Origin of the sequence: Halomonas sp. SIMBA_159, assembly GCF_046536035.1 — a bacterium.
Lineage (GTDB): Bacteria > Pseudomonadota > Gammaproteobacteria > Pseudomonadales > Halomonadaceae > Vreelandella > Vreelandella venusta_A.
The window spans coordinates 112,909-227,997 of sequence record NZ_JAWJBT010000003.1; the positions used below are offsets into that span (position 1 = coordinate 112,909).

The 115,089-nt window shown below is 56.8% G+C and carries 96 protein-coding genes and 1 tRNA gene (1 of these 97 only partly in view); 50 read left to right on the forward strand and 47 right to left on the reverse strand.

What is annotated here, in order from left to right; translation table 11 throughout:
• The 4 genes from R0J87_RS02860 to R0J87_RS02875 form a co-directional block, all read right to left on the reverse strand.
• On the reverse strand, nt 1-129 hold the start of the coding sequence (locus R0J87_RS02860) for an SLC13 family permease (RefSeq protein ID WP_498884241.1). The gene continues 1,641 nt to the left of window position 1, outside the view; only the first 129 of its 1,770 coding nucleotides appear in the window; the start codon lies at nt 127-129; its stop codon lies off the left edge, out of view.
• A 305-nt stretch (nt 130-434) separates the two neighbouring features.
• On the reverse strand, nt 435-641 hold the full coding sequence (locus R0J87_RS02865; protein ID WP_054641278.1) for a cold-shock protein: 207 nt from the start codon (nt 639-641) through the stop codon (nt 435-437).
• A 190-nt stretch (nt 642-831) separates the two neighbouring features.
• Nucleotides 832-2,508 carry a GMC family oxidoreductase gene (locus R0J87_RS02870; protein WP_498884243.1) on the reverse strand — a complete coding sequence of 559 codons (1,677 nt, stop codon included), beginning with the start codon at nt 2,506-2,508 and terminating at the stop codon, nt 832-834.
• Nucleotides 2,509-2,535: 27 nt separating this feature from the next.
• A complete protein-coding gene (locus R0J87_RS02875; RefSeq protein WP_498884244.1) occupies nt 2,536-4,047 on the reverse strand; it encodes a CoA-acylating methylmalonate-semialdehyde dehydrogenase in 1,512 nt (503 codons plus the stop codon).
• Nucleotides 4,048-4,185: 138 nt separating this feature from the next.
• Here R0J87_RS02875 and R0J87_RS02880 point away from each other — a divergent pair, with 138 nt between their 5' ends.
• The 3 genes from R0J87_RS02880 (at nt 4,186) to R0J87_RS02890 (ending at nt 7,406) form a co-directional block, all read left to right on the forward strand.
• Nucleotides 4,186-5,094, forward strand: coding sequence for a LysR family transcriptional regulator (locus R0J87_RS02880; RefSeq protein WP_404463635.1), 909 nt, complete (start codon nt 4,186-4,188; stop codon nt 5,092-5,094).
• 73 nt (nt 5,095-5,167) lie between these two features.
• The gene (gene msrA, locus R0J87_RS02885) at nt 5,168-5,791 is read left to right on the forward strand and encodes a peptide-methionine (S)-S-oxide reductase MsrA (protein WP_498884247.1); all 624 of its coding nucleotides are present in this window, start codon (nt 5,168-5,170) and stop codon (nt 5,789-5,791) included.
• Between the two features lie 232 nt (nt 5,792-6,023).
• Nucleotides 6,024-7,406: an NAD-dependent succinate-semialdehyde dehydrogenase gene (locus R0J87_RS02890; protein ID WP_498884249.1), complete on the forward strand. Its 1,383-nt coding sequence runs from the start codon at nt 6,024-6,026 to the stop codon at nt 7,404-7,406.
• A 104-nt stretch (nt 7,407-7,510) separates the two neighbouring features.
• Here R0J87_RS02890 and R0J87_RS02895 read toward each other — a convergent pair whose 3' ends face one another.
• The 5 genes from R0J87_RS02895 to R0J87_RS02915 all read right to left on the reverse strand — a co-directional run bounded on the left by R0J87_RS02895 (nt 7,511) and on the right by R0J87_RS02915 (nt 14,788).
• Nucleotides 7,511-7,990: a phosphatidylglycerophosphatase A family protein gene (locus R0J87_RS02895; RefSeq protein WP_498884251.1), complete on the reverse strand. Its 480-nt coding sequence runs from the start codon at nt 7,988-7,990 to the stop codon at nt 7,511-7,513.
• Nucleotides 7,990-8,718: a tellurite resistance TerB family protein gene (locus R0J87_RS02900; RefSeq protein WP_404342974.1), complete on the reverse strand. Its 729-nt coding sequence runs from the start codon at nt 8,716-8,718 to the stop codon at nt 7,990-7,992. Before R0J87_RS02900 ends, R0J87_RS02895 begins: the two co-directional genes overlap by 1 nt.
• A gap of 109 nt (nt 8,719-8,827) precedes the next feature.
• Nucleotides 8,828-11,893, reverse strand: coding sequence for an AAA family ATPase (locus R0J87_RS02905; RefSeq protein WP_498884252.1), 3,066 nt, complete (start codon nt 11,891-11,893; stop codon nt 8,828-8,830).
• The gene (locus R0J87_RS02910; RefSeq protein WP_498884253.1) at nt 11,890-13,038 is read right to left on the reverse strand and encodes an exonuclease SbcCD subunit D; all 1,149 of its coding nucleotides are present in this window, start codon (nt 13,036-13,038) and stop codon (nt 11,890-11,892) included. Before R0J87_RS02910 ends, R0J87_RS02905 begins: the two co-directional genes overlap by 4 nt.
• Before the next feature lie 109 nt (nt 13,039-13,147).
• Nucleotides 13,148-14,788, reverse strand: coding sequence for an SLC13 family permease (locus tag R0J87_RS02915; RefSeq protein WP_498884367.1), 1,641 nt, complete (start codon nt 14,786-14,788; stop codon nt 13,148-13,150).
• 244 nt (nt 14,789-15,032) lie between these two features.
• On the opposite strand from R0J87_RS02915, the gene R0J87_RS02920 reads away from it, so the two are divergent.
• The 4 genes from R0J87_RS02920 to R0J87_RS02935 all read left to right on the forward strand — a co-directional run bounded on the left by R0J87_RS02920 (nt 15,033) and on the right by R0J87_RS02935 (nt 25,295).
• Nucleotides 15,033-15,644, forward strand: coding sequence for a CDP-alcohol phosphatidyltransferase family protein (locus R0J87_RS02920; RefSeq protein ID WP_498884255.1), 612 nt, complete (start codon nt 15,033-15,035; stop codon nt 15,642-15,644).
• 168 nt (nt 15,645-15,812) lie between these two features.
• Nucleotides 15,813-24,413 (forward strand): glycoside hydrolase family 94 protein, encoded by an 8,601-nt coding sequence (locus tag R0J87_RS02925; RefSeq protein WP_498884257.1) that lies wholly within the window; start codon nt 15,813-15,815, stop codon nt 24,411-24,413.
• 159 nt (nt 24,414-24,572) lie between these two features.
• On the forward strand, nt 24,573-24,752 hold the full coding sequence (locus tag R0J87_RS02930) for a hypothetical protein (RefSeq protein WP_498884259.1): 180 nt from the start codon (nt 24,573-24,575) through the stop codon (nt 24,750-24,752).
• A 225-nt stretch (nt 24,753-24,977) separates the two neighbouring features.
• Entirely contained in the window at nt 24,978-25,295 is a 318-nt protein-coding gene (locus R0J87_RS02935; protein ID WP_498884261.1) for a hypothetical protein, read from the forward strand.
• An 81-nt stretch (nt 25,296-25,376) separates the two neighbouring features.
• Here R0J87_RS02935 and R0J87_RS02940 read toward each other — a convergent pair whose 3' ends face one another.
• Nucleotides 25,377-25,706 carry a hypothetical protein gene (locus R0J87_RS02940; RefSeq protein WP_498884262.1) on the reverse strand — a complete coding sequence of 110 codons (330 nt, stop codon included), beginning with the start codon at nt 25,704-25,706 and terminating at the stop codon, nt 25,377-25,379.
• 234 nt (nt 25,707-25,940) lie between these two features.
• On the opposite strand from R0J87_RS02940, the gene sstT reads away from it, so the two are divergent.
• From sstT to R0J87_RS02975, 7 genes are all read left to right on the forward strand, one after another.
• A complete protein-coding gene (gene sstT, locus R0J87_RS02945; protein WP_498884263.1) occupies nt 25,941-27,158 on the forward strand; it encodes a serine/threonine transporter SstT in 1,218 nt (405 codons plus the stop codon).
• Nucleotides 27,159-27,239: 81 nt separating this feature from the next.
• On the forward strand, nt 27,240-27,770 hold the full coding sequence (locus R0J87_RS02950) for a helix-turn-helix domain-containing protein (protein WP_404342988.1): 531 nt from the start codon (nt 27,240-27,242) through the stop codon (nt 27,768-27,770).
• Nucleotides 27,767-28,507 (forward strand): AzlC family ABC transporter permease, encoded by a 741-nt coding sequence (locus R0J87_RS02955; protein ID WP_498884264.1) that lies wholly within the window; start codon nt 27,767-27,769, stop codon nt 28,505-28,507. The genes R0J87_RS02950 and R0J87_RS02955 overlap by 4 nt, the downstream gene beginning before the upstream one ends.
• Nucleotides 28,504-28,836 (forward strand): AzlD domain-containing protein, encoded by a 333-nt coding sequence (locus R0J87_RS02960; protein ID WP_339119517.1) that lies wholly within the window; start codon nt 28,504-28,506, stop codon nt 28,834-28,836. The genes R0J87_RS02955 and R0J87_RS02960 overlap by 4 nt, the downstream gene beginning before the upstream one ends.
• 68 nt (nt 28,837-28,904) lie before the next feature.
• Nucleotides 28,905-29,894, forward strand: a complete 990-nt coding sequence (locus tag R0J87_RS02965) for an ABC transporter substrate-binding protein (RefSeq protein WP_498884266.1) — start codon at nt 28,905-28,907, stop codon at nt 29,892-29,894.
• Nucleotides 29,888-30,892 (forward strand): FecCD family ABC transporter permease, encoded by a 1,005-nt coding sequence (locus R0J87_RS02970; protein ID WP_498884268.1) that lies wholly within the window; start codon nt 29,888-29,890, stop codon nt 30,890-30,892. The genes R0J87_RS02965 and R0J87_RS02970 overlap by 7 nt, the downstream gene beginning before the upstream one ends.
• Nucleotides 30,889-31,920: a FecCD family ABC transporter permease gene (locus R0J87_RS02975; protein ID WP_498884269.1), complete on the forward strand. Its 1,032-nt coding sequence runs from the start codon at nt 30,889-30,891 to the stop codon at nt 31,918-31,920. The genes R0J87_RS02970 and R0J87_RS02975 overlap by 4 nt, the downstream gene beginning before the upstream one ends.
• Before the next feature lie 3 nt (nt 31,921-31,923).
• Here the strand turns inward: R0J87_RS02975 and R0J87_RS02980 are convergent, their stop codons facing one another.
• On the reverse strand, nt 31,924-34,050 hold the full coding sequence (locus tag R0J87_RS02980; protein WP_498884369.1) for a TonB-dependent receptor: 2,127 nt from the start codon (nt 34,048-34,050) through the stop codon (nt 31,924-31,926).
• Nucleotides 34,051-34,309: 259 nt separating this feature from the next.
• Here R0J87_RS02980 and R0J87_RS02985 point away from each other — a divergent pair, with 259 nt between their 5' ends.
• Nucleotides 34,310-35,131, forward strand: coding sequence for an ABC transporter ATP-binding protein (locus R0J87_RS02985; RefSeq protein ID WP_498884271.1), 822 nt, complete (start codon nt 34,310-34,312; stop codon nt 35,129-35,131).
• Entirely contained in the window at nt 35,128-36,024 is an 897-nt protein-coding gene (locus R0J87_RS02990) for a ferredoxin family protein (RefSeq protein ID WP_498884272.1), read from the forward strand. Before R0J87_RS02985 ends, R0J87_RS02990 begins: the two co-directional genes overlap by 4 nt.
• A 35-nt stretch (nt 36,025-36,059) precedes the next feature.
• Here the strand turns inward: R0J87_RS02990 and R0J87_RS02995 are convergent, their stop codons facing one another.
• The gene (locus R0J87_RS02995; protein ID WP_498884274.1) at nt 36,060-37,088 is read right to left on the reverse strand and encodes a diguanylate cyclase domain-containing protein; all 1,029 of its coding nucleotides are present in this window, start codon (nt 37,086-37,088) and stop codon (nt 36,060-36,062) included.
• A 468-nt stretch (nt 37,089-37,556) separates the two neighbouring features.
• On the opposite strand from R0J87_RS02995, the gene R0J87_RS03000 reads away from it, so the two are divergent.
• Nucleotides 37,557-38,285 carry a Crp/Fnr family transcriptional regulator gene (locus R0J87_RS03000; RefSeq protein WP_404343004.1) on the forward strand — a complete coding sequence of 243 codons (729 nt, stop codon included), beginning with the start codon at nt 37,557-37,559 and terminating at the stop codon, nt 38,283-38,285.
• Nucleotides 38,286-38,472: 187 nt separating this feature from the next.
• A complete protein-coding gene (locus R0J87_RS03005; protein ID WP_498884276.1) occupies nt 38,473-39,186 on the forward strand; it encodes a Crp/Fnr family transcriptional regulator in 714 nt (237 codons plus the stop codon).
• A gap of 70 nt (nt 39,187-39,256) precedes the next feature.
• Here the strand turns inward: R0J87_RS03005 and R0J87_RS03010 are convergent, their stop codons facing one another.
• The 3 genes from R0J87_RS03010 to R0J87_RS03020 all read right to left on the reverse strand — a co-directional run bounded on the left by R0J87_RS03010 (nt 39,257) and on the right by R0J87_RS03020 (nt 45,235).
• The gene (locus R0J87_RS03010; RefSeq protein ID WP_498884278.1) at nt 39,257-41,338 is read right to left on the reverse strand and encodes a TonB-dependent siderophore receptor; all 2,082 of its coding nucleotides are present in this window, start codon (nt 41,336-41,338) and stop codon (nt 39,257-39,259) included.
• Between the two features lie 569 nt (nt 41,339-41,907).
• Nucleotides 41,908-44,124: a S8 family peptidase gene (locus tag R0J87_RS03015; RefSeq protein WP_498884279.1), complete on the reverse strand. Its 2,217-nt coding sequence runs from the start codon at nt 44,122-44,124 to the stop codon at nt 41,908-41,910.
• On the reverse strand, nt 44,117-45,235 hold the full coding sequence (locus R0J87_RS03020; RefSeq protein WP_498884281.1) for an AAA family ATPase: 1,119 nt from the start codon (nt 45,233-45,235) through the stop codon (nt 44,117-44,119). The genes R0J87_RS03015 and R0J87_RS03020 overlap by 8 nt, the downstream gene beginning before the upstream one ends.
• A 645-nt stretch (nt 45,236-45,880) precedes the next feature.
• Here R0J87_RS03020 and R0J87_RS03025 point away from each other — a divergent pair.
• Genes R0J87_RS03025 through R0J87_RS03045 form a run of 5 tightly spaced genes read left to right on the forward strand, consistent with a single transcriptional unit; the run spans nt 45,881 to nt 48,697 of the window.
• Nucleotides 45,881-46,102 (forward strand): TraK family protein, encoded by a 222-nt coding sequence (locus tag R0J87_RS03025; RefSeq protein ID WP_498884283.1) that lies wholly within the window; start codon nt 45,881-45,883, stop codon nt 46,100-46,102.
• Complete coding sequence (gene trbJ / locus R0J87_RS03030; RefSeq protein WP_498884285.1) at nt 46,099-46,851, forward strand: P-type conjugative transfer protein TrbJ; 753 nt, start codon at nt 46,099-46,101, stop codon at nt 46,849-46,851. Before R0J87_RS03025 ends, trbJ begins: the two co-directional genes overlap by 4 nt.
• A gap of 10 nt (nt 46,852-46,861) precedes the next feature.
• Nucleotides 46,862-47,068: a hypothetical protein gene (locus R0J87_RS03035; RefSeq protein ID WP_498884287.1), complete on the forward strand. Its 207-nt coding sequence runs from the start codon at nt 46,862-46,864 to the stop codon at nt 47,066-47,068.
• Complete coding sequence (gene trbL / locus R0J87_RS03040; protein WP_498884288.1) at nt 47,065-48,513, forward strand: P-type conjugative transfer protein TrbL; 1,449 nt, start codon at nt 47,065-47,067, stop codon at nt 48,511-48,513. The genes R0J87_RS03035 and trbL overlap by 4 nt, the downstream gene beginning before the upstream one ends.
• On the forward strand, nt 48,503-48,697 hold the full coding sequence (locus tag R0J87_RS03045) for a hypothetical protein (protein WP_089691381.1): 195 nt from the start codon (nt 48,503-48,505) through the stop codon (nt 48,695-48,697). Before trbL ends, R0J87_RS03045 begins: the two co-directional genes overlap by 11 nt.
• 525 nt (nt 48,698-49,222) lie before the next feature.
• Here R0J87_RS03045 and R0J87_RS03050 read toward each other — a convergent pair.
• The 5 genes from R0J87_RS03050 to R0J87_RS03070 all read right to left on the reverse strand — a co-directional run bounded on the left by R0J87_RS03050 (nt 49,223) and on the right by R0J87_RS03070 (nt 52,708).
• Entirely contained in the window at nt 49,223-49,987 is a 765-nt protein-coding gene (locus tag R0J87_RS03050; RefSeq protein ID WP_498884291.1) for a hypothetical protein, read from the reverse strand.
• Nucleotides 49,974-50,825: a helicase RepA family protein gene (locus R0J87_RS03055; RefSeq protein ID WP_498884293.1), complete on the reverse strand. Its 852-nt coding sequence runs from the start codon at nt 50,823-50,825 to the stop codon at nt 49,974-49,976. Before R0J87_RS03055 ends, R0J87_RS03050 begins: the two co-directional genes overlap by 14 nt.
• A 3-nt stretch (nt 50,826-50,828) precedes the next feature.
• Nucleotides 50,829-51,062, reverse strand: coding sequence for a DNA-binding protein (locus tag R0J87_RS03060; RefSeq protein ID WP_498884295.1), 234 nt, complete (start codon nt 51,060-51,062; stop codon nt 50,829-50,831).
• A 398-nt stretch (nt 51,063-51,460) separates the two neighbouring features.
• Nucleotides 51,461-52,534, reverse strand: coding sequence for a tyrosine-type recombinase/integrase (locus tag R0J87_RS03065; RefSeq protein WP_498884297.1), 1,074 nt, complete (start codon nt 52,532-52,534; stop codon nt 51,461-51,463).
• 97 nt (nt 52,535-52,631) lie between these two features.
• Nucleotides 52,632-52,708 (reverse strand) — tRNA-Ile (locus tag R0J87_RS03070).
• Between the two features lie 138 nt (nt 52,709-52,846).
• Between R0J87_RS03070 and R0J87_RS03075 the strand changes: the two genes are divergently transcribed.
• Nucleotides 52,847-53,422: a hypothetical protein gene (locus R0J87_RS03075; protein WP_498884299.1), complete on the forward strand. Its 576-nt coding sequence runs from the start codon at nt 52,847-52,849 to the stop codon at nt 53,420-53,422.
• A gap of 25 nt (nt 53,423-53,447) precedes the next feature.
• Here the strand turns inward: R0J87_RS03075 and R0J87_RS03080 are convergent, their stop codons facing one another.
• The 5 genes from R0J87_RS03080 to R0J87_RS03100 all read right to left on the reverse strand — a co-directional run bounded on the left by R0J87_RS03080 (nt 53,448) and on the right by R0J87_RS03100 (nt 59,245).
• Complete coding sequence (locus R0J87_RS03080; protein ID WP_498884371.1) at nt 53,448-55,223, reverse strand: ABC transporter ATP-binding protein; 1,776 nt, start codon at nt 55,221-55,223, stop codon at nt 53,448-53,450.
• Between the two features lie 107 nt (nt 55,224-55,330).
• Complete coding sequence (locus tag R0J87_RS03085) at nt 55,331-56,131, reverse strand: ABC transporter ATP-binding protein (RefSeq protein ID WP_498884301.1); 801 nt, start codon at nt 56,129-56,131, stop codon at nt 55,331-55,333.
• Nucleotides 56,128-57,258 carry a FecCD family ABC transporter permease gene (locus tag R0J87_RS03090; RefSeq protein ID WP_498884303.1) on the reverse strand — a complete coding sequence of 377 codons (1,131 nt, stop codon included), beginning with the start codon at nt 57,256-57,258 and terminating at the stop codon, nt 56,128-56,130. Before R0J87_RS03090 ends, R0J87_RS03085 begins: the two co-directional genes overlap by 4 nt.
• A gap of 26 nt (nt 57,259-57,284) precedes the next feature.
• Entirely contained in the window at nt 57,285-58,253 is a 969-nt protein-coding gene (locus tag R0J87_RS03095) for a FecCD family ABC transporter permease (protein WP_498884374.1), read from the reverse strand.
• A 56-nt stretch (nt 58,254-58,309) separates the two neighbouring features.
• Complete coding sequence (locus R0J87_RS03100; protein ID WP_498884305.1) at nt 58,310-59,245, reverse strand: ABC transporter substrate-binding protein; 936 nt, start codon at nt 59,243-59,245, stop codon at nt 58,310-58,312.
• A 289-nt stretch (nt 59,246-59,534) separates the two neighbouring features.
• Here R0J87_RS03100 and R0J87_RS03105 point away from each other — a divergent pair, with 289 nt between their 5' ends.
• The 3 genes from R0J87_RS03105 to R0J87_RS03115 all read left to right on the forward strand — a co-directional run bounded on the left by R0J87_RS03105 (nt 59,535) and on the right by R0J87_RS03115 (nt 66,164).
• Nucleotides 59,535-61,667, forward strand: a complete 2,133-nt coding sequence (locus R0J87_RS03105) for a TonB-dependent receptor domain-containing protein (RefSeq protein ID WP_498884307.1) — start codon at nt 59,535-59,537, stop codon at nt 61,665-61,667.
• A gap of 238 nt (nt 61,668-61,905) precedes the next feature.
• Nucleotides 61,906-63,006 (forward strand): efflux RND transporter periplasmic adaptor subunit, encoded by a 1,101-nt coding sequence (locus R0J87_RS03110; RefSeq protein ID WP_498884308.1) that lies wholly within the window; start codon nt 61,906-61,908, stop codon nt 63,004-63,006.
• Complete coding sequence (locus R0J87_RS03115) at nt 63,006-66,164, forward strand: efflux RND transporter permease subunit (RefSeq protein WP_498884311.1); 3,159 nt, start codon at nt 63,006-63,008, stop codon at nt 66,162-66,164. The genes R0J87_RS03110 and R0J87_RS03115 overlap by 1 nt, the downstream gene beginning before the upstream one ends.
• Before the next feature lie 52 nt (nt 66,165-66,216).
• Here R0J87_RS03115 and R0J87_RS03120 read toward each other — a convergent pair whose 3' ends face one another.
• Nucleotides 66,217-68,175 carry a ligand-gated channel protein gene (locus tag R0J87_RS03120; RefSeq protein WP_498884313.1) on the reverse strand — a complete coding sequence of 653 codons (1,959 nt, stop codon included), beginning with the start codon at nt 68,173-68,175 and terminating at the stop codon, nt 66,217-66,219.
• Nucleotides 68,176-68,363: 188 nt separating this feature from the next.
• Here R0J87_RS03120 and R0J87_RS03125 point away from each other — a divergent pair, with 188 nt between their 5' ends.
• From R0J87_RS03125 to R0J87_RS03145, 5 genes are all read left to right on the forward strand, one after another.
• Nucleotides 68,364-69,284 (forward strand): LysR family transcriptional regulator, encoded by a 921-nt coding sequence (locus R0J87_RS03125; protein ID WP_404343080.1) that lies wholly within the window; start codon nt 68,364-68,366, stop codon nt 69,282-69,284.
• Nucleotides 69,285-69,370: 86 nt separating this feature from the next.
• Nucleotides 69,371-70,246, forward strand: a complete 876-nt coding sequence (locus tag R0J87_RS03130) for an AEC family transporter (protein WP_404343082.1) — start codon at nt 69,371-69,373, stop codon at nt 70,244-70,246.
• 123 nt (nt 70,247-70,369) lie between these two features.
• Nucleotides 70,370-71,542: a PQQ-dependent sugar dehydrogenase gene (locus tag R0J87_RS03135; protein WP_498884376.1), complete on the forward strand. Its 1,173-nt coding sequence runs from the start codon at nt 70,370-70,372 to the stop codon at nt 71,540-71,542.
• A 25-nt stretch (nt 71,543-71,567) separates the two neighbouring features.
• Nucleotides 71,568-73,013, forward strand: coding sequence for a sensor histidine kinase (locus R0J87_RS03140; protein ID WP_404463702.1), 1,446 nt, complete (start codon nt 71,568-71,570; stop codon nt 73,011-73,013).
• Between the two features lie 11 nt (nt 73,014-73,024).
• Nucleotides 73,025-74,428: a sigma-54-dependent transcriptional regulator gene (locus R0J87_RS03145; RefSeq protein ID WP_404343086.1), complete on the forward strand. Its 1,404-nt coding sequence runs from the start codon at nt 73,025-73,027 to the stop codon at nt 74,426-74,428.
• Between the two features lie 61 nt (nt 74,429-74,489).
• Here R0J87_RS03145 and R0J87_RS03150 read toward each other — a convergent pair whose 3' ends face one another.
• Together R0J87_RS03150 and R0J87_RS03155 are read right to left on the reverse strand one after the other, a co-directional pair.
• Nucleotides 74,490-74,705 carry a hypothetical protein gene (locus R0J87_RS03150; protein WP_404343088.1) on the reverse strand — a complete coding sequence of 72 codons (216 nt, stop codon included), beginning with the start codon at nt 74,703-74,705 and terminating at the stop codon, nt 74,490-74,492.
• A 231-nt stretch (nt 74,706-74,936) separates the two neighbouring features.
• Nucleotides 74,937-75,401, reverse strand: a complete 465-nt coding sequence (locus R0J87_RS03155; RefSeq protein WP_498884316.1) for a hypothetical protein — start codon at nt 75,399-75,401, stop codon at nt 74,937-74,939.
• A 375-nt stretch (nt 75,402-75,776) separates the two neighbouring features.
• Between R0J87_RS03155 and R0J87_RS03160 the strand changes: the two genes are divergently transcribed.
• From R0J87_RS03160 to R0J87_RS03175, 4 genes are all read left to right on the forward strand, one after another.
• Nucleotides 75,777-76,979 carry a quaternary amine ABC transporter ATP-binding protein gene (locus R0J87_RS03160; RefSeq protein ID WP_404463706.1) on the forward strand — a complete coding sequence of 401 codons (1,203 nt, stop codon included), beginning with the start codon at nt 75,777-75,779 and terminating at the stop codon, nt 76,977-76,979.
• Nucleotides 76,979-77,812 carry an ABC transporter permease gene (locus R0J87_RS03165; RefSeq protein WP_404343094.1) on the forward strand — a complete coding sequence of 278 codons (834 nt, stop codon included), beginning with the start codon at nt 76,979-76,981 and terminating at the stop codon, nt 77,810-77,812. The genes R0J87_RS03160 and R0J87_RS03165 overlap by 1 nt, the downstream gene beginning before the upstream one ends.
• Nucleotides 77,813-77,960: 148 nt before the next feature.
• Nucleotides 77,961-78,833, forward strand: a complete 873-nt coding sequence (locus tag R0J87_RS03170; RefSeq protein ID WP_498884318.1) for a glycine betaine ABC transporter substrate-binding protein — start codon at nt 77,961-77,963, stop codon at nt 78,831-78,833.
• 228 nt (nt 78,834-79,061) lie between these two features.
• The gene (locus R0J87_RS03175; RefSeq protein WP_498884320.1) at nt 79,062-80,702 is read left to right on the forward strand and encodes a BCCT family transporter; all 1,641 of its coding nucleotides are present in this window, start codon (nt 79,062-79,064) and stop codon (nt 80,700-80,702) included.
• Nucleotides 80,703-80,791: 89 nt separating this feature from the next.
• Here the strand turns inward: R0J87_RS03175 and R0J87_RS03180 are convergent, their stop codons facing one another.
• From R0J87_RS03180 to R0J87_RS03190, 3 genes are all read right to left on the reverse strand, one after another.
• Entirely contained in the window at nt 80,792-81,517 is a 726-nt protein-coding gene (locus R0J87_RS03180) for a 3'-5' exonuclease (protein WP_404463707.1), read from the reverse strand.
• A 1-nt stretch (nt 81,518) separates the two neighbouring features.
• On the reverse strand, nt 81,519-83,429 hold the full coding sequence (locus tag R0J87_RS03185) for a DUF294 nucleotidyltransferase-like domain-containing protein (RefSeq protein WP_498884323.1): 1,911 nt from the start codon (nt 83,427-83,429) through the stop codon (nt 81,519-81,521).
• Between the two features lie 253 nt (nt 83,430-83,682).
• Nucleotides 83,683-84,072: a DUF4168 domain-containing protein gene (locus R0J87_RS03190; RefSeq protein WP_498884324.1), complete on the reverse strand. Its 390-nt coding sequence runs from the start codon at nt 84,070-84,072 to the stop codon at nt 83,683-83,685.
• Between the two features lie 146 nt (nt 84,073-84,218).
• Between R0J87_RS03190 and R0J87_RS03195 the strand changes: the two genes are divergently transcribed.
• Together R0J87_RS03195 and R0J87_RS03200 are read left to right on the forward strand one after the other, a co-directional pair.
• A complete protein-coding gene (locus R0J87_RS03195; RefSeq protein ID WP_498884326.1) occupies nt 84,219-85,142 on the forward strand; it encodes a DMT family transporter in 924 nt (307 codons plus the stop codon).
• A gap of 40 nt (nt 85,143-85,182) precedes the next feature.
• Nucleotides 85,183-85,950, forward strand: coding sequence for an EAL domain-containing protein (locus R0J87_RS03200; protein WP_498884328.1), 768 nt, complete (start codon nt 85,183-85,185; stop codon nt 85,948-85,950).
• Between the two features lie 28 nt (nt 85,951-85,978).
• Here R0J87_RS03200 and mtgA read toward each other — a convergent pair whose 3' ends face one another.
• The 4 genes from mtgA to R0J87_RS03220 form a co-directional block, all read right to left on the reverse strand.
• On the reverse strand, nt 85,979-86,695 hold the full coding sequence (gene mtgA / locus R0J87_RS03205) for a monofunctional biosynthetic peptidoglycan transglycosylase (protein ID WP_404343110.1): 717 nt from the start codon (nt 86,693-86,695) through the stop codon (nt 85,979-85,981).
• 10 nt (nt 86,696-86,705) lie between these two features.
• The gene (gene fghA / locus R0J87_RS03210) at nt 86,706-87,560 is read right to left on the reverse strand and encodes an S-formylglutathione hydrolase (RefSeq protein WP_498884329.1); all 855 of its coding nucleotides are present in this window, start codon (nt 87,558-87,560) and stop codon (nt 86,706-86,708) included.
• A gap of 83 nt (nt 87,561-87,643) precedes the next feature.
• The gene (locus R0J87_RS03215) at nt 87,644-88,753 is read right to left on the reverse strand and encodes an S-(hydroxymethyl)glutathione dehydrogenase/class III alcohol dehydrogenase (RefSeq protein ID WP_188639164.1); all 1,110 of its coding nucleotides are present in this window, start codon (nt 88,751-88,753) and stop codon (nt 87,644-87,646) included.
• Between the two features lie 60 nt (nt 88,754-88,813).
• Nucleotides 88,814-89,800, reverse strand: a complete 987-nt coding sequence (locus R0J87_RS03220; protein WP_498884332.1) for an MBL fold metallo-hydrolase — start codon at nt 89,798-89,800, stop codon at nt 88,814-88,816.
• Between the two features lie 127 nt (nt 89,801-89,927).
• On the opposite strand from R0J87_RS03220, the gene R0J87_RS03225 reads away from it, so the two are divergent.
• Nucleotides 89,928-90,815, forward strand: coding sequence for a LysR family transcriptional regulator (locus R0J87_RS03225; RefSeq protein ID WP_498884334.1), 888 nt, complete (start codon nt 89,928-89,930; stop codon nt 90,813-90,815).
• Here the strand turns inward: R0J87_RS03225 and R0J87_RS03230 are convergent.
• Complete coding sequence (locus tag R0J87_RS03230; protein ID WP_404463719.1) at nt 90,812-92,179, reverse strand: L-serine ammonia-lyase; 1,368 nt, start codon at nt 92,177-92,179, stop codon at nt 90,812-90,814. The two genes, R0J87_RS03225 and R0J87_RS03230, sit on opposite strands and share 4 nt — an antisense overlap.
• 204 nt (nt 92,180-92,383) lie before the next feature.
• Between R0J87_RS03230 and R0J87_RS03235 the strand changes: the two genes are divergently transcribed.
• Nucleotides 92,384-93,028, forward strand: a complete 645-nt coding sequence (locus R0J87_RS03235) for a hypothetical protein (protein WP_498884336.1) — start codon at nt 92,384-92,386, stop codon at nt 93,026-93,028.
• A gap of 179 nt (nt 93,029-93,207) precedes the next feature.
• On the forward strand, nt 93,208-94,779 hold the full coding sequence (locus R0J87_RS03240; protein WP_498884338.1) for an AbgT family transporter: 1,572 nt from the start codon (nt 93,208-93,210) through the stop codon (nt 94,777-94,779).
• A 104-nt stretch (nt 94,780-94,883) separates the two neighbouring features.
• Here the strand turns inward: R0J87_RS03240 and rpoD are convergent, their stop codons facing one another.
• The 3 genes from rpoD to rpsU form a co-directional block, all read right to left on the reverse strand.
• Nucleotides 94,884-96,740 carry an RNA polymerase sigma factor RpoD gene (rpoD, locus tag R0J87_RS03245; protein ID WP_404343124.1) on the reverse strand — a complete coding sequence of 619 codons (1,857 nt, stop codon included), beginning with the start codon at nt 96,738-96,740 and terminating at the stop codon, nt 94,884-94,886.
• A gap of 232 nt (nt 96,741-96,972) precedes the next feature.
• Nucleotides 96,973-98,832 (reverse strand): DNA primase, encoded by a 1,860-nt coding sequence (gene dnaG, locus R0J87_RS03250; RefSeq protein ID WP_498884339.1) that lies wholly within the window; start codon nt 98,830-98,832, stop codon nt 96,973-96,975.
• A gap of 186 nt (nt 98,833-99,018) precedes the next feature.
• Nucleotides 99,019-99,234, reverse strand: a complete 216-nt coding sequence (rpsU, locus tag R0J87_RS03255; RefSeq protein ID WP_016416934.1) for a 30S ribosomal protein S21 — start codon at nt 99,232-99,234, stop codon at nt 99,019-99,021.
• A 201-nt stretch (nt 99,235-99,435) separates the two neighbouring features.
• Here rpsU and tsaD point away from each other — a divergent pair, with 201 nt between their 5' ends.
• Nucleotides 99,436-100,479, forward strand: coding sequence for a tRNA (adenosine(37)-N6)-threonylcarbamoyltransferase complex transferase subunit TsaD (tsaD, locus tag R0J87_RS03260; RefSeq protein ID WP_404463725.1), 1,044 nt, complete (start codon nt 99,436-99,438; stop codon nt 100,477-100,479).
• 39 nt (nt 100,480-100,518) lie between these two features.
• Here the strand turns inward: tsaD and plsY are convergent, their stop codons facing one another.
• Nucleotides 100,519-101,082, reverse strand: a complete 564-nt coding sequence (gene plsY, locus R0J87_RS03265; protein WP_498884341.1) for a glycerol-3-phosphate 1-O-acyltransferase PlsY — start codon at nt 101,080-101,082, stop codon at nt 100,519-100,521.
• 102 nt (nt 101,083-101,184) lie between these two features.
• Between plsY and folB the strand changes: the two genes are divergently transcribed.
• Both folB and folK read left to right on the forward strand, forming a co-directional pair.
• Complete coding sequence (gene folB / locus R0J87_RS03270; RefSeq protein ID WP_404343133.1) at nt 101,185-101,550, forward strand: dihydroneopterin aldolase; 366 nt, start codon at nt 101,185-101,187, stop codon at nt 101,548-101,550.
• 11 nt (nt 101,551-101,561) lie between these two features.
• Nucleotides 101,562-102,107 (forward strand): 2-amino-4-hydroxy-6-hydroxymethyldihydropteridine diphosphokinase, encoded by a 546-nt coding sequence (gene folK, locus R0J87_RS03275; RefSeq protein WP_498884343.1) that lies wholly within the window; start codon nt 101,562-101,564, stop codon nt 102,105-102,107.
• A gap of 5 nt (nt 102,108-102,112) precedes the next feature.
• Here folK and R0J87_RS03280 read toward each other — a convergent pair whose 3' ends face one another.
• The gene (locus R0J87_RS03280; protein WP_498884345.1) at nt 102,113-103,240 is read right to left on the reverse strand and encodes a tRNA nucleotidyltransferase/poly(A) polymerase-related protein; all 1,128 of its coding nucleotides are present in this window, start codon (nt 103,238-103,240) and stop codon (nt 102,113-102,115) included.
• Complete coding sequence (locus tag R0J87_RS03285) at nt 103,241-104,056, reverse strand: symmetrical bis(5'-nucleosyl)-tetraphosphatase (RefSeq protein WP_498884347.1); 816 nt, start codon at nt 104,054-104,056, stop codon at nt 103,241-103,243. It abuts the gene before it with no gap.
• A 175-nt stretch (nt 104,057-104,231) separates the two neighbouring features.
• Here R0J87_RS03285 and R0J87_RS03290 point away from each other — a divergent pair, with 175 nt between their 5' ends.
• Both R0J87_RS03290 and R0J87_RS03295 read left to right on the forward strand, forming a co-directional pair.
• The gene (locus tag R0J87_RS03290) at nt 104,232-104,417 is read left to right on the forward strand and encodes a hypothetical protein (protein WP_498884348.1); all 186 of its coding nucleotides are present in this window, start codon (nt 104,232-104,234) and stop codon (nt 104,415-104,417) included.
• A complete protein-coding gene (locus R0J87_RS03295) occupies nt 104,417-105,871 on the forward strand; it encodes a GMC oxidoreductase (protein ID WP_498884349.1) in 1,455 nt (484 codons plus the stop codon). Before R0J87_RS03290 ends, R0J87_RS03295 begins: the two co-directional genes overlap by 1 nt.
• 6 nt (nt 105,872-105,877) lie before the next feature.
• Here R0J87_RS03295 and apaG read toward each other — a convergent pair whose 3' ends face one another.
• Genes apaG through R0J87_RS03320 form a run of 5 tightly spaced genes read right to left on the reverse strand, consistent with a single transcriptional unit; the run spans nt 105,878 to nt 111,693 of the window.
• Complete coding sequence (gene apaG / locus R0J87_RS03300) at nt 105,878-106,255, reverse strand: Co2+/Mg2+ efflux facilitator ApaG/CorD (RefSeq protein WP_404343143.1); 378 nt, start codon at nt 106,253-106,255, stop codon at nt 105,878-105,880.
• Complete coding sequence (gene rsmA / locus R0J87_RS03305; protein ID WP_498884350.1) at nt 106,252-107,100, reverse strand: 16S rRNA (adenine(1518)-N(6)/adenine(1519)-N(6))-dimethyltransferase RsmA; 849 nt, start codon at nt 107,098-107,100, stop codon at nt 106,252-106,254. The genes apaG and rsmA overlap by 4 nt, the downstream gene beginning before the upstream one ends.
• A 26-nt stretch (nt 107,101-107,126) precedes the next feature.
• The gene (pdxA, locus tag R0J87_RS03310) at nt 107,127-108,170 is read right to left on the reverse strand and encodes a 4-hydroxythreonine-4-phosphate dehydrogenase PdxA (protein WP_498884352.1); all 1,044 of its coding nucleotides are present in this window, start codon (nt 108,168-108,170) and stop codon (nt 107,127-107,129) included.
• Nucleotides 108,170-109,210, reverse strand: a complete 1,041-nt coding sequence (locus R0J87_RS03315; RefSeq protein ID WP_404343149.1) for a peptidylprolyl isomerase — start codon at nt 109,208-109,210, stop codon at nt 108,170-108,172. Before R0J87_RS03315 ends, pdxA begins: the two co-directional genes overlap by 1 nt.
• A gap of 35 nt (nt 109,211-109,245) precedes the next feature.
• Entirely contained in the window at nt 109,246-111,693 is a 2,448-nt protein-coding gene (locus R0J87_RS03320) for an LPS-assembly protein LptD (RefSeq protein WP_498884354.1), read from the reverse strand.
• A 70-nt stretch (nt 111,694-111,763) separates the two neighbouring features.
• Here R0J87_RS03320 and R0J87_RS03325 point away from each other — a divergent pair, with 70 nt between their 5' ends.
• The 4 genes from R0J87_RS03325 (at nt 111,764) to speD (ending at nt 114,961) form a co-directional block, all read left to right on the forward strand.
• On the forward strand, nt 111,764-112,774 hold the full coding sequence (locus R0J87_RS03325; protein ID WP_498884356.1) for an aminoglycoside phosphotransferase family protein: 1,011 nt from the start codon (nt 111,764-111,766) through the stop codon (nt 112,772-112,774).
• Nucleotides 112,771-113,433 carry an N-acetylmuramate alpha-1-phosphate uridylyltransferase MurU gene (gene murU, locus R0J87_RS03330; RefSeq protein WP_498884358.1) on the forward strand — a complete coding sequence of 221 codons (663 nt, stop codon included), beginning with the start codon at nt 112,771-112,773 and terminating at the stop codon, nt 113,431-113,433. Before R0J87_RS03325 ends, murU begins: the two co-directional genes overlap by 4 nt.
• Before the next feature lie 94 nt (nt 113,434-113,527).
• Complete coding sequence (locus R0J87_RS03335) at nt 113,528-113,947, forward strand: OsmC family protein (RefSeq protein ID WP_404343157.1); 420 nt, start codon at nt 113,528-113,530, stop codon at nt 113,945-113,947.
• A gap of 219 nt (nt 113,948-114,166) precedes the next feature.
• A complete protein-coding gene (gene speD, locus R0J87_RS03340) occupies nt 114,167-114,961 on the forward strand; it encodes an adenosylmethionine decarboxylase (protein ID WP_404343159.1) in 795 nt (264 codons plus the stop codon).
• Nucleotides 114,962-115,089: the final 128 nt, after the last annotated feature.

Below are 115,089 nucleotides of genomic sequence, written 5' to 3' on the forward strand. Positions count from 1 at the left end.
AATCACGCCAAGCGTCATCAGCACCACCACCGCGCCCATCAAAATAATATCGGGGCCCAGGCGAGAGAGCGCCATCAGCGGAAAAATCGTCAGCACGACCCCTACTGCAATCCAAGCATCCAGCGACATAACCCTGCGTCCTTCATAGCGAGTCTTAATAACCGTCAAAATAAGAAAATACTGAAGGCATTGTGCCGCCTGCCAGATATTCTAAAAAGTTATTTTTAGAAACACAGTCAGAACAAAAAAGAATATGTGCGTGAGGTGTGAGGTGTGAGGTGTGAGGTGTGAGGCGTGAGGTGTGAGGTGTGAGGTGTGAGGTGTGAGGTGTGAGGTGTGAGTCAGATAATAATGCACAAACAAAAAACCCCGCTCAAGGCGGGGTTTTTCTAGCTCACTAACATCAAGTGTTAGCGGCGAACATCAAGCTGGAATTAACCCAGAACTTTGATGTTGGAAGCCTGAAGGCCTTTTTTACCCTGAGTGACGTCGAAGGAAACCTTCTGGCCGTCTTGCAGAGTTTTGAAGCCGTCGGCTTGAATTTCGGAGAAGTGCGCGAACAGGTCGTCGCCATTGTCGTCCGGAGAAATGAAGCCGAAGCCTTTAGTGTCGTTAAACCACTTAACGGTACCAGTTGCCATGATCGAAATCCTCGATAAAGCTTAATGTAGAGCCGGGTAATACCCGAGTTGCAGTGGGTAGAACAAGAAACTTTCACCAGACTCAACGCTAGAGCGTTTCGATACTGCTGACAACGTTCGACTTGCTAACCAACTGCATTCAGCATGCGCTTAACCAAGCCGCACGTCAACACTATGATGAAAAAAAATGTCAATGCAATGAATTTTCTTTAAAAATCCATCCAGCGGCTTTTTCGGCGATCATTAACGTGGGCGAATTGGTGTTTCCACTGGTGATGGTAGGCATCACGCCCGCGTCGGCTATTCGCAGTCCGGCCACTCCGCGCACCCGCAATTTTTCATCGACTACTGCCATTGGGTCATCACTTTTCCCCATCCGCGTGGTGCCGACCGGGTGAAAAATCGTTGTGCCAATATCCCCCGCTAGCCGCGTTAGCTCGTCATCGGTTTGATACTCGACGCCCGGCTTCACTTCTTCAGGCGAATATTTAGCGAAGGCAGGCTGTTCGGCGATACGTCGAGTCACCCTCAGCGAATCAGCCGCCACCTTGCGATCCTCCGACGTGCTGAGATAGTTCGGCGAAATCGCCGGTGCCTGACGCGGGTCAGCGCTTTTCAAACGCACCGTTCCTCGGCTGGTAGGGTTCAAGTTGCATACGCTCGCCGTAATGGCCGGATACGGATGCAGCGGCTGCCCAAAGGCCTCTAGGCTGAGCGGCTGAACGTGATACTGAATATTGGGGTACGGCTGATCGTCAGAACTGCGGGTAAACGCGCCAAGCTGCGAAGGCGCCATGCTCATCGGCCCGGTGCGCTTGGTCACATACTCCCAGCCAATCCCCGCCTTGCCCCACAGCGTACTGGCAATAGCGTTGAGCGTTTTGGCATTACTGACACGATACACCGAGCGAATCTGGAGATGATCTTGCAGGTTTTCACCTACCCCAGGCAGGTCGTGCACCACTTCAATGCCGTGCTCACGCAGATGCTCAGCAGGCCCAATACCCGACAGCTGCAAAAGGTGGGGCGAGCCAATGGCCCCCGCACACAGCACCACCTCTTTGTTTACCTGCACGCGCTGGGTTTTACCGCTGCGCACCACCTCTACCCCCGTACAACGAAGTGCTTGCTTATGATCAAAGCAGAGCCGATTCACCTGGGTCGAGTGCCAAAGCGTCAGGTTGTCCCGCTTTAGCGCGCTACGCAAAAACGCCTTAGCGGTATTCCAGCGCCAGCCGTCACGTTGGTTTACCTCAAAATAGGCAACCCCTTCATTACTCCCCCGGTTGAAGTCTTCGGTGCGGGGAATACCCGCCTGCACCGCTGCTTCGGCAAAGTCATCCAGCACTTCCCATTTCAGGCGCTGCTTCTCAACTCGCCACTCGCCGCCATGGCCATGAAAAGCGCGGTGAGTCTCATCACCGTCGCTACCTTCATCCAGCCGGTAGTGGTTTTCGTGTTTGATAAAGTCGGGCAGGCAGTTCTCCCAACGCCACTCTTCGCTACCGGTAACCTCCGCCCAGTGGTCGTAATCCCGCGCTTGGCCGCGCATGTAGATCATGCCGTTGATGCTAGAACAGCCTCCCAGGGTTTTCCCCCGAGGGTAGATCAGCGAGCGGCCATTAAGCCCTTTGTCCGGCTCGGTACGAAACAGCCAGTCGGTGCGCGGATTATTAATGCAATAAAGGTAGCCCACCGGAATATGAATCCAGTGGTAGTTATCCCGACCGCCCGCCTCAATCAGTAGCACCCGATTATTGGGGTCGGCGCTCAGCCGATTGGCCATCAGGCACCCTGCTGTGCCTGCGCCAATCACGATATAATCAAATGCTTCTGCGGTGGGATGAGTGGTTGTATTTGTTGGCATGGGCTTGGCTCCCGTAACGGTCAGGCGCTACTTCGCCGTCGGCATCACAAACTCTGCACCCGCGTCGATGGAGTCTGACCAGCGCTGCATGATCGACTTCTGTTTGGTGTAGAAGCGCACGCCCTCTTCGCCATACGCGTGAGTATCGCCAAACAGCGAGCGCTTCCAGCCGCCAAAACCGTGCCACGCCATAGGCACTGGAATCGGTACGTTGATGCCGACCATACCCACCTGAATACGGCGGCCAAATTCGCGGGCAACGCTGCCGCTTTCGGTAAAGCAGCTCACGCCGTTACCAAATTCATGGTCGTTGATCAGTTGGATAGCGGTCGCAACGTCCGGCACGCGCACGCACACCAGCACCGGGCCAAAGATCTCCTCTTTATAGATAGTCATCTCCGGCGTGACGTGGTCGAACAGCGTGCCGCCCATCCAGAAGCCGTCTGCACAGCTCTCGCCCGCTTGGGTGCTATCAAACCCACGGCCATCGACGATAAGCTGCGCGCCTTCCGCCACGCCCTTTTCGATGTAGCCGGTAATCCGCTGGTGCGCCTGGCGGGTCACGATGGGCCCCATTTCCGCATCCAGCTGCATGCCATCTTTGACTTTCAGCGCCTTGGCACGCTCGGTGAGCATCGGCACCACTTTATCGGCCACATCGCCGACCAGTACAGCCACGCTAATCGCCATGCAGCGCTCGCCCGCACTGCCGTAAGCTGCACCAATTAACGCATCCACCGCTTTATCCAGATGGGCATCCGGCATCACGACCATATGGTTTTTCGCGCCACCCAGTGCCTGCACGCGCTTACCGTGCTTAGCACCGCGCTCGTAAATCGAGTTGGCAATCGGCGTGGAGCCGACAAACGACAGCGCTTTAACATGAGGGTGATCAATCAGTGCCTCAACGGAGTCTTTATCGCCCTGCACCACGTTGAAAACGCCATCGGGCAGGCCTGCCTGCGTTAACAGATCCGCGATCATCAGCGAGGCGCTAGGGTCCAACGGGCTAGGTTTGAGGATAAAGGTATTACCGGCGGCAATGGCGATGGGGAACATCCACATGGGTACCATCGCCGGGAAGTTGAACGGCGTAATACCGGCGACCACGCCCAGCGGCTGGCGCACGGTCCAGTTATCGATGCCGGTGCTAACCTGCTCGGTGTAATCACCCTTTAATAGCTGGGGAATGCCGCAGGCAAACTCGACAATATCAATACCTCGTGCCACTTCGCCCTGGGCATCGGTAAATACCTTGCCGTGCTCTTTGGTGATTGCTTCCGCCAGGGCATCTTTATGGGCGTTTAGCAGCTCCAGAAATTTGAACATGACCCGAGCGCGGCGGATGGGCGGCGTATCGGCCCAGGCAGGGAATGCCGCCTGGGCGGCTTGCACGGCGGTGTCTACATCGGCGGCCGAAGCCAGGGCAACGCGACCGGTGACCTGCCCTGTGGCAGGGTTGAAGACATCCTGGGCGCTGCCGGAAGTGCCTTCGCTGCGTTGGCCGTTAATAAAGTGATGGATGGCGTTGGTTGTCATTGTCGCTACCTTTATAACAAAAGCTTAAGTGATCGGAGAATGACCACTAGACTACCCCGCCCAACAGGCCAAGCAATTGAGTAATTTTTAACCTAGATATAAGCTTCGCTAATAACATAACAATGAAGGTTTACCACTATGCAGGAGTACGCCACGCTGCGGGCCTTTGTGGCCGTTGCTCACACCGGCAGCGTCTCAAGGGCGGCCGAGCAGCTCCATCTGACCCAGCCCGCGGTTAGCCTAAAGTTGAAGCAGCTACAGCAGCATCTGGGCTTAACGCTGTTTACCCGCCGCCCGCAAGGGTTAACGCTGACTGCCGATGGTTACGCCCTGCTGCCTGCCGCTGAAAATGCCCTGGCCAGCGCCCTGGCCTTTGAGCAGAGCGCCAGCGCGTTACACAGCACGCTGCGCGGCAAGCTGCGTATTGGCACCATTGTTGACCCAGAATTTATTCGCTTGGGCGATTTTCTCAGCCGCTTGATGGCCCGCGCGCCACAGCTGGAAACCGAGCTTCACCACGGCATGAGCGGCAGCGTATTGGGCAACGTGGAGCAAGGGGAGTTGGATGTGGGCTTTTTTCTCGCCCCGCCCGGCGAAGGCACCGGCAATCCTGCGCTCGCATGGCGAGAGTTAACCCACTTTCACTACCACGTGGTGGCACCGCCGGGCTGGGAAGCCAAACTCGCCGACACCCGCTGGGAGGCGCTTGCGCAACTGCCCTGGATTGTGACCCCTACCGTGTCAGCGCACTCCCGGCTACTCAAGCGAGCGCTGGCTGATAGCGGCGCGACCCCGAACCGTGTCGCCCAGGTCGACCAAGAGGCGTGTATGCTGGATTTAGTCAGAGCTGGCGTGGGCCTGAGCCTAGCGCGAGACGCGCTGGCCATGGCCGAGCGGCAGGAGAGCGGCTTGGCGGTGGCGGACAACGTTCGCCTGCCCTGCGCATTAAGCCTGATCTGGCGCAGCGACCGCGCTACCGAGCCCACGATTAAAGCCGCACTAGACACCCTCGATACGGTGTGGCCGCATCGTCTAAGGTCGCTGTAAGGAAGCGGAACCTCTCGACACTAATGGACTCAATAACGAGCTTTGACTCGCCACCTCCACCGGAGTGTTTGCAATGATCCGATTTCCCCATATTCGCCCCTTAACCCTGTGCGTGATGGCCGCTGCCGGTTTTGCGAGCGCATCGCTTCAAGCGCAGTCCAATGCAGAGGCCACGTTTGCCGGCGGCTGCTTCTGGTGCATGGAGCCTCCTTACGATAAACAGGTGGGCGTGAGCGCCACTATCTCAGGCTACATGGGCGGCGAGCTTGAGAACCCCACTTACGAGCAGATCTCCCGGGGCGGCACTGGCCATATAGAAGTCGTACAAATCGAGTATGACGACAGCCAGATTAGCTATGAACAACTGTTGGAGATTTTCTGGCGCAATATAGACCCCTTCGCCGTTAACCGTCAGTTTTGCGACAGCGGTGACCAGTACCGCTCGGCCATCTTCTACAGCAACGATGAAGAGCGGGAATTAGCGGAAGCCTCAAAAGCCGAGTTGGAAGCGAGGTTTGATCAAGAGATCACGACCGACATCCTGCCCGCCAGCGAGTTTTGGACCGCAGAGGAGTACCATCAGGACTACTACCAGAAAAATCCGCTGCGCTACCAGTTCTACCGCCTGAGCTGTGGCCGGGATGACCGTTTAGAAGAAGTATGGGGCGAAGAAGCGGGCGGCCCTACTTTCGAGTAATCTCACCCCGTTAGCCTCAAAACGCTAAGGCGATTAATTCGCCTTGGCGTTTTTTTAGGGAACGATTTTCTACACGCCTTGCCCCAACGGTAGTGTTATTAAATGGCTAACTATTCATTTGGGCAAAACGCCATTTTTCTACTAAGGTAGAAAGTCAGCATTAATAGACCAGTCGGCTAAAGGACTGCTCTACTTGATTGAACGCCCCGTTGATCTAAAGATAGGAGATCTTATGAGCAACACCATTACGACAGTGAACCCGACCACCGGCGAAACGCTTGAGACCTACACGCTGATGGATGAAAGCCAGGCCAAGCAGGTAGTCGAAGCTAGTCATGAGGCGTTTTTAGATTGGCGGCTCAAGCCGCTAGAGCACCGCGCCAAGGTGGTGAAAGCGATTGGCGAAGCAATGAACGCGCATAAAGAAGAGCTTGCCGACCTGATGGTCAAAGAGATGGGTAAGCTGCCCTCGCAAGCGCGCCAGGAAGTGGATCTCTGCGTCGGCATTTGTGACTACACCGCCGAACATGGCCCCACCAAGCTGGCGGATGAAGAGCGCAAACCCGGTAACGGCGAGCGCGGCATTGTTACCTATTCTCCCATGGGCGTGATTTACGGCATTCAGCCGTGGAACTTCCCTGCTTACCAAGTGGTGCGCTACTCCATCGCCAATATTATGGCGGGCAACAGCGTGCTGCTAAAACATGCTGAAAACGTGACGGGCAGCGGCCTGCTGCTTGAAAAAATCTACCGCGAAGCGGGCCTGCCGGAAAACGTTTTCCGCACGCTGCTGATTTCACACGATGTATCCGACACCGTCATCGCCCATAAAGCCGTGCGTGGCGTGACCTTGACCGGCAGCGACGGCGCTGGCCGCAAAGTGGCCGCTAAAGCCGCCGAGCATCTGAAAAAGACCGTACTGGAGCTAGGCTCCAACGATGCTTACTTGGTGTTGGACGATGCCGACCTGGACGTTGCGGTAGACACCTGCGTGACCGGTCGCGTGTTTAACGGCGGCCAAACCTGTGTGGCAGCAAAACGCTTTGTGGTCACCGAAAAGAACTACGAAGCGTTTAAAGAGCGCTACGTGGCACGCATGAAAGACTTAAAAGCGGGCGACCCGACCAAAGAAGATAGCGACCTAGGCCCGATGGCCCGTGTCGATCTTCGCGACGGCCTTCACGAGCAGGTGGAAGAGAGCGTGCGTAAAGGCGCGAAAATCCTCTGCGGCGGCGAAAAACCAGAAGGTAAAGGGGCATTCTACCCGGTGACCGTGCTGGATAACGTCGCCCCCGGCCAGCCCGCCTACGACGACGAGCTGTTTGGCCCGGTTGCCGCGCTGATTCGTGCCAAAGATGATGAAGACGCCATGCGCATCGCCAACGACAGCCGCTACGGCTTGGGCGGCGGCATCATCTCCAAAGACGTGAAGCGCGCCACCGAGCTTGCCAGCAAGTATTTCGATACCGGCATGGTGTTTATCAACGGCTTTGGTGTGGCAACGCCTGAAATGCCGTTTGGCGGCGTGAAAGATTCCGGCTATGGCCGTGAGCACGGCGGCTTTGGTATGCACGAGTTCGTCAACGCTAAATCGGTGATTGTGGTGCAAAGCTAACATCGCTAAGCCCATCGGCTCACGATGGGCTAACCCATAAAAATGCCGCAGTGTCGTTTCACGACCTGCGGCGTTTTTATGGGTGGCGTACTTTAAAAATGGCGCTAGGCGATTTGCCGTTGCCGACGCTGCCATAGCGTCACCAACAGGGCGACCACCAGCCAGCTTACCAGCGCGGCAATCACGTCATCCAACACAATGCCCAACCCACCGTTAACGTATTCTGCTAAATGAATAGGCGGCGGTTTTAAGGCATCAAAAAAGCGGTACACGCCAAACGCCAAGGCCAGAACCAACGGATGGCGGGCGGCTTTTAGCCCCAACACTACCAGCGGAAAAGCGACGTACTCATCGGCGACAATGCTACCGTGATCCAAACCATCGTAGTGCCATGCCGCTACATGGCACACCGGTACGGCGGCCACCACAAGGAGCGCCATAATGGCAGCCTGCTGCCCGGTCGGTCGACCCAAGAGCCACCACGCCAGCGGCAAGCCAATCAATGAACCAAAGGTACCTGGCGCGACGGGCGCTAGCCCCAGCCCAAAGCCGGTGGCTAGCCAAACATTAAACGTATCGAGCATTAGCCAGCCTGCTGTGCCTGATGCTCAAGCTCCGCCGCCATCTCTGGCGTTAGGTTTAGCGCGCTGGCCAGTTGATCCAACCATGCACGCTCCATGGGGTTTTGGTCGTCAATCACTGCCACGCTGATCAGATACATCTCGCGAGCTGCCTGGGGGGAATCCGCTTCACGGGCCAGTGCCTGGGCATCCAGCGGCGCTTTTAACTGCTGTTCCACCCAGCGGTGCATCTCCTGATCTGCGCCTAGGGCATCGATCTGATCGGTGATTAGCGCCTGCTCCTGCTCATCGATATGACCATCGGCGCGGGCGGCCATGATCATCGCCTGCAGCAGCTCCAGGCTGCGGCGCTCTTGATACTCACCGCTTAACACCTCGACACGCTCGCCTTCTGATGAGGATTGGGTCGCTGCTCCTTTCTTTTCCTGAGAGCTTTGCCATGCTTTCCACGCCAGCATGCCCACACCCGCAATCGCGCCATATTTCAACGCTTTACCGCCCATGCTACGGCCACGTTTGGAACCCACCAGCATGCCCATGGCACCACCGCCCAGCAGGCTTTTCACATCAAAACCGCTGGAACCGCTGCTTTGACGCGTACCTTGGCTGCTGTTACCGCCTAAATGGCGGGAGAGCCCATCAATCACGCCTTTGACATCCATGCCGCCGCTGCTGCCTTTGCTACCACTGGCCTGGCTCATCAGCTGCTGTAGAATTTTGCTTGCGTTCATCCTTGCACTCCTCAATAAACATTCATTCGACGGGTCGAACGCGGGTTGTTTAACCCTTGTTATAACGCATGCTACATGAATGCAGCATGAATTAACCCCGCGCTAGCGCTTAGCTCAGCGCCCCTTTCACCGCGACCGAACTGCCATGACGGCTAGCGCTCACCTCAATACGAACCGGCATCTGCTCTTTGAGTTCGCTGACGTGGGAAATAATCCCAATCATGCGGCCGCTCATTTGCAGCTCGCTCAGCATGGCGATGGCTTGATCCAGAGCGTCTTGGTCCAGGCTGCCAAAGCCTTCATCAATAAATAGCGTATCGAGCTGAATACCGCCCGCGTAGGCCTGCACCACATCGGAAAGCCCCAGCGCCAGCGACAGCGCCGCCATAAACGACTCCCCACCAGAGAGCGTGGCCACCGGGCGATTTTTGCCGGTGTAGGTATCAGCCACGTCTAGCTCTAGTCCAGACGCTTTATTGCCTTTGGAGGGGTCTTCCCGGCGCACCAACTGGTAGCGCCCGCGGCTCATGCGCACCAAACGTTCGGACGCTTGAATCAACACGTCGTCCAGCAGTACGCCCAGTACAAAGCGCTGCAGGCTGATGCGATGGCCGGTGCGGCCGTTGGCGACTTCGCTGAGCGTGCCCCACAGCTGGTATTGGGCTTCAAGCTCCGCCTGGGAGGCGTGGGCAGCCGCCAGCTTTTGGTGAATGTTTTGCAGCGTGGTTAATCGTCCATCCAGTTGCCGCCAGGTCTCTAGCTGGCTGTTTTCTTGAGTCTGTGCACTTTCAGCCAGGGCATTCAGTGCAGCAACATCCGGCGGCGTTTTTTCCGCCAGCTGGGTTTGGTAATTCTCTAGCGCGCCCTCAAGCTCGGCCAAGCGGCGTTGATACGCCTCCACCCGATGCGTCAGCTCGTGCCGCTGGGCGTCATTCAGTTGGGCGGCCTGATATTCCGCCTCATCACCAAAGGGGCTAGCCTGCAGCGCGGCCTGCCACTCGGCGTGAGCCTGTTGAAGCGACTGCTCGCTACGCTCGACCCGCTCGTTCGCCCCGCGTAACTGCTCTTCCGCCCGCGCCAGTTGGGTCTGGCTAGTCGAAAGTGCTTGTTGAGCGCTCTCCCAGGCTTTTTCAAGCTGGGCGATGTGTTGTTCCAGCTCAGCCAGGGTTTGGCGCATTGCCTCGGGATGACGGGCATCTTCCGGCAGCGACTGGCTCAGCTGATCACGCTGACTCTCTAGGCGTAACGCGCGCTCTTTTGCCTTTTCCACCTCAGGACGTTGGGCTTTAAGCTGCTTATCCAGCGTGCCCCACTCACGTCGCAGCGACTCCCGGGCAGCGGTTTGCTGGCGAATCTCAGCCTCAACCTGCTCCCGGCGCTGTACCTGATGGCGCAGGTTTTCATAGGCCTGTTGTAATGCAAGCAGCGGCTGGCTAGCCCACTCCCCCAACTGCTGGGTAAGCCGCTGAGCCTGCTCGGTGTGGCTGTCGATGTGTTGAGTGAGCTGATGGTGGTGACGCTCTGCACGTTGCAGTGCCTGGCGCGCCTGTTCTTGCGCCGCTCTAGCGTCTTCCACCTGTGCCTGGGTGACCAACTCGGCGCGATTCATCGCTGGGGCGGGATGCTCCAGGCTGCCACACACCGGGCAGGGGGCATTCTGCTCAAGGGTCAGCGCTAACAGCGCGGCCTGACCCTGGTGCCAGCGCATCTCCTGCTCAGTGGCGTAGCGTTCGGCACGCTCGGTCTCGACCTGCTGTTGGCTGAGCGCGTTTGTTGCCTGCTGCTGTTGCGTGGTTAACGCCTGGCGCCGCTGGGTGAGTTCATCCAGCTCTTGGCGCAGGGCCAGCAGGTGGTGATGGCGGCTTAGCTCAGCGGGGGCGCTGGCCAGCTGCTGAAATTCAGCCTGTAAGTGCTCTAGTTGAACGCCGCTGGCCTCGCCCTGTTGGCGGATGCCGTCTAGCTTTTGCTCATCGCGTTTAAGCGCCTCATCGGCTTGTTGCCAGGCAGTCTGAGACGTTTGAAAGTGCCGCTGCAGCTCACTGAGCTGCTGGCTCTTTTGGATAAACTCTCCCAATTGACGGTGCCGCTCCCTTAGTTCAGGGAGCTCTGCCTGCCGCTGGCGCGTCGATTCTAACGCCTGCTGCGCCTGTTCAGCGCTAGTGCGCTGCGTCGTTAACGCGGCATGCGCCTGGTGCTGTTCCGCCTGAGCGGTGGCCAACGTCTGCTGCGCTTGGTCTAAAGCGGCTTTTTGGGGGCGCAGCGCTTGGGCATGGGCACTTTGTGCTAACCGCGACTGGCTGTTTTCGACCTCGCCGCGCTGCTCAAGATGGCGAGCTTTATCGGCAGCCAGTGCGTCCCGCGCCTCAAATTGGCGCTGCAGCGCCAGGGCTTCATCGCGCTGCTGTTCGGCGCGGCGGCGTTGCTGCTGTGCCGTTTCAAAGCGCTCACGCGATTGGCCTACCTGAGGGGTAAGCGCCTCCAACTCTTGCGCTAATGCTGCCTCGCTCTCAAGCTCCCCCCCGGCAAGAATGCCATTGATATGCTGGCGATGATCGCTCACCGCCCGCTCGATTTGATTGGCCTGCGTGCGCAGGCGCTCTTCGATACGCTGAAACACCTGGGTTTGGAACAGCTGGGAGAAAATGACTTCACGATCTTTGGAGCCTGCCAGCAGCAGTTCGCGGAACTTACCCTGGGGGAGCACCATGACCTGACGAAACTGATTGGCGTCTAGGCCTATTAGCGTTTGCAGCTCCGCCGTGGCGTCGGTGACCTTACGCGCCACTAGGCACTCGTCCTCCTCGCCTTCTGGAGTGAGTCGCCACAGCTGGGCTTCTGCGGTTTGTGTCGTTGTGCCTTCGCCGCTGGCTTTGGGACGCTCCTGCAGAGGCACTCGGCGCACCCGATACATGGCATCACGCAGGCGAAACGTCAGGCTGACTTCGGTGAGCAGAGAGGCTTCCGCTTGGTCGCAGCGCATTTGAACGGCGTCCCGCTCGTTGCCGGTGGTTTGGCCGTACAAGGCAAAACAAATCGCATCAAGGATTGAGCTTTTGCCCGCGCCGGTGGGGCCGTTAATCAGAAACAGGGGGCTTCTGCCCAGCGCGGTGAAGTCGATAGTTTCGCTACCGGCAAAAGGGCCAAAGGCCTGCATGGTGAGCGTTAATGGCGTCATGCTTGGCCCTCCTGCTCGCGGCTCAGGGTGGTGATCAGCTCGCCCATGGCACGGGCTTGCTCATCACTCATTGGCTCGCCGCTGGTTTGAGTGAAAAAGTCGCTGAACATATCCAGCGCGCTGAACGCGAGCCGCTCGCGGTCTAGCTGTTGGCGGCCTTTGGCTTCTAACATCCCCGGCTTTTCTAGGTGCAGCACGTTGGGGTACACCGCTCGCAGTTTGCCCATGGGGTCGAGAATGGCGTGACGGTCGGTGAGGCGCACCAGCAGGTAATCATCGGCGTGGGGGTCATTGGCTCCTTGGGCCAGCAGCTGCGCCAGCTCACCTTCCAACACGCGCACATCCCGGCGGGGCAGCAGCGGATGGTGGACGATCTGAGTCACACCTTCGCGCCCCACCTCTACCAGGGTGACACCTTTGCGCTGGGTGGCTTCGGAGAAGCTGTACTTCAGCAGCGAGCCGCTATAGCGAATATGCTCGCCACCGCGAATTTGAGGGCCGTGCAGATGGCCCAGCGCCACGTAGTCAAAACCTTGCATGGGCTCCCAAGCCACGCTTTCGGCACCGCCTAGGGTGAGCGGGCGCTCGGAGTCGCTGGCGGTACCGCCATCCACAAAACAGTGGCTCATCAGTAGCGTCGGGCGCCCCGGCTGGCGCTGTGCCTCAATGCGCTCCAGCAGGTATCGGTGAGCGCTGTCGAAGTCGCGCACGTCTTCGCCAAATTCGCTGCGTACATATTCTGGGTCGGCGTAGGGGATGCCGAAGATATCCACCGTGTCATCGCCAATCGTGAGCGTGACCGGCTGGTCGCAGGTGGCTAGGTCGGTGAGGATATGCAGCCCGGCCTGGCGCAAGTGACGTGCGCCAAACCCCAGCCGCTCGGCACCGTCGTGGTTACCGGAAATCATCACGACCGGTAGGCCGCGCTTCTCGCACAGCTCGCCTAAGATCTCATCCAACAGCGTGACCGCCGCTGCCGGAGGCACCGAGCGGTCGTAAATATCGCCCGCCACCAGCACGGCATCCACCTGCTCGCGGTCGATGATCTCCAGCAGCTGCTGCAACACATGACGCTGGTCTTCCAGCAGAGAAAGGTTGTGAAACAGCCGCCCCAAATGCCAATCGGCGGTATGAAGTAATCGCATGACAGGCTCGATACAAAAAGTGTGTCGCCATCATAGCAATCGCGCCTGGGATTCACCCATGAAAAAGCCCCGCACAAGGCGGGGCAATGAACACGGAACACAAGAGAGCTTAGTCTCTAAACGCGTCCGGGTAGGTGGTGAGATCAACATCCCACAGCATCGGCAGCAGGAAGTAGACCGCGGCCACAATCAGGAACATCGCAATGATGTTCAGCCAGAAGCCGTTACGCACCATCTCAATGATTTTGATTTTGCCGGTGGCGAAGATGATCGCGTTAGGCGGCGTGCCTACTGGCAGCATAAAGGCGCAGTTAGCCGCCATGGCCGCAGGCACCATCAGCACGAACGGGTGAATATTCAGCGCCAGTGCTAGCGATGCCAATACTGGCAAAATCATCGTGGCCGTGGCTGTGTTGGAGGTGATTTCGGTTAAGAACAGCACCATGCCAGTGGCCAGCAGAATCACCAGCAGGAAGTTGACGCCTTCCAGCACGCTCATTTGGCCGCCAATCCAGGAAGCCAGACCCGATGAGCCAAAGCCCGCAGCAATCGCCAAGCCGCCGCCGAACAGCAGCAAGATGCCCCACGGTACGTCTTTGGCCACATCCCAACCCAGCAGGCAGCCGCCTTTGTTGGGGGAAGGAATGAGAAACAGCGCCACGGCAGCGGTAATCGCAATCATGGTGTCGTTAATGCCAGGAATATTAATGATCTGGCCCTGCCACAGGAACGAGCGGGTAATCCAGAAAAACGCGGCGAACAGGAACACACCGAGTACCGCCTTCTCTTCGAAGGAGATCTTGCCCAGCGCTTCTTTTTCTTTGCGGATCAGCGCGCGGCCGCCCGGCAGCTTGGCGAGTTTAATCGGATAAATAAAGCGTGTGAGCATCACCCAGCCAATCACCAGCAGCGAGACAACCACTGGGAAAGCAAACATCATCCAGCTTGCGAAAGAGATCTCAATCCCAAACAGCTCGTTCACAATCGCCGCCAGGATAATGTTCGGCGGCGTGCCGATCAGCGTGCCCAAACCGCCAATGGTGCCACCGTAGCCGACGCCAAAAATCAGCGCTTTGCTGAACTTATCGATCTCTTCACTGTGGTCCCCTTCGGTTTTATTCAGCTCTTGGGTGACCTGGTAGACAATCGCGGTGCCAATGGGCAGCATCATCATGACGGCGGCGGTATTGGAGACCCACATGGACAAAAAGCCCGTAGCCGCCATAAAGCCAAACACGATGCTGTTAATGCTGGTGCCGAGCACGGAGATAATCGACAGCGCGATGCGCTTGTGCAGATCCCACTTTTCCATCGCCAAGGCGATCATAAAGCCGCCCAGGAATAGGAAAATGATCGGGTTACCGTATGCCGCCGTTACAGCGCCACTCTCTAATGCCCCGGTAATCGGCAGCAGAATGATGGGCAGCAGCGAGGTCACCGGGATAGGAATGGCCTCGGTAATCCACCACACCGCCACCCATAAGGTGGTGGCCAGCACCATGCGTCCTTCAAAGCTCAAGTCGGCTGGGTGGAAGAACATCACTACCAATGCGAACAGCAAAGGGCCCAGCACCAGGCCAACTTTCTGTGCCGTATTATAGGCAGGCGGGCGAGGTGATTGGCCGCCGTTGCCCTCGGTTGTCGCGTTATTTCGGGATGAGGAGCCACCGGCACTTGAGGTCGGCAACGCACACATCAGGAGGTTTTTGACTTGGTCGTGGGAGTGCCAAAGGTGGTCCCACAGCGTCATCGTGGCAGTTCTGCGCATTATGAAAGTACCGCTCGCAGTCAGGGTGAACGAAAGTGCTCAGGACTTAGCTGTCCCTATGGCATTGTTAACCAGCGCCGCTGGCTTTTTCGGTGCCCTTTATTCACTGCAATAGGCCATTAGTCCAGTAAATTGGCGACAATTACAACCAAAGTCTAACCACTTTAGTCGAAATAATTAGTACACACTAACATTAAGACGAACCATCTTTTACGGAGATATCATTGTGTTAGACCGCTTTACCATGCCGCTGACCCAGCGCCCGCTTCGCTATCTGGCTCACGCTTTGCACCGTCGAAAAATCACCCCGGATCAAGTCACTCTAGCGGCCTTTATCGTTGGCATCTGCGCCCTGCCGCTGCTGGCGTTTGAACATTACGGGTTGGCGTTGGCCGCGGTCGTACTCAACCGTGTAGGCGACGGGGTAGACGGTGCCCTGGCCCGCCTGAGCGGCCAGCAAAGCGACGCGGGAGGCTTTCTGGATATTGGACTCGACTTTGTCTTTTATGCGGCAGTGGTGCTCGGTTTTGCACTTGCAGACCCGATGCAAAATGCCCTACCCGCCGCGCTGCTGCTGTTTGCATTTATTGGTACCGGCACGTCGTTTTTAGCTTTTGCCATTGCCGCCAAAGCCCGCCAAGTAGAGCGCCCTAATTTTCCTAAGAAGGCCTTTTATTATTTAGAGGGCCTGACCGAAGGCACCGAGACGGTTGCCGCCCTGGTACTGTTCTGTCTGTTTCCAAAAGCGTTTCCGCTGCTGGCCAGCCTGTTTGCCGCCGCCTGCCTGATCACCACCGCCACACGGCTATGGGGCGGCTACTGGACGCTGCGCCACTAACCATTTCTGTAACCTAGCATGCGGTGCTGCAGCCTCTGCGTTTGCAGCCGTAATGTGCGATAACGAACCGACAATCTGAGTCATTGCGACCATCTTATTAGCAAGGAAGCCCTGTACTTGTTTTTAGTACCTGGGTGAGGTATTTGCAGCGAAACCAGGATGGTAGCCGTGACTCTTTTGTTCCAAACGCCCTTTTTCCAGCGTGTGCGCCGTTATAACGCCTCGGCAACACTATGGAACTCCACTGCCCCCGTGCGTGAAGAACTCTTTAGCGCTGAGCGGCTGGAACAGCACGCCAGCAGCCTTGCGCAGGCCCAAGTCGTCACTCAAACGCCCCCGAAAGTCGTCTCTTTATCCCGGCGTCTTAATGAAAACGCTAGCGTGCTGCTTTCGGCCTACCGAGCCTGCGCGGCCACCCAAGCAGAAGGGGGCGATATCGTGCCTGCGGCTGCTTGGTTACTGGATAATTATCACCTTATCGAGGCACAGATACGCGAAATTCGCGGCAATTTACCCCCTGGTTATTACCGCCAACTACCTAAGCTGGCCGATGGGCCGTTTGCGGGCTATCCCCGAGTGTTCGGTATTGCGTGGGCCTTCGTGGCCCATACCGACAGCCACTTGGAACTGACCAATCTGCGCGCTTTTCTCAATGCCTACCAACGCGAACAGCCGTTAACGATTGGCGAGCTGTGGGCGGTCGCCATTACGCTGCGCATTGTCTTGGTCGAAAATCTGCGCCGCCTGGCCGATCAAATCACCGAAGAGCAGCACGCACGAGATAAAGCCGACGCACTCGCCACTAAATGGCTGGTGGAGCAAAACACCCACGACTTTCCCTCCTTTTCACTGCAAAAAGCGCCTCTTTCCGCCTCTTTTACCGCTCAGTTGGCAAAGCGCTTACGCGGTATCAATCCCAGGACCAGCACGCTGGCCTGCTGGCTTTCTGAACAGCTGCATGCCCAAGGTGAGACCATCGACGACGTGGTGCAAAGCGCTCAACAGCGCCAAGGCGCGGCGAGCGTTACCATGCGCAATATCATCACCAGTATGCGGTTTATCGCCAGCACCGATTGGGCCGACCTGCTGGAGAGCGTCAGTTTAGTCGATGCCCTGCTGAGCCAGCATAGCCGCTTTGCCGAATACGATTTTGCCACGCGCAACCAGTATCGTAGCGCGGTCGAAGAGCTGGCCCGTGGCTCGGCCTACAGCGAACTGGAAGTCACCCATCACGCGCTTAGCGCTTGCCGTGAAGCCATCACCACCGCCACCGATTCACACGAAGCAGCACGGGTTGGCGACCCTGGCTACGTGCTAGTGGCGGCTGGGCGAGCCGCCTTAGAGAAGCACCTGCGCTTTCGCCCTGCCTGGCGCCGCCGCTTTCGCCAACGGCTGATCAATAACGGTATTCCGGGCTATGTTGCGCTTCTTTCAGCCTCCACCGCGGCACTCGTCGTGCTGGCGGGATGGCTACTCTGGCTCACCGCTTCCCCCGAGGCAGTCCCCCTACCGTGGCTGCTGCTGTTGAGCATTTTAAGCTTGCTACCGCTGATTGAGGTCGCCACGCTGATCGTCAATCGTTTTGTGATTCACAGTATTGGGGCCGAGCCTCTGCCCAGCTTGGATCTCTCTAAAGGGGTGCCCGCAGCGCTGCGAACCCTGGTGGCCGTCCCAACGCTATTAACCAACGAAGACGATTTACAAGAGCAGCTCAATCGTCTTGAGGTGCACTATTTAAGCAGCGGTGATGGCGCCATCAGCTATGTCCTGCTCTCGGATGGCGTGGACGCGCAGTGCGAATCGCTAGCCCATGAAGCCGCGCTCTTTCACATGGCCGAGCAAGGCATACAGCAGCTCAACGAACGCTACTGCCCGTCTGGTAATGAGCAGCATTTTTTTTGGCTGCACCGCCGGCGCGTTTTCAATGCGCGCGAACAGTGCTGGATGGGCTGGGAGCGTAAGCGCGGTAAACTACGTGAGCTGAACCGGCTGTTGCGCGGCGCAACCGATACCACGTTTATTGACCCGCCGTTAATGCCCAGCGGCGTGCACTATGTCATCACATTGGATGCCGATACTCGCCTGCCCAGAGGCGCTGCCAGCAAACTGATTGGCAAACTTGCTCACCCCTTGAACCAGCCGCGCTTGGACCTTCGCCAACAGCGGGTAGTAGAAGGCTATGCGATTTTGCAGCCTCGGGTGACCCAGTCACTGCCCATGTCCGGCAGTGGCTCCACCTATCAACGGTTGTGCTCTGCCCCAGGCGGCATAGAGCCCTATGCCGCGGCTATTTCCGACCTTTACCAAGACCTCGTTGGCGAAGGCTCCTATGCGGGCAAAGGGATTTACCATATCGACGCCTTTGAAGCGTCGTTAACAGGCCGCATTCCGGATAACAGCCTGCTCAGCCACGATATGTTTGAAGGGGTGTACGCCCGTGCGGGCTTGGCATCAGATATTGAGGTTATCGAGGATTTCCCCAACCGGTACGATGTGGTCGCTAAGCGGCAGCATCGCTGGGTGCGCGGTGATTGGCAGCTGCTGCCGTGGCTGCTGAACGATGCGTTGCCCCCCATCGGGCGTTTGAAAGCGCTGGGCAATCTGCGTCGTTCGCTGCTGCCGCCACTGCTGTTGGCCTGCTTAGCCGTTAGCTGGCAGTTGCCGCTGCTGATGGCCGCTACCGGCACCTTACTTGTGCTGCTGATGTTGGGCGCCCCCGTTATTCTATCGCTATGTGCGGCTTTTATTCCGCTGCAACCTAACGTGAACCTACGCCACCACTTTCAGCAGTGGGTCGCTGAGTTATGGCTCGGTTCTAAGCAAACGCTGGTGCAGCTTATTTTTCTGCCAGACCAAGCATGGCGGATGATGAGCGCCATCGGCTGTACGCTCACGCGGCTGTTTGTGACCCATCGCCATCTGCTGGAGTGGACATCCGCGGCACAAACCATGAAGCGCCCCCAGCTCAGCACGTTTGGGTTTTACCAGCACATGGCCCCCGGCACCGCCTTAGGAGTCGCCGTCGCAGGCGTAGCCCTAGGGTTCAATAGCCAAGTGTGGGCTTTGGTACTCCCGGTAGCACTGTTATGGCTGGCAGCACCTAGCATCGCTGCTTGGCTAAGCAGCTCAGCCAGTGCTGCGAATCACACACAGCCATCGGCCGAGACAGCGCAAGCGCTGAGGCTAATCGCTCGCCAAACATGGCGCTACTTTGAAACCTTTGTGAATAGCGACAACCACCACCTGCCGCCCGATAACTTTCAGGAAGCGCCTCAGCCTGTGGTTGCCCAGCGCACATCGCCTACCAATATGGGGCTGTATTTATTGGCGATTGTCGCCGCCCGGGACTTTGGCTGGATAGGCAGCCAAGAAGCACTGCGCCGGTTAACCAGCACTTTAGCCGTGATGCAGGCACTACCGCGCTACCGGGGCCACTTCTATAACTGGTATGCCACCGCCGACCTGCGTCCGCTCGACCCGCGCTACGTATCGACCGTGGATAGCGGCAACCTAGCAGGCCATCTCATTACGCTGGCCAACGCCTGCGAAACTTGGCAAGCAGAGCGGCCTAATTCCCGACAAGGCGTTGCCGACACGCTAGCACTCGCCGTTGAGGCACTAACGCGCCTTTCGCCCTCAACCGCCGGGCATGCATTGTCAGCCCTATATTCTCTTGAAAAGCAGCTCCAGCACATCGACGCGCTGTTAAGCGAGCACACCACTGCGCCGCTGCCGGTTAATGACTTACTGCCGCTCACCAGCGCGGCAGTGGCCTCCGCGCAGGCGCTGCTGACGCCTACGGCGAACGCCGATAGTGACACGGCGCTGTTCTGGGTGAACGCCGTTCATCACGCCGTGGCGCAGCATCGTGATGATCAAGCGAAGGCGGCTCTTGCCGTCAGCGATCAGCCTGTTCAGCTACACCAGTTAGCACAGCAGGCGAGACGGCTGGCGACCTCGATGGATTTCGCGTTCCTGCTGAATAGCGAACGGCAGCTGCTCTCCATTGGCTATTCATTGGATGACTACTGCCTGGATAGCAGTTGCTATGACTTATTGGCATCGGAAGCGCGGCTAGCCAGCCTGTTTGCCATTGCCAAAGGCGATGTACCCACTCGCCACTGGCTGCGCTTAGGCCGTGCGGCCACCCCGCTTGTGCGCGGCGCGGCGCTGATCTCCTGGTCAGGCTCTATGTTTGAGTATTTGATGCCGTCGTTGGTAATGCGCGCCCCGGCCGGGAGCCTGTTAGAGCAAACCAACCGCTTAGTCGTGAAGCGACAGCAAGCCTACGCTGCGCAGTTTTCAGCACCGTGGGGCATTTCCGAATCTGGGTATAACGCCCGAGATATTGAGCACACCTACCAGTACTCCAATTTTGGCGTGCCAGGGCTAGGGCTTAAACGCGGGCTGTCGGCGGATTTGGTGGTGGCTCCCTACGCCACGGGACTAGCCACAATGATCGACCCGGAAGGTGCTTACCATAACTATCTCCGGTTAGCCGAGATGGGCGCACGAGGGCACTATGGGTTTTATGAGGCTATCGACCTGACCCGCTCACGGCTTCCCACAGGAAAAGAAGGCGTGGTGGTACGCAGCTATATGGCCCACCACCAGGGCATGACCATCGTAGCGATTGCCAACACGCTGCAGCTGGGGGAAATGCGCGCCCGCTTTCACCGTGAACCGATGATCCAGGCCACCGAACTGCTGCTGCAAGAGCGCATTCCCAGAGATGTCGCGATTGCTTACCCACGGGCCGAAGAGGTGAAATCCACCGCTAGCCAAGTCACCAATGACGCACAAGCGGTGCGTCGGGTGCCCACAGCGGTTAACGGCCCGCCGGTCACGCATCTGCTCTCCAACGGCCACTACTCCGTCATGTTAACGGCCACAGGAGGAGGCTACAGCCGCTGGCACCACCTCGCGATTACCCGCTGGCAACCAGACACCACCTGCAACCCCTGGGGCAGCGCTATCTTCCTTCGCGATACCCGCCACCCAGGCATTTGGGCCGCTACTGGGCAAACCGCCGAACACCACAACAGCGCAAACGATGCCGCCAATCACGCGCTGTTTGCCGAAGATTACGCCCGCTATACCCACCGGCACGACGATATTACCAGCCACTTGGACGTGCTGGTTTCCGGGGAGGATGACAGCGAGGTGCGCCTGCTTTCATTGACCAATAACGGACGCCATAGCAGCGATATCGATGTGACCTCCTACGCGGAGCTGGTGCTGACCACGCCTGCCGCCGACAGCGCCCATCCGTGTTTTGCCAAGATGTTTGTGGTAACCGAGTACCTACCTGAGCTCAACGTCCTCATCGCCACACGGCGGCAGCGAGAGCCCAACGAAGCTCCGGTCTGGGTCGCTCACTTTGCCGTGGTAGAGGGCGATACCGTGGGCGAGCCCCAGTATGAAACGAGCCGCGATACCTTTATTGGCCGGGGGCGCAGCCTATTGAATGCCTCCGCACTTGCCGAAGGTCAGCGCCTGACGGGCACTGAGGGCAGCGTGCTTGACCCCATTTTGGCGCTACGTTACTGCCTGCGGGTCACACCAGGCAGCAGCGCTCGCATTGCCTTCTGGACAGTGGTGGCGGAAACCCGGGAGGCGCTAATGGACTTGATCGATAAGCATCATGATCGCAGCGCCTTTGAGCGGGCCAAGCTGCTGGCGTGGACACAGGCCCAGGTGCAACTTCGCCATTTAGGCATACAGCCTGACGAAGCTGCCGACTTTCAGCGCCTGGCAGCCCCGCTACTTTACCCAGATGCGCGTTTTAGAGCGCCCGCTTCAGCCATTCAACGTGGTGCGGGGCCGCAGTCACTGCTTTGGCAGCACGGTATCTCTGGCGATTTACCCATCGTTTTACTGCATATCAATTCGCTAATGGATATTGCGCAGTTGCATCAACTGCTGCGCGCTCACGAATATTGGCGCATGAAGCGATTAGAAGTCGATATTGTGGTGATTAATGAGCGGGTATCGTCGTATGTGCAGGATCTGCAGCAAGCTATTGAGGCCACCATACTAAGCAGCCAAGCTAGGCCAAGGCTGCATGAGGGGCAACCTCAAGGCGCTATTTTTGCGCTACGCGCCGACTTAACCAGCCCCACGTCTCGCGCGCAGCTTCAGTCGATTGCGCGTATTGCTCTGCTGGCCGAACGCGGCGATATCGCCACCCAGCTACTGATCACGCTGAAAGGAGCCAAGGCACAAAGCGTGACAGCGCCTCCCAAACGCTCGCTGCCTCAACCCCGCACGCTCAACGAGCCCCCGTCTGACACTATCTCTTCAGAGCTGGAGTGTTTTAACGGGCTGGGCGGTTTTGACAAGCAGGGGCGCGAGTACGTCACGCTGCTGGATAGCCACCGCACCACGCCTGCACCATGGATTAATGTCATGGCGAATCAGCGGTTTGGCTGCCAAGTCTCCGCAGAGGGTGCAGGCTATCTATGGGCAGATAGCAGCAAAGAGAACCAATTAACGCCGTGGTCCAATGACCCGGTGATCGACCCCAGTGGGGACGCAATTTACATCCGTGATGAAGAGAGCCTGGCGCTGTATAGCGCAACAGCGAGCCCCCTGCGCGATGCCGGGCGCTACGTGGCCAGACATGGCTTTGGCTACAGCCAGTTTGAGCACCGTGTGGATGGGTTAGCGATGACGCTGCTGCACTTGGTGCCTTTGGAAGATCCTTTGCGCCTCTCGCGGCTAAGGATCACCAACCACTCTAACCGCGTACGCAAGCTCTCTGTCACCGCCTATGCCGAGTGGGTACTTGGTACATCCCGTAGCGCATCAGCACCGTTTTTGATCACGGCGCAAGCGGCAGGCAGCGGCGCGCTCTTAGCCACCAATCCGTGGAATGCGGCCTTTCCCAATAGAGTCGCCTTTTTGGATATCGGTGAGCCACCTACTCATTGGACAGCCAATCGCAGTGAGTTTATCGGTTACGGTAAAAGCCTTGCAGACCCGGCGGGGCTGCGCAGTAAACAGCCTCTTTCTGGCGCGTTAGGCGCTGGTATTGACCCCTGCGCCACGCTGCAGCGCAAGTGCACGTTAGCGCCAGGAGAAACTGCTGACATCATTATGCTGCTAGGCCAAGGCGACACTACCGAACACGTTCAGGCGATGATTGCCCGCTACCGCGACGCCGATATTGATGACGAGCTAGCCGTGCTGCAACGCCACTGGGCCCAACAACTGGGTTCCGTGCAGGTCTCCACCCCTGACCGCACGATGGACATCATGCTCAACGGCTGGCTGCTGTACCAAACCATCGCCTGCCGGCTGACCGCCCGTTCGGCTTTCTACCAAGCCAGCGGCGCTTATGGTTTCCGCGACCAGTTACAGGACGGCATGGCGTTAACCTTCAGCCAGCCCGCCACCACGCGCCAGCACTTGCTGCGCGCCGCTTCGCGTCAGTTCCCCGAAGGCGATGTGCAGCACTGGTGGCTGCCCCACTCAGGGCAAGGCGTGCGCACACGAATTTCTGATGACCGCGTGTGGTTAGCCTTTGCCTGCGCCCGCTACATTGAAACTTCCCATGACCGCGATGTGCTGAATGAGCGGGTGAGTTTTCTCAGTGGGGAGCTCCTCGCGCCTCAAGAGCAGGAGCACTTCTTCCTGCCCAGCGTTTCCCAGGAAAGCGCCACGCTCTATGAACACTGCGCGCGGGGCTTGGATATCTCGCTGGCGCAGCTGGGCGAGCACGGCTTGCCGCTGATGGGCAGCGGCGATTGGAACGACGGAATGAATCGCGTGGGGGCCGAGGGGCGTGGGGAAAGCGTTTGGTTAGGCTGGCTGCTGATGAAAACGCTGGACCTGTTTATCCCTTACGCTGAGCAGCATGACGCCATGCATCCATCGCTCCCCGAGAGTGAGCGCCGGGCCAGCCGGTGGCAGCAGCAAGCCAACGCGCTGCGCACAGCGCTAGAACAGCATGCTTGGGATGGCCAATGGTACCGGCGCGCAACCTACGACGACGGTACTTGGCTGGGTAGCCAACAAAGCGACGCCTGCCAAATTGACTCGATTGCCCAATCTTGGGCGGTACTATCAGAAGCCGCCCACCCGGAGCGGGCAGCCTTGGCGATGGCATCGTTAAAGCAACAGTTGATCCGTCACGACCCGCCGTTAGCGCTGCTCTTCTGGCCGCCGTTTGATCACCCCCAGCGCGACCCCGGCTACATTAGCGGCTACCCGCCCGGCATGCGCGAAAACGGCGGACAGTATAGCCATGCCGCCATGTGGGCTATTTTAGCCTTTGCCAAGCAGGGCGAGGGAGACAACGCCCATCAACTCTTCTCGCTGCTCAACCCGATTAACCATGCGCTAACCGCCGAAGAGACTGCGCGCTACCGAGTGGAGCCCTACGTAGTGGCCGCAGACGTCTATTCGGTGCCCCCTCATGAAGGGCGCGGTGGCTGGACATGGTACACCGGTGCCGCAGGCTGGATGTACCAGGCCGGTATAGAAGGGATTCTTGGGATACGCCGCGAAGGAGATTGGCTAGTGATCGCGCCCTGCTTACCCAGTACGTGGCCTTCGTTTAGCGCTACCGTCACCTTAGGCAGCAGCGAATACCGTATTCGCGTCAGCCAGCCACAAACGACGCTGGAGGCCACTGCCACTGCGCGCTCTGCGATACTGGATGGGGTTGCACTGCCACTCTCTATCGCGCAGCCTCTGCGCGTGCCCTTAGACGGCCAATCGCATCATCTTGAGCTGCATCTACCGTCCAAGATGACCCGCACATGACACCATTGTTAACATTTTGTATAGCTTTTATGAACTCACTTTCACTTCGGCTGGTCTATGCTTGGAGTGTGAGCCAATCGTGCTAAACCAGCACGGAGAACTCCACTGCTGTTCTCTTTGAGGGGGATCACCCACATTACCCACATTTGGGGAGGTCAGATGATCCGTCAAAATATTTACAAAGGCACCCAGCCTGGTAGCCGAGAACACCTTGAGAAATATCTTATGGAACAAAAGCATAGTCGTGCAAAAGCAAGACAGCTAGACGTGGTGACCGTGGCAACCGTGTCTTTCTTCACAGGCTGCTTAGTGACCCTACTGGCAACCTTCACCTTTTAACGCCGCAATCTTAATGACCGCTTTCAACGAAATCCCCACTCGAATTGTGGGGATTTTTTTATATTTTTTGATTCATGTGAATTTTTGCAGACAGCCAAACTTGGCGATTGATTCTCACCACCCCCTGTATTACTCTCGAAAAGTACAAGGCGCGTACAAATAGCGCGTTTGGTCTTTTTTGTTGCTCTCACAGAGCAGCCGTTGGCATTCACAAGGAGTCGTGGCATGCAACTGAATCAATTGACAGATATTTCCCAAGCGGGCCTGCAATTGGCCATTCGAGAAATCAAGGAAGAGATGTTTGATACTCCGCAGTGCGACTACACCATCGCTAAACTGTTGAGCCATTGCGGCCAGTTTGAAGCGGCTGAGCGTCACATCGACGACATGCTGTTGAAATGGGGAGCGTCTCCCGACGTGGTAGCACTCACCGATCAAGCCTATGCCGACATGACCGCACTCAGCGCTCGCCAAGCGTCTAAAACACCGTTACACATTCCCCAACACGCCTCGTCAGTCGCTCAACCCAGCGCAGTTGCTTAACGTTCTGGCGCTACCCTAGTACTAGACACATTCATGCTAAAACGGCTTGCTTCCCTCCTGGGTAGCAAGCCGTTTTTGTGATCAGTCCAAATTATCCAATGTGACCACGATGTCTTGGGTGGAGACATCGACGTTCCAGAAGGTATAGCTATCGTCGTCTTCATCGACCAAACGGATATCGAAGTAGGGGCTTGAGTAGCCAGTTAGCGTAACGCGCTGCGTGTCCCCGTCCATCAGCACATCACTTCCCAATACATCCTCTTCCCAGCTTTTTGAGTCCTCCGGGCTCACGTACATGTAATAAATGGTATAGCCGGTACGGTTAGTGATATCCACGTAGTAGTCGGCGGCCATGACCAACGACGAGCTACACAACATCAGCACTGCAGCTAACAACACTTTAATACGCATGGAACGTTCCTTTTTCTTTTTTTTAACAGGCGGGAGGTGGCATAAGTGCCGCGCTGCGGTAATGCCCCGCAGCCAACAAAGTATAATCTGGCACTGAGGCCAGAGATAGCGGGTCACGTTTTTTTACATGCACGCCCAAGATGCGCCCGCAACTGGTAGAATGCTGCCCCTTTCAGGCGTGTGGTGGCTAACCGCCTCACCGCATCCCTCCTCCTACTACCTGAGAGTCGCGCAATGATTGCCACCGCTAATGCCGTGTTCCGGCCGCTGTTACGGCTAGGACTGATCCCTCAAATCATCATAGGGATTGTCGCCGGGGTGCTGCTGGCACTTTTCACCCCTGAGATTGCCAGTAACGTTGCGCTACTCGGCCAGCTTTTTATCGCCGCCCTACAAGCCGTAGCCCCTATTTTAGTGTTTGTGCTGGTGGCAGCGGCCATTGCCGCCCACCAAGCAGGCCAACCCACACGTATCCGCTCCGTGCTGGTTCTCTATGTAGTGGGCACGCTGATGGCGGCCTTCATTGCCGTAGCCGCAAGCTTTGCACTACCTACGGAGCTTGCGCTGGATGCAGGCCAAGTAGACGGCAACCCACCTAGCGATATTCTTAGCGTGCTGCGTGATCTGCTGCTCAACGCGGTCGCCAACCCCGTGACGGCCCTGATGGAAGCCAACTTCATTGCCATTCTGGCCTGGGCAATTGGCTTGGGTCTAACGCTGCGTCAGGCCAGCGACACTACCCGCCAAGCGCTTAGCGATTTATCGGCGGCGGTTACGCGTATTGTCACGCTAGTGATTCGCTTAGCCCCATTAGGTATTTTCGGCTTGGTGGCCGGTACGCTGGCGGAGTCTGGCGTCCAGGCACTGCTGAACTACGCTCAGCTATTGGGGGTGATCGTTGGCTGTATGCTATTTGTGGCGCTGGTGAGTAACCCGCTGCTGGTCTATTTAGCCACTCGCCAAAATCCTTATCCGCTGGTATTCGCCTGCCTACGGGGCAGCGCCATTACGGCGTTTTTCACCCGCAGCTCGGCGGCCAATATTCCGGTGAACCTGGAGCTGTGCCGCCAATTGGACCTGGATGCCGATACCTACGCGATCTCCATTCCGCTGGGCGCCACCATCAATATGTGCGGCGCGGCGATCACGATTACCGTGATCACCCTGGCCACCACGCATACGCTGGGCATTAGCGTCGACTTCCCCACTGCGCTGCTGCTCTGCGTGGTGTCGGCCCTCGCGGCCTGCGGCGTTTCTGGCGTGGCGGGCGGTTCATTAATGCTGATTCCCATGGCCGCTAGCCTGTTCAGCATTCCCACCGAAGTCGCCATGCAGGCGGTTGCCATTGGCTTTGTGATTAGCGTGATACAAGACTCCACCGAAACAGCACTCAACTCCTCCACCGACGTGCTGTTTACCGCCGCTGCCTGCCGAGCGCGCAAGCCTACCTAATCACTTCTTTACTGCTTGTCGATTGACAGTCCGTTGTTCCTTATATAGAACGTTCTATAAAAGGAACAACGGGCAATCACCATGGACGAGCACTCTCTTGTTACGTTAGGCCAACACCTCCAAACGCTTCGTAAAGCCCAGGGCTTCTCGCTGTCGCAGCTTGCCAGCGCGGCAGGCATCGCGAAATCCAACCTATGCCGCTTAGAACAGGGCAACGGTAACCCCACGCTGGACACCATTTGGCGGCTGGCCGTCCAACTCAATGTTCCGTTTGGCACCCTGGTGGCACCGATTAGCGTACCGCTCGGTGAGGATGGCGTGCAGGTACAGTTGATCGACCAGGGTAAGGGCGTGCCACAGGTGGATGCCTACTGGATGCGCTGCGCGCCCAATACGCTGCGCCACGCCGAGGCCCATACACCGGGCACGCGGGAAACGCTGACGCTCATTAGCGGATGGCTAGAAGTAGGCCCAGAGGGTGCTACTACGACGCTCACCGCCGGCGAAAGCGTCACGTTTCAGGCCGACCAGCCGCACCTGTACCGTACGCACACCGATGAAGCCACCCTGCTACTCACCGTCACCTACGGCCAAGAAGGGACCCCACCATGAGCCAGCCAGCCGATCACACGGAGCACGCCAACCACTCACCGCTGCGCTCTGCCTTACAGGGCGTGCGTGAAGCAATTCCGCTGTTAGGCGGCTATATTCCGGTCGCGCTCTCGTTTGGTTTGGTAGCGACCCAGGCCGGTTTTACCACTTGGGAAGCGGCCGCCATTTCAGCGCTGATCTACGCGGGTGCCTCGCAGTTTCTGTTCGTGGGCATGATTGCCGCTGGTGCGCCGCTATGGCTGGTGGTGGCCATGACGCTACTCATCAACGTGCGCCACGTGGTGTATGGCCCCAATTTGGCCGCGCTGCTGCCCCGAAGCCGCCACTGGCCCTGGCTGATGCACGGCCTGACCGATCAAGTCTTTGCCTTGGCGCTCACACGGCTCCCCCAGCTACCGGAAGTGAAGCGGTTTAGCTGGTTTGTAGGCGCCTCGCTGCTGGCGTGGGGGGTGTGGATTATCGGCACGGCGGTGGGGGCGACCGGCGGCGAAGCGGTCACCGCCCGCTGGCCGCTACTGGGTGAGATTATGCCCTTCGCCCTCCCCGCGCTGTTTCTCACCATGGTGGCACCGCGCTTTACCGACAAGCGCTGGGCTGCCGCCATGCTGTGTACCATTCTTGCCGCGCTAGGGTTGAACCTGGCCGGATGGAGCAACGTGGCGATTCCCCTTGCAGCCGCCTGCGGCGCGCTGTGCTTCTATACGGTCACGTTCCAACCACGGAGGAGCCGCCCATGAGCAGCGCCATGTGGATCGCCGTCATTATCTGCGCACTCGGCACGCTGCTTATGCGAGTGGTGCCCTTTTTATGGATGCAGCGGCGGTTGGGCAGCGCAACGGGAATGAACGCCATGCCCCAATGGCTGGTGATTCTGGGCCCCATGATGATTGCCGCCGTGTTGGGCGTCTCGATTGTGCCCGTCAACCCCAGCGCTATCTCTTGGTTGGCCACCGCAATTGGCCTAAGCGTTACGCTGTTGGTGTGGCGTCGCCTGCGCTCACTGGGCTGGCCGGTGGCGGCGGGAGTGGCGGTGTTTGGGGCGGTGGAGGTGATTGCCTACATTTGATAATGCTTTGCATTAGCTTTTGCAACATGCCATGATTTTGCCTTTCTACGTTATCCCGAAGGGCATGTATGCAAACAGCACACGCTCATGGCAGCCGCGCAGGGTGGCAGGTGTTGCTTATCCTTTGCACCACCCTGCTGCCCTTCATTGCGTTAGCAAAAGAAGTAGCCACCGCCGCCGAGCGGCCTACTCAATGTGACCAACCCCGCCTGGTAACGCTCTACCAAGGAGCCACCGACAGTGCCGTAGCGCTCGGTATTACTCCCGTTGGCGTGGTTGACGCTTGGCTTGAAAAACCCACCTACCGCTACTTGCGCGATGCGCTTGCCAATGTTGAGCACGTGGGGCTGGAAACCCAGCCGAACCTCGAGAAAGTCGCTTGGCTGAACCCGGATGTGATTATCGCCAGTCACTTTCGGCACGAACGCGTCGCCCCTCTGCTAAGTGCCATGTCGACCAGCGTGCTAGCCGACACCGTCTTCGATTTCAAAACGACGTTAGCTCTGGTGGCAGACGCCAGCGGGCGCGAACAGCAAGCCCAAGCGCTGCTGGAGCGTTGGGAAGCCCGCGTGGCCGACTTTCGCCAGCAGATCGCTCATCAGCTAGGGGAGCAATGGCCGCAAAAAGTCGCCGTCGTGCGCTTTAAAAGCGACCATGTGCGGATCTATACCAGCGGGTTTGCCGGTTCGATTTTAGCTGAACTGGGCTTCGAGCAACCCGAAACGCTGACCTCTCAAGGCTGGGGCATGAAGCTTACCAGCACGGAGAACATCCCTGTGCTCGAGGCTGATGTCATCTTTGTACTGCTGGAGCCAGATGACCCAGCCATTGCGGCCAACTACCAACACTGGGCGTCCCACCCTTTGTGGCAACAGCTAACGGCTGTGCAACGGGGCCAAGTATTTGAAGCCGACCCCGTGAGTTGGATGATGGGCGGCGGAATTTTGGCGGCCAACGCCATGCTGGATGACCTTTACCGCTACTATCAGCTCACCTCGGCCGCCGATGAACGCTTGCCACACTGCGCTTTATGCTCTCAGGAGCAGCCCACATGCTGAACAGCACCAGCGCTAAGTTGTCGGGGTTAATCACGGGCACTCTAGTGACGCTGCTAGCGTTTATCAGTAGCGTGATGCTTGGCACCACGCCCCTAGAGTGGTCGGCGCTATGGCGTATGCTGATGGCTTACGACCCCGCTAATGTGGCGCATATCATTCTATATACCGAGCGCCTGCCACGTGCCGTGGTGGCGGCGCTTGTGGGTGCTAGCTTGGCCATGGCGGGCGCACTGATGCAGACCATGACTCGCAACCCGCTCGCCTCGCCGGGTATTTTAGGCATTAACGCGGGGGCTATGTTTTTCGTCGTGGTGGCGGTATCGCTGTTGCCGCTTCATACACCTGCCCATTATGTGGTTGCCGCCCTACTCGGCGCGCTAGTGGCCGCGAGTTTAGTGGCGCTACTGAGTCGCGGGCGCTATGGCGAAAATTCGCCACTGCGGGTGGTGCTGGCAGGGGTCGCGGTGACCGCGATGTTTGTCTCCTTCAGCCAAGGGCTCTTGGTGGTCGACCAGCAAAGCTTTGAAAGCGTGCTTTATTGGCTGGCAGGCTCTGTGGCGGGGCGCGACCTTGACCTAGTACTGCCGCTGCTACCGCTGTTTGGCGGTGCCATGTTGCTTAGCGCTCTCTTGGTACGTCACGCCAATGCGCTGTTATTAGGTGATGACATGGTGACAAGCCTAGGCATGCGCGCGGGCAGCATCAAACTGCTTCTGGGGCTCGTGGTGATTGTATTGGCAGGCAGCTCAGTGGCGCTTGCTGGCATGATTGGGTTTATCGGGTTAATCGTGCCCCATATGGCCCGCCGCCTCTTTGGCATTGACCATCGTTGGCTGCTTCCTGGCTGTGCCGTCTTGGGCGCTTGCTTGCTTCTGCTGGCCGATACGGCATCGCGTTTTTTAATTCCTCCCCAGGAAGTGCCGGTCGGCGTAATGACAGCGCTTATGGGGACGCCTTTCTTTATTTACCTCGCACGACGCAACATGGCTCGCCAATGACACTCGCAGCGCTCTCTCATTCCGGTGCGCGCGACGCGCTTGGCACACGTTTTCGTCTCACATTGGTGTGCTTGAGTGCGGTGCTTGTGCTAAGCGCAGCTCTGTCGCTCTGCTTGGGAAGTTTTCCTACTCCACCACTGCAAGTCGGGCATTCGCTCATTCACCCAGCGGATAGCGAACTGACGTTCATTATTTGGCAGCTTCGGCTACCGCGTATTGTGCTAGCGATCCTGGTAGGGGCGGCGCTGGCAATGGCGGGCGCCATTCTGCAAAGCATCGTGCGTAACCCGCTTGCCTCGCCGGATGTTATTGGCATTACCAGCGGCGCGGCGCTGGCCGCCGTTCTCTTTATCGCGTTGCTCAGTTCGCACGTTAGCATCGGCTGGCTACCGGTGGCGGCCATGCTCGGAGCCTTATTCGCCGCTCTGCTTGTGGTCAGCTTGGCATGGCAGCATGGTATTAGCCCTGCACGCTTGGTGCTGGTGGGCATTGGGCTGGCCGCCGCAATGGGCGCGGGCACTACGCTGCTGATCGTGATGAGTGACGACTCCGCCGCCATGAGCGCCTATACCTGGCTGACCGGCAGCCTATACGCCGCCCAATGGGTCGACGTGGCCAGCCTGCTGCCGTGGCTACTGTTAGCGACGCCGGTGAGTTTTCTGCTAACGCGCCACGCCGATACAATGGCGTTGGGCGACAGCGTAGCCCAAGGGTTAGGCGTGCCGTTACTGCGTAGCCGAATCGTGCTGCTTGCCTGTAGCGTGGTGTTGGCCGGTGCTGCAGTGGCCGTGGCGGGAGGACTCAGCTTTGTGGGCCTAATGGCACCGCACCTAGCGGCGCGATGGATGGGCCGACACTTAGCGCGACTACTGCCTGCCTCCGCGCTGGTCGGTGCATTGATCGTGCTTTATGCCGACCTGCTGGGCCGCGTTGCCTTTCTGCCTAACGACCTGCCTGCCGGTATTTTTGTCGCGGGCATTGGCGCGCCCTTCTTTGTTTATCTCTTGTATCGGGCGCGCCAGCGTTAAGCCTTAAAAATCCAGCTGATACCCCACTGTGAACGTGCGCCCACGGCCGGTGAAGTAGTACTCATCGCTGATGCGAGCGGCTTGAGAGTAGTAGGTGAGGTAGTCTTCGTCGGTCAGGTTCTCAATACCCAGCGATAGCTGCCCCGTAGGGAGCTGGTAGGCCAGCGAGGCATCCACCAAACCGTAGCCATTAAAGTCGAGCGCCGGGTTATCGACGCTGCGGTCAAAGTAATAGCTACCCTGTAGGCGCGTCGAGAGACGGTCGTTCCATACGGCGCTCCAGCCCAGCTTGAGCGTGTCGGGCGCGATGTTGATCCCGGTGAGCTTGGTATCCACGCTGCCATCGCCGTCTTGGTCTGACTTGCCTTGGGTATGGGCGTAGGAGAGCGACAGATCATGGTTGTCATTGACCTGCATGTTGCCGGTCACTTCCACCCCTTGGATTTCGGTTTTCTCCCGGCTGCCCACCCACGTACCGTTCTGTTCGGCCAAACGCTGACCAAAGTCAGAGTTCGACTCGTAGTAGCTCACTTCCAGGCCGTAACGCTCCCAGTCGAAACGCGCGCCAATTTCACGGTTATCGGTCACGATGGGCTGCAGTTGAAGCAGCGTATCCACATCCTGGCCCGGTTCGCCGATGCCACGCAGCACGCGGCCGACATCGGGCATACCGAAACCTTCGGAGTAGCTGGCGTACAGCTGGGCCCACTCGGTGGCTTGAAAGGTTAAACCCACGTTATAGAGCGTTTCGTCAAAACTGGGGTTGCCACCGCCAACGGCCACGTCGTCCTGGGTCACGTTATTACGGTCAATGGTCTGGTAAGCATCCACTTCTAGCTCTGCATGCTCATGGCGAACACCGGCATGCAGCGTCAGTGGGTCGGCGATTTTGAACTGCCCCTGCAAGAACGGCGCAATGTTGCTGTAGCGGCTTTCCGGCACGTAGGTGCGCCCGGTCTCTACCAGCATTTGGCGGGTTTCATCCTCGAGGATGTCTAACCCCACCGTCACGCCGAGCCGGTCATCCAGCATGCCCTGGCGGTTCAGGGTGAACTTGGCGCCCTGCTTATCCGATTCGTTACGGGTTTGGTCGAACTGGGTATTGCCGTTGCCATCTAGGTAAGGGAAGAACGGCGTGGTGGCAAAGCGCGCCCGGAAGCGCTGGCGATACACCTGGGCATCGACCGCATTGCCGTACCAATCCGCGTGGGAGTACGCCAAGCGGGCGGTGGTGACTTCATTAAAGCCCGGCGCGCCGTCGGGTGTGCCACGTTCGGCGCTGGTCGGGATTCCCGCCTCGCGGTCGCCCACCACGGGCACGTAATTGTCGCCCTCTTCCAGATCAAAATGATTGAGCGACACCTCGATATTCTGGTTGTCGTCGATCCAGTAGCCTAACTTGCCGAACAGATCGTAACTTTCAGAGTTCTGCAGCTCGCCGGGGTAGGCAATGCCCACGCGACGGTCGCCGCCATCGTAAAATACGCCCCGCTCTTGGCGCGTGGCAGCGGCTACAAAATCCCAATCGCCCTGCTGGCCGCTAATGCGATAGTTGAGCTTGTTACCCAAGCCTTCCGAGTGCAGGTCGTCGTCAACGGTGAAGCTAATGCCCGCGCTTTGGTTAATACCGCCCCCTTCAGCCCGGCGGGTAACGAAGTTAATCAAACCGCCGGTGGCCCCCAAACCATGCTCAGCGCTGGCCCCATGAATCACTTCAATCCGCTCTACCATGGAAAGGTCAATGGTATAGCTATCGCGAGAGCTATCGCGCAGCGGATTGGACTGAGGCACGCCATCGATCAGGAACAGCGCATCGCGTCCACGCATCGTTTCACCCGCATTGGAAAGCTTCTGGCGGCTGGGTGAAAAAGAGGGAATCAAGTTGCTCAAGACCTGGCCAGGGTCGTCGGTAATGGCCAGCTGCTGCTCAATCTGCTCACGGGTAATCACCGTCACTCGCTGCGGCGTTTGCCCCTCTTCACTGCGGCTACGCGTCGCCGTCACGACCATCGTAGGCGATGACTCGCTGAGCGACTGCCCCACCTCAGTTGCCTCTTGCTGGGCATTAGCCTGAGTGGCTGCCACTAAACTTGCTAACGTCACCGTTGGCCAGAAAGCGGCTTTTTTCATCTGTGTCATGCTGACTCCCCTGCGTGATGTGAATGCCCCCTTGGCATTAGCTACCACTTAAATGCTAACGCATATCTAAATGATAATGATTATATTATGCATAAATGAATAGAGAGGTCTATCACTTCGAACGAACGGTTCGAACTAACGAAATGACTGGGAACGAGGTGGCAGCAAGAACAATGTTGAAAATGAGAATATTTTATCTTAGGGTGCTGACTGCCTTAATCTCGTGACTGAGCTTGCCTGAGCCTACCTTATGCCCGCCTATTCCCGCCCTGCATCACGACTCACCGCTGACGCCCTGCACGCTGGCTACGACGCCAAGCGCATTTTGCAAGGGGTGGATATTGCCGTAGCGGAAGGCCAACTCACGGTGCTTCTGGGCCCCAATGGCAGCGGTAAATCGACCCTGCTAAAAACCCTGGCGCGAACGCTGACGCCTAGCGGCGGGCATGTCTATCTCGATGGCAAGGACATTCATCACAGCAACACCCGGGAGGTCGCCCAGCGGCTAGGCATTTTGCCGCAAGGCCCCATCGCCCCCGAGGGGTTGAGCGTAAAACAGCTGGTGGGGATGGGGCGCTTCCCCCACCAAGGATTTTGGAAAAAAGACCCGCAGCAAGATGCCGCCGCCATTGCGGAAGCGATGAGCTATATGCACATTACCGAGTTTGCCGACCGGGATGTGGAAGCACTCTCCGGCGGCCAGCGCCAGCGCTGTTGGATCGCGATGGTGCTCGCACAACAGACCGATTTAATTTTGCTGGATGAACCGACCACCTTTTTAGACTTGAAGGTGCAGGTAGACCTGCTTTCGCTGCTATCTCGGCTGGCCCACGACCGTGGCCGCACGCTGCTATTAGTACTGCACGACTTAAACCTAGCCGCCGCCTACGCCGACCATCTAGTGATGATGCGCGACGGCCAGATCGTCACCAGCGGCGCGCCAAACGACGTGTTCACCGCGGCCAACCTAAAGCGCGTCTTCGACCTGGATGCCCATATTCTGCGCGACCCCGCTAGCGGCAGCCCAGTATGCGTGCCCTTCACCTCGGCGACGTTACAGGCGGCTCTATGAACCATACCTTCTGCGCGGATTTAAGCCGCGAACAGCACGACCCGTTGGCCGGTAGCGCCGCCCATGCAGAGCGCAACTTACTGCTCAGCTGGCCGCGCTCAAAGTGGCTGCGCAAACTGCGCCATGCCAGCGATATGAGCGACTCATTAAAGCAAACGCTGGATACGCTGGCCGACGATGGCCTGCGCATCAACCTGATCCAACAGCCGGGCATGGAAAAGTACCAGCATCAGATCTTTCTGATGCCGGAGCGGCGTCGTTTTAGGGTAGCACGATGGGAGTTAGAGGCGTTTCTCACCGCTTTTCAAAGCGGTAGCAACCTTAGCCAGTGGGAGCAGCCACCTTTGCTCGTGGACCTCGTGCTCTGCTGCACCCACGGCACCAAAGATAAGTGCTGTGCCAAGTACGGTTATCGCACCTTCAAGGCACTCGCCAGCACGGTGGCAGAGCACCCGCTGCCGTTCGAGGTATGGGAGAGCAGCCATCTAGGCGGCTGCCGACTCGCCGCCAGCGTGATTGTACTGCCCAATGTGCGCAAATATGGGCGCATTACGCCCGAACAAGCGCTGCCCTTTTTACAGGCAGAGGCCCGCCAGCAGCGCTTTTTGCCCGGCTATCGCGGCGGCTCTCAATTAACCCCCGCGCAGCAAAGCGCTGAAATCACTGCGTTAACACACCTCAGTACAGATACCGCGCAGCCAACGCTGACCCTAATCAGCGATCACGGCGACGACAATACAAGGGAAATCCAATGGCAGTGGCAGCTCGGCCAAGAGCAGGGAGAGCTCACCGTTCACTGCCGAGCCACCACGCTATGGCGCGTGGATACCTGCGCCGATTTAGCAGAAGGCCACACGGAAAGCAGCGTATGGCACGCGTCGGTGGCTTATTAAGTCTCACTACTTCAGCATCGCGGCCCGTTTCGCATCTACCGATGTGTGAGCGATACATTCACCGTATGAATGTCGCTTTCAAACATCTGATACTGATTACGGCCACTTCGCTTTGCGTGATACATGGCGGCGTCGGCGTTATTGAGTAACTCGTGTTCGTTACTGGCATGATCGGGATACAGACTGATCCCAATACTGGCGCTGATACAATGCTCAACGTGCCCTATCAGGCAGGGTTTGGCTAACGTGGTGAGAATTTTTTCCGCAATCCTTACAGCATCTTGGGCGTGCTCAATTTCACTGAGCAGAATAACGAACTCATCGCCTCCTTGGCGGCATACCGTATCCGTCACACGGATACACTCGCTCAGACGCTCCGCCACTGCTTGTAGTAAACGATCGCCCAAGGCGTGGCCTAGGGAGTCGTTGATGCCCTTGAAGTTGTCGATATCCAGATACAGCAGCGCCACTTGATGCCGGTGGCGTTTGGCCAAGCCAATAGCGCGGGAAAGGCGCTCGGCAAACAGAAAACGATTGGGAAGAGACGTTAGCGCATCGTACTGCGCTTGGTAGGCAAACTGTGCGGAACGCGTCAACGACTGGCAGGCATCGTGAAAAACCACCACCGCGCCTACCGTAAACCCCTGATGGTTATGAATAGGAGCCGCCGAATCTTCGATTTCCAGCTGGCTGCCATCTTGACGAATCAACACGCAATTCATCGCCAAGCCGACGGTGCGATTCTCCGTCATGGCCCGCCGTGCAGGGTTTATCGCCGTGTGAAAGGTTTGGTTATTGACGAGTTTTAGGATGTGCTCCACGGGCTTTCCCCGCGCGTCGATGCTTGCCCAACCGGTAAGCTCCTCTGCCACCCGGTTCAGGTAAGTCACTCGGCCCTGCACATCAGTCGTCAAAACAGCATCGCCGATCGAGTTCAGCGTTACCTGTGCCCACTCTCTTTCGGCCTGCAGGGCGGCCTCGGCACCACGCAACCGCTCGTCGGCACTCTGCTCCCCCTCCCCTTCGGAACGCCCATTGTTGCTCTGGCAATCACCGTACAGCATGACATCGTTCTCCATGTGTAATCTGATCCGGGATGCATTTTTTTATTGTGAGTGTGGTTCAGCAGCGCAGCCATGTTGATAAAAAGTATCGATCAAAAAAATGGCGCCGCGCTCCCTGCAGCGCACAGTGCAACATCCTGTTCAGGCATCTCCGTTGCCTCACTGAAGCAACCTTAGACGCCCCTGACAGTATTGACTGTGCGTTAGCGAACATGGCAACAAAATGTGGGTAATGTTTGTTATTTATCGCGATCTTTTACCACTTTGAACAGCGTACTCTTTCATGAATCCACTACCCTATGTGCGATAGCGTACAGAGTTTTTCACCGTGCGCCCTATACTTAAGAACGGTGCGTCTGGCGACGGACGACATACAAAGTGGCCGATTAAAAAACACTTAAAAAAGCGCCTCACATCGTTCAATTTCACCAGACGCTGCGCGAAAGCTAGGAATAAGGGAGATATTCAATGCTTCAAACGCGTCATTTTCAGCAAAATGCCTTGCTTGGCCTACTGCCTGAAAAAGAGCTCGAACACCTGTTGCCACACCTTGAAGAAGTATCGCTGACCCTGGGCCAATCGCTGTCTGAATCTGGCCGACACATGAGCCACGTCTACTTCCCGTTAGACGCTATCGTGTCGCTTCTGTGCGTCATGGAGAACGGCGACTCAACAGAAATTGCCGTGGTAGGCCACGAAGGCCTGGTGGGGGTTTCTCAGTTTATGGGGGGAGAAACCACGTTAACTAGCGCCATCGTGCAAAGCGCTGGGCAAGCCTATCGCCTCAAAAGCCACCTGCTCAAGCGTGAGTTTGACCGAGCAGGCGCCATGCAACGCTTACTGCTGCGCTATACCCAAGCATTAATCACACAGATGGCGCAAACGGCCGTTTGCAACCGCCACCATAGCTTGGATCAACAGCTGTGTCGGTGGCTACTCCTCAGCCTAGACCGTCTGCCCGGTAATGAGCTGATTATGACGCAAGAGCTGATTGCCAACATGCTGGGCGTGCGCCGCGAAGGGGTGACAGAATCTGCCGGAAAACTGCAAAAGGCGGGGCTGATCTCCTACAACCGAGGCCACATTACGGTGCTAGACAGGCCAGGGCTAGAAGCCCGTGTCTGTGAGTGTTACGCGGGGGTCAAAAACGAATACGACCGACTGCTCAAACATTCAGACGTAACCGTAGCGTGCTAACCAGCCGTAGATCCCCAAGCACTATAAGATAACTGCGAGTTGTGTACGCTAGCGTGCCGACGGGTGATTTACCAAATGGTAATATTCAGATGGGTTATCCATCACTGGAACCCCATCTGCAGCCGACATCAAAATGAGAATTACCATCATTGTGCCGTTTGCCAGGTTCATTTGACCGGAGAGGCGCATGATTTCTATTTCCCACGCGATCAATACCAACCGACTGCTGGCTGACCTGCCAAGCGCCGAACAGACTGCTTTAGCCGCCTGCTGTGAAGTGGTGCCGCTCGCCTTTGGCGAAGTTATCTATCAGCCGACCGACACGGTGACGTACGCCTATTTCCCTATCGATAGCTTCGTCTCCAATATCGTCATTCTTAACAACGATAGCCGCCTCGAAGTGACCATGGCAGGCCTTGAAGGCATGCTCGGTATTCCCCTGGTGCTGGGCTTCAACAAAGCGCCGCTGCTGGCCGTGGTGCAAGGTGCAGGCATTGCCCTGCGGATCCCTGCGGCACAGTTTCAAGCATTGCTACCCAACAGCCCAACGCTGCACCAGCGGCTCATACGCTATCTGTATATTGTGATGAATCAGCTGGCCAATTCAGCGGCCTGCATCCACTTTCACCGCATTGAAGAGCGGCTCGCCCGCTGGCTGCTGATGACGCAAGACCGCGCTCAAAGCGACCATTTAAAACTTACCCATGAATTTCTTGCCATGATGTTAGGCGTTCGACGGGCAGGCATTACCCTCGCCGCCCTTGCCCTGCAGCAACGCGGATTGATTAGCTACCACCGTGGCGACATCATCATTCTAGACCGCAGCGGATTAGTGGCCGCCGCCTGCCAGTGCTATACCCAGGATTGCGCGCTGTACGCCAATGCCATGGCCACCCCCTAACCGGCCCACAACGACAACGCCCGGCTTAAAGCCGGGCGTTGTTCGTTAGTGCTTGGCGATTGGCGATTACTTACCAGCGGTATTTCACGCTGCCGATGATGCTGCGAGATTCGCCGTAGTAACACCAATACTCACAGCTGGCGACATACTCTTCATCAGTTAAGTTATTGACGTTTACCTGCGCCTGCCAACCATCGGCAAACTCATAACCGACCATAGCATCCGCCACCATATAGCTATCGACAGAGGTGTTGTCAGCGACGCTCGTATCCACCGTACTGCCCACGTAGCGTACGCCAGCACCCAAGCTCACTCCCTGTAATGCTCCGCCAGTAAAGGCGTAATCCAGCCACGTAGATGCTTGATGCCGCGGAATCAATGGCGCACGCCGATCACCTTCCAAGCGCGAATCCGTGTAGGTGTAGGCCGCCGTCACTTTTAACTCATCGGTGAGGTAACCAACGCCTTCCAGCTCAAACCCTTGAGAAGTACGCTCCCCTTCCTGAACCTGGAACCCAGCAGGAGAGCTGACTAGCGTATTGTTCTCTTTCAGGTCGAACACAGCGGCAGTAACGTAGCCATCCCAGCCAAACGGTGCGATTTTGACACCGGCTTCCCACTGCTCGCCTTCACGAGGCTCATATAGATCGCCCGCGTCGTCCACACGCCCCACCGGATCGAACGACTCGGTATAGCTAATGTATGGATTGATCCCTTGGTCGCTCAAGTACATCGCGCCGCCCGACCAAGAGACTTGGTCATCATCGGAGCGCTGCGTGACACCTGAGGTCAGGTTGCTATTTTCGGTCTCGGCCTGGTCAACGCGCACACCGCCAAGCAGTACCCAGCGGTCATCAATACGCAGTTGGTTTTGAGCATACAACCCGGTTTGCTCTTTATCGATTTCACGACTCAATAAGTCATCCGCACCCACTGGGGTAAAGTTACCGTAGGTGGGATTAAACACATCAATAGGGTCACCAAACGGGAACGGGTCCGCTTCCTGCCCACTTACGCCCAGATTCTGATAATCGATACCCAACAACAACGTGTTTTCGGTGCGGTCTGTATACCAGTTACCCACCATGCGGTTATCAACCGTCCAGCTATCAATCGAGCCATCGCGATACACGTGCCCGCGCGTTGCACGCCGTGCATCAGACATAAAGAACGCATAGGTGCTGCGTAGCTCCAAATCCAGCTCGCTGTAGCGTAAATCTTGTTCAAAACGCCAAGTGTCGTTGAGGTCATGACGTAGCTCATAACCTAGCGCCCACTGAGTACGGTTATCACGATCGTAACCTGGCTCGCTGAGGTTGGTTTGCGGATCAACGCGACCAAACGGCGTATCTTGCACGGTGCCATAGGACAGCTTGAAAGGGTTAACCGGCACGCCATCATCTTTCTGCACGCTAGCTAAAAAAGTAACGGTCGTATCGTCACTCATATCAACGGCGAGGCTAGGCGCGAAGTAATAGCGCTCGTTATCGGTGTTGTTCAAATCACCATCACGCTCTTTGTACAGGCCTACCAACCGATAGCGAACGTCGCCAGACTCACCCAACGGACCGCTTGTGTCGACCCCCATTTGGCGATGATTGCGGTTCCCTAATTGGAAGTTAACCTCGCCCTGCGGCGTTTCCGTAGGACGCTTGCTCACCGCATTAATCAAACCGCCGGGAGGCGCCTCACCGTACAGAATCGAGGAAGGCCCTTTAAAGACTTCGACTTGCTCCAGGCCATACGGCTCAGGCAGCCACTGGTAAAAACCTTCACGGTAAATGCGCAACCCATCTTGGTAGGTAGATTGGTCAAAACCACGCACCTTGAACCAGTCCGTATTGTTATCACTGCCAAAGTGGCCTGACAGCACACCAGCACGATAGCGGAAGGTTTCATCCAACTGCTGCACATTACGGGTTTCCAACTCTTCCCGATCAACGCTAGAGACCGGGCGCGGCGTCTCCACCAGCGGAGTATCGACTTTCAACGCGGTCGCGGTGACCACCGTGGTACCGGTATTGATGGTGTCTTCTTGGGCAAGCGCGGCCAACGGCGCAACGCTCAGCATTCCACCAAGCGACACCACCAACGAACGACGAACGGCCGCAGGCAACGGCGCGACGGAAAACGGCAGGGTTTTACGGAGCATAAGGAAGTCTCAACGGGCATGAGGAAAAATATCGTTATAGTAAAGCGAATGATACGGATTTTTATTCACAACAACAATCACTCTGGTGTGGCAAGGGTCTAGGCGGGAACGGCGTGTTCGAGGGGAATCATCGGTGGAAAAGCCCACAGAAAGACATGGGGTTTTAAGAAATAAAGGATATGGCGAAGGAGCCGTTTATTGACGTTGGTCAGCGGCTTGAAGGATGGTGATATAGGAGGAGGGTCTAGGAAATGGTGGGCCCAGTAGGACTTGAACCTACGACCAAGGGATTATGAGTTGGCTACTATAACAATAAGCTACTGACACATAAAGGAAAGTAGCCGTAATTTAGAAAAAGGAACAGTTGTTTAGGATCAGTAGTTTAGCGTAACTAGAGAATAGCATGCAAAGCTAGTGTGTGTACCTTTATTGTACCGCTTGTGCTGTGACAAGCCACTTAATGATGCCAGAACCAAACATTTTCAGCATTTTTCATATAAGCAAGCAATTTCTCATTACTCTACGAGTAAAATATTAAAAAAACGGGCAGGCAAGCCTGCCCACCTCATTCAAAAATCTGTATCTATATTTATATCCTGTTCAAGATTAATCCCATATTCGACATCATTTCCTAGATTTTTCACAACAGAGTCAAATAGAAGCCCCCCAGCGCCCTCTTTTCTAAAAGTCAGCACAAACGATACTTCTAACCCTTCTAGCTCATGATGAGATGCCATGCCATATTGATACAAGTCTCTTGCATATATTCTTGCGTATATTCTTGCCGTACTTGGCTTAATTTTCTTTGTTAGCAGACTTCTTTGATGCCTAACCGGATTCCATTTTAAATCTTCTTTTTGTTTAGCACTTAAATGAGTAGCAGGAGCTTTTTTAATAAGGTTTTCAATTTTACCACTAGTTGTTTCAGCTTGTAAGGCAACTTCCAAACGGGTAGAGAAATAATGACGCCCTAACTCCTCTGACTTTTTAGGATTAAGTATAGCAGTAAATACTGCTTCGCCAGACAACCGATTATCTATATCTAACATTTCATCTGGAATTGGGATATCATTCCAATAATGTGAAAAACCAGCTTTCAATATTGAAGTCCAAGCAAGCGTTACAGTATTATTTGCACAAACCCAGGGAAGATGCTCTTCACTCCAAGGAGTGCCGTAACCTAAAGAGTCATCATGATTCTCTATCTCAGCTTTATTAATCAACAGAGCCTTAACTAAATCTGGAGTTGGCTTTTTTAGTTTTTTAAAGGTATGAGCAGCAAGTGAAGAGATCAATGGAGCACTGTAACTTGTACCTTTTTCAGCAACCCCTCCAATCACCCTTAACTCAGAAAACCAAGACAAATCAGGTTTTAACATTCCTGATGGCCCAGGGCCTCTCAAACTTACATTGCAAGGTTCGTCAGGGAGGCCATTTTTAGCTTGCCTACCGCTTATTGTTAAAGCTGCTTCACAGTCGGCAGGTGGACAGAGTTTTCCCTCGCCATTACTTGGCGACACATTACCTATTGAAATAATGGGTAAAATATTGTGCTCTCGTGCTATTTTACTAATTCTATGACCCAGAAGGCTAACATCATCTGCATATGGAGTTGGACCTTCTTCGTTAAAAGAAAGATTCCAGACAGATGCATGATCGTTACTACTCTTAGCTACAGCAATTAGATATCTAATAAACTGCTCAAGCGTTGGCTGTGAAGGCACTCCAACCTTTGTAATTGCTTGTGCAGCAACAAACTTACAATCTAGCACTGGCAACTTTAAGTTATTGTTCCAAGCATAACCATGCACAACAAGAGAGGCGATCTGGTTCCCATGCTTTTGATCGGCCTCATGATCTGGAACAAGTGGGGGAATCTTTATAGATTCATGAATCTTATAACTCTTAGCAGAATGCCCCCCATCAATTATAACTACTGTCGGCAAATTTTCATTTTTAATATCACCTGGCACAGGCTCTTGTCCTGAACCAGGCGCCACTTTATTGGTTTTTAACGGCAATGCTCTTTCTACACGATAGATTGCCCCTGAGCTTACAATATTTAAAAAAGCTTCATTACTTTTAATTTTCACAGAAACAGATGCTCTTCCATGTTTCACATATTCAGAAAGAGCATCATCAATACCAAAATCTTTATCTTCATCTTTAGCAAACTCTATATCATATTTTTTATCACCAAAAGAAATATCTTCCTGATTATAAAAGGCTAATACCTCTTTTGCGACCTGATCTCTAGCTTCTTGACTATTGAATGGCACCAGCCATAAATTGAATAAATGTTCATCACTTCCGTCATCCGACCAAAATTTAGAAAGCTCACGACCTCTAAGCACATCTGCGCTCGAAAATGGCTTTATGCTCTCAACCCTTGAGATGTCTACCTTTTCTTTTATACTGGCGCTTGTTCTAATTTTTTTAGCAATTTTTTTAAAGGCTTCTACCTCAACTTCTAACATGTAGCCATCATATGAAGGAGCTACAATTTTACAACCAATATTCTCATTAAAAAGATCCGCAGGAGTATAAGAAGGTGCATTAGAGTCTTCAAACATTCTTACAATAAGGTGAGATTTCCCTGCACGCGAAACTACCTTACTATTTCCAATTTTATCTAATGACTTTGCAAGCGACTTTCGTTGCTTTTCAAGCCTTGCACCCACTATATTGCTTGCGCTTTTTCCTCCCCCAGTTATACTTTTAGGCTTTGGCTCTCTAAGAAATGTTAAAATTGGATTAACGTAATCTCTTTTATTATTATCAATCATTTTTAGCTCCCTTTAAGTAATTTGAAACAGCTTGCCTGCTCACAAAAAGCAGTTTCCCTATATCAGACTGAGATACTCTGTATTTAGAATAAAGCTCTATCGAAAGGGATTTTTTCTCATGTGCATTTAGATCCCCGTTTTTTGGAATTAATATTCTACTTGAAGAACTTTTGATCACAGCCTCCACTAAACGAGGCAGATTTATTTCTTTGTCAGAAAGAATACTTCTTCTCCTTGATGCATAAGAAATATTTTCTATATCAGCTCCTGTCAGCTGATCAGATATAGCTGCAAGGCTATTTGTCACCTGCGCATCACCTTCATCAGAATATAAGAAAAAATTCCACATCACTTGGCGTAAATCAATATCTGGATAATTAAACTCAATCGAGTACGGAAATCGTCTCCATATCGCAGGATCTAACAACCTGGGGTGATTGGTTGCTGCAATAACAATAGATTTATCATCAAGACTATCTAGACTTTGAATGAGGGTATTTACGACTCTCTTTAGCTCTCCAACTTCGTACTTATCATCTCTTAACTTGGCAACTGCATCAACTTCATCAAGAAACAACACCCCCCCCTTACTAGATACAAAATCAAAAACGTTGCGTATATTTTTAGCTGTATCTCCAAGTAAAGATGAAACCATCGAATCAAGCCTGACAGTATAAATAGGTTTATTCAGCCTTGCCGCAATATGACCAGCTATCAACGTTTTACCGGTTCCAGGCGGCCCAGAAAGCATAAGATTAAAACGCCCTGAAAGCCCGTGTTTAATCAACTTGTCAGCATGTAAAACATCTTCTGAAAAGCTTTCAAAAACATTCCTTTCTGCTTCATTTAAAAAAAGAGGTGTTTCAGGGAAAGATGTTTCCTCTACTAATTCCATTCTTGACTTTGGATCAGTAGGTAGTTTTTCCATATACCCCGAGCTGCGAAGTGGAACTCCTTTTCTACGAACCAATGACTTTATTTGCCTAGCTGTGTCCGGGTCTTCAATGTGTATTTCTTGGGCGATTTTATTAGCAGCCCTTCTTACTTCAGAGTAATTAGCATCTAGAGATGCCTCAATCAGGCCAAGAATACTGACATTAATTAAGCTCATAAAAGGCCTCAAAAGACATATTTGTCAAAAAAATTATATGCATTGTCATAAAAAAACACAAAATTGTCAATCATAAAACCACTCTTGTCACATCTGAATTATTTATAGGAAAAATTTTAAGCCTTTGTTTTATATTGTTTTAATTATAGCCAGTCAGCCGCATACCCTTGATGCATCTTTTTTCAGGGCTCAGAAAAATCATTGAAAATATTGTCAACTTGCTAATTTATCTTCATACCCGAATCACTGTACGGATTCCGCAGCTCCTAGCTCAGGATAGCGTCGAGCCACCAGGCGAGTAAGTTACAGGTAATTGCTATGCTGACGCTTGCGGCGGTATAGCAATTACACATCCTGCCCGCTTGATCAACCGCACGGTGCCGCTCTGTACCGCATCGAAAGCATAAGTTAGCTGAATTTTGCGATTCAATAGAATATTTATCAATAAACACGTCCTGCCTAATATCATTTTTGAATAGTTACAGTTCCAGTGCGGTTATAGTGCGGCTGAATGCGGTTGCAGTGCGCTTATAGTGCGATATTAGCCCCAACTTTCTCATACAAACAGCAACTTACGATATGTCGTAAGTGTTTGGAATGTATTGCACAAGTATCATTTCATAGTGTGATCAGAGGAGATTACCTATGGAACTTATTGAAGAACTTCGTAAAGCCAAACTAAAAAAGCCACCAGCTAACGGCAAAGTGGCTTTCTTGAGAAACATTGACCAGATCAAAGCCGCTTTAGATCAGGGCTACACGGCTGTAGATGTTTGGCGAGTCATGCATGACCGGGGAGAAGTAAAAGTTAAATATAACCAGTTTGCGCTATACGTCAGGAGATTTATTAGGGAGGCGAAACAATGAAAAAGAGAATCGGCACAGCCATCTTGGCCGCAGCTATTTCTGTATCACTGCCCGTTTACTCTGGCGGTGGTGGATTAACCGGCGGGGCAACAGAAATAACCCAACTTTTAAATAACGCAGAACTTCTGGATATTGCAATTAGCGAAGCGCAAAACCTAGCTTATCAAATTCGCCAGTATGAAATTATGTATGAAAACATGCGTAATCTGCCCAACCACATCAAACAACAAGCGTTGGCGGATCTCCAGGCGCTTGCCAGCATCGTCACCACTGGCCGGGCTGTAGCATATAGTTCTGGGCAGATCGACGAGGACTATCAGCGAGAGTATCGCGACTTCGAATACTACGCTCAACGCCAGCAAGGCAACCATGATGCATTGGCAGAGCGCTACAGAGATTGGTCTCAATCTAATCATGACAGCGTGCGTGGGGCACTACGTGCGGCTGGTCTCCAGGCCCAGCAATTTGACCGGGAAGATTCAGCGCTTCGCACCATTGAAGCGCAAATGGAAAGCGCGTCCGGTACCAAGCAGCTTCTCCAAGCTGGGGGCTCTATCGCTGCCATGCAGGTGGAACAGCTCCAGAAGCTCCGGCAACTACAAATGGCTCAGATGCAGCTACAGGCTAGCCATGTAGGTGGCCAGGTCGACCGACAGGCAGAGGATGACTCCGCTTGGCATCGTGCCGTTACGCCCCGTGATAACAACCCAGATACCCAGCAGCCCATCCAGGCCAATGATCTGTTTTGAGGAGTGAGACATGAATACCAATACCACAACTCTGATTGTCATTGCTGGCTTGGTGGCGACTATCGCAACCGCAGCGGCCCTGTTGCAGAACGATAAGGCGGAAGAAGATGCCGCTTGGGAACGTGCCACCGCTCCACGTGAGAGCGAACCATCTTCTCAGCGGCCAATCACCAGCGATGATCTGTTCAGTTCAGAAGTCGGGGAGGATGAGCAATGAGACCTTGGCTATATCCGTTGCTCTATGCTGGCCTGGTGCTGCTCAGCGGGCCAGTCACCGCTGCGGATGGCGATATAGTCCGCGACCTTCAGGAGGGATTTCGAGACTCTGTAGCCTTGTGGTACGCCCCGTTGCAGCAGGTAGCTACCTGGCTACTGCTATCGCTGGCCGTGATTTCCTATACCTGGTCAGCAAGTCAAATGGTGCTGCGAAATGCTGACCTGGGCGAGTTCGTGGCAGAGTTCGTCAGGCTGGTGATTTTCACTGGATTTTTCCTGTTTCTGATCCAAGGTGGTCAACAATTGGCAGAAACCATGATCAAGGGCTGGGTCTGGATCGGCGGACAAGCTACCGGTACTAGCTTGAGCCTTAGCGTGCCGGAGATCCTGGAGCGGGGATTTACCCTTGGGGGCGATGTTATTTCGGCAGGCAGTGGCTTGAGCCGGATCGCTTACACCATCCTGGCGCTGCCTGTTGTCATCCTGTACACGCTGATTGCTGCTTATGCCTTCTTTGTGCTGGCTGAAATGTACGTGGTCACGGCAGCAGGCATTGTTCTGCTGGGCTTTGGCGGTTCGCAGTGGACGGCGGATTACGCCAAAAAGTACATCACCTACACCATCAGCATCGGTGCCAAGCTCTATGTCATGTTCTTGGTCATCGGCGCGGGTGAGCAATTTATCCACCAGTGGGCTGTGAATCAGGATCATGAGTCGTTCCGGGCCATCCTCGCCATCATTGGGGTGCTGTTGATGATGGCCATTCTGGTGAAGATGATTCCTGACGCGGTTCAGGGAATCATCAACGGGGCTTCTCTCGGCAGTGCAACGCCGTCTGTAGGCGGCATGGCAAGGGCTGCCGGGTCTGTCGCGGTAGGGGCTGCTGTAGGCGCTGCGGGTGGCGCTATGGCCATGCGTGAAGCTTCCAAGCTGGCTGGTGAACAGCTCGGTGGCAGTGGCGCGCTCGCTTCGGCAGTAGCTCCAGGCGGTGGTAGCTCTACAGGTGCTGGAAATGGGCCGCTCCCCATGCCGGGCTCTGCCTCGTCATCGAGCGGTGCCGCTGCGGGCATGGGCCACGCTGGAAAGACTATGAAGAACCTGACAAAGGCGGCAGGTGAAACCTTGGGCGGTAAGATTATGGGTGACTACAACGCCAGTCACGGCTCGTTCGGCGGCTCTATGGCTCAGAAACTCCGGGCTGAACGACTCGGCATGTCGGAAGGCGGTGGCGATTCAGCCCATATGGGTGGCCAGCAGAACAGCGGCCAGACCGGTGCCATGAGCGGCACTATCCGAGGCGCTTCGTCTACTGACGGCGACAGTACGCATAATCAGACCCCCCAAGCCACGCATAATCGCTCCCCCTTTGAACCGGCAAGTAGCGAGCATGACGGCTCACAGCAGCCCTACATGTCACCCGCACGGAGACTGAACGATGAACAGTGAACGCCCGCAAGCCCCTGTTTGGTATCTAATAGCCTGGTTGGGAATAGTGCTGTTGCTGGTTGGCTTCGCTGTCATCGGCTCATGGATAGCCTGGCTGATGTTGCCGGTATGCTACCCCTTCATCATGAAAGCCGTCTCATGGCGGCCAGAGCCTCAAGATCGCCGCAGCAACCTTGATGCCTGATCGTGGTTATTGAGGCTATCTGTCGCGCAGGGGCGGTACGCATAATCGGACCCCCCTACGCATAATCAGCCCCCCCTCGCCAAACTGGCATATTCCAACCATGTTGGGCGCTACCCGGCGTTTTAACTACAAAAAGGGGCGGCGATATCAGCCGTGGTGTCGAAACCAGCCGGGTTATCCCATCCATAATAATAAGAAGAATAATATTCTGATTATTATTATGGTCACTGGCATTCTTTTGATGCCGCCTTGCAACGGCCTCAAGAGCTAACCCAAGTAGCGTCAGGGTTTGGCACAGGCGCTGGGTGACGGTCTTCCTTTTTGGCGTTCAAATATCGGCCTCCGGCCGATTGATCAAGCCCCTTGTGCTTGATCAGTTAAGGTGTAGCCACCCGCATCCAGCGGGTGGTTACACCGCCTGGATATCCTGATATATCCTGAATATCCTGCTAAAACCGTAAAGAATCGGGCCGCTGTGGCACGCTTCCAGGCCGGTGTGACACGCCATCGGGCCGGTGTGGCACGCTATCGGGCCGCTGTGACACGCTTTACCCTGTCGCTGGCATCTACCTCAATGCCGATTTCTACCAATCTGTCTGAATCCTCCTTAATGCGCCGTCGGAAGTTGCGGAGCGTGGTACTGCTCGCAGCAACACCGCAAACAGCGCGGATCAGTGTGTCCAGAAACCAACCGCCGACTGGGTTGTGTTTGTGGGTAAGCACATGCCGGGCAACTGCCTGGCTGATTCCATGTTGTAGTCTGGCAATCGGTGCAGGCGAGTAGTACAACGACAAGTCCTTTTCCATCAGCATCACCAAAGCAACACCCAGCCGGACACGCCACAAGTGTCGTTCGCCGCCTGTGAGCGGGTCGCGGCGGGTCATAGATGATGGGATCACATGGTCAATCAAGCCGCCAATGATACTGTCACTGCTCCGCTCCAGCTCCGGCGTCACAATTTCCACCGTGGCAGCTCGCAGATCGATCAGTAGCTTTTTGATGCGACCATGGCTGTACTGGTGATCTGATAGCATTCGACGCAACTTTGCCGGGTCAACTAGTAGCTCGACGCCTCCGTCAGAGATTTCACGACGCCGTTCGGCAACATACAGCATGGACTCAACGATATCTGCATGGCGCTGCCCAAGCCTTCCGGTTACACGGCATCGACCAAAGCCCGTTTCCATCCACTGTCCTGCACGCTCTTGGGGGCGCTGGCTAGGTTGATAGATCATTACTCGGGCCTGCAATGCCGTGCTGGTCGGAGCAACGCGGTTACCAGTCATCATCGCTGTTTCTGCCAATGGACTTCAGCTTTACTGGCGAGGGACGTTTCTGCCGCTCAAGTACAGCAGGTTTTAGGATGCCGCCTTCGTGACGCCTGAACCAACATTCCTGGAAAGGCGCGCCGTAGTTTGCTTTGCTGACGCCAAAGCGGACGAAGTACCCACGCTGTCCTCTATCAACGCCCCATTCATCGGCTTCAGCTTGCGTCATGCCAGAGAGGTAGGATTGCCACCGGATATTATCGACCAGTACGGATGAGCCACGGCTAGCCTGCTGTTGGTCGCTGGTGCCCATCACTGCGGCACCTTTATTCGAATGGTGCAAAAACACGATTGAACAGCCAGTATCAGCAGCTATGGCCTCCATGCGGCCAATGACCTGAGCCATAGGCCCGCTGGCGTTTTCTTCCTCGATGTGGAAGCGGCGCAGGGTATCCAAAATCATCAGGCGACTACCCTCGGCAGCCCGTTTAAGCCCATCAAACCAGTCGGGGGCTATGATATTGGGGCACCGACCAATCAGTGGTTCAATCAGCAGGCGTTCAGTCACAACTTGCCGCTGCTCCGGCGTAAAGTGCGCGCCCAGCGCATGTACTCGGTGATAAATAGCAGTGGGTGGGTCTTCGGCTGGCAGGTAAACCACTTGGCCGGTGGGCATATCACCCACTTCCAGCAGATCGGGGCCACCGGCAATCTGAGCAGCCAATTGCAGAGCAAGCATAGATTTACCTGCCCCGCCAGGTGATACAAGCGCACCGACGGTGCCCGTCACCATATTGGGCAAAACATAATCAAGCGGTGGCGGTTCATTTTCAAAAGCCCACATCAGATCAATCGCCATGCCTCACCCCCTATCACCGCAGAGCCGATCACTGTCCAGCAACTCGGCAATTTGTGAAGTGCGAAAATAGACACGCCGACCAATTTTCAGCTTTGCCTGGTTGAGTTCAGTTGCCCAGGGGTTATTTGAGCGCAGGCTGATGCGCAGGCCGTCTGGTGAACGGTCGAGAACATTGGCCAACTGAGGAAGGCTCAGCAGGGGGCCAAAACGGTCGAGAAGGGAGTCCTCGATAGTCATTGTGTAATCCTCCGTAATTGATACTTGCCTTACGAAGGTTATGAATATCGGGCTAGCTTGTATACTTACGATATATCGTAAGATATTGAAAAATAAGACTTAACCGCACTATAAGCGCACTGTAACCGCATTCAATCGCACTATAAGCGCACTCTATAAGCTCAGCTCATTTTTGGCGTACTCAATATTCTAAAATATTCTAAATGACAGAGAATTATTCACTCTCATTGCGTGGAAGTTTTGGGGATGCTGCTTGGCGCGGTTTTTATTGCGGGCAGGATGTGTAAACGGTCCACCGCTAGCAAGCTGGCAGAGTCCGTTTACAAGTAACTTACTCGCCCTTTTGGGCTCGACGATGTTGGTATTCGGGTGGAATAGACTTTACAAGTCTATTGTTGTTACGCCTTCGAGCGTCGCTGCTCAATGGCATCGAGCTGGTCTACCAGATCTTCGGCGCGTAGGTGGGTGTAGCGCCGCAGCATTTGCATGGACTTGTGGCCGCTAATTGCTGCTACCTGCTGATCACTTAAACCAGCTTCGACTAGCCTGCTCACAGCCTCATGGCGAAGGTCGTGAAAGCGGAAGTCATCCAGACCAGCTTGCTTCTTCGCCTGGTTCCATAGTTTGGTGTAAGCATAGGGACCCCGCTTTCCATCCTGGCCAGGCTCACCGAAGAACACTAGATCACAGTCGAGCGGGCGTACCGGGTTATTCAGCGCTTGCTTGAACGCTTCGGTTGCCGCTTGAGTCAGCGGCACCAGGCGAGCTTCGTTGTTTTTGGTGTCTGTAAGGCGTACCACGCGGCGTTTAACGTCTACCTGATTGCGAGTGAGGGTTAGGATCTCTGAAGAACGCATACCCGTTTCCAGGGCTACTCTGGCGATCCAAGCGAGCATTGGGTTGCTATGCTGCCGCAGAACAGCGAACAGCCGCTTTTCCTCGTCAGAACTCAGGCGGCGGTTACGCCCTTCTCCTGGGCTAGGCTTGCGAATGTTCTGGACGGGATTATAGGTAAGTCCCAGCCCCCACTCCTGTATGGCAACGGTGTAAAGGTGTCCAAGTAAGGCAAGCTCCAGGCGCACGGTATTAGGGCTGATAAGCTGCCCACGGCGTCCTAGCGTGTTGAGTCGTTTATCACGGTAGTTGGCAATCAACTCCGTAGTCAGCGCTGCGAGGGAATACTTACCCAAATGCTCAATAAGCGTCGTCGCTTTTTGGCGTTCACTTTTTTGAGTACTGGGTTTCTTAGTAGGCGTTATATCGGCTAGGTAGCGCTGCAAGGCTGCTTCAAGCGTCATGCGCTCTGAGGCACTACGTTGGATATAAACACCGCGCACCATTTCATCTTCAGTGCGGCGTGCCCAATCTTGGGCGTCACGTTTGGTGCGGAAGGTCTTTGCGATGGTTGGCCAACCCGACTTGCGGATGACGGCTTTCCAGGTTGCAGAAGGGGTCTTGACAATAGTGGCCACAAAAAATCTCCAGGGTCTGAAAGATCGGCACTGTACCGAAACTGTACCCTTGGACTAGGGGACTCACCAGAGACAATTGCTAAGTTACTGATTTTAATGGTGGGCCCAGTAGGACTTGAACCTACGACCAAGGGATTATGAGTCCCCTGCTCTAACCAACTGAGCTATAGGCCCGAAAAGAGTGCATATAATAGCGAATGTGGGGGGGCGAGGCTACCCCTTGGTGCGCTATCTTACGGCGTGATCGGCATTTTTTCGGCACTAATGACCGGCGCTGGGGTCTGGTGGTGAATGCTTCTATGGAGAATCGCTTTGAAAGCTTTGATGGCTCTTTTCCCGCTGCTGTTAGCGTTGCCGGTGCAGGCGGATTGGCAGCTTGATCCTGGCCAATCCCAGGTGCAGGCGTCGATTACCCAACTGGATGGCGAGGCCCCGCAAACTCATCACCATCAGGTGAATAATTTGCAGGGCGATATTGCTGCCGATGGCACGCTGCGCCTGCCACTGCGCTTGAGCCAAACCGACCTGCTCAACCGCTTTGGGGAGCTGCCGCCGTGGGTGGGCTTGCTGGCGAATACCACGCTGGTGACGCTGGTGGCGCAAATGCCGCCGGAGCGGTTAGACGGCTTGGATATTGGCGAGTCGATGGTAGAAACCCTCACCTTTCGGGTGCAAACCGATCTGATTAACCAGGAAGAGGCGGTGCCGCTGCGCTTTACCCGCGAAGGGTTAAACGAGGTGCGCGTTACCCACGCCGAACCCATGGCACTGGATGGCAACGCGCTGATGGCCAACAGCACGGTACGCACCGTGCTGTCGATGTTGGGCTACCAGCAGATTGATGAGCATGTGCCCGTCACGCTAAATGCGCTGCTGGTGAACCATTAACGTTGGCTTAGCCACTTATGAGTATTTAGTGGCTAAGCGCTTCAACATCGCCTGCCTGGGCGGCCCCGGTTTGTACCCGCCACTGGGCGGCATAGTGGCCGTCAGCGTCTAGCAGGCTGGCGTGGGTGCCGCGCTCGGCCACTTGGCCTTTCTCGATCACTACAATCTCATCGGCGTGCACAATGGTGGAGAGCCGGTGGGCAATCATAATTACCGTGCGGCCGTGGGCGATGCTTTTTAGCGAGCGCTGAATGGCCGCTTCGGTTTCGTTATCCACCGCGCTGGTGGCTTCATCCAACACCAGAATCGGCGGGTCTTTTAACAGCGCCCGGGCCAGTGAAAGCCGCTGGCGTTGGCCGCCAGAAAGTCGCACGCCCCGCTCGCCCACCGGCGTATCCAGCCCTTGGGGCAGCGTTTCGATAAAGCTCCAGGCTTCGGCAGTTTTGGCGGCGTCGATAATCGCGGCATCTTCGGCATCCGGCTGGCCGTAGGCAATGTTGTCGCGAATACTGCCTTCAAACAGATACACGTCCTGGCTGACTAAGCCAATCGCTTGGCGAAGTGAGTGCATGCTTACGTCGGTGATGGGCTGGCCATCTACCAGCACACGGCCACTGGCGGGGTCGTAAAAGCGCAGCAGCAGTTTGATCAGCGTCGATTTACCGGAGCCGGTGGCCCCCACCAGCGCCAGCGTATTGCCAGCGGGCACGTGTAAGTCCACGCCGTTCACACCCACTTGGCTGGTTTCATATTGAAAGCTCACCGCCTCGAAACGCACGTCGCCTTTTACCGGGGCAGCCAACGGCGTGGTGCTGTCGTCCTTTACGGTAATCGGCACTTCGAGCAAATCCAGAATCCGTTTGGTGCTGGCCATAGCGCGCTCGAACAGGTCGATCACCTGGGCAAGGCCGGTGAGCGGCCACAGCAGGCGCTGGGTTAGGAACACCAGCACGCCGTAAGCGCCCACGTTGAGGCTGCCGTTCAGCGCCATCATGCCACCGACGGTAAAGGTAGCGAGAAAGCCCGCCAGAATCGCCATGCGGATGACCGGAATAAACGCAGAACTGACTTTAATCGCGCGGCGGTTGGCTTCTACATAGGCTTCGCTGGCATCCCGCAGCCGCTCGGCTTCCCGCGCTTCGCTGGTGAAGCTTTTAATTGTGGCGATGCCGCTGAGGTTGTTGGAGAGACGGCTGGCAAGGTCGCCTACTTTTTCGCGCACGTCGCTGTACAGCGGCCCGGCTTTGCGCTGGAAGAAAAACGCGCCCCAAATGATCAGCGGAATGGGCGTAAACGCCAGCAGCGCGATCAGCGGAGAAAGCACGAAGAACACCGCGCCTACGGCCACCACTGTGACCACTACTTGAATCAGCGCGTTGGCTCCGCCGTCCAGAAAGCGCTCTAGCTGGTTGACGTCATCGTTCATGGTGGCCACTAGCTGGCCGGAGCTTTTCGATTCAAAAAACGCCATGTCGAGGCGCTGGGCGTGCTCATAGGTATCTTGGCGCATATCCGCTTGCAGCCGCTGGGCTAGGTTGCGCCAGAGAATTTGGAACAGGTACTCAAACAGCGACTCCCCCGCCCAAATAAAGAAGGTGAGCACCGCCAAAATGGTGATCTGCTCTTGAGGCGATTCAAATCCCAGCCGCGCCACAAAGCTGTTTTCCTGGTTCACTACCACATCGATCGCCACGCCAATCAGAATTTCCGGGGCGATATCGAACAGCTTGTTGATAATCGAGCAAATCGTGGCGGTAATAATCTGCCGCCGATAGCCTTTGGCGTAGCGCAGCAGGCGCATTAAGGCGTGAAAGCTTTGATTGACGGACGCTTTGTCAGCGCGGGTCGGGGAAGAAGCCACATCAATTCCTTTTACGTTGTTATCTAGGGTGGTTAACCTTCAACACGTTACGCGGGTTGGCTCGCCCGCCGCACGTTGGCGAGCAAAGGGCTGCCGGTATCGGGATCGAGCAGCAGCGTGCACTCCACCTGATACAGCTCCCGCACCAGTGCAGGCGTGACCACCTCAGCGGGCGCGCCCTGGGCAACAATCTGCCCGTCGCGCATGGCAATCAGGTGGTCGGCGTAACGGCAGGCGCTGGCTAGGTCGTGCAGCACCATCACCACGGTGCGGCCCTGGCAGGCCAGGTCGCGCACCAGCTCGAATACCTCTATTTGGTGGCCTAAGTCTAACGCGGAGGTGGGCTCGTCGAGTAGTAAAAGCGGCGTTTGCTGAGCGATGGTCATGGCGATCCAGGCGCGCTGGCGTTGGCCGCCGGAAAGCGCTTCCAGCGGCCGGTCGGCAAGCGCCTCAAGCCCGGCAGCGGCAAGCGCATGTTGCACCACCTGCTGATCTTCCGCCGACCACTGGCGCAGCCAGCCCTGGTGGGGCTGGCGGCCAAAGCGAATCAGTTCGGTGACGGTCAGCCCTTCCGGAGCGACCGCCTCTTGGGGCAGTAGCGCCAGCTTGGTGGCAAGTTGGCGGGCGGGCATCTGGGCGATGTCGTAGCCGTTGAGCAGCACGGCACCGCTATCGGGTTTATGCAGGCGGGCCAGCCCAGAGAGCAGCGTGGATTTACCGCAGCCGTTGGGGCCAACAATGGCGGTTACCTGCCCGCTGGGCAAGCTTATGCCGAGTTCACGAATCACTTGGCGCTGGCCGTAGCTCATGCTGATCGCATCGGTAGAAAGCGTGGGTAATGAGGTCATGGGCGGCTCCGTTGCGGGCGCATTAATATCCAGAGTAGCCAGGGGCCACCCACTACGGCGGTAACAATCCCAACGGGGATCTCGATGGGGGCAAACAGCGTGCGGCCCGCTAAATCGGCTAGCACCATCACCAGGGCTCCCGCCAGCGTGGCGGCTAGAATGGGAACATGGCGGGCGCTGGAGAGCGAACGGGCAATTTCAGGGCCGATCAGCGCCACCAAGCCCACCGGCCCCGCCACGGCAACGGCCAGCGCAGTGAGCACCACTGACAGTAACAGCACCTGCAGCCGCCGCGCTTTCACCGCAGCGCCCAAGCCACTGGCGATGGCATCCTTAAAGCGCAGCAGCGTGAGCGAGCGGGCCAGCGCCAGCGCGGCCACCAGCCCAAGCGCTAAGCCAATACCCAATAGCTGTACCGCGCTTGCCGGGCGGGCATTGAGGGAGCCAACGGTCCAGGGGTAGGCAGCGTTGGCGGTATCAATCGCTACCCGCGCCAGCATCAGCTGTGTAACCGCGCCAAAAACCGCGCCCACGCCAATGCCCGCCACAATAAAGCGGTAGCCCTGGGTGCCGCTGCCCGCCGCTAGGCCAAAGGTGAGCACGGCGGCAGTGGTCGCCCCCGCCAGTGCCATGGCAGGCGGGGCAATCCCTACGCCTAACCCAACAATCGAGGCCACCGCAAAGGCGGTGGCACCGTTATCGATGCCGATAATGCCAGGGGTCGCCAAACGGTTACGGGCCAGGGTTTGCATTAATACCCCGGCCAGCGCAAAGGCAGCCCCAGTGAAACAGGCAGCGATCAGCCGCGGCAGGCGCAGCTGCTGCACCATAAACGCGGTCATTCTATCGCCCTGCCCCAGCAAGGAGGCCAACACCGCATTGGGGGAAAGCGTCACGCTGCCCAGGCTTAAATAGAGCACGCAGGCGGCCATCAGTGCGGCACTCAACCCGATATTCACCGCCACGGCGCGCTTTTCCAGCAGCACGCTCACCCCATAACGGGGCAGCGCAACGCGCCAGTAGCCCTGCGGGGCAGCGACCGCCTGGGCGCTCGACTCTTCTTGATAAGCGGTGGATGTATGGGGCAGTGCCACACCGCTCATCGACTGTTTTGCCGTCATTTTCATAGCATCAGATAACCAAAGAGATTGCGTTAGAGCATCGGCAGGCGCTTGGCCCGCACCACCGCAATAAGCACCGGCGCGCCGCACAGCGCGGTGAGCACGCCCAAGGGCAGCTCGGAGGGGGCGACGACGACACGGGAAATAATATCGGCGGTGAGTACGATCAGCGGGCCGACGGGAAGGCAGAACCAGAGCGTGCGGCGAATATCCGGCCCGGCGATGGCCCGCGCCACAAAAGGCACTACCAGCCCCACAAACGCAATCGGCCCGGCAATGGCGGTGGCCGCGCCGACCAATAGCGCCACACAGCCCACCGCCAGCCAGCGAATCAGCCCAGGCCGGTGCCCTAAACCGCTGGCGGCCCGCTCCCCTAGCGACAGCGCGGCCAGCGGCCGGGCAATCAATACAACGCCCGCCCCTGCTACCAGCAGGCTGGGCAGCACGGCCCACAAATCGTCTAACCGCCTACCGGCCAAGCTGCCCACCACCCAAAAGCGAATCTCATCGGCGGCGCGCTGGTCGTAGAGCAGCATCAGTGCGCTGAGCGAACCGAGCAGCCCGGAAAACGCGGCACCCGCTAACACCAAGCGCACCGGGTCGCTCCCCACACCGCGCAGCCGAGCCACGCTGAGCACGCACACGCAGCCGATCAGCGCGCCTAACTGGGCCACGGGAATGCGTAAAGTGGCCGCGCTGGCCCCTAACACCAGCGCCAGGGAAACGGCAAACGCAGCGCCTGCGCTCACGCCCAACAAGCCCGGCTCGGCCAGCGGGTTGCGGGAAACCGCTTGCAGCAGCGCCCCGGCCATGCCCAGCGCTACCCCAACGGCAATGCCAATTAGCGTGCGGGGGGCGCGCAGCTCCCAGACGATAAAACGCGCTTCCGCGTGTTCACTACCGCTTAGCAGCCCCAGCACTTGGCGGGGGCCAACGCTGCCTGCGCCTACCAACAAACTAACGACGCTCACCGCCACAAGGGCGGTGAGCAGAATCAGCATCCAGCGTCGGGATGAACAGCGCCACCTGGCGCTACTCCCTGCCTTGGTAAGTAGCATCACGGCAATAACGCATTCTCGATGTCATCCAGAATCGCCTGAGCCGCCAGCGGGCCGTTGGCGCTGCTCCAGAGCTGCCCGTTTACCGGCACCACTCGTTCGTTCTGTACCACGTTCAAGCGGTTGAAGGCGGGGCTCTGTTTGGCGCTATCTAGCGCGGCTTGGCCGTCGTCATTTAGCGTGGCCAAAAACAGCCAGTCGCCGTCTACCTGAGAGAGGTTTTCAAGGCTTAATACATCGCTATGCACGCCCCGCTCACCGATCAGCTCGCCGCCTTGCACGTCCAGGCCGACGCGCTCTAACAGGCCGGTGGCAATCAGGTTTTCCGACATCACCATGGGGCCGCCGGGCATCCAGCGCACCAGATAGGCGTTGCTGCCCACGTTGGCTTCAGCTACTGCGTCTGACATAGCGTCGACCCGCTGATCGACGGCGCTGATCGCTTCCTCAATCGCCTCTTCCTGGTTCAAAGCCTGGCCGAACAGGCGCGCTTCAGCTTCCCAGTTATCGGCCGCCAGTGGTTGCGTGTGGGGCACTACGGTAGGGGCGATTTGTGACAAAAGCTGGTACTTCTCCTCCGGCAGCTGGGCCGCGGCTAAAATCAGATCCGGCTGCTGAGCCAATACCGCTTCAATATTAATTTCCCGCACGACACCCACAATCTCAGGGTGTTCTAGCTCGTTCGCACTGAGGTAGTCGGTCACGTATTCCGCCACGTTGTCGCCGCCACGGGTGGTGACCGCTCCTACCGGGGTCACGCCCGCCGCCAGCGCGGCATCCAGCGCGCCCTCATATAGGGTGACTACACGCTCCGGGTGATCAACAACCTCAACGTCGCCGTAAGCCGTCTCCAGCGTGCGCGCTTGGGCGGTGCCCACCAGCAAGCCGCCCATTACCATCCCGAGTAAACCGCGCTGCAGTAACGTGTGTCGCATGTGAGCCTCTCCTGATTAACCGTTAATCCAATAGTAACGATTCTCAAAAGCACTTGCACTCCTATTACATCGAATGCGGTGTTGCAGTTACTGCAACGTTAGGCTGCCCATATTAGCTAGCGGACTAACAACCTTTACAATCAGGCGCTCCCCACCCGGCACCGTTCCATTAATAGCAACACCATGTTCGATCAAACCACCTCGCAAGTGGGAACTTTTCTTCTTAGAATCCGCAACTCATTTGATAATCAGTTTCATTAGCAAACAAGACTCATATCAGGGGATCGCCATGCCACGCTTTACTCGCACCGCCCTCGCCAGTGCCATCGCGCTTAGCGTTACTGCCTCGGTGGCTAATGCGCAAGAATCAGCGCAACTGGATAACATTGTTGTCTCTGCCAGTGGGTTTGAGCAGGCAATGGTGGATGCTCCGGCGAGTATCTCGGTTATTTCCAGAGAAGAGCTTCAGCGCGAACGCATTACCAGCGTGGCCAATGCCCTGCGTAACGTAGAAGGGGTAGATGTCGGCGGTTCGGTGGGCAAAACCGGCGGCAGTAACATTAGTATCCGTGGCATGCCCAGCGACTACACGCTGATCCTGATTGATGGCCGCCGTCAAAATGCGGCTGGAAGCGTCACGCCTAACGGTTTTGGTGAAACCTCGACCAGCTTCTTTCCGCCCGTTTCCAGCATTGAACGCATCGAGGTGATTCGCGGGCCGATGTCGACACTGTATGGCTCTGATGCTATGGGCGGCGTGATCAACATTATTACCCGCCGAGTAGACCGCGAGTGGGTCGGCTCGGTCGGCGTCGAGAGTACCTTTAATGAAGATCGTGATTTCGGCGACCGCCGTGAAATCAACCTCTATACCAGCGGACCGCTGGTAGAGGACACGCTGGGCGTTCAACTGCGCGGGCGTTTTTATGAGCGTGATGCATCAGAGCTTATCTACACCGACGCTAACGGCAACCCGGTTGAGGTGAGCCAACGCGGCCCTAGCCCGGTAGAAGGCGATGTATACAACCTGGGCGGTAAACTGACCTGGACACCAAACGACAGCCACGACCTTTGGCTGGATGGAGAGGTGAACCGCCAGCGCTACAACAACGACGAATGCCAACTCGGCACGCTGGATGGCCGCACCCGCAGCTGTGCGCCCAACCCAGGCGTGGCAAACGGTTATGCCGACGAGCTACGTTTCGAGCGGGAACAGGTGGCTATCGGCCATACTGGGCGCTTTGCCTCTGGCACGCTGGAATCGAGCCTGATGCGTAACACCACGGAAACCACCGGCCGCACCATTCCCGGAGAAGAGGGTGTTGCTTATGAGGGCTTCCCCAGCATTATTGGCGGTGACCCACGCGAGCTAAAAACCACCAATACGGTACTGGATAGCAAGTTTATTATGCCGTTGGGTAACCACATGACCACCGTTGGCCTACAGTGGTGGGATGCGGAGTTGGATGACGGCTTGGCCAATGAGACCTTCGAGCAAACCACTTGGTCGCTCTTTGCAGAAGACGAATGGATGCTGCGGGACGATCTCGCACTGACCCTCGGCGGCCGCTACGACCATCACGACGCGTTTGGCAGCCAGTTCAGCCCCCGTAGCTATTTGGTATGGAACACCACACCGAACTGGACGCTAAAAGGCGGTGTGAGCCGTGGCTACAAAACCCCGACCCTGAATGACCTTCACGCGGGTATTAACGGGGTGACCGGCCAGGGCACGATCCTGACGATCGGCAACCCAGGCCTTGAACCGGAAACCAGCACCAGCAGCGAAATCGGCGCGCACTACGATAGCCAAACAGGCTTTACCGCCAGCGCGACGCTGTTTTACAACCAGTTCGACGATAAAATTGCTAGCGGCAACGATATCCTGATTGAAAACGATCCGCTTATCCCAGATGGCGTGTATAGCCAGGACGTGAATATCGATGAAGCGGTGACTCAAGGGGTCGAGCTCTCCACCAGCTATCAATTCACCCCCGATTGGCGCTTATCCGCTAATTACACCTACACCGATAGCGAGCAGAAAAGCGGCAATAACCGTGGCGAACCGCTGACCGATACGCCCGAACACGCGCTGAACGCCACGCTGCGTTGGCAGGCGACACCGAAGCTAGATACTTGGCTCTCTGCCGAGTACCGCAGCGAGCGTTATCGCAACCGTGAACGCGTGAGGGGTGCGCCCTCCTTCGACGATTTGGGAGATTTCAAAGCCTACTCGCTGTTTCACCTAGGCGGCAGCTATGCGTTTACCGACCAATTTAACGTCAGCGCCACCCTCTACAACCTATTTGACAAAGACTTTGTCGACTACCGTGCCTACGGCGATGGCACCAGCTTCGGCAACGTTTACGCCAATAGCGAAGAGGGTCGCCGCTTGTGGCTATCTGCTCGCTATGAGTTCTAAACAGACGCCCATGTAGTTTCTGCTTACTGTTTCAATGCTGACTTGCTGCCCCGGCTACGCGCCGGGGCTTTTTTATGACGTGCTTTTGGGTGGAACGCCCCGCAGTAGCTTCCCCCTATGGCGGCGATTCATGGTTTTAATCTATTTCAACGCATTCGCTTGGGTAGTATGAGCACACTACGTTACTTGCTCGTCTGCGCCTTGACTGCCCTTCACCTAAGTTAGGAAACAACCTGTTATGACGGTGCCTTTACTTGCCCGCCCTCTTCCCTTAGTTCCCTTAGCTCGATTAGTGCTGCTACTGGCTTTTTCACTCGTTGCTGGCACCGCGCTGGCCCAATCTGCCCCACGGGTTGAGCTGGCCAGCGTTAACCGTGAGCCGATTTATCAAGAGCTTAACCTGGTCGGCACGGTGAACTCCCTGGAGGATGCGCTGCTCTCCTCGTCGGTGGCCGGGCTGGTCGCGGCGATTAACGTAAACCCAGGCGACCGGGTTGATGCAGGCGACACGCTGGTGGCGCTGGATGATGATTTGGCACGCTTCGAGCTAGCCGGGGCGCAAGCGGCAGAAGAGGAAGCCCGGACCGCGCTTAGCGAAGCGCAGCGGCTGCTGCGGGAGGCGGAATCCGTGGGGGCTGGGCGCAACATTGCCGCTACGGAAGTGAGCGCCCGGCGCAGCGCGGTAAGTGTCGCCAACGCAGCGCTTTCTCGCCTGAACGCCGAACAGTCACGGCTCAACGCGCTGTTGGAGCGCCACACGATGACTGCACCGTTCAGCGGTGTGGTCAGCGAGCGAAGCGTCAACCTGGGCGAGTGGGTCACGCCAGGAGACAGCGTCGCCCGCTTGGTCAACCTCAACGCCCTGCGCGCCGATTTTCAGGTGCCCGAAGCGTTTTATACCGCCTTGGAGGAGAACGCTACACTCACCCTCACGGCAGGCGAGCAGAGCGCTGAAGCCCGCATCGCGACCTTAGTGCCGGTCAGCGCCTCTAGCGCGCGGACGTTTTTGCTGCGTGCCGAGGTGCCCGAGGCGCTGCCGCTCTACCCTGGCAATGCGGTCGACGCCGTGGTGAAAGCCTCCACCGGGCGCGATGGCATCACCGTCTCCCGGGATGCGCTTAGCCGTTACCCAGATGGCCGAGTCACCGTATGGGTCGCCACGCCTGACGACAGCGGCACGTACCAGGTGCGCGAACAAAGGGTCGAGGTGGGCATCAACTTCGCTGAGCGCGTGGAAATTACCAGCGGGCTTTCCGGCAGCGAGCAGGTAGTGGTTCGCGGCAATGAATCCTTGGTGGAAGGCGTCAGCGTTGAAGCCGTCTCGGAGGGTGGCGAATAATGTTTGCTGCCCTGCTGCGCCAGCAAACGCTGGTGACCGTCATTGCGCTGATTTTCCTGCTGTTGGGCATCGCCGCGACGCTACGCATTCCGGTACAGATGATTCCCGATATCGAAGCGCGCACCATTACCGTGGAAACGCGCTGGGCGGGCGCGACGCCCCAGGATATCGAAAAAGAGATCCTGGTGGAGCAGGAGCAGTACCTGCGCAACGTGCCCAACCTCACCCGCATGACGGCGGTAGCGGAAAGCGGCAGCGCCGAGATCGAGCTGGAGTTTCCGTTCAGCGTGGATATGACCGCCGCGCTGATTCAGGTGAACAACGCCTTAAGCCAGGTCTCCTCCTACCCCAATAACGTCGACCAGCCCCGGGTGGTGTCGGCCGCGTTCTCCACCGATGCGTTTTTGCGTTTTCACGTCGGCACCCTGCCCGGCAACCCCAACGCGCTGGATATCCAGCTGATGAGCGACTTCATCGAAGACCGCGTGCGCCCGCGCTTGGAAGGCATTGAAGGGGTCTCGGAAGTCGGCGTAAACGGCGGCGCCCAGCGCCAGCTGCAAATTTTGGTCGACCCCGCCGCCCTGGCCCAGCGTGGTGTCTCGCTGCTGGAGCTACGCGAAGCGATTACCCAGCGCAACCGGGATATCTCCGGCGGCGAGCTGGATGCGGGCAAGCGGCGTTACCTGGTGCGCACGCTGGGCCGGTTTGATAGCGCCGAGGCGCTGGCAGAGCTGGTGGTGGCCCGCGAGGGCGATAGCATCGTGCGGCTGGCCGATGTAGCAGACGTGCGCCAAGGGCAGTCGCGGCTTAATCAGCTGTCGTTCTACAACGGCGAGGCGGGGATTGGCATGGACCTGCGCCGGGAGAGCGGCGCCAATGTCATCGACATCAAATACGCGGTGCAGGACGAACTGGCGGCGATCAACGAGACCGTTCTGCGCCCTGCCGGCATGGAGATCGTGCTGACAGCCGATGACGTGCGCTACGTAGAAGCCTCAGTGAGCAACGTGTGGAGCAACCTGCTGCTGGGGGCTGCCTTTGCAACCCTAGTGATGTACCTGTTTTTGCGCTCGGCTCGCGCCACGTTTATCGGCGTCATCGGCATTCCGTTCTGCACTATTGCCGCCTTTTTGGGGCTAATGCTGACTGGCCGCACCATCAACGTCATCTCTATGGCGGGCATTGCCTTTGCCATCGGCATGAGCGTGGATAACAGCATCGTGGTATTGGAGAACATCGAGCGCTACCGCCGCCAGGGCCTGGACCGCATCGAATCGGCGCTGCGCGGCGTGCAGGAAGTGTGGCCCGCCACGCTCGCCTCCACCGCCACCACCATTCTGGTGTTCTTACCGATTCTCTTCATCGAAGAGGAGGCCGGACAGCTCTACTCCGATGTGGCCATCGCGGTTTCGGCGGCGATATTTGCCTCCATGCTGGTGGCCGTCACGCTGGTGCCCTCGCTCTGCTCGCGGTTTAGCTTTTCGATGCATCACGCAGCTAAACCCGATGGCGTTCAAGCGCCCGGCGACGAGCGCCCTTCTCGGTTGGGCGCGCTGCTGGAGCGGCTGATTGCGACGCCGCTGCGCCGCGGGGTGATTCTAGTACTGACGCTGCTGATCAGCGGCTGGACGATCCTGGCCCTGACACCGCCAGCCGAGTACTTGCCCGAAGGTGAGGAGCCCAAAACCTTTGCACGCATGAGCCCGCCCCCTGGCTACAGCCTGCAGGAGATGGCCAGCATTGCCGAGCAGGTCGAAGCGTACTTTCTACCCCATGTGCAGGCGGAGCCGGATGCCTTTTTAGCGGGCGATACCGAGGTGCCGCCGCTGGCTTACATGAACATGCGCGTGGCACCCACGCAGCTTTTCATTGTTGCCGAAGCGGTCGACTCTTCGCATATTGAAGCATTGATGGAGGCACTCACGAACTACTACGAGCGCTTCCCCGGCATGCGCGCTTTTGCCTCGAAAGGCTCGATTATTTCCAGCAACGATGGCGGCACGCGCAGTATCAACCTGGATGTGGCGGGCCCGGACTTAGCCACGGTGTACGGCGCTGCCAATACGCTCTACCGCGAAGCCCAGGCGCAGTTTGGCAATCCGCGTATTCAAAGCCAGCCTTCGTCGCTTTCGCTCGACCAGCCCTTGATTCAAATTCGCCCCGACTGGGCCAGGGTCGCGGAGCTGGGAATTTCCGCCGAGGCGGTGGGGTTTTCGGTCTCTGCCTTGGGGGAAGGAGCGTATGTGGATGACTTCTTTTTAGACGATGAGAAGATCGATATTTACCTCTATGGCCCGCAAGCGTCGCTGCCATTAGACCAACTGCCGAACCTGCCACTGCATACTCCCGATGGCTATACGCTGCCGCTATCGGCGGTGGCGCGTATCGACGAAACCATGGATACCAGCGTGATTCGCCGGGTAGACGGCAGCCGCACGGTAACGCTGAACGTGATTCCACCTGCCAGCATTGCACTAGAGGCAGGCGTCGAGCAGGCCGAGGCGATGCTGGAGCGTCTGCGCCAGGAGGGCGTGCTGCCCTCGACGGTGGATGTTTCAATTTCCGGCGCCAGCGACCAGCTAAACGTCACCCGTGAGGCGCTTACCGGCAACTTCCTGATCGCTATCGTGATCGTTTACCTGCTGCTGGTGGCGATCTTCTCCCATTGGGGCTATCCGCTGCTGATTTTGACCTCGATACCGCTAGGCGTGGTGGGCGGCATTATGGGGCTGGCCGCCATGAATGGCGTGGGCAGCCTGCTGCCGTTAATCGGCGTGGCACCGCTCAGCCAGCCCTTCGATATGATTACCATGCTGGGCTTTTTAATCCTGATGGGCACGGTGGTGAATAACCCGATTTTGGTAGTCGACCAGGCCAGACGGCGGCTGCATGACAAAACGCTCAGCGTTCAGGAGGCCGTATCACAGGCGGTACAAACCCGCCTGCGCCCCATCGCCATCACCACGCTGACCACCCTGTGCGGGCTGTCGCCGCTGGTCTTTTTACACGGCGAAGGCACCGAGCTGTATCGCGGCGTGGGGGCGATTGTGCTGTTTGGCCTGCTGGGTGCGGCGGTGGTCACGGTGACCTTCCTGCCCGCGCTGATGATCAGCGTGCTCAAGATCACCGAGCGCCGTTCAGCCCGCTCGCGGGCATAAAAAAACGCGGCCACCCATCGGTGGCCGCGTCTGTTGCCTACTGACAAGATATTTAGAAAGCGACGTTCAGGCCCAGCCACACCCGGCGGCCGTCATCCACATAGCCATACTCGTCGTAGGTGATACGTTCATCGAACAGGTTGTAGATACCGGCGTTCACCGTGGCGCTGTCGTTGAGCTGATAGCCAATACCCGCATCCACAAAGGTGTAGGACGGTGCGACAATCGAGCTTTGCGACGGCCCGGTGGTGGGCTGGCTCTCTTCACCCCGGTAGGTCACTTTGGTCCACTGGCTAAGCCGTGCGTTAACGTCCCAATCCAGCGTGGCCGACACCTGGTGGCGGGGCAGCTGGGTCAGCGGCTCGCCAGCGTACTCCCCGCTTTTCTGTTCGGAATCGGTAAAGGTGTAGCTGGCGGTTAGCGCTAGCGTGTCGGTCAGCGGTGCGCCTAGGCTGGCCTCGACCCCTTGGGTGACTGCATCGTCGATATTGACCCGGTATGTGGGGTCACTGCCGAAATCATTCGCTCCATCGCGGCAAATATCGGTCGGGCACGCGATGCGAGTGATTTTGTCTTCAAAGTCGTTGTGGAACAGCGTGAGGCTGCCGTTCAGGCCTGCGTCGTTGCCGTACAGCAGCGCGATCTCTTTATTGAGCGAGGTTTCTGGCTCAAGGTCAGGGTTGCCGTAAATATTACCGCCACGGCTGACCTGCCCCCAGTCCGGGGTAATTTCCCGCAGGTTAGGCGAGCGGTAGCCGGTGGACACGCCGCCTTTCAGGGTCCATTCAGGTGTCATGTTCCATACGCTGTAAAGGCGCGGGCTGAGGTGGCTGCCATAGTTGTCGTCATCGTCCAGGCGCAGCCCGCCGGTCAGCGCCCAGGCGTCTGTCAGCATCCACTCATCTTCCACAAACAGGGCCCACTGGCTGTTTTCGATGGTGTTCCGGTCAGAGATCTGATTAGTCGTGGCGTCTTCCAGCGCTTCCTCTTCCCAGCTCGCGCCGACGGTGAGCATGTGCATGCCTAAGGGAATCACTGCGCTGGTTTTCGCGGTGGTGTTGGTAATCTCGATATCCCGCGACTGGTTTTCGCTGCGCTCACGCTGCACAAAGGTTTCGCTGGTGCCCCAGTCGAAGCGACCGCTATGGGTCACGGCCACGTGGGTGTTGGTGTAGTCGCCAATGCTGTCGGTGCAGCCACCGCGGCAGCCGTCCACCGGCCCGGAGCGCCCCACCAGCGAGCGGCGATCCTGCTCGGTAATGCCCGCTTCGGCGGTAAAGTCGTGGTTATCGCTAGCGGCCAAGTTCAGCCGTGCGGTGAGGCTCTGCAAGCTTTTCTCTTCGTAGCCGTACTCGATGTCGTCTTCGTCGCGCTCGGAGGTGCGGCCATAGAGCTGTAACCCCAAGCGCTCGCCCACCAGCGGCCCACTGAGGTAAAAGTTCGCTTGGCGGCTGTCGCCGGAGGCGCTGTCTTCCTGCAGCACGGTATCGAGCTGGATGTTGCCGTGCCAGCTATCCGCCACTTTGCGGGTAATCACATTGATCACCCCGCCGATGGCATCGGAGCCGTACAGCGTCGACATCGGCCCGCGCACCACCTCAATGCGCTCAATGGCTTGCAGCGGCGGCAGCCAATCCTGTTCAAAGCCCGCATCGCCGTTGGGGCGCGACTCTCGTGAGCTTTGCGGGCGGCCATCGACCAGAATCAGCGTGTACTGGGAGGGCATACCGCGAATGGAAATATCGTTGCCGCCATCGCCACGCCCGCCGCCGGTCACCACGACGCCAGGCACATCCCGCAGGGCGTCAGTGACGTTTTGATAATAGCCACGCTCCAGCTCTTCGCGGGAGATAACGCTGATGGAGGCGGGCGCACTGCTAATTTGCTGCTCAAAGCCAGAGGCCGTCACCACGATATCGTTAAGCTGGGGCGTTTCTTGAGCCACGGCTGCCCCGCAGGCGAGAGATGAGATAGCGCTGGCCAGCAGCGTACGGCGCAAACGAGAAGACATAGCGGGTTCCTTTGAGATAAAGAGCACTTGCATACAAATACGAATTATTAGCATTTATATTTTTGCATACTCTTTGCACAAAGAGGCGGGACGGTGCGTTCAAACAACCGGAACACAAATGCCAATTATTTTCATTCACAACATTAAATGGCACAATGGAGCACTCCGTTTCTCCAGTGGCCCCGACTATGTACGATTTTGATGAACTCGCCGCGTTTGCCGATGTGATGACCACCGGCAGCCTCACGCGTAGCGCACAGAAGCTCGGGCTTGCTAAATCCACGTTGAGCCGCCGCATTAGTCAGCTAGAAGCCCGGCTGAACCAGCCGCTGCTGCGACGCCAGGCGAACCGCTTGATTCCCACCGAAGCGGGTTTACTGTTTCATCATTACTGCACCGAGCTGCTGGCCATGGCCGCCCACAGCCAAGAGGCTCTAGCCGAGCTGCGCGAGGAGATCAGCGGCAAAGTCACGCTAGAAGTACACGGCGCGCTGGCAAGAGGTTGGATGGCCGGTGTGATGGATGCGTTTCTGACCCGCTACCCTAAGGTCGAGTTGACCCTGCACACCCGGGAAACGCCGCCGACTAAGATGCACAGCAACAGCGTGCATATCTGGCTAGGCGCTACCCATGAGTGCGGCCTGAACCAAGAGCGTTTGGGCCACCTCACTCGCGGCCTCTACGCCAACCCAAACTATCTGGCCCACGCAGGAACGCTACAGCACCCCAAAGAGCTTGATGCTCACGCTTGGATCGATTTATTAGATACCGCTTCCAGCGGTCTGCTGCTGCATCACCGTGAACACGATGACTACCTCTTTAACGCTCCCCGCTCGCGGCTGAGAGTCGACCTTACTGCGCTACATATTGACGCTATTGCCTACGGTCAGGGGATTGGGCTGCTGCCTCATTGGATGGTCGAGAAGCGTGAACGCCATCACCCCGGCGACTTGGTGAACTGCTTACCAGGTTGGGAGCCCGCCCCGCTTCCCGTCACACTGCTGTATGCCTACGGCCACCACTCCCGCCGGGTGAATGCTCTGCTGGAGTTTCTGCGCGAACAGGTGCCCGCCGAGTGGCAAGCGCAGTACGCGCCCTTGCCCGCTTAACTACCTTGACTGTGCAAGGATTTCGGCTTGCCTGTTAGCGGCCTAATTAACGACAATACGTCGCTAACCATCGCTAAGGAACGTTAATGCTCGCCGAACTGTTTGCCGTGATGGCGCCTGTACTGGCTGGTGCGGGGCTTGGTTTTTTATGGGTCCGCCTGGGGCAACCCTACCCCGTCGATTTTGTGACGCGCCTTGTTTTCAATATTGGTACGCCTGCCCTGGTGCTGGCGTCGCTCTCAGGGGCCACCATTGATGCCAGCACGTTCGGGCAGGTGATGCTGGCCGCAGCCCTGGTGATTGTGAGCATGGGAGCCGCCAGCTTTGCCGTTGCCAAGGTGCTGCGCCGAGATTGGCGAGTGCTCATCGCGCCGATGATGTACCCCAACACGGGCAATATGGGTCTGCCGGTGGTGCTTTACGCGTTTGGCAGCGCGGGCTTTGCTTACGGCATTACGGTGATGGTGACGGTTTCGCTGTTTCAGTTCACCTTGGGGGCTGTCCTAAGTAGCAGCGGTAGCCCGATAAAAACCCTGCTCAAGACCCCCACCGTGTATGCCATCGTTATCTCCATGGCGCTGCTGCTGACCGATACCCCGCTGCCCCTATGGATGGCCAACACGGTCGATCTCATGTCGGGCTTTACCGTGCCACTCATGCTCATCACCCTCGGCGTATCGCTGGCAAGTATTCAGGTCAAGAGCCTACGCTCTGGCGTCGGCTTTAGTCTGATCCGTATTCCGCTGGCTGCGGCGGCCGCGTGGTTCATCGCTGGCTGGCTAGGCCTGCCGCCGCTGGCGCAGAGCATTCTGGTGGTGCAGATGTGTATGCCGGTGGCGGTCTTCAACTACCTATTTGCCCAACGCGCCCAGCGCGAACCGGCCTATGTGGCCAGTTTAGTCTTCTGCTCAACGCTCATGGCGCTGTTCTATTTACCGGCATTGCTGGCGCTGTTGATGTAGCGGCGGGGGAACCCCCGCCCGCTTACGGCAGTCACTGCTAGACTTAGGCTTTGATCTAGCGCTAACAGAGGACACTCGATGCCAACTCGACACGCTATGCCCAATCGATATGCCGGGCCCCTGATGCCCGCCCGCCGTTCACTACGCTTACAGGCTAAACGCTGGGTGGCGCCTTCACTGGCAGGACTGCTACTGGCCAGCACTGCCCAGGCGGAGGTGGTTCAAGAGGCCCTGGAAACCGACCACTTCCCGATTACCATCGAGCGTGTGGCCGATGGTTTTGCGAACCCGTGGGCGGTAGCGTTTTTGCCCGATGGCCGTTACTTGGTCAGCGAGCGCAGCGGTGAGTTAAATCTTGTTGACGCGAATGGCCAGTCCCAGGCGCTGGAAGGCATGCCCCAGGTGAGTCAGAACGGCCAAGGCGGCCTGCTCGACGTGGTGCTGCATCCTGAATTTGGTACCGGGGACGACGATGGCGAGCACGACTGGATTTACTTCACCTGGAGCAAACCTGAGGGCAATAACAGCCGCTCGGCGCTCTCTCGCGTTAAGTGGCAGGGTGATTCGTTAGGCGACGTTGAGCACTTGTTTGAGCAGGACCGCGCTTCCTCCCCCGGCCGCCACTACGGCTCCCGCTTGGCGTGGCTTGACGACGGCACGCTGCTCATGAGCATTGGTGACCGCGGAGTGGACCCCTCCCGCGCCCAGGCAAGCGATGACCACGCAGGCTCTACCCTTCGGCTCACCGAAAACGGCGAAGCCCCTGACGATAATCCGTTTATGGATGACGACAGCACGCTGGATGAAATTTACACCCTGGGCAATCGCAATATTCAGGGCATGACGGTGCTGAGCAATGGCGAGCCCTGGGCCACCGAACACGGCCCGCGTACCGGCGATGAGCTAAACCAGATTGTGCCTGGCAATAACTACGGCTGGCCGGAGGTGAGTTTAGGCAACGACTACGGCACCAATGAGCCCATTGGCGTGGAATCAAAACCCGGCATGGAGAACCCCGTGTACCGTTTTGATGGCCGCTTTGCCCCCTCAGGCCTTGCGGAGGTAACCAGCGATGCCTTTGGAGACTGGCAAGGCAGCCTATTAGCGGGCGGTCTGGGCAGCCAAAAGTTGCTTCGCCTTACCCTTGAAGAGGGCCAAGTGGCCGATGAGGAGCTGATTTTGGAAGGCGAGATTGGCCGTATTCGCGACGTTCGCCAAGGCCCAGATGAGGCGATTTACTTGCTAACTGACGGCGGCCAAGGCAGCCTTTACCGCCTAACGCCCACCGAACGCTAACGTTAAGCCACCACCAGGAAGCACGATGCGATTACGTAACCTCATCATTTTAACGGTCATCGTGCCGCTGTTCGTGATTCTGGTGGTGTTTAGCTTGGTGGCGATTAAATCGCTGGAAGATAACGTTCGCTCCAAGCTGCAAACCGAGGTGGAAATCATTACCCGCGCGCTCAGCACCTCGCTGAGCTACGCAGTGGCACGCGACAGTGCCACGCCGTTGGAAGAGGCGCTTCAGTCGGCGTTTTCGTTTCACCGTATTTACGGGGCCTATGTCTTTGATACCCAGGGCCGCGAGGTGTATGGCCTTGGGTTGGGTAAAGACCTGTTCACTCCTGAAGAGATCCAGCAGGTCATTGAGCGCGATGACCTGCATAGCAGCTATCGACAGCAAGAGGGCTGGACCTACTACTCCGCCCTCACGCCGCTACGTACTCAGGATGGTACTGTGCAAGGCGTGCTGCAGGTGAACCGCCTCAATACCGGCATTGAGAATTACACGGGCTTTATCAGCATCGTGGCCGTGCTGGTCTTTGTGATTGGTGCTGCGGGTATTGTCTTCAGCATTTGGTGGGGATTTCGCCACTATATTGAGCAACCGCTTAATCGCCTGCTGCGCGTTATGTTGCTGGTAGAAGATGGCGACCGCAGCCAGCGGGCCACGGAAGGCGGCCCAACAGAGTACCGCCGTTTGGCCTCAGGCTTAAACGGAATGCTGGATGCCATGGCCGAAAAAGACCGCGACATTGATGCCCGCCAGCGGCGAGAAATCGAGCTGGAAAAGCGTCTGCGTAAATCGAAAAAGCTGGCTGAGCTTGGCGTGCTGGCCGCCGGGGTGGCCCATGAAATAGGCGCGCCGTTGACGGTCATCAACGGCCAAGCCCAGCGTTTGGCACGTCGGGATACGATTGGCGACGATGAGCGAGCAAGGCTTGGGCGCATCCGCGGCGAGGTAGAGCGCATCGTCGAAATTGTCCGCCAATTGATGGAATTAGGTCGACAACATAACGTGGAGAAAGGACATCAAGCCCTTGACCAGCTTATCATTAGTGCCAGCGAGCTGGTTGAGGAGGAGTTGGAACCACGAAATATCTATCTGGATATTGATCTTCCCTCCCCTACCCCCCATTTATTAGTCAATGGTCAGCAAATTGTGCAGGTGCTGACCAACTTATTACGCAACGCCGCCCAGGCTCCAAACGTTAGCCATATTCGCGTTCGCGCCCAGGCGCACAGCGACGAGCTGACCGTCTGGGTAGAAGACAACGGGCCAGGCATACCGACATCGCATCATCATCAAGTGTTCGACCCCTTTTTCACCACCAAGCCGGTGGGGCAAGGCAGCGGCTTGGGACTATCGATGGTGCACCGCATTATTAACGACCACGGCGGGACGATTGGCGTATTTGACAGCGCACTTGGCGGCGCTGGCTTTGAGATTACGCTGCCCCTTAGTGAAACCGCATCCGCTTGAGGACGACGTTTGTGACCCATCAGGAACACCTTTTACCGTTATTGGTGGTGGAAGATGACGCCGCTATACGTGAGTTATTAGAGGAAGAGCTCAACGACGCGGGCTACGACACACTGGGTGTCCCCAGCGCAGAAGAGGCCATTGCCTTACTTAGCCATACGCCGGTGGCCATGATGATTACCGATGTGCGGCTACCGGGCATGACCGGTATTCAGCTGCTTCAGCAGCTACGCCAAAGTGGCAGCGAGCTAGGCATTATTGTCATTACCGCGTTTGGCACGATTGACCAGGCGGTGGAAGCCCTAAAGCTCGGCGCAGATGATTTTTTAACTAAGCCACTTGATTTAGACGCCATCCGCGAAGCCGTCTTTCGCGTACTGGAGCGACAGCGTTTGTCCCTTTCCCATGATACAGAACTCAGTCATTTCCACGGTATTGTGGGTAAAAGCCCCGCCATGCAGTCGCTGTTTCACGATGCTTCGCGCTTAGCCAAAAGCGATGCACCGATTTTGATCCTCGGTGAGAGCGGCACGGGTAAAGAGCTGTTGGCACGCGCTATTCATCAGGAGAGCAGCCGCCAAGACGCCCCTTTTGTTCCCGTGAACTGCGCCAGCATCCCGGCTGACTTAATGGAGAGCGAGTTTTTTGGCCACGTGAAAGGCGCGTTCACCGGTGCAAACGAGGCCAGAAAGGGGCTTTTTCACAGCGCTCAGGGCGGCAGCCTGTTTCTTGATGAAATCGGTGAAATGCCCATTAACCTGCAAGCCAAGCTGTTGCGTGCGCTGCAGGAAAAAACCGTTCGCCCGGTGGGTGGCGAGCGCGAGGAACCTGTGGATGTGCGCATTATTGCCGCAACGCATCGCCATTTAGAAAAAGAGATTGAGCAGGAGAATTTTCGCAGCGACTTATTTTACCGCCTGGAAACGTTCTCGCTGCGCATTCCGCCGCTACGCGAGCGCGGCACAGATATTGAACACTTGCTGTTCGCATTGATTGATAAGCACGCAGAAGCCCAAGGCAAACAGATCGAGCAGATCGAGCCAGAAGCGCTCAATAGCCTGCTGAACTACACCTATCCTGGCAACGTGCGTGAACTAGAAAACGCCATTATGCGTGCGGTGACACTCAGCGAAGAGGGTTTGCTGCAGCATCAAGATCTGCCTGAGCGCCTGCGCGAACAGTCAAGCCAACAGAAAAGCGGCACCGATATTGCTCCCACGCTCAGTGGCGAAGTGCTACCCGGCACGCAGATTCCTGCGCCAGCACCGGCTCGCTGGCCAAGCCTGGAAGAGGTAGAAAAGCGCTATATTCGTAAGGTGCTTGAAGCGACAGGGGGTAATAAACGCCGTACTGCGGAAGTGCTGGGGATTGCACGCCGCACGCTCTACCGCCGCTTGGAAGATACCGAGGAGTAGTCAGTAATTAGGAAGAAGCAGCTAAACGCCGGACGCCGCTGCGGCGACCGGCATCCCCCGCTTACTCTGTTACGCCGCCACCGGGCGCTTCTCGTGTCGTCTGCCCATCGTTGGACATCGGTCCGGTGTCCATGGGTTCTTGAGGCTCATCAGGTTCCAGCTCCTCTGAACCTGTGGTGGGCGGTTCCGCATCACCGCAGCCCGATAGTACGCCTGCCATTAACAGTGCACTCAGCAGCAGTGCCAACCAGCGTGTATGACTGAATCGTGACATCATGTCGTTCTCCTTCCTTGTTAATAAACGAGCGGCCGCCACTATGGCGACTGCTTACCTAACCTTAGCGGCTGCCCGCCAACTTGCAAAACTCAAGCATGCTTTGAGCAAGCGCGTTTGTTAGGCAAAAAAAAGCCCCCGCGGGCGCGGGGGCGAAAAGGATGATAAACCGTGTGGAGCAGCCGCAGGGAACAGACAGCTGGGTCGGCTTACCATCGTAGGGAGCGTTGACGGCTACTGGCCGTTAGTCATTTCGTCATCTTCATCGCCATTGGCGGCATCTTCTGGGGTGGAGTCATCCGCACCCGGCATTGGGTCGGTGCCTTCACCAAAGCCTGGATTCTCTTCAGGGTCTCCTGCTGCTTGAGACTCTTCTGGCATTGGCTCTTGAGTAGCGGCTGGGTCTTCACCTAAGCCTGGGTCGCTGTTCATCGATTCTTCGGTCATCGATTCTTCAGTCATCGGTTCTTCCGCCATGGCAGGATCCGTTGCTGGATCGGCCATGGCAGCATTATCTTCAGCCTCTGGAGCGGTGGAAGTTGTGGCATCCTGCTCCATCGTCTCAGGCTGCTGTGCTGGGGGCATTTCCTCTTCACCGTTACCGCAGCCTGCAAGGGCTAGGGTACTGACGGTCGCTGCTAACATGCAGAGCGTTAAACCACGTGATCGCTTTTTCATTGGGCTAGCTTGCTTATCCATAAGGATTACCTCCGTTTTCAACTGTGCTACTTAACCAGATACCTTCACAGTTCGTGCCAACCTGGCCTAAATATTTTTTTATCTTTCTAAATCAATAACATGGTGATAAAACAAGGTTGCGATGAACTGCCATATCAGAGGCATTAGAGGGGGTGCAAAATGACACATGTGGCGTAAATTGGCCCTGCTGGCGGGAGCGTTGTGACACATCGTATTCATTTATGTATAATATTTTTTAATAAATTATCAAATATAATCTTAACTTTTACTTATGAACCGTTTTGTGTCGCTGCTTGCAGGGAAGCATAGAAGTACCGCAGGTATGCGCATTGAGTAACGACACAAGGCTGCTCATTCAATCAAAAGGCACCGCTGATGGACGAGACACGCCCTGTCAAAATTCAGGTACGCGGCTTAAGCAAGGTGTTTGGCAAACAGCCGAAAAAAGCCCTTGAGCTTCGTGACCAAGGGCTTAAGCGCCCTGAAATTCTAGAAAAAACCGGCCAAACGCTGGGCCTATCCAATATCTCTTTCGATGTCTATGAAGGTGAATTGCTGGTGATTATGGGCCTATCCGGCTCAGGTAAATCCACGCTGATTCGCTGCCTTAACCGCCTGATCGACACCACCGAAGGCGAGATCGTTATTGATGGCGAAAATATCCCGACACTGGGAGAAAAAGCGCTATTAGAGTGTCGCCGTCGCCATTTCTCGATGGTTTTCCAAAACTTCGCGCTCTTCCCACACCGCACCGTGCAGCAAAATGCCGAGTTCGGCCTGGAAATTCGCGGCGTCGAAAAATCGGAACGTCACTCCATTGCCCATAACGCGCTCAAGCAGGTGGGTTTAGAGGGGTGGGAAGATGCTTACCCTAACCAGCTCTCCGGCGGTATGCAGCAGCGTGTGGGTCTTGCCCGCGCGTTGGCCAACGATGCCAGCGTACTGCTGATGGATGAAGCGTTCTCCGCGCTTGACCCGCTCATACGTAAGGATATGCAGCAAGAGCTTCTGCAGCTGCAAAATAAAATGCAGAAGACAACCGTCTTCATTACTCACGATCTGGATGAAGCGCTCAATATCGGTGACCGGATCGTGCTGCTGAAAGACGGCGAAGTCGTGCAGATCGGTACGCCCGAAGAGATTCTCACCAAACCTGCCGATGAGTATGTGCGCCGCTTTATTGAGGGCGTGGATCGCTCGCGCATCCTCACTGCTGAAAGCGCTATGCGCCCAGTGCGCACCACCGCCAGAAGTAGCGATGGCCCGCGCACCGCACTGCACCGGATGCGCGACCACAGCATTGACTCTATTTACGTGACGGACCGTGACCGCCAATTGCTTGGCCTGCTGGAAGCCGACGCGGCTAGCCGTGCCATTGAGGCAAAAGCGGAAACCATTACTGACCACTTGACCCAAGATTTCCGCAAAGTGCCGCCAGAGGAGCCTCTGCAAAACCTCTTCGCCATGTTTAGCGAAAAGAGCTACCCGATTGCCGTTGTGGATGAGCAGCAGCGCCTTTTAGGCGTTGTGGTAAAAGGCGCGGTTTTGGATGAACTGGCACGAGCAGGAGAACAGTAATGGAGATCCCACGCATTCCTTTGGGTAGCTGGATTGAGGGCGGCCTGACTTGGCTGACCAGTGAGTATTCCATCGTCACGCGCGGCATTTCCCGCATTACCCAAACCGGTATCAATAGCCTTAACGATGGCCTGATGTGGCTGCCTGAATGGGCGCTGTTAGCTATCATCGCGCTACTGTGCTGGAAACTAGCGAGCACACGTTTAGCCATTGGTGCCGTCGCAGGCCTTGCGCTGATTTGGAACCTGGGGCTTTGGAACCCCATGATTGAGACGCTCACGCTAGTGGTGATCGCGACGCTAGTGGCTGTCGTGATCGCTTTGCCAGTGGGTATTGCGGCGGCGCTTTCTGAGCGGCTCTACCGACTGATCATGCCGATGCTGGATTTTATGCAGACCATGCCCGCGTTTGTGTACCTCATTCCTGCTATTCCGTTTTTCGGTATTGGCTCGGTCTCGGCTATTTTCGCGACAGTGATTTTCTCGATGCCGCCCGCCATTCGCTTTACCACTTTGGGTATCCGCCAAGTACCGGTGGAGTTAATTGAAGCGGCTGATGCCTATGGCGCGACCCGCGGCCAAAAACTCTTCAAGGTGCAGTTGCCACTGTCGCTGCCTACCGTGATGGCCGGTATTAACCAAACCATCATGCTAGCGCTTTCCATGGTAGTGATTGCCGCCATGATCGGTGCCGACGGCCTGGGCAGTGAAGTATGGCGCGCTATTCAACGCCTGCGCCCCGGCGATGGCTTCGAAGCGGGTATTGCCGTAGTGATCCTGGCCATGCTGCTAGACCGATTGACGCAGTCGCTGCGCAAATCGCGCCGCTCGTAATCGCCATTGGTTCTGCGTTGACCAGGGTACTTGATCGATAAGTACGCAGTGACCATGCTAAAAGTGCCGACACGCAACTCACGTTAAGCCAATACAAGCTACATATACCGCAGTGGCGACAGCCACTGCACATCAAGGGAGCAAGTGAATGAAAACTCGTACGTTGAATCACCGCATCCGTCTCGCCTCATTAGCCCTCGTGGCCGGTACTGGTATTGCCGCAGGCGGCTTAGCCCAAGCCCAAGATCAGGGCACCGTGAATCTAGCCTATGTAGAGTGGTCTTCCGAGGTTGCATCGACCAATGTGGTAGCCGCTGTTCTTGAGCAGGCAGGTTTTGAGGTAGAGCTGACTTCCCTCTCCGCTGCGGCCATGTTCCAAGCACTTTCTACTGGCGATGCTGATGCCATCGTAGCGGCTTGGCTGCCCACTACCCACGCTGACTACATGGAGCGGGTAGGCGAAAACACCGAAGATTTAGGCGTCAACCTAGACGGTACTAAGCTTGGCTTAGTGGTTCCTGAATATACCGACGTGGACTCCATTGCTGACCTGAACGATAACGCCGACAGCTTTAATGGCGAGATCATCGGTATTGACCCCGGTGCAGGCTTAATGTCGATCACCGAAGAGGTTGTGGATACCTATGACCTCGGGCTGAACCTGCGTAGCGGTAGCGGCGCCACCATGACCGCGGCTCTCGCCAGCGCGATTCAAAACGAAGAAGACATCGTTGTCACCAGCTGGACACCTCACTGGATGTTCGCGCGCTTTGATGTGAAATATCTTGAAGACCCGGAAAACGTCTACGGCGGTGCCGAGCAGATCCATACCGTGGTACGTAGCGGCCTGAAAGAAGATATGCCCGAAGCTTACGCGATTCTGGATGCGTTTGAGTGGACCCCCGAACAGATGGGTGAGGTCATGCTGATGAACCAAGAAGATGGCAGCGACCCCTACGAGAACGCTAAACAGTGGGTTGAAGACAACCAAGATGTGGTTGAGCAGTGGCTCAATAGCTAAATGCCCTGCCCAAGCGTTAAATAACAGAGGGCTTAGGCCCTCTGTTGTCGTTGTAAACGTAGTGCTTTTTCGTGGTAATGTGCGCGCGCGTTGAATAGATATTAAGCAACGTTTGCTAATGTTATTAATGTAATGCACGCCTGCTATCGTACTTGTTATTGGCCAGAGGTTTACCGCTGGTCAATAAACGTGCGTATAGCGATTTCTGTTCGACATGGAGAGACTCCTGTGGATAACCCTGACTCTAAGCGTCCCGCTGAAGAGCCGGCTTCAGAAGGCATCCCCGCCCCTGATGGCCCGGCGAATTTGATTGACACAGACTATGTGATCGGTCAGGACAACATTACTACCAATGCGATGGGGATTAACCTTGACCTACACGGCAAGGTTTTTTCCATTTCAGCGGTCGTAGTGTTGCTATTTGTTGTGCTCACCCTTGCACTGCAAGATACGATTGCGCCAGTTTACGATGCTATCTTTGGCTTCTTAACCGGTAACCTGGCGTGGTTCTTTATTCTCGCCGCTAACATTTTTGTCATCCTGTGCTTAGGGTTGATTGTCTCACCGCTGGGTAAAATCCGCATCGGCGGCGCAGATGCCAAGCCAGACTTCACCTATACCGGCTGGTTCTCCATGCTGTTTGCAGCAGGTATGGGTATTGGCTTGATGTTCTTCGGTGTCAACGAGCCGCTGACCCACTTTGGCACCTCGTTAGACGGTGGCAGCTGGGCGCCGTTAGCTGGTGCTGAAGGCGATACCGCAGGTGCTGCTGCACTGGGTATGGCCGCGACTATCTTCCACTGGGGCCTGCACCCGTGGGCGATTTATGCGGTAGTTGCCCTATCGCTGGCGCTGTTCTCGTTCAACAAAGGCCTCCCGCTTTCTATGCGTTCGGTGTTTTACCCGCTGCTGGGTGAGCGCGTATGGGGTTGGCCGGGTCACCTGATTGATATTCTGGCGGTATTCGCCACGCTGTTTGGTTTGGCCACGTCGCTTGGTCTGGGCGCTACCCAAGCAGCAGCTGGTTTGACGTACCTGTTCGGCGCGCCGGAAAGCGACATCACGATGATTCTGCTGATTATCGGCATCACCATTATTGCGATCGGTTCTATTATGGCCGGGGTTGATAAAGGTGTTCAGCTGCTGTCCAAAATCAATATCGCCATGGCCGCACTGCTGCTGTTCTTTGTGATCGCGGTTGGCCCAACCTTGCTGATCGCTACCGGCTTCTTTGAGAACCTAGTGAACTACGTGGTTCACTTACCGGCGCTTTCCAACCCGTTTGGCCGTGAAGACGCGAACTTTAGCCAAGGCTGGACCGCCTTCTACTGGGCATGGTGGATCTCCTGGTCCCCGTACGTCGGTATGTTTATCGCACGGGTGTCGCGTGGTCGTACCGTCCGTGAATTCCTGATCTCCGTGCTGATCGTACCGTCGGTGGTATCGGTACTTTGGATGACCACCTTCGGTGGCACGGCCATTGATCAGTACGTCAGCCAAGGCATTGAAGCCGTACGTGATGCAGGCGTCGATTTGCAGCTGTTTATCATGCTAGAGCAGCTGCCGCTGTCGCAAATCACCTCGTTTATCGCGATTCTGCTGGTAGTGATCTTCTTCGTGACGTCCTCGGATTCCGGCTCGCTGGTTATCGACTCCATCACCGCTGGCGGTAAAGTAGATGCACCGAAACCGCAGCGCGTGTTCTGGGCGATTATCGAAGGCGCGATTGCGATTGCTCTGCTGCTGGGCGGCGGTTTGACCGCACTGCAGACCATGGCCGTCTCGACCGGGTTCCCGTTCACCATCATTCTGCTAGTGGCCTGCTATGCCATTATCAAAGGCTTGATGAGCGAACCCAAAGCGGTCTAACCACGAGCGCTTGATGTTAGCAATACGCAAACGGGCAGCCCTAGGGCTGCCCGTTTGCGTTGTTTATTCTTTCAATAGCATTTGCCCTTTCAACACCACACAGCTTTCAGCGGCGTGTCAGGCGAGTAACGATTGGCAATTTGCGCTTGCAGCAGCTCGGCGGTGGCCAGCGCATCCACCAGGGCGTGATGCCCTTGGTAAGGGGGTAAGCCATAGCGTTCACGGCTGGCATTCAAACGAATCGATACCGGCGGGCGGCCCAGCCAGCGACGAAAGCGTGCCCAGAGGGTTTGTCGATGCAGGCGTGCTTCCAATGACATGGTATCAATCATAGGAAACAAGACCCCTTCTCCTCGCCGGGCTTTAACGGCTGCATCGAGAAAGGGACGCTCAATGTTGCGAAAGTGAACCACCACAACACGCCCTGCCAGCACCGCTAACAGCTCATCCAACACGCCGTCTAGGTCTGGCGCATCGGCCACCTCTGAGTGCGTAATGTGATGGTAAGCAATCGATGCCTCATCCAGAGGCCGGGGTGGCTTTACCACCCAGTAGCGGCGCTGAGCCATAGGAATACGCCCTAGCGTAAACGGCACCACACCAATGCTCACAATCCCGTGACGGCGCTCATCCAGCCCCGTGGTTTCCATATCCAGCGCGACCATCGGCACTTCTGATAAGGGCGTTTCAGGGTCGGGCATCGGCGTACTGAAAAAGCGCTTCAGCATCTCATCCTGGGCTCGCTCAGCGCGGGCGGCCATGTAGCCTGCCCAATCGGCCTGGGTAACTTTTGGGCGCGGTCTTATGCCGTGCATATCAGCGTCCCTGCCGTTGGGTAGGAACGGGATAGCGAAATTTCAAAAATTTCTGAGCATTGCTGAGCACTTGGAAGGCATCTTTCAGCGTATGCCGTTCGCTATCTTCCACATTTTCCGGCTCGATGTTGTTATCCGGCACGCGCTCCTCTTGCAGATCTATCATCTGATGGCGGATCCGCGACATGCACAAAAATTCCAGCGCATAGCTCAGCTTATCGCTCACCCCAGTGGCGAGCAGCTGCGTTTTACTGATGTCGTCTAAACGCTGGAAGGAGTTTTGCGCTTTCGAACCGCAGGCCAGTGCATGCACCCTGATAAGATCGACCATTGGGGCCGTACCGCGCCGCTTGAGGTTGATGGAGTTGTTGTGCTTGCCATCTTTCTCCATCACGAAGGTGCGGAAAAAGCCCAGCGGCGGCGTGCGGTTAAGCGCATTGCGCGCCATGGCCGCCAGAAATAGCGGCGACTTGGGTGCCATCTGGGCAATCAAGTCCTGCAATGTTTCTACAAAGAGGTCTTCCCCGTAGATACTGTCGAGATCGAAAAAGATCGAGCTGTGCAGCAGCTTCTCTGGCGTTGGATTAGCCATCCAGTCCTGAAAGTAGCGTTTCCATACCGCCAGCGGCTGACGCCACTGGCGGTTGGTGGCCATCACATCGCCCTTACAGTAGGTGTAGCCACAGGCGGCCAAGCCGTCGCTGACGAACGCCGCCAGGGCATGGAAGTACTCGTCGTGCTCTTCGGGAATAAAATCATCCGAGAGAATCAGCGCGTTATCCTGGTCGGTGACAATACTCTGCTCGTTGCGTGCCATAGAGCCATTAACCATATAGCAGTACGGCACCGGCGGCGGCCCGAGAGCATCTTCTGCCAGCTCCAGCAGCCGGCGAGTGAAGCTGCGCCCAATCGTGGAGAGCGCGCTGCCCACCATTTGCGAGTTAGCACCCTCCTGCACCATGCGTACGAATGCCGCTCGAACGTCCGGCGCGAGCTTGGCGAGCCCTTGAGCGCTGGATTGGTTAAAGATGTTGCTAACCAAGTAGAGCCCGCTGTGCGTTTCATAGCGGATAATATCGGATAAGTGCACCACGCCTACCGGACGCTGGCGGTAAAGCACCGGCAGGTGATGAACATTGCTACGCAGCATCGTCAGCATGGCCTCATACACCGAGGCATCCGACTGAATAGTAATCAGCCGTTCAGAAATCACCTCGCCAATGGGCGTGCTGGGCGATAGGCCCTCAGCCACCACCCGCGTGCGAAAATCACTATCGGTAAGAATGCCGCACATCTGCCAGGTTTTGCCTTCGCTATCTTGAAAGCTGTAGCGCGGATTATCGCTGCCTTCATTAATTACCAGCACCGCAGAGGCCTGGGCATCAATAATCTGTTTGGCCGCCTGCTGCACGCTGGTGGTAGATTCCACCATCACTGGGTAACGAGTGACCAGCTTACGAATGCGGGTCACCATCATGTCGTTCGACTTCTTTTGCTGCTCGGCGGCGGTTTCTAAGCGTGGGCGCTCCAGCTCAACAAAATCAGCAAAGTCATCATCCTCTTCACACAGGCGCTGAAACACCGCGTCGGGGATAAAGTAAATCAGCGTGTCTTCGATGGCTTTGGCGGGGAAACGCACCTTATGGTTACGCAGCAGGCTAAAGTGGCCAAAAATATCGCCCTCTCCCAAGCGGTTATAGAGCTCGCCTTGGCGGCGATATACCTCAACCGCGCCGCTGCGAATGTAGCAGAGCTCGTTCAGCGTATCCTCAAGCGTCAAGATATCACTACCCGTTTTGAAGTAGCTGACCTCTACCTGCTCGGCAATCGCGTCCAGCAGTTCATCTGATAAACCATCAAACGGGGGAAACTGCCCCATATGTTGGCGTATTTCTAATAGCTCAACATCCATACGCTCTCCTGCCGGGCGCTGTCTCTCATTCGTTGGCTATATGGCAGCCATTCCTGGGCTAAGTTTGTCTTGAACCGTGATCACCGACAACCCTTGGGCCGAAAGCATGCCGATAAAAAGAAAGGCGCCACAAAAAAAGCCCAGCGCGTAGGCGCTGGGCTTTGTTCGGCTAACGATATGTAGATACTTCGCACGTTAAGGAAAATCTGGCACTATCCGCATAGCCTTTAGTGAAACACGTAGGAAATGGCGCTTACGACTGGCTAGCCATTTCTTGAACGCGCTGCATCATTTCCGGATCTTGCTGAATAGACTGACCAATCGCATTGAAGGTGTCGACATCCAGACCGCTATCTTCGACAACTTCGATCATGCGGTCGTTAGCTTCAGAGCGAACTTCCTGTTGGGCGGTTTCGTCTTCCGCTTCCTGCAGACGCTGTGTGTACTCTTGCGAGATCACGGCGATTTCTTGAGAAGCATCGGCGAACTGCTGTAGCTGCTGATCAGAAAAATCTTGAGCAGGCGCTTGCTGCGTAGCCATCGGATCTTGCGCTTGGCCTTCACCTTGCTGGGCTTGGGCAGTACCCGCCAGCAGACCAGTTGCGAGAAGTGCAGCAGAGAACAAAGCAGTCATACGTTGCATAGTAAGAAACCTCATTGGCGCGTTATGAATGTGCCCACTGTGACGCGCCGTTCACGCCCAGGTTCAATCCTTTATGTAAAACTGAGTAACAAAAAGAACAAAACGTAAGCCATGCCAGCCAGAAAGCATGCTGTTCTAGGAGCATTATGTCTATTAATTTCAATGCCTTAAAAGAAAAAGATGCGGCCAAACTAGGGCTTGCTGCCATGCCCGGGGTTTTTGTTCTTTTATGGAGCACAGGCTTTATCGGCGCAAAATTTGGCCTCCCTTATGCGGAGCCTTTCACCTTTTTGTTTATCCGTTTTGTGCTGACACTTTCGCTGCTCATTCCTCTGACGTGGCTGATGGGCATTTCTTGGCCTTCATCACCCAGGTTATGGAAACACATCGCAGTATCCGGTTTGCTAGTGCACGGCACCTATTTGGGTGGTGTGTTTTACGGTATTTATTTAGGCATGCCCGCGGGCTTGGCTGCTCTGTTAGTGGGCCTTCAACCGCTATTAACCGCCGTCTGCGCAGGCCCCTTATTGGGGGAGCGGCTAACGAAACAGCAGTGGCTGGGCCTAATGCTGGGCCTACTTGGCATTAGCTTAGTACTAGGCAGTAAGCTGGAGCTTGGCGGCACGCTGTTTAGCGGTTTTGGTGCAGGTGCTTTGATCAGCGTCATGGCAGCTCTAGTGGGCATTTCCCTGGGAACGCTTTACCAAAAACGCTACTGCACCAGTATGCCGCTGCTTTCTGGAGCGGTGATTCAATATATGGCCGCTGGCGGGCTATTGGGGGTCGGCGCGCTATTATTCGAAACCCGCGAGGTCGAGTGGAGCACAACGTTTATTCTTACGCTTGGCTGGCTCGTGCTGATTCTATCAATTGCCGCTATCCTGCTATTGATGGCCTTGATAAAAAAGGGGGAGGCTTCCCGTGTGGCGAGTCTTTTTTATCTTGTGCCTCCGGTCACCGCGCTACAGGCGTGGTGGCTATTTGACGAGCGCTTACCGCTGCTGGGCTTAGCAGGCATGGTGATTGCTATCGCTGGAGTAGTGATGGTGGTAAGACCTTCAACGACATAAATTATATGATAATGATGAAAATTCCAGGGCTTGGAAAAAAATGACTGCACAACCTCATTGCGCCAGGGTAAACGGCGTTTGCAACCGCTGCGATACACCGGTTCCTTTCGTATTCACAATGGCTTTTCAGCCAATCGTGGATGTGATTCAGCGGCAGGTCGTTTATTACGAAGCCCTGGTGCGCGGCATTAACGGCGAATCGGCGTTCTCGATTCTCGACCAAGTCACCGATGAGTTAATGTACCGCTTTGATCAGGCCTGCCGAGTCAAAGCGATTGAGCTTGCCAGTGAGCTGGGCATGACAGAGCGGTTATCAATTAACTTTCTGCCCAATGCCGTCTATGAACCAGAAGCCTGTATTCAATCCACGCTAGAAACATCTCACCGTGTGGGCTGGCCCACGGAGCGGCTGAATTTCGAGATCACGGAAACTGAGCGAGTGGTTGATCGTGCGCACATGCGCAATATCATCGACAGCTATCGCCGTATGGGCTTTACCACGTCGTTGGATGATTTCGGCAACGGGTACGCGAACTTGGACCTGCTCACCGATTTGCGTCCCGATACGCTCAAAATTGATCGTGAACTCGTCATGGGCTGCGATAGCAATATCCGCCGCCAAGCCATTCTAAAAAGCATGGTAGCGTTGGCACGCACCTTGGGCACCCAACTCGTTGCCGAAGGTGTAGAAACCCGTGACGAGTCGCGCTGCCTGTTGGCACTGGGCATTCACGTACAGCAGGGCTACTATTTTGCTCGCCCGCAGGTGGGCGCGCTGCCCACCGTAGAAGCCGAAAAATACGACTAGGCCGCCTCTCTGAGGCGGTATCATGCCGTTACAGCCGCTCTAGGTAAGCTGTCCCGCCCAAATTACGCATCTGCTGACGAATCCACTGGCCCCGGCGCTCAACCTGAGCGTCGGGGCGAGAAGCGCTACGGGTGCGTGGGCTGGGTAAGATAGCCGCTAAAAGGCTTGCCTGACGTTCGGTAAGCGCACTGCCTGAGGCACCGAAATAGTGGTTAGCCGCGGCTTCTAAACCGAAAACCCCGGTATCCCACTCTGCGACGTTGAGATATACCTCTAAGATCCGCTGCTTGCCCCATAGCGTTTCAATCAGCAGGGTAAACCACGCCTCCAGCCCTTTGCGTACCCAGCTGCGCCCGCTCCATAAAAACACGTTTTTGGCGGTTTGCTGGCTCAGGGTGCTGGCACCGCGCAGTCGCTCACCGTCTCGGCTCGCTTCCCAGGCGCGACGCATCTCTACGAAATCAAACCCGCGATGCTCAGGAAAACGCTGATCCTCGGCGGAAATCACCGCCAGTTTGGCATTGCTGGATAAGTTCTCCCAACTGCGCCACTGGCGCTGAATATCAATCGGTTCACTGTTTATCCAGCTTTGTACCTTACGCTCAACCATCACCATAGAACCTGGTGGGGGAACAAAGCGAAATAGCAGCACCAGGGCAACGGAGAGCACCACAAACCCAAGCGCACCACGCCAAATAAGACGCCATAACAGACGAAGAAAACGGCGCAGTGCGCGATTGAGCATCTCGGAATCCTTAGCGTTTCATGAGGTGTTCCGCATGATAGCGCAAATGGTCCTCAATGAACGAGGCGATAAAGAAGTAGCTGTGATCGTAGCCCGGCTGGCGACGCAGCGTGAGCGGGTGGTCATGCTCTTCACACACGGCTTCCAAACGCTCGGGCATGAGCTGCTCTTCCAGGAACTGGTCCGCTTCGCCTTGGTCGATAAACAGCCGCTGACGGGAAGCACCGTTCGCCACTAACTCGCAGGCATCGTACTGGCGCCAGCGTGAATGGTCCTCTCCCAGATAGCTGGTAAACGCTTTTTGTCCCCAGGGGCAGTTCATCGGGTTCACAATCGGCGCAAAGGCGGATACCGAGCGGAACCTGCCAGGATGGCGCAGGGCCAGGATTAGCGCCCCATGGCCGCCCATGGAGTGACCGCTGATAGATTCGCGACCGTTAACCGGGAAGTGCTGGCGAACCACCGAGGGTAGCTCTTCAATCACGTAATCGTACATGCGGTAGTTCGTTTTCCACGGCGCTTGGGTGGCGTTCACGTAGAAACCTGCCCCGGAGCCAAGGTCATAGCTATCGTGCTCGCCGGGAAGATCGGTGCCACGCGGGCTGGTATCCGGGCAGACAATCGCCACGCCTAATTCGGCGGCAATGCGGTGCGCGCCAGCCTTCTGCATAAAGTTTTCGTCGTTGCAGGTCAGGCCCGATAGCCACCATAACAGCGGTACACGCTCGTTTTCTGCCTGGGGTGGCAGGTACACGGCGAAGACCATGTCGCAATCCAGCGCCCGGGAGTAGTGGCGGTAGCGCTTGTGCCAGCCGCCGCAGCTGCGGTTGGCCGACACCAGTTCTAAAGTTTCACTCATGCTCATGGGGTAGGCTCCTTGAGAAGATGAAAACGCGGTGGGTTGCCCCTACCGCGTTCGTTTACCCGGTTTTGTTAGCTAGATAATACTCAGTAATGCAGTACGGTACGAATGCTCTTGCCTGCGTGCAGCAACTCAAACGCTTCGTTAATCTTCTCAAACGGCATATCGTGGGTAATAAAGTCGTCGATGTTGAGCTCGCCATTCATATAGCGATCCACGTAGCCCGGCAACTCGCTACGGCCTTTCACACCACCGAACGCCGAGCCTTTCCAAACGCGGCCGGTCACCAGTTGGAAGGGGCGGGTTGAGATCTCTTCGCCAGCACCCGCCACGCCGATAATGATTGATTCACCCCAGCCTTTGTGGCAGCACTCAAGCGCTGAGCGCATCACGTTGACGTTGCCGATACACTCAAACGAGTAGTCGACGCCGCCATCGGTCATATCAACGATGACTTGCTGAATCGGGTCGCTGTAATCTTTCGGGTTGACGAAATCCGTGGCGCCAAACTGCTTGGCCAGCGCAAATTTATCCGCATTAACATCGATAGCGATAATTTTAGATGCTTTCGCCATCACCGCGCCCTGAATCACTGCCAGACCAATGGCCCCCAGGCCGAACACGGCAACGGTAGAGCCCGGCTCTACTTTCGCGGTGTTGAGTACCGCGCCAATACCGGTGGTCACACCGCAGCCCAACAGGCAGATTTTATCCATAGGCGCTTCTTTGGAGACCACCGCCAGCGATACTTCCGGCAGCACGGTGTACTCACTAAACGTGGAGGTGCCCATGTAGTGGTGCAGCATTTTGCCGTCTAGCGAGAAGCGTGACGTGCCGTCTGGCATGACGCCTTTACCCTGAGTGGCACGTACGCTACCACAGAGGTTGGTTTTACCTGAGAGGCAGAACTTACACTTGCCGCACTCGGCGGTGTAAAGCGGAATAACATGATCGCCAGGCTTGAGGCTGGTAACACCTTCGCCCACTTCCTGAACCACGCCCGCCCCTTCGTGGCCGAGTACCGCCGGGAAGTTACCCTCTGGGTCAGCGCCAGACAGCGTGTAGGCATCCGTATGGCACACGCTGGTAGCGGCCATTTTGACCAGTACTTCTCCCGCCTTCGGGCCTTCTACATCAATCTCAACTAACTCAAGGGGCTTACCCGCTTCTAATGCAACCGCAGCACGTGATTTCATAATAGCTCCTACTTATATAGCAGCGAGCACGCGTTAACGTGCTCGCTAAAAGATGATGGGTTACTCGCTATCGCTACTGACAGGCCCAAACTCAATGGGCAGCCAGCGGTAGCCTTCTGAATCTTCGACAATATGGCCAATCCCTGGGAACGGCATATGCGCACCAGCCACCCAGTGCTTATCGGCTACCGCGCTTTCCAGCACGGCTTGGCGGGTGCTCGCTGCCTGCTCCGGATCAGAGTCAAACTCAATCGTGACGCTGGGATCCGCAAACTGTACGCCGTAGTTGTGTACGACATCGCCCCACACCAACATCGAGTCGTCATCGCTGTTCAGCATGAAGCTGGCATGACCCGGCGTATGCCCATGGGTGTCTTGCGCCACGATGCCCATTAACAGCTCATCACCCTGCTCAAAGGGGCTGAAACGATCTGATTCTTGATAGGGTGCTACGGCGTCTTGCGCCATAGTGAAGAAGGCGCGCTGCTCTTCCGGCAGCGCTTGAGAGCGCTCTTTGTCCAGCCAGAAGTCGGCATCGTCTTGGCTCGCTCGAAGTTCCGCATTAGGGTAGATCGCGTCGCCATTTTCGTCTGCAAGGCCACACACGTGATCTGGATGCAGGTGGGTCATCAAAATCGTATCGACATCTTCAGGCGCGTAGCCGGAAGCGCGTAAATTCTTCTCCACTTGGCCCAAGGTCGGACCGAAACAAGCCGCTGAACCTGCATCCACCAGCACCAAGTTCTCGCCGGTATGCACCAAAAAAGCGTTCACGGCAGTTTGCACACCGCTTTCGGCATCAATAAACAGCGCATCGAGATGACGCAGAATCTCATCTTGTTCCATGCCGGATAATAGCGATGTATTCAGAGACGTATGGCCGTCATACAGTGCTGTTACTTCGTACTCACCTACCATCATCCGGAACCAGCCGGACGCCTGTTCCTGCTGCTGGGCAGGCAGCTCTGCCTGTGCAGCGGCTACCCAACTAGCGCTGACGGCAGCAACTAGGGCACGGCGAGACCAACGTGAAGAGATCATCGACATCAGCAAGGCACTCCATTAATACGCGAAAGAGACTTGCAGTGTAGGTCAGCTAGGCGGAGAGGATAAAGCGGGATACACTCACAAGATTATTGCCACTGGGCAACAATCTAACGTGTAAGGGTCATGCATGCAGCGCTGGGATCGCATCGAAGCGTTTGTGGAGGTCGTGAGGCTGGGCACGTTCTCCGCCGCCGCACGTCACTTAAAAGTATCCACCTCCCATATCAGCCGCTTGGTTAGCCAGTTAGAGAACCAGCTTGGCGTACAGCTGCTCTACCGTACCACGCGACAGATTCGGTTAACCGATGCGGGAGCGCTTTATGTCGAGCACTGCCGCCATCTGTTTGACGGGCTGCGGGATGCCGAGCAGGTGATCAGCGAGCTTCAGGCCAAACCTCATGGGTTACTCAAACTCACCTCGGCGACGACCTTTGGTGAGCGCTACATCGCCCCGCTAGTGAATGATTTTCAGCGCCTGCATCCGCAGCTTGAAGTGCATATGCACTTTACCAACCGACCGGTGGAGCTGATCGAAGAGGGCTATGACATTGCTATTCGCATGGGTGTGCTGAAGGATTCCAGCCTGATTGCTCGACGGCTTTGCGAACGGCGGGAGTACGTGGTGGGCTCTAACGCTTATTTCCGCCAGGCCCCCAGGCCTCATACGCTTTCCGAGCTGAGCCAGCATCGCTGCCTGATCGGCTCGCGCCCTAACTGGCTCTTTGAAGTTAACGGCCAGCGCCGCGAGGTAAAAGTCGAGGGGTGTTGGAGCGGTAACTCTGGGCCTGCGTTACTTGATGCTGCGCTCAAAGGGCTAGGGCTTGCCCAACTGCCGGACTACTACGTAGCCCCTTACTTGGCCAGCGGTGAGCTGGTGTCAGTCCTGGAGCCTTTTCAGCATAACGATACGGCGGTGTGGGCGGTCTACCCCCGCCACCGCCACTTATCGCCGAAAATTCGCCAGTTGGTGGACTACTTGGTAGCGAATATTGCCACGACGCTGCCCACGACTTAACACTCAATCGCGTTGACCGCGAGGCCGCCTTTAGAGGTCTCTTTGTACTTATCCTGCATATCGCGGCCGGTATCGCGCATGGTGCGAATCACTTTATCCAGCGAGACAAAGTGATCGCCGTCGCCGTGTAACGCCATGCGGGCGGCATTAATCGCCTTGACCGAGGCAATGGCGTTGCGCTCAATACAGGGCACCTGCACTAACCCAGCAATCGGATCACAGGTGAGGCCCAGGTTATGCTCCAGCCCAATCTCTGCGGCGTTTTCTACCTGCTTGGGCGTGCCGCCCAACACTTCAGCAAGCCCAGCGGCGGCCATGGCGCAGGCCGATCCCACCTCACCTTGGCAGCCTACTTCAGCCCCCGAAATGGAGGCATTCTTTTTGCAGAGAATGCCCATGGCACCGGCGGTCAGCAAAAAATTCACTACGTCGGCATCGCAGGCATCAGGTTCAAATTTCAAGTAATAGGCCAGCACGGCGGGCACAATGCCTGCAGCCCCGTTAGTTGGCGCGGTCACCATCCGCTTTCCGGCAGCATTCTCTTCATTCACCGCTAGCGCAAACAGGTTGACCCAATCCATCACGGTGAAACTGGTGACAATCAGGCGCTGGTTGGCGGGCGGCGAGAGCAGCTGCTGATGCAGTGAGTGGGCGCGGCGACGGACATTTAAGCCGCCCGGTAGGCGCCCGGTGGCCTCCAGGCCATTATCGATACTCTGGCGCATGGCGTGCCAAATGGTGAGTAATGCGTCGCGTATCGCGGCTTCGCTTCTCCACGCTTTCTCGTTTTCTAACATCAGTTCGCTGATGCTCAAGCCATGCTGCTGACACAGTGCCAGTAGCTCATTTGCCGACTCGAAGGGATAAGGCAGCGCTGTTTTGTCTTCATCCAGCCCGCCTCGGTCAGCGCAGGCCTGGTCCACATAAAATCCACCGCCCAAAGAGTAATAGGTGTTCGTATTGATCACCGTATCGCCTTGATACGCCGTGAGGACCATGGCGTTAGGATGAAACGGCAGGCAGGTCTCATCCCATTCGATATCTCGTGCGCGCTGAAACGCTAGCGCTTGGCCGTTGGGAAGCTTCAATGGCTCGCTGTTATCCAATGCGGCTAAGCGTTTTGCGATGGTATCAAGCTCAACCGCCTCTGGCGTCTCGCCCATCAATCCCATCACCACGGCGTTATCAGTGCCGTGACCAACACCGGTCGCTGCCAGCGAGCCGTGTAGCCTTACCACAACACGGCTGATATCGGGCGCTGTCAGCGCCATCACGAAATCCCGCGCTGCCCGCATGGGGCCTACGGTATGTGAGCTGGATGGGCCAATGCCGATCCGAAATAGATCAAATACGCTAATTGCCATAACAGTGCCCGCCCCTCAACGGTCGTTTTTACTACTGTTCTCTACCCGATATTCACTTCTATCTGGCGGCTACTTTGCAGCTTTATCCAATGGCCGTCGAGCGATATGCAGAAGGTTAGGCGTGCGAGCACACAAAGGTGACGATATAATGAACATCCGTTATTGCATGTTTATTTGCCTCGCTTCCCCGATAAGGATATTGGTATGTCACCGTCTCCCCCCTGGGCGATTAGTTTTCGCACCGCCCTACTTCGTGCCACGCTTTACACCCTTGCCATTGGCGGTATTGCCCAAGGCGGCTACCTAGAGGTGTTGTATTTGCCCGAGGTGCGCTATACCGAACTTGGCTTTACCGAGTTTACGCAAACGCTTGTACTCGCCAGTTGCTGCGCTCTGCTGATTTATGTACGCCAAGTGCTGAAAGTGTGGCCAACGATGACGCTGCTGCTCTTAGCGTTTGTATCGGCATCACTGGTGCGCGAGCAGGACTACTTTTTGGATTACTACGTCGCCGACAACACCTGGAAGTTTGTTGTAGCACTGATTGTGCTGCCAAGCCTTGTCTGGGTCATTCTTCACCGGCAGCGTTTTCTGGATGAGTTTCGCCACTACAGCAATACGTTTTCGTTTGGGCTATTTGCGGCAGGCGTGCTGGTCACCTATATATTTTCACGCCTTTATGGTCGTCAGGATTTTTGGCGCGCGGTTCTGGAAGAGAACTATATCCGCGATTTTAAAGATATCGCTGAGGAGGCTATTGAGCTACTCGGCTACAGCTTGATTCTGTTTGCGATGATAGAACTCTTCTTCCTCGCTCGGCGCATCCATCGCTCACGCCTAGCGCTTTAACCCCTCTTCTTCTCCATTCACTGAAACGCCGCTGCCCCACTGGGTCAGCGGCGTTTCATTTTTTACATCTCGCTATACGTAAAGCCGTTTGCGCCGCTTGCGTCATCAACGTAGTGTCGACCATCACACCTATATGGGCATTTTTTGCTGAAAAATAACCTACCAACGATATAAACCTTATGAAAAATCCACAAAGTCGTGAAGAAAACCTAAAACGCGGGGCATTTACTCGCTTTCTTGATAGCGTTGAGTGGCTGGGCAATCTGCTGCCACACCCGGTGACGCTGTTTGCCATTCTCTGCGTACTGGTCGTCGTGGCTAGCGGCATTGCCGGTGCCTTGGGCGTGTCGGTTGCTGACCCACGCCCAGCCAATGAAGGCGAATGGATTGCAGTGAATTCGCTCTTAAATGCGGAAGGACTACGCCGCTTAGTGACCGAAATGGTGACGAACTTCACCAGCTTTGCGCCTCTGGGCACGGTGCTGGTCGCTATGTTGGGGGTGGGCGTTGCCGAGCACTCTGGCCTGCTATCGGCCAGTATGCGCGCACTGGTGCTCAACCGTTCACCGCGCATTGTGACCTATGCGGTGGTGTTTGCTGGGATTATGTCGAACATGGCCGCCGAGCTTGGCTATGTGGTACTGATTCCGCTAGCGGCGATGATCTTTCACTCCTTAGGGCGACACCCACTGGCGGGCCTGGCGGCAGCGTTTTGTGGCGTCTCCGGCGGCTACAGTGCCAACCTGTTGATCGGCACCGTCGACCCGTTGCTCTCTGGCATTACCCAGGAAGCGGCACGGTTACTCGACCCTACCTACTCGGTCGGGGCTGAAGCCAACTGGTTCTTTATGTTTGCCAGCACCTTCTTTGTCACCCTCATTGGCGGCTTGGTCACCGAGCGCATTGTGGAACCTAAGCTTGGCAATTTTGACTCCGCCTATGCGGATAGCGATATCGACCAGAACCGTATGGAGGGCCTGGCGCCCACTGAAAAGCGGGCACTAAAAGGTACCGGCTTAGCTACCCTGGCCCTCATTGCGCTGGTCGCAGTGATGGTGGTTCCGGAAAGCGGTATTTTACGCCACCCGGAAACGGGCCTCGTCAGCGGTTCGCCTTTCCTGCGTGGCATTGTCGTCATTGTAGCCGTCGCCTTCACCGTGCTTGGCTTCGTTTACGGCCGCTTGGCAGGCACCATGCAAAATGACCGCGATGTGGTCGATGCCATGGCCAAAAGCATGAGCAGCCTCGGGCTCTATATCGTGTTGGTGTTCTTTGCTGCCCAGTTTGTTGCGCTATTTAACTGGAGCAACTTTGGCACCGTCACGGCGGTGGCGGGGGCGGATTTGCTGGACTCTCTTGGCCTGCGCGGCCCTGGCCTGTTTGCGCTGTTCATTCTCATGTGCGCGTTTGTAAACCTGTCGCTGGGTAGCGCGTCGGCGCAGTGGGCAGTCACCGCACCAATTTTCGTGCCCATGCTAATGCTGATGGGCTATGCCCCGGAAGTGATCCAAGCCGCGTACCGGATTGGTGATTCCGTCACCAATCTGATCACCCCAATGATGAGCTATTTCGGCCTGATTCTGGCGGTGGCTACCCGCTACCGCAACGATATGGGCATTGGTACGTTGGTAGCACTGATGCTGCCTTACACACTGTTTATGCTGAGTGGCTGGAGTCTGCTGTTCTTTATCTGGGTGTTTGTCTTTGGCCTGCCGGTTGGCCCAGGCTCTGCCACGTACTACACGCTGTAAGCTTTAAACGGCATAACACAAAAAGCCCACCGTTCTCTGAACGGCGGGCTTTTTGGTCTTCGTGGCGACGCTATTCACCACTCACGCTTCACTACTCGCGGCCTTCACTCGTCCAAGAACGAACGCAGCGGCTCTGAGCGGCTGGGGTGGCGCAGCTTGCGCAGCGCTTTGGCTTCAATCTGACGAATCCGCTCGCGGGTAACGTCAAACTGCTTGCCCACCTCTTCCAGCGTGTGATCGGTATTCATATCGATACCAAAACGCATACGCAGTACTTTCGCTTCGCGGGCGGTCAGACCACCGAGAACGTTGCGGGTCGCTTCGATCAAGCCTTCGCCGGTGGCCATATCAATCGGCAGCAGCATGGTGCCGTCTTCGATAAAGTCGCCCAGGTGCGAATCGTCGTCATCACCAATCGGCGTCTCCATGGAGATCGGCTCTTTGGCAATTTTAAGGACTTTGCGTACCTTGTCTTCCGGCATTTCAAGGCGCTCGCCCAGCTCTTCAGGCGTCGGCTCGCGGCCCATCTCCTGAAGCATCTGACGCGATACGCGATTGAGCTTATTAATGGTCTCAATCATGTGTACCGGAATACGGATGGTGCGCGCCTGATCCGCAATAGAGCGGGTAATCGCCTGGCGAATCCACCACGTGGCGTAGGTCGAGAACTTGTAGCCGCGACGGTATTCGAACTTGTCTACCGCCTTCATCAAGCCGATGTTGCCCTCCTGGATTAAATCCAGGAACTGCAGGCCACGGTTGGTGTACTTCTTGGCAATCGAGATCACCAAGCGCAAGTTCGCCTCAACCATCTCTTTCTTGGCGCGACGCGCTTTCGCTTCACCAATCGAGAGCTTGCGATTGACTTCCTTCAGGTCGGCCACGGTGAGCTGCACCATGTCTTCTTCAAAGGCAATCTTGCGCTGTGAGCGAGCGATATCGGCACGCAGCGGCTCTAGGCGATCGGCATACTTAGGCTGCGCTTCCTGGAAAGCATCCAACCATTTCTGGTCGGACTCATTACCTGGGAAGGACTTGATAAACGTCTTGCGCGGCACTTTGGCTTTTTTGACGCACAGCTGCATGACCGCTTTTTCCTGGGCACGCACCTGTTCAACGCTGATACGGATCTGACCGACCAAACGCTCGAAATGCTTGGGCACCAGCTTAATCGGCGAGAACAGCTCCGCTAGGCGAGCTTGCTCAGCCTTGAGTTCTGCGCTGCCACGACCATGCTTAGCCAGCGCGGCTTCAACGGCAGCATTTTGCTCGCGAATCTGTTCAAAGCGGGCCTTCGCCTCTTCGGGGTCCGGGCCACCTTCACTGGCGGTAGTGTCGTCCTCTTCGTCGTCATCGTCGCTGTCGATATCATCATCATCGCTCAGCTCAGCTTCAACGACAGGCTCCGGCACTTCCGCTTCAGCAACGCCCGGAATACCTTCGTCGGGGTCGATAAAGCCAGAGAACAGGTCAGATAAGCGCCCAGGGGCTTCTTCATCCTGGGTAGCGTCGTAGGCTTCAAGAATAGAGGCAACTGCACCCGGCAAATAAGCCAGTGCAGACATCACTTCCCGCGTGCCTTCTTCGATCCGTTTGGCGATTTCAATTTCGCCTTCACGGGTCAAAAGCTCAACCGTCCCCATTTCACGCATGTACATACGTACGGGGTCGGTGGTGCGACCGACGTCGCTTTCCACGGCGGCGAGGGCCGCGACGGCCTCTTCCGCAGCGGACTCGTCCGTGGAGTGATCCGACATCATCAAAGTGTCTTCATCTGGCGCTTCTTCAACGACACTAATACCCATGTCGTTGATCATGCCAATGATGTCTTCCACTTGATCCGGGTCGGCGATATCCTCGGGTAGATGGTCGTTGACCTCGGCATAGGTCAGGTAGCCCTGTTCCTTGCCGCGCGCGATCAACTCCTTCAGACGTGACTGCTGCTGCGCATTTCCAGCCATAGAAACCCTATCTCGACGAAGAAGAATGAAACACCTGGGGCGCTGAATCGATTAAACTCAACAAGCCGAACAGTATAGCGTAAATAGCTGGAATTTTTCCAGTGAAACGTATTTGCGCGGTCATTCAGGTGTGTTAGGTTGTTCGGTTAGGCCAGCGCCTGGCGACTAACCTGTATGTGGTGCTGAAGCCCAGGAATTCAACCCTGCACTTCTGTTTTGCCTTGATTTAGCACTAACGATGCTGAATAAGCTCCATCATCAGCTCGGCTAACCGCTGCCGCTGTGCCTTATCGAGTTTTTGCCCTTCACGCTCTAACGCCAACAGCGCGTCATACTCCTCTTGGGGCGAACGCCTGCGACGTTGATCCACCAAATGCTGGACCAGCCCCAGAAGCTCTGTCTCCCGCGTTGCCTTGGGAATCAGCAGCTCACGCTGCGCAAGCTCTGCGAGCATCTGCCCCTCTTGGCTTCCTTGAAAGTGTGCCAACACCACCTGCGGGCTACGGTAGCGACCAGCGCGCAGCAGCACGATAAGATCTCGACACAGCGGCGCTTCTTCACTCTCTTCCGGCAGCCAATCCAGTGACTCAGGCAGTACTTCTACCAAGCGGGGCTCATGCAGCAGCACCTGCACAATACGGCTAACGACCGAGAGTGCGCGTGGTGCAGCCCCCTGGCGACGCGGACGGCGCGCGGGCTGCCGCTCCGCGCCTTCTACGGGAAGCGGCGACAGCGGCTCATCAACGGGCTCCCACTGCGCCGACTCTTTAGGAGCAGATGCAGCAGCGCGTTTATCCAACAGCCCCTGCAACTGTGCCTGCGTCAGCCCACTGCGTTTGGCTAGCGACTCAAGCAGCAGCGATTTGAGCATGCCATCAGGCACTTTGTTCAACGCCTCCAGCACCTGACTGGCAAACCGCTCGCGCCCCTCAACCATGTTGAGATCGCGCCCTTGGGCGGCCTGTTCAAAGAGAAACTCCGAAAGCGGCATGGCACAGGTGACGCGATCCTGAAACGCTTCACTGCCCTCGCGGCGCACCAGCGAGTCAGGGTCGTCTCCTTCCGGTAGAAACAGAAAGCGCGCTTCGCGACCGTCGATCATCTGCGGCAGCGCCGTCTCTAAGGCGCGACTGGCTGCCTGACGACCCGCACGGTCACCATCGAAGCAAAACACCACTCGACTCACTAGCCGGAATAAGCGGCTTAAATGGTCTTCCGTGGTCGCTGTGCCCAAGGTCGCCACAGCGTTATGAATGCCATACTGAGCCAGTGCCACTACATCCATGTAGCCTTCCACAATCACCAGCTGCTCTAGTTTGCTAGAGGCTTGGCGCGCCTCATATAAACCATATAGCTCGCGTCCCTTATGAAAGACAGGCGTTTCTGGCGAATTGAGGTATTTAGGCTGCTCATCGCCCATGACCCGGCCGCCAAAGCCTAGGGTACGGCCACGCAGATCGCGAATTGGGAACATGACCCGATCACGAAAGCGGTCATAAGTACGGCCGGTATCTTCGCGATGAATCAGCAGGCCGTACTCCACCTGCACCGGCTCACTGATACCTTTTGCACTGAGGTGCTGCTTTAACGCTTCCCAACCGCCGGGGGCATAGCCAATCCCGTAGGTGGCCATCACTTCTGGTGAAAGCCCGCGCCCCTGCAAATAGCGCTGGGCGCTTTGCCCTTCCTGCATTTTGAGCCGTTCGCGATAAAAGCTTCCGGCCACTTCCAGCAGGTTAACGCCCTCTTTGCGCTTTTTTTCCCGCTGCTGGGCACGGGGGTCATCAGCGCCTTCCCGCGGCACATCCAACCCTAAACGCCCGGCTAACTGCTCCACGGCCTCAGGAAACGGCAGCTTGTCGTACTCCATCAAAAAACGCAGCGCATTACCGTGAGCGCCACAGCCAAAGCAGTGGTAGAACTGCTTGTCGGCACTGACGGTAAACGATGGCGATTTTTCTTGATGGAAGGGGCACAGGCCTGAAAAATTACGACCTGCTTTTTTCAGCTGTACGCGTTCGCCCACGACCTCAACCACGTCGACGCGGCCAAGCAGATCATCAATAAAACGCTGTGGAATTTGACCTGCCATGAACTGCGGGCATCCTCGCGCAAAGCGCTTACGGGCGAGTTTAACGTCATCAGGCAGCGCGCCTGATCACCTTAAACTGCCAAAACACACGTCACAGAACGAAAAACAAACGGCCACCTAGTGGCGGCCGCTTGGCATCCCTCTTGAGATAACCGGCTAACTGCGCAGGCTATCCCCAGGTACGGATCAATAGAGCCGTTCGAAACGCTTACGCTCACGCTGCAACTTCTTAGCGTGACGTTTTACGGCAGCTGCCGCTTTGCGCTTGCGCTCAGCAGTCGGCTTCTCGTAGTGCTCGCGACGACGTACTTCAGAGAGAACGCCAGCTTTTTCGCAAGAACGCTTGAAGCGACGCAGGGCGACGTCAAACGGCTCGTTATCACGTACTTTTACAGAAGGCATTAAGCACTCACCTACCTTAAGGAGTCTTGAGTTCGGATAGTACGCACACCGAACAAGACGGTGTACGACCCAGTTTTTACAGCGCACAGTAGTCTAGTCGTGGTTGGCGATCTTTGCAAATGCTTACGCCCCTTCACTGCCACAATGCTAAACTAGGCGGTTTTAAACCTCTGCCTTACCACCCACACGAGTTCTTTTGCTATGCGCGTACTGGGCATTGAAACGTCTTGCGACGAAACCGGCGTCGCCATTTACGATACCGCGTTCACCGGTGGCCAAGGCCTGCTGGCCGATGCGTTGTATAGCCAGATTGCTATGCATGCGGAGTACGGCGGCGTGGTGCCTGAACTAGCCTCTCGGGATCACACCCGCAAACTGCTGCCGTTGATTGAACAAGTACTCGCAGATGCCAACCTCACCCGAGGCGACCTAGACGGCATTGCCTACACCGCAGGCCCTGGCTTGGTGGGCGCACTGATGGTAGGCGCGAGCACTGCCCATGGCATGGCCAAAGCGTTGAACATCCCCGTGCTTGGCGTTCATCATATGGAAGGTCACCTACTCGCCCCGATGCTTGAAGATGATGCGCCGGAGTTCCCCTTTGTGGCGCTCCTGGTCTCGGGCGGGCACACCCAGCTTGTAGAAGTCCACGGGCTGGGGGACTACCAATTATTGGGAGAGTCGGTGGATGACGCTGCTGGAGAAGCCTTCGATAAAGCCGCGAAAATGCTCGGCCTTGCTTATCCTGGCGGCCCGCTGGTGGCCAAGCTTGCCGAACAGGGCGACCCGAAGCGGTTTCGCTTTCCACGCCCAATGACCGACCGCCCCGGCCTAGACTTCAGCTTTTCAGGTTTAAAAACCCACACCCTCACTGCAATTCGCCAGCTAGAAGCAGCGGGCGAGCTTGATGAGCAGGCCAAAGCCGATGTGGCCCGGGCCTTTGAAGAGGCCGTGGTGGATACGCTGGTGATTAAGTGCCGCCGTGCGCTCGACCAAACAGGGCTGAAGCGCATCGTAATGGCAGGCGGCGTCAGCGCCAATACGCGCCTGCGTGAACGGCTAGCGCTGGAAACGCAAAAGCGTCAGGCGCGCGCCTATTACCCCCGAGGCCGCTTCTGCACTGACAACGGTGCCATGATTGCCTATGTCGGTGCGCAGCGCTTAGCAGCAGGCGAGCGCGATAATGACGGCGTAATGCAGGCCACTCCACGCTGGCCGCTTGATACGCTAACAGCGCCGGTTTAACTCAAGCGGCTACTCAAGCGCCTATTCCAACGCCTAGCCTCACAGGTGGGGCTCTTCTCCTCGGCGTAAGCGGCGAATATTGAGGCCGTGACGGGCCAGCACTAATAGACTGAAGCCCCCAACTACGCTGACGTAACCGGGGGCTAGCCAAAGGCATAGCAGCGGCGCCAACAGCGCACTGACGAGCGATGCCGCTGCGGCAGTGCGTAATCGCCACGCTAACAACGCCCAGCACAGCGCCACCAGCAGCGCTACGCTGGGCACTAGCACCAACAGCACGCCAAACGCACTGGAAACCGATTTGCCACCACGGAAACCATGCCAGATGGGGTAGCTGTGACCCAGCAACACGGCCAAGCCTACTAGCCCCTGCAGCCATACCGGCAGCGCCAGCAGCTTCGCAGCCAGCACTGCGGGCACTCCTTTTAGCGCATCCAACAGCAGCGTGGTGGCGGCGAGTCGCGGGCCATACAGGCGTAGTACGTTAGAAAAACCTGGATTACAGGAGCCACAAAACCGAGGATCGGCAACGCCTGCCCAGCGGCACACGCTCACTGCCGCCAGCCAACTGCCGCTTAAATAGCCGATCACTATCCATATCATGGCCTGCCCACCCTGGCATTGGCGGCCAACGCCGCTGCCTTACTGTCGTTTCTGGTCATCCTCAAGTACAATCGCCCGCTTGTTGACCCTGGGGGAAGGCCTGTGGACCGCATTTTGATCGAAGCACTCAGCGTAGATACCGTCATCGGTGTATACGACTGGGAACGCACGATAACGCAATCGCTGAGCCTGGATCTATCGCTGGCAACGGATATCCGGCCTGCCGCCGCCACGGATGATTTACGCTTAACGCTTGATTATGCCGCGATTTGCCAGCGAATCCAGCAGTTCGCCAATGAGCACCAGTTCGCGCTGGTGGAAACCTTTGCAGAACGCCTAGCGGCCTGCCTGCAACATGAATTCCCCATCAGCTGGCTACGCATGACGGTTCGCAAGCCTGGCGCTGTTCCTCAAGCGGCGAGCGTTGGCCTTGAAATTACTCGCGGTACGCTACCGGAGGCCACCTAGGGCACGCATTTATGAACTTGGTGACGCTTAGTTTAGGCAGCAACATCGACCCCGACACCCATATTCGTCTGTGCTTGGACGCTCTAGAAGATACGTTTGGCCCACTGCAGATTTCGCGCATTTTTGAGAGCGAGCCAGTGGGCTTTAAAGATAGTCGCAACTTCTACAATCTAGTGGTGGCGTTTTACAGCGACTGGTCAGTGCGTAAGCTGCAGGCGTGGTCCAAACAGCTCGAAATCGCCCACGGTCGCACGCCTGACATGGTGAAATGCAGCCCTCGCGCCCTAGATATTGACCTGCTAACGGTCGGTGATGCCTGCGGAACGATAGATGACGTCACTCTGCCCCGCGGCGAAATCACCCGTAACGCCTTTGTGCTCCAGCCGCTTGCTGAGCTGCTACCCAACGAGCGCCACCCCGCCTGCCAAACCCCCTACAGCACGCTATGGAAGCGGTTTAAACTGGGCGACCAACGCCTGTGGGCGATTGATTTTCACTGGCGGGGCCGCTGGGTCTCCCAAGCCGACCCGCAGCCTCGTGCGGCGATGGCGCGCTAGCGCGATTACCCCTCGCCTAACGCGCCTGCAACCGCCTTCTGCCGATGCTGGCGCAGTGCTTCTCCTAAAGCTGCTCCCCGATACCCCTCGCTCAGCAGCGTTTGCGGGCTGACCGCTTGCGCTACCTGCCACGCAGCGCGCAGCACCGCTTGGCGCTCAGGTGCCAGGCGACTAACAAGCGCTAGCTGCGCCGCTACCTGGGCAGGTTTGCGCCAGCCATCCAGCCGCTCCAGCCAGTGCAACACTCGCTCGTCGTTTAACGGCTCATTGAGCAGCGCTTTCGTCAGCGCAGTATGGCGAGCCAACTGCGCCACCGCGTTGGGCAGCCGCAGCCTGCTCGCTAGCGCATCCCGCTGCTCATCACTCAGCAGCGAGACCAGCAGCGCGTAGCGCCAGTGGGCCAACGGCAATGAAGGCTCCTCAGGCGCACTTGGTATTTCAGCGAGCGCGGCGGTTAACATCTCGTCCTCGGCAAGCTCAGGCCACCAAGTGGCAAGCGCCTGGCACTCGTTTAGTGTGGTGAAGTAGCGTTCAGGGTTAGGTTCGCCCAACGCTTTCTCGGTTTCTACCCACACCCGCTCTGCGGCTAAGTGGCCAAGCTCACCGCTTTGGCTTACTTCACGCATCAGCGTGTGGGTCTCTGGGGCAATGGTAAAGCCCAGGTGAGCATAGCGGGCTAGAAAACGTGCGGTACGCAGCACCCGCAGCGGGTCTTCGCTAAACGCAGGCGATACATGGCGCAGCAGGCGCTGCTCAATATCCTGCTGGCCGTGAAAGGGGTCTGTCAGTTGGCCGCCTGGCCCTTGGGCGATGGCATTGATCGTCAGGTCACGCCGGGAGAGATCCTCCTCCAGTGTCACATCAGGACTGGCATACACCTCGAAACCACTGTAGCCATGGCCAGATTTACGCTCCGTGCGCGCCAGCGCATACTCTTCCGCGGTGTGCGGGTGCAAAAACACCGGAAAATCACGGCCAACGGGCTTAAAACCCCGCTGACGCATCGCTTCTGGCGTGGCGCCTACCACTACCCAGTCGTGATCCACTACCGGCCAGCCCAGCAGCGCATCCCGCACCGCGCCGCCTACTCGGTAAACATCAAGCCCTTGGGTCAATACATCCTGTTGAAACACTTAACGGCCTCCTTGCAAGCTTGGCACGCTGGTGCGTTCACCAGTGTCTAGGTTCATCGCGGTGAGTGAGCCACCCCACACGCAGCCGGTATCCAGCGCTTGAACGTTGACATTCGCATTCGGCGTGCGCCCTTCCAGCGCCGCCCAGTGGCCAAACAGAATGTGCAGATCATCCTGACGAGCAAATTGAAACCAGGGGGCAAAGCCTGTCGGTGCGCTATCGAGCCCCTCCTTGGCGGCAAAATCGAGGCGCTCCTGCGCATCAATGAAGCGCATGCGGGTAAACACGTTAACGATGCAGCGCAGGCGATCCACGCCTTCCAAGTCCTCCCGGAAACGGTCAGGCTGATTGCCGAACAGCTGGGTCAGAAACGCACCCGCGCTTTCACTGTGTAGCGCCGCCTGCACTTCACCGCTCAGCGCCAGCGCCTGCTCAGCACTCCAGCTCGGCAACACCCCAGCGTGGGTCATTAACGTATTGCCTTCTTGAATCGCTAACGGCTGGCTCTGCAGCCAATCAAGCAGCGCTTCCCGCTGGGGCGAGGCGAGAATATCGTCCAACGTATCGTTTTTCTTCAGTTTGCCGCCCCCACGGGCGACCACCAACAGGTGAAAATCGTGGTTACCCAACACACAGCGCACGGCTCTGCCCAGCGCCTTGGCCTCTTGCAAGCAGGCGAGCGAGCCGGGGCCGCGATTAATCAGATCTCCTACCAGCCAAAGCGTATCCTGAGCCGGATTGAAGTGGAGCTTTTCCAGCAGGCTGACAAATTCGGCATGGCAGCCGTGGAGATCGCCAATGACGTACGTACTCATAGGCTAAGGCCTTGTGATGAATTGAATAAAGGTGACAGACAACACGCAAAGTGACTCAGGATAACGCTTCGACGCTCCTCCTTCGGCGGCACAAAAATTCTGGAGCAATCGGCAAAGTTACATCACTATGTGATTAGACAGCTCGTGACTCTCTGTTAAGGATAACAATACGCTAATGAGCCCTTACTTTCCGCGCCCCCCATCTATTGATCTTACCCGTCGAGGCGTTTTAAAAAGCCTGCTCTTTTCCACCGGAGCGGTACTTACCCTGAGCCGATGGCCCGTAGCGGCTGCACAGCCAGCGCCCACACCGGCCGCCGAACTGGTAAACGGCTGGCTGCTACGCGCTGAAGACCGCTAATGTATCTCGCCTTTGAAACACTCGCCGCCCAAGAGAATAATTACGACATCTGTATTATTGGCGCCGGGGCTGCCGGGATTGCCATGGCCGTCACGCTGGCCCAGCAAGGTCACCGCACGCTGCTATGTGAAGGCGGCGAAGCCTCTTATAGTGAGCGCTCCCAAGCGATTTATCGCGGCGATATCGTTGGCGACCCGTACATCCCTTTAGATGATGCGCGCCTACGCTACCTCGGCGGTTCCAGCAACCATTGGGGCGGGGTTTGCAGGCCGTTAGACGCTCATGATTTTATCGCAAAAGCAGCATCGCCTGACACCGCGTGGCCAATCACCCAAGATGCGCTCGCGCCTTACTTCGCAAGCGCCGCTACGCTGCTGAACTTAACGCTACCCCACGCCGACTACCCCGTCACCGGCTCAGGGTTTGAACGTATCTACTTCTCTTTAGGGGACCCCGTTCGGCTTAAAGATAAATACGCCCCTGCGCTGAATGCCTCCTCCAATGTTGATTACTGTTTAACCGCCAACCTGGTCGGGCTTGAAAGCCATAATGGCCGCGTTGAGCGTGCGACGTTACGCAGTTTTCAAGGGGACGAGTGCCACGTACACGCACGTTTTTTTGTGCTGGCCTGCGGCGGCATCGAAAACTCACGCCTGCTGCTGTGGTTAAACCGGCAGTCCCATGGGCAGCTTATCGGCAATGCCACTACTCTAGGCCGCTATTGGATGGAGCACCCTCATGCCTCGGTAGGCCAGGCGCTGCTGTTTGAGCCGCAGGCGTTGGGGCTTGATCAGGAGTACAACGTCTTTTTATCGCCTACACCTGAGATGCTCGCTAAGCGTCAACTGCTCAACTGCGGCTTGCGCCTACACCGCATGAACGCAGAGGCAACCCAGCAGTTGATCGAAGCACTAGCACTGCAGGCTCCATCACTAGGTGAACAGTTAGCTACCTGGCAAGCCCAAGGCCGCGTCATGCACGGTGTGATGCTGCGCGCCGCCTGGGAACAGGAGCCGCGTTTTGAGAATCGTGTGGAGCTTGGCACTGAGGTGGATGAGTTTGGTATCCCCCGCAGCCGGCTTGTCTGGCGGCAATCAGCGCTGGATCGCCATACCATCCGCGAAAGCCTGCTGCTGTTGGGTGAGCACTTGCTGAATGAGAATATCGGTCGCCTGCAGCTAGCCGACTGGCTAGCCGTCCAGCCCGTCACGATGCCCAGCGAGGGCGAGCTAGCAGGAAGGCACCATATGGGCGGCACCCGCATGAGTCACAGCGCCGAACAGGGCATCGTCAATAGCGACTGTCGGCTGTTCGACCAAGAGAATATGTTTGTGGCAGGTTCAAGCGTTTTTCCAAGCGCAGGGCACGCCAACCCCACGCTGACCATCGTGCAACTGGCGTTACGTCTGTGCGACCATCTTGATCGTGAGCTGACCCTGACACGCCGGACTTAATCGGCGTTAATGCAGCTGACGGGGCACGGCGAGCCGAAACGGCGAAATGGGCACATCAAAGGCCCGCTGGGTGTACGTATTGAGCAGGGTGTAAGCACCTTCCATCACGCCGACCGGCGTTTGCAAAATCGCCCGACTGGTATAACGAAAACGCTGGCCAGGGCCGATTAACGGCTGCTGGCCCACCACGCCTTTGCCACGCACCTCTTGGCTATCGCCGCTACCCTGGGTGATCTTCCAGTAACGCGCCATCAGCTGCACGCTGTGCGGGCTTTGGTTGTGCACCGTCACGGTGTAGCTAAACACGTAGCGGGATTCGCTGTCGCTCGACTCCGCATCACGAAACTCCGGGGTGACGCTGACCTCAATGTCTAAGCCACTCACGCCTCGTCGCCCCCCGACGCAGGACTGTCTACCGTTGCGCTGGCTGCATCATCGGCGGCGACTTGGTTGGCAATCGTGACGTACTCCGCCACCGTCAAGGTTTGCGGGCGACGGGCAGGGTCGATGCCCAGCGCTTCTAGCGTCTCAACGCTTACCCGTCCTTTTAGATTGTTCCGCAGCGTTTTGCGGCGCTGACCAAACGCCAGCTTCACCAACTCAAACAGCAGCGCGGGGTCATCAGCAGTATGCGGAAGGCTTGCGTGGGGCGTCAGGCGCACAATCGCAGAATCCACCTTCGGGCGAGGCACAAAGGCTTCCGGCGGCACGATGAACAGCTGATCAACCTGACAGTAGTACTGCGCCATCACCGAAAGGCGGCCCCAATCGGTGCTGCCCGGCTCGGCAGCTAAGCGCTCCACTACCTCTTTTTGCAGCATGAAGTGCATATCGGCAATCGCATTGCCCATGGTCAGCAGATGCACAATCAGCGGCGTTGAGATGTTATAGGGCAAGTTACCCACTACCCGCAGCGCCGGGCCTTCGCCCTTTAGTTCGGCAAAATCGAACTTCAGCGCGTCGCCTTCATGAATCACGAACTCGGGGTAGTTAAAAAACTGTACCCGCAGGCCAGGAATCAGGTCGCGGTCGAGTTCGATCACTTCCAGCTTGCCAGTCGCCTCTAACAGCGGTGCCGTCAGTGCGCCTTGCCCAGGGCCAATTTCGACGAGTCGGTCGCCTTCGCGTGGCCCAATGGCGCGGACGATACGCGAAATAATGCCGAGGTCACGCAGAAAGTTTTGACCGAAGCGTTTACGAGCACGGTGCTGCTGAGGCACTTGAGACATCTAACAGTGTTCCTTGGAGGGTTGATTCATGAAGCGGCCAGGGCTCTGGCGCGCTGAGCAGCAAGGCGCTGCGCGAGGGCGAGCGCGACGCCCAGGCTATTGGGGTCCGCTACGCCGCGGCCTGCTAAATCCAGCGCGGTGCCGTGGTCCACCGAGGTGCGCACCAGCGGCAGGCCAAGCGTAATATTCGCCGCTTGCCCAAAGCCTGCGTATTTTAGCACTGCTAGGCCCTGGTCGTGATACATCGCGAGCACCGCATCGACCCCAGCTAAGTGGCGAGGAGTGAACAGCGTATCGGCGGGCAACGGCCCTTGGATATCCAACCCTTCGGCGCGCAGAGCATCGAGGGCAGGGGTAATAATATCCAGCTCTTCGCGGCCCAAATGACCATCCTCCCCCGCATGAGGGTTGAGGCCACACACGGCGATTCGCGGATTCGGGATACCAAACTGGCGCTGCAGGTCAGCGGCCAGCAGGCGGCTAATCTGGGTGACCCGCTCAAACGTGATGGCATCAGCCACATCACGCAGCGGCAGATGGGTCGTTACTAGGGCCACACGCAAATCGCCGCCCCCTTGCCAGAGTGGATTCTTGGCGTGCAAGGCGGCATCGGTCGCCAGTAGCATCACCACGTCATCCACGCCGCAGGCATCGCGCAACCACTCGGTATGGCCGGTGAAGTGGGGAAAGCCGCCTTCGATAACCACCCCTTTATGCAGCGGCGCGGTGACCATCGCCGCGGCCTGCCCTGCTTGGCAGGCGTCCACGGCAATTTGCAGCGTTTCTAGCACGTAGCTGGCGTTGGCAGGATTAAGCACCCCTGGTGTAGCAGGCGCACGCAGCGCAGCAGGCCATACCACCAAACGCCCGGGTGATGACACTTCCAAACTGCCGGGTGCGGCTTCGACGACCTCTACTGCTAGCGCTAGCAGCTCGGCGCGCTGGCGTAGCATCTGCGGGTCGCCCACCGCTACGGTGTTGACCAACTGCCCACGGGCGGCCAGCATCAGCGTCAATTCTGGGCCAATACCGGCGGGCTCACCGGTAGTTAACAGCAGCGGTAGCGTCATTACAGACGAATATCCACAAAGGCCTGTTCACGAATTTCACGCTGCCAAGTTTGCAGCTCTTCGTTGGCACGACGCTGGAAGATGGCTTGGCGCACCTGCTCACGACGGCTCTCTTCAGTCACATCCTGACGACGACGCTCCAGCACTTCGATGACGTGGTAGCCGAACTGAGAGCGTACCGGCTCAGAGAGCTGATTGGGGCTGAGCGATGTCATGGCTTCTTCAAACGCAGGTACCGTTTGGCCTGGGCGCACCCAGCTTAAGTCGCCGCCGTTCATGGCGCTACCACGGTCGTCGCTGTACTCACGGGCCACTGAGGCGAAGTCCTCGCCCTGCTGCAAACGTTGACGTGCCTCTTGAGCACGGGCACGCGCTTGGCTTTCATTGCGCGTGGGGGTGAGCTCTATCAGCACGTGGCGTGCACGGGTCTCTTCAATAAACGCTTGACCCTGTTGCTGGCTCGGCTGTTGGCTTAAGAAGCGCTCCACATCGCGATCAGAGACCGTCACGCGCTGGCTAATTTGGCGCTGCTGCACTTGGCGCATCAGCATTTCACGGCGTACGTCTTCACGCACATCGGCCAGGGTCATGCCGTCGGCTTCTACCGCATCGGCAAACTGATCCAGCGTCATGCTGTTGGATTCAGCAATGCTGCGCAGCTGGCGATTTAGCTCGGTGTCATCCACGCTCAGGTTGGCTTGACGCGCCATCTGAAGCTGAATTTCATCCATCACCATACGCTCCAGCACTTGCTGGGCCAGCTGATTACGCGGCGGCAAATTCCCGCCCTGGGCCGCTGCCTGCTGTTCCACTTGAACAATCCGGTTGTCCAATTCGCTACGCAAGATGACGCCGTCGTTGACAACGGCAACAACGCTATCCAATTGCTGACGCTGAGTGGACTCGAAGTTTTGCGCATGAACGGTCAGCGGAACCAACGCCGCGCCCGTGCCCAGGCAGAGCACCATCATGCTGCCCGCAGACAGCTGGGTAGCCCGTTTCTTCAGCGCGCAGCTCAGCAAGGTCTTTCTGATCATCATAAAAAGTCTCTTTCAGTCGCTATTTAAAGTGGTCGTTATAGAGGCGTGGGGCGGTAGCCAGGAATCGCCTGTTCAAAGTAGCCGTCGGCCTCTTGACCCACGCCACCTAGACCACGAAACACAAAGCGCAAAAATAGCCCGCGGTCGTTGAAGTCATCGCCTACCCGCGCCGTATCGTTATCGTCAATCCATTCGCGCCAAACCAGCTGTACGCCGTAGCAGCAGTCGTTCCACTGCAGGCCAGCAAGCTGCTCCAGAGGCCGATTATTGGTTTGATCGTGCAGGTAGCGGCCAATCAAATCAATGCGTGGGCTCGCTTTCCAGGCTAGCGAGAGATCCCACTCTTCGCGGCTGTAATCACGGAAGCCATCGTCGCCGGGTATCACACTCGGATCGAACCCTTCGATCTCCCAACGGTAGCCAAGGTTCACTACGTGCCCTTCCGGATGACGATAGCGCACGTCTACACTGGAGCGTTCGGTCTGCTCGCGCTCGTCATCGTAGAGCCATTCATACCCAGTGCTCCAACGATCAGAGATCTGCCAATCTAGGCGTGTGACCAGCGGGGAGCGGTCGCGAGTAGCTTGGTAACGGCTCTGCGGATTAATAGAGGGGTCTTCGCCTGGGCGTGGCGGCAGCGTATCCGGGTCGCCTTCACTGTCGATACGGCGCTCGGAGAAGTAGTAACTCTGGCCTACGCCAAAGGTAAGACGATCGCGCCCGGCGCTGTCTTCGATCAAGCGCGACTGCACACCTAGCGATACGCGGTTGAGATCGCCCACGCGGTCAGCACCTGAGAAGCGGTGCGGCGACCAAAGCTGGTCCCATGAGAATGCCCGCTCACGGCTGTCGAAATCGGGCAGTTGGGTCTGGTCAGTGCGCGGTACATAGGCGTAGTTCACGCGGGGCTCTAGGGTTTGACGATAATCGCGCCCGCCGAGCTCCAATTCACGTTCGAACACCAAGCCACTATCGATGGAGGTAATTGCCACGCTGCGCGTCGGTGAGGTCGTGCGGTCGGTCACTCGGTCGCCGTAATCCAGCTCGTAAGCAGTGTGCCAAAGTTCGGTGCGCGGCTCGATATAGCCCCAGGGCTGCTCATAGCGCCAGCCCACCGCAGGCGTCAGGTGCAGGCGCGAACCGATGGCCGCCTCGCGCTCCGGCACCCGCCGCTCATCCACGTCGCGCCAGAAGTAGGTAGCGTTCGAGCGCCACTGGGTATACAGCCCGCTGCCCAACTGCCAGTCAGAGTTGGCGGTTAAGCTGGGCAGGCGATAAAAGGGGCGGTCGGTGTCGCTAAGCGGGTCTTCCAGGCGCTGGAAGCCTTGGGCGCGGGCATCTAACTGCCAGCGCTCGCCGCGGTAATCCACCTGGGCAAGGCGCTCCATGCTCACCCGGTCGCTGTTGCCAAACTCGCCACCAAAGTCGTCAAAATAGCGACCGTCGCTGGCGGCGCCGTAACGGAGCCGGTAATCACTGCGCGGTGTTAACGTGCCCGCGTGCTGGGCATCAATGTACCAGCGATCATCGCCTTCAAAGCGGTTGTCACCGCTATTGGTGCCGCCGTCGCTATCGAGATAGCCGCCCTCCACCAAGCCTTGGCTCTCTTCCAACAGGTAGCGATACTCGCCGTTGAGCAGCAGCCCACGGTCCGACATCCAGCGCGGTGTAATGGTGGCATCTTGATTCGGCGCAATGTTCCAGTAGAACGGCTGAGTGTAATCAAAGCCGTCGCTTGAGAAGCTCACTGACGGCGAAAGCAGCCCGGTATGGCGGCGGTCATCAATGGGGAAGCGCAACCACGGCCAGTAAAAGACCGGCACATCTTTGACTTCCAACCGCGCGTGGCGAGCGGTACCAAACCCCGCGGCTTGATCAAGGCGAATATCACTACCGACCAGTTGCCAGCTATTAGCGCCGGGGTCGCAGGTGGTAAACGTGGCCTCTTGAAGGCGGTACTGATTTTCGCCGGTCTGCTCTAGCTGGCGGGCTTGGCCGCGCAGGTGCTGTTCGTAAAGCACGTAGTGGCTATTGCTCAGCGAGGCGCGGTCTTCGTTCAGCATCAGCGTGGCTTGCTCACCGCGCACTAACGCTTGACCATCACGGATCGCCAAACTGCCCTCGGCATCCACCTGCTGGCGATCTGCCGGGAGGAAGACACGCTCAGCCTGCAGTTCGGTATTGCCCCGACGCAGCACGACATCGCCACGCAGCAGGGCTTCGCCGTCGGCGGCATAGTCCACTTCTTCGGTTTCCACCGAGAGCGTTTCCGGGTTCTCTTCCGCTGGCAAGCGGTAGCCGGGCATCACATAGCGCCCCCGGCACAGCTGTTGCGGCGCTTCGTCTTGGCTCCAGGCCTGCCAGTCTAGCGCCTCTGCGGGCAGTGCTTGCCCCTGCGCCACCGCTGAAAACGAGGCGCCAGCGAGCAAACTGCCCAGCAGCGTATGCGCAACCGGTACGGTGCGCGAGATTCGCTTGCCCATGTTCGTTATCCTTGGCATCCAGAATCGGTATTATACAGCCCGCATGATGCCCGACCAGCAAGGAGCTTGCATGTCCTCTTCTCGGATTGACGCCCTCACCCAGTGGGCAGCACAACACCACGGCCTTGATAGCGCCGCCATTCGTCTCTCTGCGGCAGGCGGCGACGCCAGTTTTAGGCGTTATTTTCGGCTAATGCTACCCAACGGCGACACCCAAGTGGTGATGGATGCGCCCCCGGCCCAGGAGGACTCCGCACCTTTCGTGGCGATTGGGTCGCGCTGGCACGCCGCCGGGCTACCGGTACCTTACATTCACGCCAACGACTTAGACGCCGGTTTTTTGCTGCTCGATGATTTGGGCGATACGCCGCTGCAGGCCACCTTCACCGACCCAGCACGCACGGAGCAGAGCCATTTAGACGCACTCGCTCTGATTGCCCAGTTGCAAAACCGCACTAACCCGGCCGCGCTGCCTGCCTACGATGCCACCCTGCTTGGCCGTGAGCTGGACCTATTCCCCGAGTGGTGCCTAGGGCGCTGGCTGTCGCTGCCGGTTCCCGATAGCTGGGCAGCGCTGCGTGATGCCTTAATCCAGCGGGCTTTAGAGCAACCGGTGGTGAGCGTTCACCGTGATTTCGATGCCATGAACCTGATGCTGCACGATCAAACGCTTTACATGATCGACTTCCAGGACGCCGTGGCCGGCCCGCTCAGCTACGACGTTATTTCGCTACTGCGAGGCCGCTACTGCCGCTTTAGCGCTGAACAGTTTGCCTCTTTTGTTGACACTTTCTACCTGCAGGCGCGGCAAGAGGGCCGCCTGACCCGCTCGGTCAGCGAGGAAACTTTTTTAGCCCAGTGCCACGCCATGGCCGCCCAACGCTCGTTGAAAGTGCTAGGTATTTTTTGCCGGTTGACGCTGCGCGACAGCAAAGACGGCTACTTAGCTCGACTGCCCCACTTTTTAGCACACTTAGAAGATAGCCTAGCGGCCCTGCCCCAACACCGCGAGTTTGCCGACTGGGTAACGAGCGTGCTGCGCCCAGCGATTATGCAGCGCCTGGAGGAAAATACGCCATGAAGGCGATGATTTTAGCGGCAGGACTGGGCAAACGGATGCGCCCGCTCACTGACCACTGCCCTAAACCGCTGCTGCCCGTAGCGGGCAAACCGCTGATCGTGCACCACTTGGAGCGCTTAAAGCGTGCCGGCATTAATGAAGTGGTCATTAACGTGAGCTACCGTGCTGAGCAGATTAGGGCAGCGCTGGGCGATGGTTCGGCCTATCAGATGCGCATTCACTGGAGCCAGGAAGCTAGCCCGCTTGAAACCGGCGGCGGCATTCAGCAGGCACTGCCGCAGCTAGGCGATGCGCCGTTCTTACTGGTTAACGGCGATGTGTGGTGCGACTATCTGCCCAATGCTTCCGCACTGGCAACAGATGATCTGGCGCATTTGGTATTGGTAAATAACCCCGCCCATCATCCAAGCGGTGATTTCGCGTTACACCAGGGCCGCGTTTCACCGCAAGGGGAATCGCACTTTACCTTTGCAGGCATCAGCTTGATACACCCGGAGCTGGTAGCCAGTGAGCCGCCCGGAGCCTTCGCGCTGGCACCGCTATTGAAGCGGGCCATGGCAGACAAGCGGGTGAGCGGCGAGCACTTTTCTGGCCACTGGGTCGATGTGGGGACCCCCGAGCGGTTGGCCGAACTTGACCAACACCTTCAATTCACTTGAACCCTTCAGGCCGCGCGCGATCAAGCCGTGCGTCGCCCCCTAGAAATGTTATGCTGCGCGACTTACCTTTCGTCGCCAAGATGAGGAGAGCAACGTGAAAGCACGGGTAAAATGGACAGAAGGTCGTCAGTTCGTCGCCGAATCCGGTAGCGGACACAGCGTTGTGATTGATGGCCCCCCCAACCACGGCGGCCGTAACACCGGCCCTCGGCCAATGGAAATGCTGCTGATGGGCATGGGCAGCTGCACGGCGTTTGATATCTTGAACATTCTTGATAAGGCGCGTGCGGATGTCACCGACTGCGTGGCCGAGCTGGATGCCGAGCGCGCCGATGAAGTGCCGTCCGTGTTTACTAAGATTCACGTCCACTTTGTGGTCACTGGCCGTAGCTTGAAAGAGAAGCAGGTACAGCGGGCGGTGGAGCTTTCTGCAGAGAAGTACTGCAGCGCCTCGATTATGCTGGTCAAGGGTGGCGTTGAGATCACTCACTCCTTCGAGATTGTTGAGGCTTGAACCCTACGTCGCGACACTTTCATCCCGGTTTAAAAAAAATGGCGTGGTCGGATGCAACCCTCGCCTCGGGCGGGCATAATACGCCCGCTTGTTTCTCCCCATACTGCGTAGTGCGGGGCCGCTCAGTGAATAGCGGCTGCGTCAGCACGGTAACAAGTGTTTATCGGTTCCGGCGCTGGATCGTCGGGGTGTCTTCATCTGCCATAGGGAGGTTCGGACGTGTCAGATAATCTCCGACTCCACGGGTTCAACAACCTGACAAGCTCGTTGAGCTTCAATATTTACGACATCTGTTACGCCAAAACCGAAGAGCAGCGTGCGGCTTATATCGACTATATCGATGAGCTTTACAACGCCGAACGTTTGACGCAGATTCTCAAGGACGTGACCAATATCATTGGCGCTCACGTGCTGAACATTTCGCGCCAGGATTATGAGCCTCACGGTGCCAGCGTAACCATCCTGATCGCTGAACACGAGCTGGATGACCCCACGCCGGGCCAAACCGAGCCGGGCCCTGGCCCGCTGCCGGAAACCGTGGTTGCTCACCTGGACAAGAGCCACGTCACGGTGCACAGCTACCCGGAATCGCACCCTGACAACGGCATCAGCACCTTCCGTCTGGATATCGATGTTTCCACCTGTGGTCATATCAGCCCGCTGAAAGCGCTGAACTACCTGATCCACAGTTTTGACTCTGATATCGTCACCATGGATTACCGGGTGCGCGGTTTTACCCGGGATGTGGACGGCAAAAAACTGTTTATTGATCACGACATTACGTCTATCCAGGACTACTTGGCAGAAGACACCAAGCATGCCTATCAGATGATCGACGTGAACGTGTATCAAGAGAACATGTTCCACACCAAGATGCTGCTAAAGGACTTCGAACTGGATAATTACCTGTTCGGCACGTCTCGCCGCGATATCACCTTTGAAGAAGCGCGGGATATCGAAAGCCGCCTGCGTAAAGAGATGCTGGAGATCTTCTACTCTCGCAATCTCGATTAAGGCGCTGCCTTAAGCTTTTGATTCAGACAACGAAAAGCCGCCCTCGGGCGGCTCAGACTGCTGACAAAGCCCTGGCCCTTCGGCCAGGGTTTTGCTTTGATAAGCGTATCGTTTTTAGTGGTGGCCGA

Excerpts from the sequence above, each read along its gene's own strand:
- R0J87_RS02995 (WP_498884274.1), bottom strand. The coding sequence starts at position 37,088 with ATGCTGTACGGTGATTGCCAGAGCAACAATGGGCGTTCCGAAGGGGAG.
- R0J87_RS03140 (WP_404463702.1), top strand. The coding sequence starts at position 71,568 with ATGCGATTACGTAACCTCATCATTTTAACGGTCATCGTGCCGCTGTTC.
- R0J87_RS02950 (WP_404342988.1), top strand. The coding sequence starts at position 27,240 with ATGGACGAGCACTCTCTTGTTACGTTAGGCCAACACCTCCAAACGCTT.
- fghA (WP_498884329.1), bottom strand. The coding sequence starts at position 87,560 with ATGAGCATGAGTGAAACTTTAGAACTGGTGTCGGCCAACCGCAGCTGC.
- R0J87_RS02870 (WP_498884243.1), bottom strand. The coding sequence starts at position 2,508 with ATGCCAACAAATACAACCACTCATCCCACCGCAGAAGCATTTGATTAT.
- R0J87_RS02965 (WP_498884266.1), top strand. The coding sequence starts at position 28,905 with ATGCAAACAGCACACGCTCATGGCAGCCGCGCAGGGTGGCAGGTGTTG.
- R0J87_RS03290 (WP_498884348.1), top strand. The coding sequence starts at position 104,232 with ATGAGCCCTTACTTTCCGCGCCCCCCATCTATTGATCTTACCCGTCGA.
- dnaG (WP_498884339.1), bottom strand. The coding sequence starts at position 98,832 with ATGGCAGGTCAAATTCCACAGCGTTTTATTGATGATCTGCTTGGCCGC.
- R0J87_RS03000 (WP_404343004.1), top strand. The coding sequence starts at position 37,557 with ATGCTTCAAACGCGTCATTTTCAGCAAAATGCCTTGCTTGGCCTACTG.
- R0J87_RS03050 (WP_498884291.1), bottom strand. The coding sequence starts at position 49,987 with ATGATGACTGGTAACCGCGTTGCTCCGACCAGCACGGCATTGCAGGCC.
- R0J87_RS02970 (WP_498884268.1), top strand. The coding sequence starts at position 29,888 with ATGCTGAACAGCACCAGCGCTAAGTTGTCGGGGTTAATCACGGGCACT.
- folK (WP_498884343.1), top strand. The coding sequence starts at position 101,562 with ATGAACTTGGTGACGCTTAGTTTAGGCAGCAACATCGACCCCGACACC.
- R0J87_RS03135 (WP_498884376.1), top strand. The coding sequence starts at position 70,370 with ATGCCCGCCCGCCGTTCACTACGCTTACAGGCTAAACGCTGGGTGGCG.
- R0J87_RS03025 (WP_498884283.1), top strand. The coding sequence starts at position 45,881 with ATGGAACTTATTGAAGAACTTCGTAAAGCCAAACTAAAAAAGCCACCA.
- R0J87_RS03110 (WP_498884308.1), top strand. The coding sequence starts at position 61,906 with ATGACGGTGCCTTTACTTGCCCGCCCTCTTCCCTTAGTTCCCTTAGCT.
- msrA (WP_498884247.1), top strand. The coding sequence starts at position 5,168 with ATGATCCGATTTCCCCATATTCGCCCCTTAACCCTGTGCGTGATGGCC.
- R0J87_RS02960 (WP_339119517.1), top strand. The coding sequence starts at position 28,504 with ATGAGCAGCGCCATGTGGATCGCCGTCATTATCTGCGCACTCGGCACG.
- R0J87_RS03155 (WP_498884316.1), bottom strand. The coding sequence starts at position 75,401 with ATGGATAAGCAAGCTAGCCCAATGAAAAAGCGATCACGTGGTTTAACG.
- R0J87_RS03020 (WP_498884281.1), bottom strand. The coding sequence starts at position 45,235 with ATGAGCTTAATTAATGTCAGTATTCTTGGCCTGATTGAGGCATCTCTA.
- plsY (WP_498884341.1), bottom strand. The coding sequence starts at position 101,082 with ATGATATGGATAGTGATCGGCTATTTAAGCGGCAGTTGGCTGGCGGCA.
- murU (WP_498884358.1), top strand. The coding sequence starts at position 112,771 with ATGAAGGCGATGATTTTAGCGGCAGGACTGGGCAAACGGATGCGCCCG.
- R0J87_RS03190 (WP_498884324.1), bottom strand. The coding sequence starts at position 84,072 with ATGCAACGTATGACTGCTTTGTTCTCTGCTGCACTTCTCGCAACTGGT.
- R0J87_RS03090 (WP_498884303.1), bottom strand. The coding sequence starts at position 57,258 with ATGAAAATGACGGCAAAACAGTCGATGAGCGGTGTGGCACTGCCCCAT.
- R0J87_RS03085 (WP_498884301.1), bottom strand. The coding sequence starts at position 56,131 with ATGACCTCATTACCCACGCTTTCTACCGATGCGATCAGCATGAGCTAC.
- R0J87_RS03150 (WP_404343088.1), bottom strand. The coding sequence starts at position 74,705 with ATGATGTCACGATTCAGTCATACACGCTGGTTGGCACTGCTGCTGAGT.
- R0J87_RS03130 (WP_404343082.1), top strand. The coding sequence starts at position 69,371 with ATGCTCGCCGAACTGTTTGCCGTGATGGCGCCTGTACTGGCTGGTGCG.
- rpoD (WP_404343124.1), bottom strand. The coding sequence starts at position 96,740 with ATGGCTGGAAATGCGCAGCAGCAGTCACGTCTGAAGGAGTTGATCGCG.
- R0J87_RS03160 (WP_404463706.1), top strand. The coding sequence starts at position 75,777 with ATGGACGAGACACGCCCTGTCAAAATTCAGGTACGCGGCTTAAGCAAG.
- mtgA (WP_404343110.1), bottom strand. The coding sequence starts at position 86,695 with ATGCTCAATCGCGCACTGCGCCGTTTTCTTCGTCTGTTATGGCGTCTT.
- R0J87_RS03235 (WP_498884336.1), top strand. The coding sequence starts at position 92,384 with ATGTCACCGTCTCCCCCCTGGGCGATTAGTTTTCGCACCGCCCTACTT.
- R0J87_RS03095 (WP_498884374.1), bottom strand. The coding sequence starts at position 58,253 with ATGCTGATTCTGCTCACCGCCCTTGTGGCGGTGAGCGTCGTTAGTTTG.
- R0J87_RS02880 (WP_404463635.1), top strand. The coding sequence starts at position 4,186 with ATGCAGGAGTACGCCACGCTGCGGGCCTTTGTGGCCGTTGCTCACACC.
- R0J87_RS03195 (WP_498884326.1), top strand. The coding sequence starts at position 84,219 with ATGTCTATTAATTTCAATGCCTTAAAAGAAAAAGATGCGGCCAAACTA.
- R0J87_RS03225 (WP_498884334.1), top strand. The coding sequence starts at position 89,928 with ATGCAGCGCTGGGATCGCATCGAAGCGTTTGTGGAGGTCGTGAGGCTG.
- R0J87_RS03215 (WP_188639164.1), bottom strand. The coding sequence starts at position 88,753 with ATGAAATCACGTGCTGCGGTTGCATTAGAAGCGGGTAAGCCCCTTGAG.
- R0J87_RS02985 (WP_498884271.1), top strand. The coding sequence starts at position 34,310 with ATGCCCGCCTATTCCCGCCCTGCATCACGACTCACCGCTGACGCCCTG.
- R0J87_RS03180 (WP_404463707.1), bottom strand. The coding sequence starts at position 81,517 with ATGCACGGCATAAGACCGCGCCCAAAAGTTACCCAGGCCGATTGGGCA.
- R0J87_RS03285 (WP_498884347.1), bottom strand. The coding sequence starts at position 104,056 with ATGAGTACGTACGTCATTGGCGATCTCCACGGCTGCCATGCCGAATTT.
- R0J87_RS02900 (WP_404342974.1), bottom strand. The coding sequence starts at position 8,718 with ATGAACGCAAGCAAAATTCTACAGCAGCTGATGAGCCAGGCCAGTGGT.
- R0J87_RS03185 (WP_498884323.1), bottom strand. The coding sequence starts at position 83,429 with ATGGATGTTGAGCTATTAGAAATACGCCAACATATGGGGCAGTTTCCC.
- R0J87_RS03035 (WP_498884287.1), top strand. The coding sequence starts at position 46,862 with ATGAATACCAATACCACAACTCTGATTGTCATTGCTGGCTTGGTGGCG.
- R0J87_RS03325 (WP_498884356.1), top strand. The coding sequence starts at position 111,764 with ATGTCCTCTTCTCGGATTGACGCCCTCACCCAGTGGGCAGCACAACAC.
- rsmA (WP_498884350.1), bottom strand. The coding sequence starts at position 107,100 with ATGTCTCAAGTGCCTCAGCAGCACCGTGCTCGTAAACGCTTCGGTCAA.
- R0J87_RS03060 (WP_498884295.1), bottom strand. The coding sequence starts at position 51,062 with ATGACTATCGAGGACTCCCTTCTCGACCGTTTTGGCCCCCTGCTGAGC.
- R0J87_RS03045 (WP_089691381.1), top strand. The coding sequence starts at position 48,503 with ATGAACAGTGAACGCCCGCAAGCCCCTGTTTGGTATCTAATAGCCTGG.
- R0J87_RS03200 (WP_498884328.1), top strand. The coding sequence starts at position 85,183 with ATGACTGCACAACCTCATTGCGCCAGGGTAAACGGCGTTTGCAACCGC.
- R0J87_RS02910 (WP_498884253.1), bottom strand. The coding sequence starts at position 13,038 with ATGCGATTACTTCATACCGCCGATTGGCATTTGGGGCGGCTGTTTCAC.
- R0J87_RS03105 (WP_498884307.1), top strand. The coding sequence starts at position 59,535 with ATGCCACGCTTTACTCGCACCGCCCTCGCCAGTGCCATCGCGCTTAGC.
- R0J87_RS02915 (WP_498884367.1), bottom strand. The coding sequence starts at position 14,788 with ATGACGCTGTGGGACCACCTTTGGCACTCCCACGACCAAGTCAAAAAC.
- sstT (WP_498884263.1), top strand. The coding sequence starts at position 25,941 with ATGATTGCCACCGCTAATGCCGTGTTCCGGCCGCTGTTACGGCTAGGA.
- R0J87_RS03100 (WP_498884305.1), bottom strand. The coding sequence starts at position 59,245 with ATGCGACACACGTTACTGCAGCGCGGTTTACTCGGGATGGTAATGGGC.
- trbL (WP_498884288.1), top strand. The coding sequence starts at position 47,065 with ATGAGACCTTGGCTATATCCGTTGCTCTATGCTGGCCTGGTGCTGCTC.
- R0J87_RS02955 (WP_498884264.1), top strand. The coding sequence starts at position 27,767 with ATGAGCCAGCCAGCCGATCACACGGAGCACGCCAACCACTCACCGCTG.
- R0J87_RS02935 (WP_498884261.1), top strand. The coding sequence starts at position 24,978 with ATGCAACTGAATCAATTGACAGATATTTCCCAAGCGGGCCTGCAATTG.
- R0J87_RS02875 (WP_498884244.1), bottom strand. The coding sequence starts at position 4,047 with ATGACAACCAACGCCATCCATCACTTTATTAACGGCCAACGCAGCGAA.
- R0J87_RS03295 (WP_498884349.1), top strand. The coding sequence starts at position 104,417 with ATGTATCTCGCCTTTGAAACACTCGCCGCCCAAGAGAATAATTACGAC.
- R0J87_RS03320 (WP_498884354.1), bottom strand. The coding sequence starts at position 111,693 with ATGGGCAAGCGAATCTCGCGCACCGTACCGGTTGCGCATACGCTGCTG.
- R0J87_RS02865 (WP_054641278.1), bottom strand. The coding sequence starts at position 641 with ATGGCAACTGGTACCGTTAAGTGGTTTAACGACACTAAAGGCTTCGGC.
- R0J87_RS02890 (WP_498884249.1), top strand. The coding sequence starts at position 6,024 with ATGAGCAACACCATTACGACAGTGAACCCGACCACCGGCGAAACGCTT.
- R0J87_RS03240 (WP_498884338.1), top strand. The coding sequence starts at position 93,208 with ATGAAAAATCCACAAAGTCGTGAAGAAAACCTAAAACGCGGGGCATTT.
- R0J87_RS02975 (WP_498884269.1), top strand. The coding sequence starts at position 30,889 with ATGACACTCGCAGCGCTCTCTCATTCCGGTGCGCGCGACGCGCTTGGC.
- R0J87_RS03010 (WP_498884278.1), bottom strand. The coding sequence starts at position 41,338 with ATGCTCCGTAAAACCCTGCCGTTTTCCGTCGCGCCGTTGCCTGCGGCC.
- R0J87_RS03005 (WP_498884276.1), top strand. The coding sequence starts at position 38,473 with ATGATTTCTATTTCCCACGCGATCAATACCAACCGACTGCTGGCTGAC.
- R0J87_RS02930 (WP_498884259.1), top strand. The coding sequence starts at position 24,573 with ATGATCCGTCAAAATATTTACAAAGGCACCCAGCCTGGTAGCCGAGAA.
- R0J87_RS03220 (WP_498884332.1), bottom strand. The coding sequence starts at position 89,800 with ATGTCGATGATCTCTTCACGTTGGTCTCGCCGTGCCCTAGTTGCTGCC.
- R0J87_RS03115 (WP_498884311.1), top strand. The coding sequence starts at position 63,006 with ATGTTTGCTGCCCTGCTGCGCCAGCAAACGCTGGTGACCGTCATTGCG.
- tsaD (WP_404463725.1), top strand. The coding sequence starts at position 99,436 with ATGCGCGTACTGGGCATTGAAACGTCTTGCGACGAAACCGGCGTCGCC.
- R0J87_RS02940 (WP_498884262.1), bottom strand. The coding sequence starts at position 25,706 with ATGCGTATTAAAGTGTTGTTAGCTGCAGTGCTGATGTTGTGTAGCTCG.
- R0J87_RS03015 (WP_498884279.1), bottom strand. The coding sequence starts at position 44,124 with ATGATTGATAATAATAAAAGAGATTACGTTAATCCAATTTTAACATTT.
- R0J87_RS02980 (WP_498884369.1), bottom strand. The coding sequence starts at position 34,050 with ATGAAAAAAGCCGCTTTCTGGCCAACGGTGACGTTAGCAAGTTTAGTG.
- pdxA (WP_498884352.1), bottom strand. The coding sequence starts at position 108,170 with ATGACGCTACCGCTGCTGTTAACTACCGGTGAGCCCGCCGGTATTGGC.
- R0J87_RS03315 (WP_404343149.1), bottom strand. The coding sequence starts at position 109,210 with ATGATGATCAGAAAGACCTTGCTGAGCTGCGCGCTGAAGAAACGGGCT.
- R0J87_RS03165 (WP_404343094.1), top strand. The coding sequence starts at position 76,979 with ATGGAGATCCCACGCATTCCTTTGGGTAGCTGGATTGAGGGCGGCCTG.
- R0J87_RS03230 (WP_404463719.1), bottom strand. The coding sequence starts at position 92,179 with ATGGCAATTAGCGTATTTGATCTATTTCGGATCGGCATTGGCCCATCC.
- R0J87_RS03170 (WP_498884318.1), top strand. The coding sequence starts at position 77,961 with ATGAAAACTCGTACGTTGAATCACCGCATCCGTCTCGCCTCATTAGCC.
- trbJ (WP_498884285.1), top strand. The coding sequence starts at position 46,099 with ATGAAAAAGAGAATCGGCACAGCCATCTTGGCCGCAGCTATTTCTGTA.
- R0J87_RS03125 (WP_404343080.1), top strand. The coding sequence starts at position 68,364 with ATGTACGATTTTGATGAACTCGCCGCGTTTGCCGATGTGATGACCACC.
- R0J87_RS02895 (WP_498884251.1), bottom strand. The coding sequence starts at position 7,990 with ATGCTCGATACGTTTAATGTTTGGCTAGCCACCGGCTTTGGGCTGGGG.
- R0J87_RS02905 (WP_498884252.1), bottom strand. The coding sequence starts at position 11,893 with ATGACGCCATTAACGCTCACCATGCAGGCCTTTGGCCCTTTTGCCGGT.
- rpsU (WP_016416934.1), bottom strand. The coding sequence starts at position 99,234 with ATGCCTTCTGTAAAAGTACGTGATAACGAGCCGTTTGACGTCGCCCTG.
- R0J87_RS03055 (WP_498884293.1), bottom strand. The coding sequence starts at position 50,825 with ATGGCGATTGATCTGATGTGGGCTTTTGAAAATGAACCGCCACCGCTT.
- R0J87_RS02990 (WP_498884272.1), top strand. The coding sequence starts at position 35,128 with ATGAACCATACCTTCTGCGCGGATTTAAGCCGCGAACAGCACGACCCG.
- R0J87_RS03120 (WP_498884313.1), bottom strand. The coding sequence starts at position 68,175 with ATGTCTTCTCGTTTGCGCCGTACGCTGCTGGCCAGCGCTATCTCATCT.
- R0J87_RS03080 (WP_498884371.1), bottom strand. The coding sequence starts at position 55,223 with ATGCGCCTGCTGCGCTACGCCAAAGGCTATCGGCGGCAGATTATTACC.